At 33.5% G+C, this 115,343-nt stretch carries 114 protein-coding genes and 1 tRNA gene (1 of these 115 running past the window's edge); 78 read left to right on the forward strand and 37 right to left on the reverse strand.

All coding sequences use genetic code 11. The annotated features are described in order from the left end of the window. Positions 1-567: 567 nt before the first annotated feature. Positions 568-4,143 (forward strand): LamG-like jellyroll fold domain-containing protein, encoded by a 3,576-nt coding sequence (locus AC4FRF_RS07400; RefSeq protein ID WP_491158857.1) that lies wholly within the window; start codon positions 568-570, stop codon positions 4,141-4,143. Positions 4,144-4,192: 49 nt separating this feature from the next. Here the strand turns inward: AC4FRF_RS07400 and AC4FRF_RS07405 are convergent, their stop codons facing one another. Both AC4FRF_RS07405 and AC4FRF_RS07410 read right to left on the reverse strand, forming a co-directional pair. Beyond that, positions 4,193-6,937, reverse strand: coding sequence for a hypothetical protein (locus tag AC4FRF_RS07405; protein ID WP_491158858.1), 2,745 nt, complete (start codon positions 6,935-6,937; stop codon positions 4,193-4,195). A 53-nt stretch (positions 6,938-6,990) separates the two neighbouring features. Further along, on the reverse strand, positions 6,991-7,572 hold the full coding sequence (locus tag AC4FRF_RS07410) for a MiaE family protein (protein ID WP_491158859.1): 582 nt from the start codon (positions 7,570-7,572) through the stop codon (positions 6,991-6,993). Positions 7,573-7,679: 107 nt separating this feature from the next. Here AC4FRF_RS07410 and AC4FRF_RS07415 point away from each other — a divergent pair, with 107 nt between their 5' ends. Next, positions 7,680-8,924, forward strand: coding sequence for a glycosyltransferase (locus AC4FRF_RS07415; protein WP_491159140.1), 1,245 nt, complete (start codon positions 7,680-7,682; stop codon positions 8,922-8,924). Between the two features lie 175 nt (positions 8,925-9,099). On the opposite strand, the gene AC4FRF_RS07420 is transcribed toward AC4FRF_RS07415, so the two are convergent. From AC4FRF_RS07420 to porV, 4 genes are all read right to left on the reverse strand, one after another. Next, positions 9,100-10,728, reverse strand: a complete 1,629-nt coding sequence (locus AC4FRF_RS07420; RefSeq protein ID WP_491158860.1) for a dihydrolipoyl dehydrogenase family protein — start codon at positions 10,726-10,728, stop codon at positions 9,100-9,102. 7 nt (positions 10,729-10,735) lie between these two features. After that, positions 10,736-11,734 carry a pyruvate dehydrogenase (acetyl-transferring) E1 component subunit alpha gene (gene pdhA / locus AC4FRF_RS07425; protein WP_491158861.1) on the reverse strand — a complete coding sequence of 333 codons (999 nt, stop codon included), beginning with the start codon at positions 11,732-11,734 and terminating at the stop codon, positions 10,736-10,738. A gap of 146 nt (positions 11,735-11,880) precedes the next feature. Continuing rightward, complete coding sequence (gene cdd, locus AC4FRF_RS07430) at positions 11,881-12,363, reverse strand: cytidine deaminase (RefSeq protein ID WP_491158862.1); 483 nt, start codon at positions 12,361-12,363, stop codon at positions 11,881-11,883. A 75-nt stretch (positions 12,364-12,438) separates the two neighbouring features. Further along, entirely contained in the window at positions 12,439-13,635 is a 1,197-nt protein-coding gene (porV, locus tag AC4FRF_RS07435; RefSeq protein WP_491158863.1) for a type IX secretion system outer membrane channel protein PorV, read from the reverse strand. 418 nt (positions 13,636-14,053) lie between these two features. Here porV and gldJ point away from each other — a divergent pair, with 418 nt between their 5' ends. The 3 genes from gldJ to AC4FRF_RS07450 all read left to right on the forward strand — a co-directional run bounded on the left by gldJ (position 14,054) and on the right by AC4FRF_RS07450 (position 18,715). Further along, on the forward strand, positions 14,054-15,724 hold the full coding sequence (gldJ, locus tag AC4FRF_RS07440) for a gliding motility lipoprotein GldJ (RefSeq protein WP_491158864.1): 1,671 nt from the start codon (positions 14,054-14,056) through the stop codon (positions 15,722-15,724). Positions 15,725-15,788: 64 nt separating this feature from the next. Beyond that, a complete protein-coding gene (locus tag AC4FRF_RS07445) occupies positions 15,789-17,075 on the forward strand; it encodes a UDP-N-acetylmuramoyl-tripeptide--D-alanyl-D-alanine ligase (RefSeq protein WP_491158865.1) in 1,287 nt (428 codons plus the stop codon). 86 nt (positions 17,076-17,161) lie between these two features. Further along, positions 17,162-18,715, forward strand: coding sequence for a glycerol-3-phosphate dehydrogenase/oxidase (locus AC4FRF_RS07450; protein WP_491158866.1), 1,554 nt, complete (start codon positions 17,162-17,164; stop codon positions 18,713-18,715). Positions 18,716-18,823: 108 nt separating this feature from the next. Here the strand turns inward: AC4FRF_RS07450 and AC4FRF_RS07455 are convergent, their stop codons facing one another. The 9 genes from AC4FRF_RS07455 to AC4FRF_RS07495 form a co-directional block, all read right to left on the reverse strand. Further along, on the reverse strand, positions 18,824-20,524 hold the full coding sequence (locus AC4FRF_RS07455) for a hypothetical protein (RefSeq protein WP_491158867.1): 1,701 nt from the start codon (positions 20,522-20,524) through the stop codon (positions 18,824-18,826). 78 nt (positions 20,525-20,602) lie between these two features. Next, a complete protein-coding gene (locus tag AC4FRF_RS07460) occupies positions 20,603-22,171 on the reverse strand; it encodes an SEL1-like repeat protein (RefSeq protein ID WP_491158868.1) in 1,569 nt (522 codons plus the stop codon). 77 nt (positions 22,172-22,248) lie between these two features. Beyond that, complete coding sequence (locus AC4FRF_RS07465; protein ID WP_491158869.1) at positions 22,249-22,908, reverse strand: response regulator transcription factor; 660 nt, start codon at positions 22,906-22,908, stop codon at positions 22,249-22,251. A 207-nt stretch (positions 22,909-23,115) separates the two neighbouring features. Next, a tRNA-Val gene (locus AC4FRF_RS07470) sits at positions 23,116-23,190 on the reverse strand. Positions 23,191-23,395: 205 nt separating this feature from the next. After that, positions 23,396-24,193, reverse strand: coding sequence for a hypothetical protein (locus tag AC4FRF_RS07475; protein WP_491158870.1), 798 nt, complete (start codon positions 24,191-24,193; stop codon positions 23,396-23,398). A gap of 109 nt (positions 24,194-24,302) precedes the next feature. Next, the gene (locus AC4FRF_RS07480) at positions 24,303-25,526 is read right to left on the reverse strand and encodes a bifunctional folylpolyglutamate synthase/dihydrofolate synthase (RefSeq protein ID WP_491158871.1); all 1,224 of its coding nucleotides are present in this window, start codon (positions 25,524-25,526) and stop codon (positions 24,303-24,305) included. A 25-nt stretch (positions 25,527-25,551) separates the two neighbouring features. Continuing rightward, on the reverse strand, positions 25,552-26,349 hold the full coding sequence (locus AC4FRF_RS07485; protein ID WP_491158872.1) for an energy transducer TonB family protein: 798 nt from the start codon (positions 26,347-26,349) through the stop codon (positions 25,552-25,554). 38 nt (positions 26,350-26,387) lie between these two features. After that, positions 26,388-26,780: an ExbD/TolR family protein gene (locus tag AC4FRF_RS07490; protein ID WP_408082308.1), complete on the reverse strand. Its 393-nt coding sequence runs from the start codon at positions 26,778-26,780 to the stop codon at positions 26,388-26,390. A 2-nt stretch (positions 26,781-26,782) separates the two neighbouring features. Further along, positions 26,783-27,487, reverse strand: coding sequence for a MotA/TolQ/ExbB proton channel family protein (locus tag AC4FRF_RS07495; RefSeq protein WP_408082309.1), 705 nt, complete (start codon positions 27,485-27,487; stop codon positions 26,783-26,785). A 319-nt stretch (positions 27,488-27,806) separates the two neighbouring features. Between AC4FRF_RS07495 and AC4FRF_RS07500 the strand changes: the two genes are divergently transcribed. From AC4FRF_RS07500 to AC4FRF_RS07550, 11 genes are all read left to right on the forward strand, one after another. After that, positions 27,807-28,946 carry an acyl-CoA dehydrogenase gene (locus AC4FRF_RS07500; protein ID WP_491158873.1) on the forward strand — a complete coding sequence of 380 codons (1,140 nt, stop codon included), beginning with the start codon at positions 27,807-27,809 and terminating at the stop codon, positions 28,944-28,946. Positions 28,947-28,980: 34 nt separating this feature from the next. After that, entirely contained in the window at positions 28,981-29,658 is a 678-nt protein-coding gene (locus AC4FRF_RS07505) for a Crp/Fnr family transcriptional regulator (RefSeq protein WP_491158874.1), read from the forward strand. 79 nt (positions 29,659-29,737) lie between these two features. Beyond that, positions 29,738-30,337: a peroxiredoxin-like family protein gene (locus AC4FRF_RS07510; RefSeq protein WP_491158875.1), complete on the forward strand. Its 600-nt coding sequence runs from the start codon at positions 29,738-29,740 to the stop codon at positions 30,335-30,337. Between the two features lie 2 nt (positions 30,338-30,339). Then, positions 30,340-30,729: a DoxX family protein gene (locus AC4FRF_RS07515; protein ID WP_491158876.1), complete on the forward strand. Its 390-nt coding sequence runs from the start codon at positions 30,340-30,342 to the stop codon at positions 30,727-30,729. Between the two features lies 1 nt (position 30,730). Next, positions 30,731-31,219, forward strand: a complete 489-nt coding sequence (locus tag AC4FRF_RS07520) for a DinB family protein (RefSeq protein ID WP_491158877.1) — start codon at positions 30,731-30,733, stop codon at positions 31,217-31,219. Beyond that, positions 31,207-31,917 (forward strand): NRDE family protein, encoded by a 711-nt coding sequence (locus tag AC4FRF_RS07525; RefSeq protein WP_491158878.1) that lies wholly within the window; start codon positions 31,207-31,209, stop codon positions 31,915-31,917. The genes AC4FRF_RS07520 and AC4FRF_RS07525 overlap by 13 nt, the downstream gene beginning before the upstream one ends. A gap of 28 nt (positions 31,918-31,945) precedes the next feature. Then, complete coding sequence (locus tag AC4FRF_RS07530) at positions 31,946-32,980, forward strand: D-alanine--D-alanine ligase (RefSeq protein WP_491158879.1); 1,035 nt, start codon at positions 31,946-31,948, stop codon at positions 32,978-32,980. After that, positions 32,980-33,654, forward strand: a complete 675-nt coding sequence (locus AC4FRF_RS07535) for a hypothetical protein (protein ID WP_491158880.1) — start codon at positions 32,980-32,982, stop codon at positions 33,652-33,654. The genes AC4FRF_RS07530 and AC4FRF_RS07535 overlap by 1 nt, the downstream gene beginning before the upstream one ends. A gap of 28 nt (positions 33,655-33,682) precedes the next feature. Beyond that, positions 33,683-34,360: an SDR family NAD(P)-dependent oxidoreductase gene (locus tag AC4FRF_RS07540; RefSeq protein ID WP_491158881.1), complete on the forward strand. Its 678-nt coding sequence runs from the start codon at positions 33,683-33,685 to the stop codon at positions 34,358-34,360. Between the two features lie 121 nt (positions 34,361-34,481). Then, entirely contained in the window at positions 34,482-35,093 is a 612-nt protein-coding gene (locus tag AC4FRF_RS07545) for a SprT-like domain-containing protein (RefSeq protein WP_491158882.1), read from the forward strand. A 151-nt stretch (positions 35,094-35,244) separates the two neighbouring features. After that, entirely contained in the window at positions 35,245-35,646 is a 402-nt protein-coding gene (locus AC4FRF_RS07550) for a hypothetical protein (RefSeq protein ID WP_491158883.1), read from the forward strand. 121 nt (positions 35,647-35,767) lie between these two features. Here the strand turns inward: AC4FRF_RS07550 and AC4FRF_RS07555 are convergent, their stop codons facing one another. From AC4FRF_RS07555 to AC4FRF_RS07565, 3 genes are all read right to left on the reverse strand, one after another. Beyond that, positions 35,768-36,532 carry an ABC transporter ATP-binding protein gene (locus AC4FRF_RS07555; protein ID WP_491158885.1) on the reverse strand — a complete coding sequence of 255 codons (765 nt, stop codon included), beginning with the start codon at positions 36,530-36,532 and terminating at the stop codon, positions 35,768-35,770. Then, positions 36,529-37,278: an MlaE family ABC transporter permease gene (locus tag AC4FRF_RS07560; protein ID WP_491158886.1), complete on the reverse strand. Its 750-nt coding sequence runs from the start codon at positions 37,276-37,278 to the stop codon at positions 36,529-36,531. Before AC4FRF_RS07560 ends, AC4FRF_RS07555 begins: the two co-directional genes overlap by 4 nt. 67 nt (positions 37,279-37,345) lie before the next feature. Next, positions 37,346-38,194 carry a glycosyltransferase family 2 protein gene (locus AC4FRF_RS07565; RefSeq protein ID WP_491158887.1) on the reverse strand — a complete coding sequence of 283 codons (849 nt, stop codon included), beginning with the start codon at positions 38,192-38,194 and terminating at the stop codon, positions 37,346-37,348. Between the two features lie 62 nt (positions 38,195-38,256). Between AC4FRF_RS07565 and AC4FRF_RS07570 the strand changes: the two genes are divergently transcribed. Both AC4FRF_RS07570 and AC4FRF_RS07575 read left to right on the forward strand, forming a co-directional pair. Beyond that, a complete protein-coding gene (locus tag AC4FRF_RS07570; RefSeq protein WP_491158888.1) occupies positions 38,257-39,171 on the forward strand; it encodes a glycosyltransferase family 2 protein in 915 nt (304 codons plus the stop codon). Then, a complete protein-coding gene (locus AC4FRF_RS07575) occupies positions 39,161-40,630 on the forward strand; it encodes an MATE family efflux transporter (protein WP_491158889.1) in 1,470 nt (489 codons plus the stop codon). Before AC4FRF_RS07570 ends, AC4FRF_RS07575 begins: the two co-directional genes overlap by 11 nt. Before the next feature lie 89 nt (positions 40,631-40,719). Here the strand turns inward: AC4FRF_RS07575 and AC4FRF_RS07580 are convergent, their stop codons facing one another. After that, the gene (locus AC4FRF_RS07580) at positions 40,720-41,778 is read right to left on the reverse strand and encodes a 3-oxoacyl-ACP synthase III family protein (protein ID WP_491158890.1); all 1,059 of its coding nucleotides are present in this window, start codon (positions 41,776-41,778) and stop codon (positions 40,720-40,722) included. A gap of 243 nt (positions 41,779-42,021) precedes the next feature. Further along, positions 42,022-44,871 carry an aminomethyl-transferring glycine dehydrogenase gene (gene gcvP, locus AC4FRF_RS07585; RefSeq protein ID WP_491158891.1) on the reverse strand — a complete coding sequence of 950 codons (2,850 nt, stop codon included), beginning with the start codon at positions 44,869-44,871 and terminating at the stop codon, positions 42,022-42,024. A 137-nt stretch (positions 44,872-45,008) separates the two neighbouring features. Here gcvP and AC4FRF_RS07590 point away from each other — a divergent pair, with 137 nt between their 5' ends. After that, a complete protein-coding gene (locus AC4FRF_RS07590) occupies positions 45,009-45,821 on the forward strand; it encodes a UbiA prenyltransferase family protein (RefSeq protein WP_491158892.1) in 813 nt (270 codons plus the stop codon). Positions 45,822-45,841: 20 nt separating this feature from the next. Here AC4FRF_RS07590 and AC4FRF_RS07595 read toward each other — a convergent pair whose 3' ends face one another. The 10 genes from AC4FRF_RS07595 to AC4FRF_RS07640 all read right to left on the reverse strand — a co-directional run bounded on the left by AC4FRF_RS07595 (position 45,842) and on the right by AC4FRF_RS07640 (position 53,446). Next, positions 45,842-46,297 (reverse strand): SRPBCC family protein, encoded by a 456-nt coding sequence (locus AC4FRF_RS07595; RefSeq protein WP_491158893.1) that lies wholly within the window; start codon positions 46,295-46,297, stop codon positions 45,842-45,844. After that, complete coding sequence (locus tag AC4FRF_RS07600; protein WP_491158894.1) at positions 46,298-47,203, reverse strand: TIGR01777 family oxidoreductase; 906 nt, start codon at positions 47,201-47,203, stop codon at positions 46,298-46,300. A gap of 35 nt (positions 47,204-47,238) precedes the next feature. After that, a complete protein-coding gene (locus tag AC4FRF_RS07605) occupies positions 47,239-47,601 on the reverse strand; it encodes a hypothetical protein (RefSeq protein WP_491158895.1) in 363 nt (120 codons plus the stop codon). A gap of 11 nt (positions 47,602-47,612) precedes the next feature. Then, entirely contained in the window at positions 47,613-47,957 is a 345-nt protein-coding gene (locus AC4FRF_RS07610; protein ID WP_491158896.1) for a hypothetical protein, read from the reverse strand. Positions 47,958-48,136: 179 nt separating this feature from the next. Then, on the reverse strand, positions 48,137-48,316 hold the full coding sequence (locus tag AC4FRF_RS07615) for a hypothetical protein (RefSeq protein ID WP_491158897.1): 180 nt from the start codon (positions 48,314-48,316) through the stop codon (positions 48,137-48,139). Between the two features lie 60 nt (positions 48,317-48,376). Further along, positions 48,377-48,880 carry a GbsR/MarR family transcriptional regulator gene (locus AC4FRF_RS07620; protein ID WP_491158898.1) on the reverse strand — a complete coding sequence of 168 codons (504 nt, stop codon included), beginning with the start codon at positions 48,878-48,880 and terminating at the stop codon, positions 48,377-48,379. Between the two features lie 113 nt (positions 48,881-48,993). After that, positions 48,994-51,021 (reverse strand): M3 family metallopeptidase, encoded by a 2,028-nt coding sequence (locus AC4FRF_RS07625; RefSeq protein WP_491158899.1) that lies wholly within the window; start codon positions 51,019-51,021, stop codon positions 48,994-48,996. 105 nt (positions 51,022-51,126) lie between these two features. Further along, positions 51,127-51,606 carry a 5-(carboxyamino)imidazole ribonucleotide mutase gene (gene purE / locus AC4FRF_RS07630; RefSeq protein ID WP_491158900.1) on the reverse strand — a complete coding sequence of 160 codons (480 nt, stop codon included), beginning with the start codon at positions 51,604-51,606 and terminating at the stop codon, positions 51,127-51,129. An 87-nt stretch (positions 51,607-51,693) separates the two neighbouring features. Then, complete coding sequence (locus tag AC4FRF_RS07635) at positions 51,694-52,842, reverse strand: 5-(carboxyamino)imidazole ribonucleotide synthase (RefSeq protein ID WP_491158901.1); 1,149 nt, start codon at positions 52,840-52,842, stop codon at positions 51,694-51,696. Between the two features lie 55 nt (positions 52,843-52,897). After that, a complete protein-coding gene (locus tag AC4FRF_RS07640) occupies positions 52,898-53,446 on the reverse strand; it encodes a hypothetical protein (RefSeq protein ID WP_491158902.1) in 549 nt (182 codons plus the stop codon). Positions 53,447-53,546: 100 nt separating this feature from the next. On the opposite strand from AC4FRF_RS07640, the gene hpt reads away from it, so the two are divergent. The 4 genes from hpt (at position 53,547) to obgE (ending at position 57,236) form a co-directional block, all read left to right on the forward strand. Continuing rightward, complete coding sequence (gene hpt, locus AC4FRF_RS07645; RefSeq protein ID WP_491158903.1) at positions 53,547-54,077, forward strand: hypoxanthine phosphoribosyltransferase; 531 nt, start codon at positions 53,547-53,549, stop codon at positions 54,075-54,077. A gap of 91 nt (positions 54,078-54,168) precedes the next feature. Continuing rightward, positions 54,169-54,741 (forward strand): adenylate kinase, encoded by a 573-nt coding sequence (locus AC4FRF_RS07650; RefSeq protein ID WP_491158904.1) that lies wholly within the window; start codon positions 54,169-54,171, stop codon positions 54,739-54,741. Positions 54,742-54,829: 88 nt separating this feature from the next. Beyond that, complete coding sequence (locus AC4FRF_RS07655; protein ID WP_491158905.1) at positions 54,830-56,104, forward strand: hemolysin family protein; 1,275 nt, start codon at positions 54,830-54,832, stop codon at positions 56,102-56,104. A gap of 130 nt (positions 56,105-56,234) precedes the next feature. Beyond that, positions 56,235-57,236, forward strand: a complete 1,002-nt coding sequence (obgE, locus tag AC4FRF_RS07660; RefSeq protein ID WP_491158906.1) for a GTPase ObgE — start codon at positions 56,235-56,237, stop codon at positions 57,234-57,236. Between the two features lie 68 nt (positions 57,237-57,304). Here the strand turns inward: obgE and AC4FRF_RS07665 are convergent, their stop codons facing one another. Then, a complete protein-coding gene (locus tag AC4FRF_RS07665) occupies positions 57,305-63,661 on the reverse strand; it encodes an alpha-2-macroglobulin family protein (RefSeq protein ID WP_491158907.1) in 6,357 nt (2,118 codons plus the stop codon). Positions 63,662-63,866: 205 nt separating this feature from the next. After that, positions 63,867-64,856: a glycosyltransferase family protein gene (locus AC4FRF_RS07670; RefSeq protein ID WP_491158908.1), complete on the reverse strand. Its 990-nt coding sequence runs from the start codon at positions 64,854-64,856 to the stop codon at positions 63,867-63,869. 198 nt (positions 64,857-65,054) lie between these two features. On the opposite strand from AC4FRF_RS07670, the gene AC4FRF_RS07675 reads away from it, so the two are divergent. From AC4FRF_RS07675 to AC4FRF_RS07695, 5 genes are all read left to right on the forward strand, one after another. Continuing rightward, positions 65,055-65,768, forward strand: coding sequence for a tetratricopeptide repeat protein (locus tag AC4FRF_RS07675; RefSeq protein ID WP_491158909.1), 714 nt, complete (start codon positions 65,055-65,057; stop codon positions 65,766-65,768). Continuing rightward, a complete protein-coding gene (locus AC4FRF_RS07680; RefSeq protein ID WP_491158910.1) occupies positions 65,765-67,120 on the forward strand; it encodes a UDP-N-acetylmuramate--L-alanine ligase in 1,356 nt (451 codons plus the stop codon). Before AC4FRF_RS07675 ends, AC4FRF_RS07680 begins: the two co-directional genes overlap by 4 nt. Before the next feature lie 104 nt (positions 67,121-67,224). After that, complete coding sequence (radC, locus tag AC4FRF_RS07685) at positions 67,225-67,917, forward strand: RadC family protein (RefSeq protein ID WP_491158911.1); 693 nt, start codon at positions 67,225-67,227, stop codon at positions 67,915-67,917. Positions 67,918-67,925: 8 nt separating this feature from the next. Next, the gene (locus tag AC4FRF_RS07690; RefSeq protein ID WP_491158912.1) at positions 67,926-68,615 is read left to right on the forward strand and encodes a YjjG family noncanonical pyrimidine nucleotidase; all 690 of its coding nucleotides are present in this window, start codon (positions 67,926-67,928) and stop codon (positions 68,613-68,615) included. Positions 68,616-68,617: 2 nt separating this feature from the next. Beyond that, positions 68,618-69,364: a hypothetical protein gene (locus tag AC4FRF_RS07695; RefSeq protein WP_491158913.1), complete on the forward strand. Its 747-nt coding sequence runs from the start codon at positions 68,618-68,620 to the stop codon at positions 69,362-69,364. A 42-nt stretch (positions 69,365-69,406) separates the two neighbouring features. Here the strand turns inward: AC4FRF_RS07695 and AC4FRF_RS07700 are convergent, their stop codons facing one another. Next, the gene (locus tag AC4FRF_RS07700; protein WP_491158914.1) at positions 69,407-70,684 is read right to left on the reverse strand and encodes a replication-associated recombination protein A; all 1,278 of its coding nucleotides are present in this window, start codon (positions 70,682-70,684) and stop codon (positions 69,407-69,409) included. Between the two features lie 200 nt (positions 70,685-70,884). On the opposite strand from AC4FRF_RS07700, the gene AC4FRF_RS07705 reads away from it, so the two are divergent. After that, on the forward strand, positions 70,885-71,658 hold the full coding sequence (locus AC4FRF_RS07705; RefSeq protein ID WP_491158915.1) for a rhomboid family intramembrane serine protease: 774 nt from the start codon (positions 70,885-70,887) through the stop codon (positions 71,656-71,658). A 54-nt stretch (positions 71,659-71,712) separates the two neighbouring features. On the opposite strand, the gene rlmB is transcribed toward AC4FRF_RS07705, so the two are convergent. The 4 genes from rlmB to AC4FRF_RS07725 are packed head-to-tail and all read right to left on the reverse strand — an operon-like array spanning position 71,713 to position 78,381. Further along, complete coding sequence (rlmB, locus tag AC4FRF_RS07710; protein WP_491158916.1) at positions 71,713-72,447, reverse strand: 23S rRNA (guanosine(2251)-2'-O)-methyltransferase RlmB; 735 nt, start codon at positions 72,445-72,447, stop codon at positions 71,713-71,715. 52 nt (positions 72,448-72,499) lie between these two features. Then, complete coding sequence (locus tag AC4FRF_RS07715) at positions 72,500-73,414, reverse strand: hypothetical protein (protein ID WP_491158917.1); 915 nt, start codon at positions 73,412-73,414, stop codon at positions 72,500-72,502. Between the two features lie 16 nt (positions 73,415-73,430). After that, the gene (locus tag AC4FRF_RS07720) at positions 73,431-75,134 is read right to left on the reverse strand and encodes a SusD/RagB family nutrient-binding outer membrane lipoprotein (protein WP_491158918.1); all 1,704 of its coding nucleotides are present in this window, start codon (positions 75,132-75,134) and stop codon (positions 73,431-73,433) included. 10 nt (positions 75,135-75,144) lie between these two features. Beyond that, on the reverse strand, positions 75,145-78,381 hold the full coding sequence (locus tag AC4FRF_RS07725; RefSeq protein WP_491158919.1) for a SusC/RagA family TonB-linked outer membrane protein: 3,237 nt from the start codon (positions 78,379-78,381) through the stop codon (positions 75,145-75,147). Positions 78,382-78,758: 377 nt separating this feature from the next. Between AC4FRF_RS07725 and rpsL the strand changes: the two genes are divergently transcribed. The 49 genes from rpsL to AC4FRF_RS07970 form a co-directional block, all read left to right on the forward strand. Beyond that, complete coding sequence (gene rpsL / locus AC4FRF_RS07730; RefSeq protein ID WP_007136570.1) at positions 78,759-79,142, forward strand: 30S ribosomal protein S12; 384 nt, start codon at positions 78,759-78,761, stop codon at positions 79,140-79,142. Between the two features lie 115 nt (positions 79,143-79,257). Beyond that, the gene (rpsG, locus tag AC4FRF_RS07735) at positions 79,258-79,734 is read left to right on the forward strand and encodes a 30S ribosomal protein S7 (protein ID WP_026727879.1); all 477 of its coding nucleotides are present in this window, start codon (positions 79,258-79,260) and stop codon (positions 79,732-79,734) included. A gap of 10 nt (positions 79,735-79,744) precedes the next feature. Then, the gene (fusA, locus tag AC4FRF_RS07740; RefSeq protein ID WP_491158922.1) at positions 79,745-81,901 is read left to right on the forward strand and encodes an elongation factor G; all 2,157 of its coding nucleotides are present in this window, start codon (positions 79,745-79,747) and stop codon (positions 81,899-81,901) included. Between the two features lie 11 nt (positions 81,902-81,912). Beyond that, a complete protein-coding gene (gene rpsJ / locus AC4FRF_RS07745) occupies positions 81,913-82,218 on the forward strand; it encodes a 30S ribosomal protein S10 (protein ID WP_007803605.1) in 306 nt (101 codons plus the stop codon). A gap of 155 nt (positions 82,219-82,373) precedes the next feature. Then, the gene (rplC, locus tag AC4FRF_RS07750) at positions 82,374-82,991 is read left to right on the forward strand and encodes a 50S ribosomal protein L3 (protein ID WP_491158923.1); all 618 of its coding nucleotides are present in this window, start codon (positions 82,374-82,376) and stop codon (positions 82,989-82,991) included. Then, positions 82,991-83,620, forward strand: a complete 630-nt coding sequence (rplD, locus tag AC4FRF_RS07755) for a 50S ribosomal protein L4 (protein WP_491158924.1) — start codon at positions 82,991-82,993, stop codon at positions 83,618-83,620. Before rplC ends, rplD begins: the two co-directional genes overlap by 1 nt. A 6-nt stretch (positions 83,621-83,626) precedes the next feature. Beyond that, positions 83,627-83,917, forward strand: a complete 291-nt coding sequence (gene rplW, locus AC4FRF_RS07760) for a 50S ribosomal protein L23 (RefSeq protein ID WP_035659234.1) — start codon at positions 83,627-83,629, stop codon at positions 83,915-83,917. Between the two features lie 9 nt (positions 83,918-83,926). Further along, the gene (rplB, locus tag AC4FRF_RS07765) at positions 83,927-84,751 is read left to right on the forward strand and encodes a 50S ribosomal protein L2 (protein ID WP_408082351.1); all 825 of its coding nucleotides are present in this window, start codon (positions 83,927-83,929) and stop codon (positions 84,749-84,751) included. A gap of 7 nt (positions 84,752-84,758) precedes the next feature. After that, entirely contained in the window at positions 84,759-85,037 is a 279-nt protein-coding gene (gene rpsS / locus AC4FRF_RS07770) for a 30S ribosomal protein S19 (protein ID WP_024981511.1), read from the forward strand. 6 nt (positions 85,038-85,043) lie between these two features. Next, entirely contained in the window at positions 85,044-85,454 is a 411-nt protein-coding gene (gene rplV, locus AC4FRF_RS07775) for a 50S ribosomal protein L22 (RefSeq protein WP_278036366.1), read from the forward strand. 6 nt (positions 85,455-85,460) lie between these two features. After that, the gene (gene rpsC / locus AC4FRF_RS07780) at positions 85,461-86,210 is read left to right on the forward strand and encodes a 30S ribosomal protein S3 (protein ID WP_073245931.1); all 750 of its coding nucleotides are present in this window, start codon (positions 85,461-85,463) and stop codon (positions 86,208-86,210) included. 18 nt (positions 86,211-86,228) lie between these two features. Further along, complete coding sequence (gene rplP / locus AC4FRF_RS07785) at positions 86,229-86,654, forward strand: 50S ribosomal protein L16 (protein WP_008464295.1); 426 nt, start codon at positions 86,229-86,231, stop codon at positions 86,652-86,654. Between the two features lie 11 nt (positions 86,655-86,665). Beyond that, positions 86,666-86,857: a 50S ribosomal protein L29 gene (gene rpmC / locus AC4FRF_RS07790; RefSeq protein WP_373389909.1), complete on the forward strand. Its 192-nt coding sequence runs from the start codon at positions 86,666-86,668 to the stop codon at positions 86,855-86,857. Between the two features lie 16 nt (positions 86,858-86,873). Further along, positions 86,874-87,131: a 30S ribosomal protein S17 gene (gene rpsQ, locus AC4FRF_RS07795; RefSeq protein ID WP_024981515.1), complete on the forward strand. Its 258-nt coding sequence runs from the start codon at positions 86,874-86,876 to the stop codon at positions 87,129-87,131. Between the two features lie 2 nt (positions 87,132-87,133). Then, positions 87,134-87,502, forward strand: coding sequence for a 50S ribosomal protein L14 (rplN, locus tag AC4FRF_RS07800; protein WP_026714640.1), 369 nt, complete (start codon positions 87,134-87,136; stop codon positions 87,500-87,502). Between the two features lie 11 nt (positions 87,503-87,513). Then, positions 87,514-87,828 carry a 50S ribosomal protein L24 gene (gene rplX, locus AC4FRF_RS07805; RefSeq protein ID WP_491158926.1) on the forward strand — a complete coding sequence of 105 codons (315 nt, stop codon included), beginning with the start codon at positions 87,514-87,516 and terminating at the stop codon, positions 87,826-87,828. Between the two features lie 2 nt (positions 87,829-87,830). Continuing rightward, positions 87,831-88,382 (forward strand): 50S ribosomal protein L5, encoded by a 552-nt coding sequence (gene rplE, locus AC4FRF_RS07810; protein ID WP_491158927.1) that lies wholly within the window; start codon positions 87,831-87,833, stop codon positions 88,380-88,382. A 3-nt stretch (positions 88,383-88,385) separates the two neighbouring features. Further along, positions 88,386-88,655, forward strand: a complete 270-nt coding sequence (gene rpsN, locus AC4FRF_RS07815) for a 30S ribosomal protein S14 (protein ID WP_026714637.1) — start codon at positions 88,386-88,388, stop codon at positions 88,653-88,655. Between the two features lie 73 nt (positions 88,656-88,728). Further along, complete coding sequence (gene rpsH / locus AC4FRF_RS07820; protein WP_026714636.1) at positions 88,729-89,127, forward strand: 30S ribosomal protein S8; 399 nt, start codon at positions 88,729-88,731, stop codon at positions 89,125-89,127. A 19-nt stretch (positions 89,128-89,146) separates the two neighbouring features. Further along, the gene (rplF, locus tag AC4FRF_RS07825; RefSeq protein WP_491158928.1) at positions 89,147-89,689 is read left to right on the forward strand and encodes a 50S ribosomal protein L6; all 543 of its coding nucleotides are present in this window, start codon (positions 89,147-89,149) and stop codon (positions 89,687-89,689) included. Positions 89,690-89,700: 11 nt separating this feature from the next. Continuing rightward, positions 89,701-90,051, forward strand: coding sequence for a 50S ribosomal protein L18 (gene rplR, locus AC4FRF_RS07830; protein ID WP_491158929.1), 351 nt, complete (start codon positions 89,701-89,703; stop codon positions 90,049-90,051). A 3-nt stretch (positions 90,052-90,054) separates the two neighbouring features. Further along, positions 90,055-90,579 carry a 30S ribosomal protein S5 gene (gene rpsE, locus AC4FRF_RS07835; protein ID WP_085949269.1) on the forward strand — a complete coding sequence of 175 codons (525 nt, stop codon included), beginning with the start codon at positions 90,055-90,057 and terminating at the stop codon, positions 90,577-90,579. An 11-nt stretch (positions 90,580-90,590) separates the two neighbouring features. Next, positions 90,591-90,773 (forward strand): 50S ribosomal protein L30, encoded by a 183-nt coding sequence (gene rpmD, locus AC4FRF_RS07840; RefSeq protein WP_026707002.1) that lies wholly within the window; start codon positions 90,591-90,593, stop codon positions 90,771-90,773. Positions 90,774-90,785: 12 nt separating this feature from the next. Further along, entirely contained in the window at positions 90,786-91,238 is a 453-nt protein-coding gene (rplO, locus tag AC4FRF_RS07845; RefSeq protein WP_491158930.1) for a 50S ribosomal protein L15, read from the forward strand. A 13-nt stretch (positions 91,239-91,251) separates the two neighbouring features. Continuing rightward, on the forward strand, positions 91,252-92,598 hold the full coding sequence (secY, locus tag AC4FRF_RS07850) for a preprotein translocase subunit SecY (protein ID WP_491158931.1): 1,347 nt from the start codon (positions 91,252-91,254) through the stop codon (positions 92,596-92,598). A 4-nt stretch (positions 92,599-92,602) separates the two neighbouring features. Then, positions 92,603-92,818, forward strand: coding sequence for a translation initiation factor IF-1 (gene infA, locus AC4FRF_RS07855; RefSeq protein WP_026714631.1), 216 nt, complete (start codon positions 92,603-92,605; stop codon positions 92,816-92,818). 11 nt (positions 92,819-92,829) lie between these two features. Next, a complete protein-coding gene (ykgO, locus tag AC4FRF_RS07860; protein ID WP_002987490.1) occupies positions 92,830-92,946 on the forward strand; it encodes a type B 50S ribosomal protein L36 in 117 nt (38 codons plus the stop codon). Between the two features lie 2 nt (positions 92,947-92,948). Beyond that, complete coding sequence (gene rpsM, locus AC4FRF_RS07865; protein ID WP_491158932.1) at positions 92,949-93,323, forward strand: 30S ribosomal protein S13; 375 nt, start codon at positions 92,949-92,951, stop codon at positions 93,321-93,323. Positions 93,324-93,331: 8 nt separating this feature from the next. Further along, on the forward strand, positions 93,332-93,715 hold the full coding sequence (rpsK, locus tag AC4FRF_RS07870) for a 30S ribosomal protein S11 (protein ID WP_026714629.1): 384 nt from the start codon (positions 93,332-93,334) through the stop codon (positions 93,713-93,715). A gap of 89 nt (positions 93,716-93,804) precedes the next feature. Beyond that, a complete protein-coding gene (rpsD, locus tag AC4FRF_RS07875; RefSeq protein ID WP_491158933.1) occupies positions 93,805-94,410 on the forward strand; it encodes a 30S ribosomal protein S4 in 606 nt (201 codons plus the stop codon). A 21-nt stretch (positions 94,411-94,431) separates the two neighbouring features. Beyond that, complete coding sequence (locus AC4FRF_RS07880; protein WP_491158934.1) at positions 94,432-95,424, forward strand: DNA-directed RNA polymerase subunit alpha; 993 nt, start codon at positions 94,432-94,434, stop codon at positions 95,422-95,424. A gap of 62 nt (positions 95,425-95,486) precedes the next feature. Beyond that, on the forward strand, positions 95,487-95,981 hold the full coding sequence (rplQ, locus tag AC4FRF_RS07885; protein ID WP_491158935.1) for a 50S ribosomal protein L17: 495 nt from the start codon (positions 95,487-95,489) through the stop codon (positions 95,979-95,981). A 193-nt stretch (positions 95,982-96,174) separates the two neighbouring features. Further along, positions 96,175-97,275, forward strand: a complete 1,101-nt coding sequence (gene carA, locus AC4FRF_RS07890) for a glutamine-hydrolyzing carbamoyl-phosphate synthase small subunit (RefSeq protein WP_491158936.1) — start codon at positions 96,175-96,177, stop codon at positions 97,273-97,275. 210 nt (positions 97,276-97,485) lie between these two features. Further along, a complete protein-coding gene (gene eno, locus AC4FRF_RS07895) occupies positions 97,486-98,778 on the forward strand; it encodes a phosphopyruvate hydratase (RefSeq protein WP_066329339.1) in 1,293 nt (430 codons plus the stop codon). 156 nt (positions 98,779-98,934) lie between these two features. After that, complete coding sequence (locus AC4FRF_RS07900; protein ID WP_491158937.1) at positions 98,935-100,212, forward strand: citrate synthase; 1,278 nt, start codon at positions 98,935-98,937, stop codon at positions 100,210-100,212. Positions 100,213-100,300: 88 nt separating this feature from the next. Further along, the gene (gene ctlX, locus AC4FRF_RS07905) at positions 100,301-101,236 is read left to right on the forward strand and encodes a citrulline utilization hydrolase CtlX (protein WP_491158938.1); all 936 of its coding nucleotides are present in this window, start codon (positions 100,301-100,303) and stop codon (positions 101,234-101,236) included. Positions 101,237-101,314: 78 nt separating this feature from the next. Continuing rightward, positions 101,315-101,680 carry a CoA-binding protein gene (locus AC4FRF_RS07910; protein WP_491158939.1) on the forward strand — a complete coding sequence of 122 codons (366 nt, stop codon included), beginning with the start codon at positions 101,315-101,317 and terminating at the stop codon, positions 101,678-101,680. Between the two features lie 238 nt (positions 101,681-101,918). Further along, positions 101,919-102,539 (forward strand): recombination mediator RecR, encoded by a 621-nt coding sequence (gene recR, locus AC4FRF_RS07915; protein WP_491158940.1) that lies wholly within the window; start codon positions 101,919-101,921, stop codon positions 102,537-102,539. 69 nt (positions 102,540-102,608) lie between these two features. Continuing rightward, positions 102,609-103,397, forward strand: a complete 789-nt coding sequence (locus tag AC4FRF_RS07920) for a polysaccharide biosynthesis/export family protein (RefSeq protein WP_491158941.1) — start codon at positions 102,609-102,611, stop codon at positions 103,395-103,397. Between the two features lie 16 nt (positions 103,398-103,413). Continuing rightward, positions 103,414-105,867, forward strand: a complete 2,454-nt coding sequence (locus AC4FRF_RS07925; RefSeq protein ID WP_491158942.1) for a polysaccharide biosynthesis tyrosine autokinase — start codon at positions 103,414-103,416, stop codon at positions 105,865-105,867. A gap of 20 nt (positions 105,868-105,887) precedes the next feature. Beyond that, the gene (locus tag AC4FRF_RS07930) at positions 105,888-106,871 is read left to right on the forward strand and encodes an SDR family oxidoreductase (protein ID WP_491158943.1); all 984 of its coding nucleotides are present in this window, start codon (positions 105,888-105,890) and stop codon (positions 106,869-106,871) included. Between the two features lie 83 nt (positions 106,872-106,954). Next, a complete protein-coding gene (locus tag AC4FRF_RS07935) occupies positions 106,955-108,346 on the forward strand; it encodes a UDP-glucose 6-dehydrogenase (protein ID WP_491158944.1) in 1,392 nt (463 codons plus the stop codon). Positions 108,347-108,464: 118 nt separating this feature from the next. Next, positions 108,465-108,929: a UpxY family transcription antiterminator gene (locus AC4FRF_RS07940; protein WP_491158945.1), complete on the forward strand. Its 465-nt coding sequence runs from the start codon at positions 108,465-108,467 to the stop codon at positions 108,927-108,929. Positions 108,930-109,224: 295 nt separating this feature from the next. Next, the gene (locus AC4FRF_RS07945; RefSeq protein WP_491158946.1) at positions 109,225-110,529 is read left to right on the forward strand and encodes a nucleotide sugar dehydrogenase; all 1,305 of its coding nucleotides are present in this window, start codon (positions 109,225-109,227) and stop codon (positions 110,527-110,529) included. A 9-nt stretch (positions 110,530-110,538) separates the two neighbouring features. Further along, positions 110,539-111,546 carry a mannose-1-phosphate guanylyltransferase gene (locus AC4FRF_RS07950; RefSeq protein WP_491158947.1) on the forward strand — a complete coding sequence of 336 codons (1,008 nt, stop codon included), beginning with the start codon at positions 110,539-110,541 and terminating at the stop codon, positions 111,544-111,546. Between the two features lie 180 nt (positions 111,547-111,726). Beyond that, positions 111,727-112,575 (forward strand): ABC transporter permease, encoded by an 849-nt coding sequence (locus AC4FRF_RS07955; protein ID WP_491158948.1) that lies wholly within the window; start codon positions 111,727-111,729, stop codon positions 112,573-112,575. A 160-nt stretch (positions 112,576-112,735) separates the two neighbouring features. Continuing rightward, positions 112,736-113,965 carry an ABC transporter ATP-binding protein gene (locus AC4FRF_RS07960; protein ID WP_491158950.1) on the forward strand — a complete coding sequence of 410 codons (1,230 nt, stop codon included), beginning with the start codon at positions 112,736-112,738 and terminating at the stop codon, positions 113,963-113,965. A gap of 11 nt (positions 113,966-113,976) precedes the next feature. Next, complete coding sequence (locus AC4FRF_RS07965; protein ID WP_491158951.1) at positions 113,977-114,585, forward strand: acyltransferase; 609 nt, start codon at positions 113,977-113,979, stop codon at positions 114,583-114,585. Between the two features lie 22 nt (positions 114,586-114,607). Further along, positions 114,608-115,343 carry the 5' portion of a glycosyltransferase family 2 protein gene (locus AC4FRF_RS07970; protein ID WP_491158953.1) on the forward strand. It continues 182 nt past the right edge of the window, so 736 of the gene's 918 nt are visible here — the first part of the coding sequence; the start codon lies at positions 114,608-114,610; its stop codon lies beyond the right edge, outside the window.

Raw genomic sequence — 115,343 nt, forward strand, 5'->3', positions numbered from 1 at the left:
AGTTTTGTGGGAGAGTATGTCGTCGCCTTTCTTTATTGAGCCCCAACCTGAAAAGGTTGGGGCTCTTTTTTTTATAGGTATGACGTGTTCGCCTAACGGCTTGGTTCGTCGCCTTTCTTTAATCTGAATTTCTTTCAGATTCTATAAACCCTGTTTCTAACGAAACGGGGTTTTTTATTTTGGATTTGTCCTGTTCTGAAATGGATAGTGTATTTACTGCATTTGCCTAACGAAGCGGTTCGTGGTCATTCCTACTTTTTAATCAGTATTTATTTTTTATACTGTAGTTCTGTCTATTCGAACATAATTTTTCGTATGTACTCTATTTTTGAAGTCTTATTGAAAAAGTTTTTTGTAATTGTCTTTAGTTAGGTAAATAAATTGGTTTTGACAAGGACAGATTGGTAATTCTGTTTTTGTAAAGTATTGATTTGTAATTTTTTGTATTTGTTTTATTTAAATAAAAAGAACTTTTTTTAAAAATATTACCAGAACAGGATAGGACAGGATGTTAATGTATTGTTAAATAGATATTTTTGGAATAATTAACTTAAACCATTTGTATTTATGAATTTTAAAACTTTACTTTTTAAACAAGTTCCTAAAGCGATGTTGCTATGCAGTGTTGCATTAGGTTCTGGAAAATTGTGTTCCCAAACATTAGCTTTTCCAGAAGCTGAGGGTTTTGGTAGATTTACCACTGGAGCTAGAGGTGCAGCTAATCCTCAAATTTATTTAGTAACTAATTTGAATGATAGTGGGCCTGGTTCTTTCCGTGATGCAGTGAGTCAAGAAGGTCGTTTTGTTATATTTAAAGTTGGAGGTATAATTAATTTATCTACTCAAGTTGTTGTTGCGAAAAACACCACTATTGCTGGACAAACAGCTCCAGGGGAAGGAATCGTTTTTTTAGGACCAAAGGTAACGTTTTCTGGTGCCAGTAATACAATAGCAAGGTATTTACGGATACGTTATGGTGGGACTTCAAAAAATCAAGATGCTTCTGGTTTATCAAATGGAGCAAATATGATTTTTGATCATATGACTTTTACTTGGGGAACCGATGAAGTGTTTTCTATTAATTGGGATGGAAAAGGAACTAGTCCTGATAATATTACTATTCAAAATTCTATAATTGGGCAAGGCATGCATCGTCATAATCACTCAGCTGGTGGATTGATTCAGCCTTCAGGAGGAAAAATTAGTTTAATTGGTAATTTATATATAAGTAACAAAACTAGGAATCCAAAAGTGAAAGGGATTAATGAATTTGTTAATAATGTAGTATACAATTGGGGGAATTTTGGAAATACTTATGGTCACTCTGAATCTGGAGAGGCATATATCATGGGTGGTGATTCCGCTGGACAATCGGATGTGAATATTATTAATAATTATTTTATTGGTGGTCCAAACACTAGTGCAACAACTTCTACACCTTTTAATAGAGGTAATTCTAACTTCAATTTATATGGTGCAGGAAATTATTTTGATAATAATAGAAATGGAGTATTAGATGGAGCCTTAGTGCCTCAAGATTTAACTGGTTTCCCAACAGGAGATATTGCAAGTATTTTGAGTGTTCCTTATGATTATCCAATGAAAAATCCTGTTCTTTCAGCTCAAGAAGCGTATAATAAGATTGTAGCAAGTGCTGGTGCATCTTATCCAAGACGTGATCAAGTTGACAATTTGATGATTTCTGATTTAATGTCTAAAGGAACTATTGGTACTTATGTATATGTACAAACGGATTTAACAAATCAATTTGGTTTTATTAATGGTGGAGCTGGTCATGTATACGGTGCTCCTGCTCCAATTGATACTGATAATGATGGTATACCTGATGCATGGGAGGATGCTAATGGTTTAGATAAAAACAATGCTAGTGATGCACTTGCGAACAGTACAACTAATCCTGGATATTTAAATATAGAAGTTTATATTAATGGATTGATTAATAGTATTCCACCTGATTTTGTAATTCCTCCAAGTAATATTGCTCTTAATGCAAGTTCTGTTGAGTTGCCTTCTCCATCAAGCAAAATTATCTTGAATTGGTTAGATAATTCAGATAATGAAACTAATTTTGTTATAGAACGTTCAACAAATGGCACTAATTTTTCTCAAATTACTCAGGTAGGTGCAAATACAACTACTTATACTGATACTGATTTAGTTCCAAATACAAAATATTATTATCGTATAAAAGCAATAACCGCTGCTGAGTCTTCTAGTTATAGTGCTGTGAATTCAGTTACTACTCCAGCACTTCCGTCAGCTCCAGGAAAAACAACAAGTCCAAATCCAATAAATGAATTTAATTATGCTGAACCAGCATCTGGCAGTCTTGTACTAAAATGGTCAGGAAGTTCTAATACAACAATTTATTCAGTGTATATTGGTACTGATGCGGCAGATTTAACTAAAGTAGCAGACGTAAATTATGCTACAAGTCCCTCTTATACGGTTTCAGGTTTAAGTTCAGCTACTAATTATTTCTGGAGAGTTGATGCTACAAATTCTAAAGGAACAGTTGAAGGTGATATTTGGTCTTTTAGAACGATATCGGATATCCCAATGGATATGGTTGGGCATTGGCCTTTTAAAGAGGCTGCTGGTGAAGGAGACGATATTGTGGATTTATCTTCTTATAGTAATAATGGTACGTTAGATTTAGATTTTGATAATGCTAATGTTAGGATTCAAGGAAAAGCTAATGATGCACTTGATTTTTCGACTTCAAATGACAATAGTTATATGGCTAGTATTCCTAATCAGGATCAGATATATTTAAACAAAAGTTCTTTTTCTATCTCTTTTTGGATGAATGCAGCTTCAAGTATGCTCCCTACAGGGTCTTCTAGTGTTTATTTATTGTGTAAAGGTTCGTTTACTAAAAATGCAACAACAGGTGCAACAGGAAAACGTTATAATATTGAATTTAAAAGTGGAGAACTTCGTTTTGCAATAGATGATGATGTAACTAAAAAAGAATTAAAAGGAGTTGGTTCAAGATTTTTTACAGGAAAATGGGAACATGTTGTTGTAATGAGAGATGTAATTGCTCATAAATTACGTTTGTATCTAAATGGAGTACTTCAGGGAGAACTTGATGAAACTGCTGTTACTGGTATTGCTGAGCCTTCAGATTTGATATTAGGGAATATAGGAGAACTTGAATTAGCTTCAGGTACCGCACCAGCTCCATATAAGGGGAAATTAGATGAGTTAAAAATTTATAACTATGCTTTATCGGCTACAGAAATTCAAGAGATATATAATAACACAGTCATAAATGCTCCTTCAAATGTTGTTTTTGAAACTAATACAGTCGCTACTCCTTTAGCATCAAGTACGGTGGTTTTGAATTGGAATGATAATTCAAATAATGAAGCTAATTTTGATATAGAACGTTCTACTGACGGTTCTACTTTTGAAAAAATTGCTCAAGTTGCTACTAACATAACTACTTATACAGATACAGAGGTTATTCCTGATACAAACTACTTTTATAGAATAGTAGCTACTAATGAAACTGATTCTTCAGATTATAGTAATGTTGTTGAAGTTTCAACTCCACCGGCTCCAGCACCAGTCAAAGCAGGTAATCCTAATCCTACGGATGGTTCTTATTTCTTAGAATTGCCAGTAGATAATTTCAATTTAGGTTGGAATAGTAAAATTGATGCTACTAGATATACGGTTTATTTTGGAACTGATCCAAACAATCTTGTTGCAGTTGCAGATGTTTCTAATTCAGAAAACCCATCAATCCAATTGCCATCAACTTTATCTTCTAGAGTATATTATTATTGGAGAGTAGATGCTACTAATGATTATGGAACAACTACAGGTGATGTTTGGAGTTTTAGAATTACCACTAACGAAATTGTAATTCATCCAAACCCTGTTAAAGAACAAATTAATATCAATATTCCATCGTATACATCTCCTTATATCAATGCATCAATCATTGATTCTAACGGAAATGTTATTTTAGAGCAAACTTTAAATAGTAATGGAAATAGTAAAGGGAATTTTAAAATTCATTTTACGGATAGAAAATTACCAGGTGTTTATATTCTTCATATAGAAGGTGAAGATTTAAATAATCATATCAAGTTGTTGATAACAAACTAATAAAGAAAAGAGCCATCTTAAGATGGCTCTTTTTTTATTTTATTTAATTTTATTGAATACTGTCTTTGGTTTCTTCTAAATCTTCTGATTGTCTTCCAACTTTTATTTTAGGATTGTCTTTGTTTCCAGTAATGGTTAACGGAATTCCTAAGATTCCTAAGGGTGGTAAGCCCAATCTCATTTTAAGATTTAATCTTCCGTCCAGACTGGTTGTTCCTTCTATTCTAGGTCTGAATCCAGCAAATTTGAATTTAAAACGTTCTAAAGTAATAATGTTATTTTTAATAGAACTTTTGATATCAACTTGGTTCAATTCTGGATTTTTGATGCTTTCTTTAGCTGTTTTTTTAGCAACACTGCTAAACATCTTCATGCCGTACATTTTTACATTTTTTACAGAGATAACTCCGTTTCCTAACAGGGAAGGAAATACAGGTTCCATATTTTCGTTTAAACGCCCTTTTAGATTGTAATCTAATGAGATTATTCCTTGAGCTTTTTCAGCAGCACTTGCCATTTCTCTAAATAATTTCACTTCTTTATATGCACGTTTGATATCGAATTCATTTGCTTTTATGTGGTAATCAAATCGAGCACTTTTTGGATTAACAGTTTTGTATGTGGCATCCATAGCAACGGTACAACCAATTAAATCAAAACCTGTATTTTGCAAAGTCAACAGGCTGTTTTTCATTTTTAAACTTCCTTTTGCTTTTGTAAGTTCCAATCCATTAAAGTTTACTTTTTGAGCATTAGCCATAAAATGTAAATCTAAATTTGGCGGAATCATAATAACTCCTGTTTCTGTTTTAGTAGTTGTGTTCGTTGATTCTGCTGTATTTGTTTTAGGTGCTTCGGTTGTTGTGCTTGACATGAATTCATCGGCATTGATATATTTTGAGTTCAAAGAAAAAGAACCTCTTAAAACACCTTTTTTGGAAGCCATAAAATTGAATACATTTTGTAAATAACCATTCAATTTAAAATCAGATTGACCGTAAGAAGCTAAGAAAGTATTGAAACGCATCTTGTCATTATGGAATTTAAAAATTCCCTCTTTAATGAGAAACGTTTTTGGCAAATATTCTGATGCCAATTCAATGTTGCGAATTTCTAATGTTCCACTGTTTTTTAGTTTCGAATAATTTCCTTTTTCGGCATCACTTTGTTTCCCTTTTAAAGCTACATCAGCTTTGATAAAACCTTTAACATCGAGACCTTTTTGAGAAAAAACTTGGTAGATTTTACCAATATCCAAAGTTCCTTTTGCATTGATGTCATAAATAAGATTATCAAAGTTGCTAAGATTGGCTTTTACATAAACAGGATTTCCTTCAAAAGTAAATTGAGCAGGTTGCAAGACTACTTTTAAATTTTTAAATGTTCCTTTTGGATTTGAAATAGTCGAAACAATTCCAATATTAGTTATTGGGTTTGGGTAGTATTTTGTTTTAAGAAAACCATTGTTTAAGTCAATAACAGCATTGGTTATTGGAAATATTCCATTCTTTTTATCAAATTTCCCTTTTGAAGTTCCGTTAGCAACAAGCATGCCTTTTAGTTCAAAATCTGGAATTCCAATGGCACGATTTAGTTTTTCTAAATCTATTTTGGCATTAAGTGCTGCGTCAATATCTATAATATCAGTTCCAGTGCTGTATAATCTTGTTTTTAAAGATTCTTTATCAATATTAAGTGATAAATTTTTTAAATCTACAATTAAAGAATCTGGATTTAAGGAAGGAAGTTTTGTAGAAAAATCAACATTTAAATTACTTACTGTTGACGGGCTTTGATTGTAGTTGATACTTCCGTCTTTTACATTAAAATCCAATTCAAGATTTGGAGCAATATTTTTTGAAGCGATGTAATTTCCTTTTAAGGATAATACGCAATTTGTATTTCCTGATAATTTGGTTTTGTCTAACCAGGTAATAAATTTGGGAGGAAAAGCGGTAAAAAAATCATTCAGATTACTGTTGGTGGTTTTTAAGATAAAATCCATGTTGTAACCTTCTTTCAAGAAATCAAATTTACCCTTGAAATCAACGGTGAGAGTGTTTATTTTTAAATCATTTTGCTGGAAAATAAACGAAAGCGAGTTTACATTGACTTTGGTAATCAAATCAGCATTTACTTTTTTATTCATCAAGTAAGGCTCGTTGTCGTAAAGAAGATTGAATTTTTCTATTTTAGCCTTAGAAGATAAATCAAAAATAGCTTTGCTTAAATCTCCTTTTCCTAAATAGTTAAAGCCAAAAATATCCAAATGAAGTTTGGTTGATAAATCGTCGTAAATAATTTTACTGTTGGTAATTTCAATTTTTTCAAGTCTTAAGGAACCATCAGCATCTTTGTCTTCTGTTTTTGTTTTGTTGGATTTATAAACATTATAATTAGCAAATCCTTCTTTGTTGACTTTTACATTAATATCAGCATTAGAAAGGAATATTTTATCAATATTTACCGATTTACCAAAGATTAAACTAGTGACATTGATACCAAAAGCTATTTCTTTAGCATTAATTAATTTTTCGTTTTCAAAAGGAGCAGAACCTTTGAGTTTAAAATTGTCTAAACTAACAGTCAGAGATGGGAAATGCTGAAAGAAGGATACATTCGATTCAGAATAATCTAGTTTAGCATTTAGTTTTTCATTAGCTACTTTTTTTATTTCTGCATTTATCTTGTCTGCAAAAATATAGGGGGCAATGAATAAAAAAGCCAATATACTGACCAATGCAATTCCTATATATTTTACTATTTTAAAAAATATAGCTTTTTTTTGAGACATGATTTTGAGAGGTGTTTGTGAAATAAAATAGGAACGCGATTTTGCATATAATATTATCCGTGTACGGTTTCGTTTTTACCGTAATTGATGATGATTGAAGTTTCGTATTCAATCCATTCTTGCCAGCGTTTGTCAACGTCAACATTGTCGGCGTATTTTTTTGCAAAGCCTAAAAAAGAGGTGTAATGTCCAGCTTCACTAATCATCAAATCACGGTAGAATTTAGCCAATTCAGGATCTTTAATGTTTTCGGATAATACTTTAAAACGCTCACAACTTCTAGCTTCAATCATGGCTGAAAATAACAATCGCTCACATAAAGCATCGTTGCGACTTCCGTCTTTTTTCATGAATTTAAACAATTCGTTGACATAGCTGTCTTTGCGTTCACGTCCAAAAGTAAGCCCTCTTTCTTTAATTAGGTCATGCACCATCTTGAAATGTTCAATTTCTTCCTGAGCTATAAGCATTAAAGCTGTAACCAATTCTTCTTTTTCAGAGTTTTGGGTAATCAAACTTATCGCATTGGAAGCAGCTTTTTGTTCGCACCAAGCATGGTCTGTTAAAATTTCTTCGATATTCGATTCTACTATATTGACCCATCTTGGATCGGTGGCTAATTTTAATCCTAACATACCATTATAATTTTATACAAAATTACTGTTTATTTCAGTGATTTTTATTCGAATATTCCTAATTCCAATAAATTTAGTATTATTTTGTGTCAATAATTTTAGTTGATATGAATGTGATGCCATCACTCTTAATAATTGGTTTTGTTTGGCCTGAGCCCAATTCTTCTGCAGCTGGTGGAAGAATGATGCAATTGATTTCTTTGTTTCAGGAACAGGGTTATAAAATCACTTTTGCTAGCCCCGCTCAGGATAGTGATTTTATGGTTGATTTGAGCGAATTTGGTGTTGAAAAAGCTGCAATAGCTTTGAATAATTCCAGTTTTGATGATTTTGTCAAAGAATTGAATCCTACTGTAGTTTTATTTGATCGTTTTATGATGGAGGAGCAATTTGGCTGGCGTGTTGCCGAGAATTGTCCGGATGCTTTGCGAATTTTGGATACTGAAGATTTACATTGTTTGCGTTTAGCCAGACAAAAAGCTTTCAAAGAAAAACGAACTTTTGAAATATCTGATTTATTAATTGAAGAAGTTGCCAAAAGAGAAATTGCCAGTATTTTAAGATGTGATTTGTCCTTGATGATTTCCGAGTATGAAATAGAATTATTAACGAAGGTTTTTAAACTAGACAAAACTCTGTTGTACTATTTGCCACTTTTATTGTCTGAAAAAGAAGTTTCAGATTTAAACAACTTACCTTCTTTTGATGAACGAAAGGATTTTGTATTTATTGGTAATTTTTATCATGAACCCAATTGGAATGCGGTGCAGTATTTAAAAGAAACAATTTGGCCGTTAATAAAAAAGCAATTGCCCGGAGCTGTTTTGAATGTTTATGGTGCTTATCCTTCGCAAAAAGTGTGGCAGTTGCACAATGTTAAACAAGGGTTTTTAATTCAAGGACGAGCTGAGAATGCTAATGAAGTGGTAAAAAAATCGAGAGTGGTTTTAGCTCCGTTACGTTTTGGTGCGGGAATAAAAGGAAAATTACTAGAAGCTATGCAATGCGGAACGCCAAGTGTGACTACTTCTATTGGAGCCGAATCGATGCAGGGAGATTTGCCTTGGAACGGTTTTGTGGAAGACAATCCAGAATTTTTTGCTGAGAAAGCAGTGCAATTGTATCAGGATAAAAACCTTTGGTTGCAGGTTCAAAGAAATGGAATTGAAATAATAAATCAACGCTATTTAAGGGAGTTGTTTGAAGAGGATTTTGCTACACAAATTGCGTTTTTAGTTTTGAATATAAAGCAACACAGATTGAATAATTTTATGGGTGAGTTGTTGCAGCATCATACTCTAAAAAGTACGAAGTATATGGCGAAGTGGATCGAGGAGAAGAATAGAAGTTAGAAGTTTTTCGCATGAGGGATGGAAGCGGCATCCTTTTATGTAATGTAATGGAATAAAAGATATAGCGTACAGCCCGACCATGCTGTAACGATAGTGGAAGCGGGGACATGCCCAAAAATAAAAAACCCGTCAAGTTTTACACTAGACGGGTTTTAGTTTTATGCTGAATCAGTAATTATGCAAGCATTGTTACTGGGTTTTCAATGTATTGTTTTAATGTTTGTAAGAACTGTGCTCCAGTTGCTCCATCGATAGTACGGTGGTCACAAGCTAAAGATAACATCATAGTGTTTCCTACAACAATTTGTCCATTTTTAACCACTGGTTTCTCAACAATTGCTCCTACTGAAAGGATAGCTGAGTTAGGTTGGTTAATGATAGAGTTGAATTCAGTGATACCAAACATTCCAAGGTTAGAAATAGTAAAAGTACTTCCTTCCATTTCTGAAGGTAATAATTTTTTACTTTTTGCTCTTCCAGCTAGATCTCTTACGCTAGCACCAATTTGAGATAAACTCATACCATCAGTAAAAGGTAATACAGGAACAACTAATCCGTCTTCAACAGCAACAGCAACTCCAATATTTACATGGTAGTTAATTGTTATTGCGTCAGCAGACCATTGAGAGTTGATTTTTGGGTGTTTTTTCAAAGCTAAAGCAGAAGCTTTAATTACCATATCGTTGAAAGATACTTTTGTATCCGGAACCGTATTGATAGTCGCTCTTGATTTCATAGCTTCATCCATAGATACTTCGATTACTAAGTTGTAATGAGGTGCAGTGAATAAAGATTCTGATAAACGTTTCGCAATGATTTTACGCATTTGCGAATTTTTGATTTCTTCAGTAGCAATTTGTCCAGCCGGAACATAAGGTTTAGCGGCAGGTGCAGCAGCAGTATCTATTTTGGCAGCAGGAGCAGCTTGTGTAGCGGCAGCAGCAGGAGTAAAGTTTTCGATATCGCTTTTTACGATACGCCCGTTTTCGCCAGATCCTTTTACCTGGCTTAATTGGATTCCTTTGTCAGAAGCAATTTTTTTAGCAAGAGGAGAAGCTATAATTCTTCCTCCATCAGCAGGAGCTTCTTGAACAACTGGCGTAGCAGTTGCAACAGGTGCAGCTTTAGTTTCTTCAGCAGCAGGAGCAGCTTGAGGAGCACCGCCAGCAACGTAGTTATCAGCAATTCCGCTGATGTCAGTTCCAGCAGGTCCAATGATAGCTAAAAGACTATCAACAGGAGCAGTGTTTCCTTCTTGTATTCCTATGTATAATAATGTTCCTTCGTTGAAAGATTCGAATTCCATTGTTGCTTTATCTGTCTCGATTTCAGCAAGAATGTCACCTTCTGCAACTGAATCTCCTACTTTTTTCAACCAAGTAGCTACAGTTCCTTCGGTCATTGTGTCGCTTAAACGAGGCATTGTAACAACTACAACTCCAGCTGGTAATGCAGCTACTGGTTTAGCAGCAGGAGCAGGAGTTTCTTCTTTTTTAGCTTCAGTTGCAGCAGGAGCTTCCGCAGCTGGTGCAGTACCTCCGGCAATTAAAGCTGAGACATCTTCACCTTCGTTTCCTATGATTGCTAATAATGAATCAACAGGTGCAGTTTCTCCTTCTGGAATTCCTATATATAAAAGAGTACCTTCGTTGAAAGACTCAAATTCCATAGTGGCTTTGTCAGTTTCAATTTCTGCAAGAATGTCTCCTTCGCTAATTTTGTCTCCTACTTTTTTAAGCCAAGTCGCTACCGTTCCTTCCGTCATTGTATCGCTCAAACGAGGCATTGTAATAATTGTTGCCATATTGATATTATAGTTTATGAGGTGTAAATGGATAATCTTCTTGTGCGTATACTACATCGTATAATTGCTCTAATTCTGGGTATGGAGATGATTCGGCAAAATCAACACATTCTTGAACTAAGCTTTTTACTCTTTCATCGATAGCTTCGATTTCAGCGTCTGTAGCGTATTTTTTATCTTTGATAATATCCAAAACCTGAGTGATTGGATCTATTTTTTTGTACTCTTCAACTTCTTCTTTAGAACGGTATAATTGAGCATCCGACATAGAGTGTCCTCTGTAACGGTATGTTTTCATTTCTAAGAAAGTTGGTCCGTCACCACGACGGGCTCTTTCGATAGCTTCGTGCATTGCTTCTGCAACTTTTACAGGATTCATTCCGTCAACTGGTCCGCAAGGCATTTCGTATCCTAAACCTAATTTCCAGATATCTGTATGATTAGCGGTTCTTTCTACAGAAGTTCCCATTGCATATCCGTTGTTTTCAACGATAAATACTACGGGTAATTTCCATAACATAGCCATATTAAAAGCTTCGTGTAATGAACCTTGACGAGCGGCACCATCACCAAAATAAGTCATTGTAACTCCTCCTGTATTGTTGTATTTGTCTCCAAAAGCCAATCCTGCTCCTACAGGAATTTGACCACCGACAATACCATGACCACCATAAAAACGGTGTTCTTTAGAAAAGATGTGCATGGATCCACCCATTCCTTTAGAAGTTCCAGTTGCTTTTCCAAGTAATTCTGCCATTACACGTCTTGGATCAACCCCCATACCAATTGGCTGAACGTGGTTTCTGTAAGCAGTAATCATTTTGTCTTTGGTTAAATCCATTGCATGCAATGCTCCAGCAAGTACAGCTTCCTGTCCATTGTATAAATGTAGAAAACCTCTAACTTTTTGTTGTATGTATAATGCAGCTAGTTTATCCTCAAACTTTCTCCAAAGTAGCATGTCTTCATACCACTTTAAATATACTTCTTTTGTAACTTCTTTCATCTCAAGTGTTCTTTTACTAAAGTTTTTATTGTGTTGTCAATTAGTATTTTTTTTCGCAAATTTATTCAGTATGGTCGAATTTGCGAAATGCAAAAATAGGACATTCCATCTAAGAACTAAAATTATAAAGCTAATTTTTAGTTTTATTAGAGCAGTTTTTTGTTAAATATTAAAGGGAGCAGGTTTTTTAAAGATTCTGATTTGTAAATTTTATTCTTTTCCCCCATAAAATAAATTTCTATTGGAGTCTCTTGTTTGTTTTCAAATTCAGCAATAGATTGTCGGCAAGAGCCACAGGGAGTAATAGGAGTAGAGATTCCTGTTGCTTCTGGAGCAGCGGTGATTACTATTTTTAGAATTTTGGCATCAGGATAATTGGAGGTGGCTTGAAAAAGTGCTACTCTTTCGGCGCAAAGTCCAGATGGGTAAGCTGCGTTTTCCTGATTGCTTCCTAGAATAATTTTACCATTATCTAAAGCAATTGCAGCTCCAACTCTGAATTTGGAATAAGGAGCATGCGCATTTTTTTGAATTAAAATGGCTTGTTTAAAGAGGTTTTGAGTATCTTTAGGTAATTCGTCTATCTTGTCATAAACTATGAATTTACTACAAATGTTAATTTCTTTCATGATTGTTTAAAGTAAAAAAAATCCAAATTTCATAAAAGTAGAAATTTGGATTTTGTATGCTGTTCTATTTTGATTTTAATATTCGTCGTATTTATCACCAAAGTTAAAGGATAGAGAAAAACGTAGGGTATTTTCTAATGGGTTTGGGATTTTTGAAGCTGAGAATAAATAAGAAACATCAATTTTTACAGTAGTGTATTTGAATCCGGCTCCTAAAGAAAAGTATCTTAGTCCACTCTTAGAGATGTTTTCGTGGTGATATCCTAGTCGCATAGCAAAAGCATCTTGATAAGAGTATTCTGCTCCAACAGAATACATTACTTCTTTTAGTTCTTCGCTAAAGCCATCAGGAGCATCTCCTAAAGATTTGAAAATACCAGAAACCCAACCTGTTTTTCTGTAATCTTCGTATGCTAAATCATAATCGGTTTTGTCTACAGTACCATCTCCATTGATGTCAGAACCGTTGTAAGCTCCGTTGTTGTAATCAACTTTTGGGGTTGGTACAAGTAATTTGTTTAATTCAAGGTTCAGTCCTAATTTGTTATAGTCGTCTAAAATAAAGTCAAATCCCGTTCCTAATTTTAAATTGGCTGGTAAAAAGTTAGAGCTAATTTCGTCATTGTCATAGCTAAGTTTTGGGCCTAGATTTTGAATATTGAAACCGGCTCTCCATCTTCCATTGAAGCTATTGTATGCAATTTCTTCTGATTGGTAAAAACCAGCAACATCAATTGCAAAAGAGCTTGCTGCTTTAGCATCGGTATTGTCTGTAGCTACTTTTAGGTTGGAACGAATGTATCTTGCGCCAACGGCCATAGAAAATTTTTCACTTAGTTTAAGAGAGTAGGAGCCGTCTAGTGCAAATTCGTTTGGAGAAACGATAGGAAAGGTTTCGTCGGCTGCGCCCGTTTGGCGTAATTCAATATCTCCAAAACCAAAATAACGAAGACTTCCAGCAAAAGCACTTCGGTCTGAAATTTTATTGTAATAAGTTGCTTGTCCTAACGAAATGTCATTAGCTAAACCAGTTAAGTAAGGGGTGTAGCTTACGCTGATGCCTTGTTTGTCTAATGCAAATGCATATTTTGCTGGATTCCATTGTTGAGAAAATGCATCTGCTGAAGTGGCTACTCCTATGTCGGCCATACCTGCAGCTCGTGCATCTGCAGTTACGGTTAAAAAGGGAACAGCGGTTGTAATGGGTCTTTGTTGTGCTTGGATTAGTGAAATTGAAAACAAAGAAATGGTTAAAAGTATTGTTCTTTTCATTGGTTGTTAGAAAATTGATTGGACAAATATAGTGTTTTATTAAAAAGTTGCAACTTTTTCACTTTTCACTTTTTTACTCTTAAAAAAAGCTTGTTAGTAATTCGTTTTTAGGTTTAAGTGGTTGTTAATTTATTTATAACAACAGTTTTTAACTTATATTGTGTTTGATGTTGTGGTTATTTTGCTTTTTAACTTATGAATCTGTTTTTTAGGCTTGAAGCTATTGGTTTGCATGGAAAGATTTAATAAATATTGCAAAAGAGTAAAAAAAAAGCATTAAGTATGTGAATAAATAATAAATAGTATAAATTTGCGTTAAAATTGAGTATAGAGACAGTATATAATTATTTGAAATGACATTGTAGGTTAATCGTTAATTATTATATTGCAACGCATAAATATTACCTTAGTAAAGAGTATGAAAGTAAATAAAATTACAGTTTTTCGATTGGTGTTGTCAGTGATTGTGACTTTAGGTTTTGCTAGCTGTAGTAAAAAATCAAGTTCAAAAGGGTCATCTAGGGCAACAGGTTGGAATGTAGATAGTAAAAAAGTACAAGCGGCCAAAAAGCAAGAAGCAGGTCCAGGTTTGGTTTTTGTTGAAGGAGGAACGTTTACAATGGGAAAAGTACAGGATGATGTTATGCACGATTGGAATAATAGTCCAACGCAACAACATGTTCAGTCTTTTTATATGGATGAAACAGAGGTTACTAATTTTATGTATTTAGAATATTTAGACTGGGTTAAATTGGTTTTTCCTCCAGATGAATATAAAGATATCTATGATGGAGTTGTGCCTGATACTCTTGTTTGGAGAAATCGCTTAGGTTACAATGAAACGATGACTAATAATTATTTAAGACATCCGGCTTATGCTGAGTATCCTGTAGTTGGTGTCAATTGGATTCAGGCTGTCGATTTTGCCAAATGGAGAACAGACCGTGTTAATGAGGCTGTGCTTGAAAAAAATGGCTATTTGAAAAAGAATGCTAAAACGGATGATGTAAATGCAGAAAATGCTTTTAATACAGAGGCTTATTTAATGTCTCCATCAACAGCTCGTGGTGGAAGTGAAGAAATTGTCTTAAAAAGAGGGAAAGGTAGAGCTGTGAAATCAAAAGATGGATCGGTTGCAGAACAAAAAAATGTGTATGCGCAGCGTTCATCTGGAATTATCATGCCAGAGTACAGATTGCCAACAGAAGCAGAATGGGAGTACGCTGCCGCAGCTGATGTAGGTCAAAGAGAATATAATATTTACAAAGGTCAAAAGAAATATCCTTGGTCTGGTGAGTATACACGTTCAGGAAAAAGACAGACAAAAGGAGATCAATTAGCCAACTTCAAACAAGGAAATGGAGATTACGGTGGAATTGCAGGTTGGTCTGATGATGGAGCTGATATTACTAATGCGGTTAAATCTTATCCTGCTAATGATTTTGGATTGTATGATATGGCTGGTAACGTTGCTGAATGGGTAGCGGATGTTTATAGACCAATTATTGATAATGAAGCAAATGATTTTAACTATTTTAGAGGAAATGTTTATTATAAAAATAAAATTGGTCCTGATGGTAAAATGGAGATCGTTAGTAAAGAAAATATGAAATACGATACCTTAAGTAATGGTAAAGTTATAGCTAGAAATTTCCCAGGTCAAATTGCTCAGGTTCCAGTTGATGAAAAAGAGACTTACTTAAGACAAAATTTTGATAAGAGTAATAATATTAATTACAGAGATGGAGACAAGCAGTCTTCTAAGTATTATGATTTTGGATCTTCTGAATCAGATGATAAAAAAGAAAAAGAGCTCGAAAGAATGTATAATTCTCCTGAACACAATGTAACAACAGACAGTTTGGGTAGAATGGTTCGAAAATACGATAGGTCTAGTAAGAGAACTACCTTAATCAATGATAAGATTAGAGTTTATAAAGGAGGGTCTTGGAGAGATAGAGCTTATTGGTTAGATCCTGCACAAAGAAGGTATTTTCCTCAAGATATGGCAACAGATTATATAGGATTTAGATGCGCCATGTCTAGAGTTGGTCCTAAAGCAAATAAGAAAAAAACACCAAGAAATTAATTTCTAAAACATAATAGATAAAAGCCCTTTGATTAGGGCTTTTATCTTTTTTAATCTTTTTTATATGGATATTAGTCAAATTCATAATTTGTTTTTAAAGTCTTCTGGGATTGTTATTGATACCCGTAAAATTGAAGAAAAGTCTTTTTTTGTTGCTATAAAAGGAGAACGATATGATGCGAATACTTTTGCAGTTGAGGCTTTAGAAAAAGGCGCTTCGTATGTGATTATTGATAACGAAGCTTATTATATTGATGCAAGAACTATTCTGGTGGAAGATAGTTTAGTGGCTTTGCAAGAATTAGCAAAATTTCATAGAAATTATTTAAAGTTACCTATTGTGGCTCTAACAGGTAGTAATGGTAAAACAACTACTAAGGAGTTAATTAATGTGGTTTTAGCTAAAAAATTCAAAACTAAAGCTACTGTGGGGAATTTAAATAATCACATTGGTGTTCCGCTGACTTTGTTGTCTTTTGACAAAGATACCGAAATTGGTATTGTTGAAATGGGAGCGAATCATAAAAAAGAAATTGAATTTCTTTGTGCAATTGCTCAGCCGGATTATGGGTATATAACCAATTTTGGAAAAGCACATTTGGAAGGTTTTGGAGGTGTAGAAGGTGTTATTGAAGGGAAAAGTGAAATGTATCAATATCTTTTACAAAATGGTAAAACAGCTTTTATTAATTTGGAAGATGCTACTCAGGTTGAAAAATCAAAAGTTTTAAAGCATTATTCTTTTGGGATTAATAGAGAAGAAGCTGATGTTGTAATTTCAGAAGTTAAGGCAAATCCTTTTGTGGAAATAGGTTTTGGTTCGCTTTTAATTAAAACACATTTGATAGGTTTGTATAATGCTAATAATGTCAGTGCTGCTTTAACAATAGGTAATTTTTTTGAGGTTGAAGATATTGCCATAAAAGCTGCTTTAGAAAGTTATATTCCTGAAAACAATAGGTCTCAAATGTTGCTTAAAGGGAGTAATGAGATTATTTTAGATGCCTATAATGCCAATCCAAGTAGTATGGCTGTTGCAATTGCAAATTTTTTACAACTTGAAAAATCTAATAAAATAATGATTTTAGGAGATATGTTTGAGTTAGGAGATGAAAGTCATAAAGAGCATGTGGCTTTGGTGAATTCGCTGGAGGATAAAGATGATGTGAAATGTTATTTCGTTGGAAAAGCTTTTTATGAGTGTCAAAGTAAAAAAGATAATTTTTATTTCTATGAAAGTTTTGATTCTTTTTCCGAAGTTTTGAAAAAAGTAAATTTCGAGAATAATACAATATTGATAAAAGGTTCCAGAGGTATGGCTCTTGAACGTACTTTGGATTATATGAAATAATTATTTATAAATTCCAATTGAATAGGTTAACTTTAGGTTTGAATTGCTATGTCAAATAGCTTCAAGTCTAAAGTTATTTTTTTTTGATGAACAGAGAAGAAAAGTTAAGGCAACTTCGTGTAAATAACGAATTTGATATTGTAATAATTGGCGGAGGTGCAACCGGTCTTGGCTGTGCTGTTGATGCAGCTAGTCGAGGATTTAGAACCTTACTAATAGAAAAAAATGATTTTGCTAAAGGAACTTCTAGCAGGTCAACTAAATTAGTGCATGGTGGAGTACGCTATTTGGCTCAAGGTAATATTCATTTGGTTCGGGAAGCTTTGTTGGAGCGTGGCCGAATGTTACGAAATGCGCCTCATGTTTGTCATACTTTAGGTTTTGTAGTTCCTGTGTATACGTATTGGGATAAGTTTTACTACGGTTTTGGTTTAAAACTGTATGATTTTTTATCGGCTAAATTTAGTTTGGGTAAAACCCAAATGCTTTCTAAAAAAGAAACCTTGGCATATTTACCAGATTTAGATGTGACGAATTTAAAAGGTGGGGTTTTGTATTTTGACGGTCAATTTGATGATAGCAGATTAGCGATTAATTTGGCGCAAACAGCATCGGATAATGGCGCTTTAATTTTGAATTATTGTGGTGTAACCGATTTTATAAAAAATAAATCTAAGATTGTTGGTGTAAAAATCAAAGACGAATTATCTAGTGATGAATTTGAAATTCAAGCCAAGGTTGTTGTGAATGCTACTGGTGTTTTTGCGGATAGTGTTTTGCAAAAAGCCGAAGGTCATTCTGAGGAAACTATTGCGCCTTCTCAAGGGATACATTTGGTTTTAAACAAATCTTATTTTGATAGTGAAACCGCTATGTTGATTCCTAAAACTTCCGATGGGAGAGTATTGTTTTTTATACCTTGGAATAATAAATTGTTACTTGGAACCACGGATACTCCAGTTAAAGAAGCGCAGTTAGAGCCTAGAGCATTTGAGGAGGAAATACAATTCATTGTCGATCATTTTAACAAATATGCTAAGAAACAAATAGCTTATAAAGATATCAAAAGTGTTTTTGCAGGTTTGCGTCCTTTGGTTAAAGCTGGTTCAGTTAAGAAAACTGCGATTTTGTCTCGGGAACATGTCGTTCAGGTATTTCCTTCCGGTTTGGTAAATATTGGAGGTGGAAAATGGACTACGTACAGAAATATGGCTGAACAAACAATTGATAAGGCAATACAGGTTTCTGGTTTAAAACAGGTTCGTTGTAAAACAAAGCACCTAAAAATTCATGGTTATTCCACTATAAAAGGCAATGCGCATTTAGCTGTTTACGGTTCGGATGCTGTATTTATAGAAGAAATGATGAAAAAAGTAGCTTCTTTAGTTGAAAGAATTCATTCGGAGTATCCTTATACTAAAGCAGAGGTGGTTTGGGCAGTAGAGCAAGAGATGGCTTTAACAGTGGAAGATGTTTTGGCCAGAAGAATTAGGTTGCTTTTTTTGGATGCCAAAGCAGCTATTGAAGCTGCTCCAATTGTTGCTGGAATTATGGCTCCTATGTTGGGAAAAAATTCTGATTGGGAGCTAGAAGAAGTGGAGTCTTTTCAAAAATTAGCTCAAGGTTATCTGGTAAAATAAAGTATAAAAAAAAACTCCTTAATTTTTTAAGGAGTTTTTTGGTGGGCGATACGAACCTGTTTTCGAACCATTTTCTACAAGATTTAAAGAAATTGTCTAAATAATTATTTATTTAACAACTCTATTGCCAATGGAAAATTTATACCCAAATTGAAATTGATAAAACGCCTCATTATTCTTAGAACTCGAATTATTGTATGTAATTAATCGAATAAAAATTGCCGAATTTGCAGAAGATCCTGTTTTGTAGAAAATTTCCGCTTCATTTTTTACCACAGGTAAACGTTTCTCTGGTAATGAAAATGTGCTAATGGTATTGTAATTTTTATAATCAAACCATAAAAACTCAAACTTATAATTAAACCCAAAATGATTAAAACGTCTTACTCCTAAATTTACACCTCCTCCATAACTTAATGCTTTGATATTTTCTATTACAGGATCATCTTCATTTCCCAAATTAACAGGAGACAATTGATATGCAGCCACACCATATAAACTTAATTCAACCGGGTAGTTTTTGTGCTTTAATTTTAGTATATTAGCTTCTACACCCATCGTAAGAAATCTTTTTTGCACTAAGTCTAAAGTAGTCTCGACATTAGTTTGTGTAGCATTAAGTCCAACATATTTGCTATTGTTTTCAAAACGTGAATAATTGACAAATGGAGAAAAATCACTTACAAACTCAATTTGTGATTTGAATCCAAAAACCTGATTTGGAAAAGGAAATGCATAAAACTTGGCCTTTCCTTCAATTTGCACCAAACCATTTTCAGAATCTCCAAAAAGAGCTAAAAAGTCTGAATAGGTTCGTAATTCAACAATCTTATCAATGTCTGTATCTTGCTTAATTTGATATTGAGCCGGATTATTTAAATTTGTAGGATTATTTTTTACATCATTTTGAGGAAGTTCAATTGTTAAATCGGCAGGAATATAATTGTTCTCAATATTGCAATCATAAACTAAAACATCACTTAGCTTAATATACAAATTATTCATGTCTTTTATTTGCACAGATTTATTCGTTCCCATTATGGTTTGCTTATAAAACAATTTATTTCTATTCGCCACATCAGCGAATCTAAAAACACTTATTCCTTTGATATTCTCATAAATATGGGTTTTACCTTCATATTCAACATACACTTTTATGTCGCTAAAAGCGCCGTCTTTAATATTAAGGGTTATTTTTTTAAAATAATAAGTTTTGTCATGGAGCAAACTGTCATTATCATTATAAAAGTAGAGAGTTTGCTTGTCTTTAGGGATGGTAATATCTCCAAAATAAGTTTTAACATTTTGCTGAAGTACATTTTTAATAACCTCATGTTCAGCAGTTCCTTTATTAAAAAGTTCTTTTTCTGAAAAAACAGTATTTTTATCAAAATAAGTATAAATTTTTGCTTCAGTAACTTCATTAGCTTTATCAAGAATTGAATCTTTTTTATATGCATTTATATCCTTTATTAACTTATCTGCATCTTCTTCAGTGAGTTCTTTAGAATATAAAGAGAATTTTTTAAAGGTTTGTGCACTATCTATAATCTTAGTGATTTTGTCATTTGAAAGGATAATTTTTTCTTTTTCAATTTTTAGTTCATCAGCTAATTTATCTAAATCTCCAACAGATATTCTTTCTTTTAAGTTCTTGAATTTAACTATTAATGCATCCAAGTTCATTTTTTCTAAAACAAAATGCTTATTAAAATCAGTTAATGCATCTTTAGAATTTTTCTTAACTTCATTTTGTGAAAACATTAAACTACTAATAAACAACATAAATATTCCAAACTGTACTTTCATAATTTCTTACGTTTAAGTTTATTACTATAATATTTGAATTTTTAATATAAATTTTTCTGTTAATTTTATTAATTTTAATTAGTTCCTATTTTCTTTATAGAGATTGTCATAATATTGTGCTTTCGCAAAATCCACAGACACTCCTCCCAAACCATCTCTGTAAAACTTAGCAAGTTTTTTATATACTTCGGGAGGAAAAATCGAAGCACTTACCGCCTCATCTAATGCTAAAGGGATTTTTGTTAATTTACCAAAAAAATATTTTTGATCATTAGCATAATTAGTACAAATCTTATCAACGTAAGCTTCGGCTTGCTTATAGTATTGAAAAGCTTTTTGGTAATTCGATTCAAGATTATAATTAGGATTTTGCTTTTTAATATATTTAAAATACACGCTTTTTTTGGGCCTCATGTAAATATTACCCAACCTGCAATTTGCCATTGGACAGCCTAAATCAGCAGCTTTATTGAGCCAATAGAGTTCATCACTTATTCTGAGGGATTTTGCTAAACATATCATAGCATCCAAAGAACCCAGATTTGCTGCTTTTTCCAGTAAATCAATATTATTGCTATCGTATGGATTTAGTCTGCTACTTAAAACCATTGCTTCCGTATTGTTGTTCTTTATCGCCCGGTCTAACCAAACTGACATATCCGGCAATAGATGTCTTAAGTTACAAATGTAATCTCCATCTCTTGTAGAAGATAGTGAACCCGTATACATATATTCTACCACCAACATTTTGCTGCATAGAATCATTTGAGCTTCTTCGTTGCCATTTTCAGCCTGGGCAAGTAACGGCAATAAAAAATTTTCTTTGAAAAAGTTTTCTGCTTCCTTTAATCTGTCTGCTTTATTTGCTTGGATAGAAGCTTCTTTCTGTCTTCTTTTTTCAATTTCTTCTTGACTTGGAGTAAACAATTCCACTAATCCATTTGCAATAGTTGTAGCATTTTGTATATTCTGCGCTAATTTGCTATTGCTACCAGTAGTTGAAGAATACGGCAGAGGGTTTGTCATTAAGCCGGTATTGGGATCAATGTTTGAAGTGGTTGTAGTTCTATTGGGTAAAGGATTACTATTTGTATTTGTGCCGGATAACGGATTGGAAGTTTTGGAAGTCGCCGTATTAGAACTTCCATATTGACGAAGATTGCCTAATTTATTCCAAATTGGTGCATCTCGTTTATGAGTGATTATGGTTTGACTAATTGCTGGAATCTTAAACGTCGAAGCATCTAACCCAACTATCGATTTAAAAATAGCAACTGTGTTCTCATAAATAACACGTTCTTCACCTACATAAGAGAAGCTATAGGAATCAAAAGGCAAATTACCATATTCAGTCGTAACATCGAGAAACTGAGGATAAATAACACAATAATTACCAATTATATCACACGAAATATATTTATGTGTGGAATTATCATACCAGCCTTTATTATCAGCAATTTTAACCGACAAAAGTTTAGATTTAAAAACAAGTTTATTTCCAATAATTGATTTGGTGATTTGAACCTGAACATTACAGGAAAAACCATAGTTTGTGGTAGCGTTGTAATATCCGTTTAGGATTTGGGTTGATGTTTGTCCAATTGTTAAAAATGGAAACAAAAAAAGGATTAAGTAAATTTTTCTCATAAAAAAAGTTTAAAATCAGCTATTCAAAGTTAATTTTAAACTTTTTTTAACACAATACCCACTTGTGATGATTTTAGCTATATCAACCCAAAGACACTAGCATATTTATGAAGATCTAAAGTGGAGCTAGTATTTAATTTTTGCTTTATTTTTTTCCGATGTGTTTTGGCGGTATTTACAGAAATAAATAACTCTATAGCTATTTCTTCATTTTTTTTACCTTCGGCAAGATGTTTTAAAACTTCTTTTTCACGTTTACTCAACATTGAAAATTTATTTAAGCTTTCTTTTATGAAAATGTGTTCCTCCATAATCTTATCCAATTTATTGGTAACATTTGCTAATTCAGTCACTGGCTGCGTGATTGTTATGCTTAATGAAGCAGTATTATCCTCTATCAATAAAATTTTTGTAACAGATAAATACCAAACCCAAGGTTCCTTTTCATCTGACCGTACTTGCTGAAAGTATGTCATTTTTTCTTCAGGGTCTTTCTTCTCCATTAATTCCAAATACTTTGGATAATAAGCCATTACATCCTCCAGATTAAAATATTTAAAAAAATAATCCTGTCCAATAGTGTCTAATTCTTCTAAAGTAACTCTCAAAATATCTAACCCTCTTTGCGACATATAGGCTACTTTATTTTTTGCAACATTATTGATAATAATAACACCTGGTATAAAATCTGAAACTCGTTGTATATCTTCGATAATGCTTTTTTGATTGTCAGTCATATATTGTAAAAATTTTAACTAAAATAAGAAAAAAGTAAAATGCTTTAAAGATATTATTTATTAATTATCCTTACAATCCTTACAAAGTTCGAACCAACAAAGATAACGGGAATAGTACTTCACGTTAATCATTAAAAAAATCAGTAAAATTTTCGAACAATAAAAAAACCTCTAAAATCAATGACTTTAGAGGTTTGTTAAATTTTGTGGGCGATGAGGGGTTCGAACCCCCGACCCCCTCGGTGTAAACGAGGTGCTCTGAACCAGCTGAGCTAATCGCCCTATTTTATTAGGTTGCTATCATTTCCTGATTGCGAGTGCAAATATATACTGTTTTTAGAGTTCTGCAAAATTTATTTCTAATTATTTTTAATGTTTTTTGAAATTGTTTTTTATATCGTTGGAATTTAATGGATTGTATTTGAAATAAAAATCAACCTTAAAGAAATTTGAGCCATTTTGAAATCTCTTTAAGGTTGATTGTTTGTTATTTGCCTAGTGAAGGCACGTTCATGTAAATGTAATCTTCATGTATTCCTGTAAATGATTTTTTTAATTCGTCAAAAAAATGTTTTCGATTTTCTTCATTTGGCCAAGCGACTTTAATTAATTCGTCTTCTTTGTCATGCGATTTTTCTAAATCGGCTAAAGAATTAAAGAAAAAAGCCTCCACAAAATCCCTGCTGTCCGAGCCCCAAAGATGACGTTGCGGGTAATAGGCTTTTAGGTAAGGGTTTTTAAATGTTATTTTCTCATTGAACTCTTTCAGGCCGTCACTTAATTTTCGTGATGCCATTTGTGATTTTCTGACATAAACCACCATCGGTTCTTTTGACGGATTTTCTAACATTTTCGGTTCGAGAACAGAAACATAAATTTCGTCCGAATGCATTGGGGTGTAAAAGCTTCGGTACTTTTCAAAAAAAGCTTTTCTGTCTTTTTCATCAGGCCAGCCTTGTTTGATTAAATCTTCAGTTGTTTGTTCTGATTTTTCAATGTCTTCCCAAGTATTGTAAGCTGAAACGTGTAAGATATCCGAGCTGTTTTCAGTAAAATAATGAGTGAGTACATCTGACCCAATAATCAGATCGTTTTTACTGGTTACTTTGTCGAAAAATTCCTGCTCTACTTTTATCCATTCTTTTCTGTCTGCATCTAAATTACGATGCATCGTTGTTAGAGTGATGTAAATAGTTTGTGGTTCTTCTTGAGCTTGAGTATTGAAGCTCGTTAGGAGGGTTAAAATGATTAACGATCCAAATACTAAAATTCTGATTTTTTTCATAATAAATTTTGTATTTAAAAGTTAGTTTATATAGTATAAATTTAACACTTTAAAAATCAGAATTTTATGTTTGTTTTTGTTTTTTTTTGAATAAAAACAAAATTTGAAATCAATGAAGTATTTCTGCTACTACAAAAGTACTACCACCAATGTAGATAAAGTCATTTGGCGCTGCTGATTCTTGAGCTGATTTGTACGCTTCAGAAACCGAGTTGAATGTTTGTCCGGTTAGTCTGAATTCATGTGCTTTTGTAGCTAAAACAGATGCTTCTAGTCCGCGCGGAATATCAGGCTTACAGAAATAATAAATTGCATCTTTAGGAAATAAAGGAAGCACTTCGTCTAAATCTTTATCGTTTACAACACCTAAAACAATGTGTAATTTTTCAAATTTCTCTTTTTGAATTTGATTCAGTACAATCTCAAGTCCGTTTTTATTATGTGCGGTATCGCAAATTACTTTTGGGTTTTCATTGAGCTGTTGCCATCTTCCCAGAAGTCCTGTGTTCTTGACTACGTTTAATAAACCTGATTCGATATTGTCTTGATTAATGCTAAAATCAGTTTGCTCATTCAGAACTTTAATAGTTTGAAGTACTGTTTTTTTATTGTGAATTTGATAATCACCAATTAAATCTGATGGATAATTATTCGAAATTAAATCGGAAGCAAAATAGATTTCAGCATTATTTTCTTTGGCTTTTGCCAAAAAAACATTTTTTGTTTCGGCTGTATATTCTCCAATAATAACCGGGATTTCTTTTTTGATAATTCCAGCTTTTTCAGCGGCTATTAATTCTATAGTGTTTCCTAAAAATTGAGTGTGATCTAAGCCGATATTAGTGATTACTGAAGCTAGGGGAGTGATGATATTGGTAGCGTCCAGTCTTCCGCCCATACCAACTTCAATAACGGCAATGTCAACTTTTTCTTTGGCAAAATAAGCAAAAGCTAATCCAACGCTCATTTCGAAAAAACTGATGTCATTGGCTTCAAAAAAAGTTTTGTTGGAATTAATGAAATCACAAACAAAAACCTCGCTAATTTCAGTTCCGTTTATTTTAATGCGTTCTCTAAAATCTTTCAAATGCGGAGAAGTATAAAGACCTACTTTGTAGCCTGCTTCTTGAAGTATTGAAGCTAGCATGTGAGAAGTAGAACCTTTTCCATTGGTCCCCGCAACGTGTATGAATTTTAAATTTTGATGGGGATTACTAAGGTGATTTATTAGTAAATGGGTGTTTGTTAAATCTTTTTTGTATGCAGAAGCTCCCTGTAATTGGTACATTGGAAGTTGGTTAAACATCCAGGCTGTAGTTTCTTGATAATTCATTTTTTAGTGTAAAATTGTTCCAATATTATTCACCCAATTTGAAATTCACTGTGATGAAACCTATTTGAGTTTCCGGAGCATTAGCATCTGGCTGCCATTTGTATTTTCTGGCTGTAGCCAATGCCGGTTCTATTAAACAAGGATTAGTATTAGTAGTTCCTTTAGTGTATTTAGCAGCAATTACATTACCATTACGGTTTACGGTAATTTGAACTACTACGGTACCAAATTCGTTACACTGTTGAACTACTTTCCCTCGGCTGCTAATTTTTCTTCCATTTAATCCCCAACCGCTTCCTGTTCCGCTTCCGCTTCCTGAACCATAGTAAGTGTTTGCATAAGGGTTGCCATTTAAACTGCCTTTGTCTCCGGCTTTATCATCGTTTCCTTCACCGCCTTTAGCTGTTCCGTCTGATTTTGGGCCATTTATTAAGTTTGATAAAGCATCCGTAGTGCTTTTGGAAGGTTTTGGACTTTCTTTGGGTTTTTCTTTTACCTCTTCTTTAGCGATTTGTTTGGTCGGCTGAACTTTTTTAGCCTGTTTCATTACAACCGCTTCTTCAATATCCTGCGATAATACATCGTCATTGCTGGCTGTGGCTTGTTTGGCCGCAGTAGCTTCTGGTGCTGATTGGATGGCTTCTGTTGGTTGTATGTTTCCGCTGCCAAATTCGGTTGTACCAAAGTTAATGGCTATTCCGTTTTCTGGTGGAGGATCTAAAGAAGTAAGCCCGAGATATAAAAACAAAACAAATAGTATCACAAAAATGATAGTTGTGATAGCAAATGATTTTTTTTCTTCTTCTGTTTCTAAATATTTCATGTAGAATAAATCTGTTTTTTCTTGAAAGCCAGGTTGAATTATTTAGGTCTTACGGCTAAAACAACTTTAATTTGATTTCTGTTTGCAATGTCTAAAACGTTAACTGCTTTTTCTATTGGAACACCTTCTTCAGCTCTTAGAATAATGGCTTTGTTTTGGTCAGCAGCAACTATTGCTAATAATTTTGCCTCCAATTCGTTTTCCGGAACAGCTTCTTTGTCAATAAAAAACTCTAATTTTTTATTAATACTTACCGCAATATTTTTGTTACTGTCCGTTTTTCCTTTTGCTTTTGGCAACACTAAATCAAGTGCATTTGTGGTTACCATTGTCGAAGTCAGCATGAAAAAGATCAATAACAGAAAGACTATATCTGTCATGGATGACATGTTGAATTCGGCGCTAACTTTATTTCTTCCTCTTAAATTCATAATTATGCAGGGTCATTTAATAAGTCTAAAAAGTCAACCGCATTGGCTTCCATTTGGTGTACAATTTTATCGGTTTTTACTACTAGGTGGTTGTAACCTACATAAGCAATAATTCCTATTACAAGTCCAACAACAGTAGTGGTCATTGCTGTATAAATTCCTTCAGAAAGTGCGCCAACTTCAATCTGACCACCGGCAGTAGCCATTTTGTGGAAAGCCTGAATCATTCCGACAACTGTTCCTAAGAAACCTGTCATAGGTCCGGCACCTGAAATAGTAGCCAGTAAACTTACATTTTTTTCCAGCTTGTTTATTTCCAGTTTCCCGGCGTTCTCAATAGCAGTATTGATGTCATTTAAAGGTTTGCCAATTCGGGAAATTCCTTTTTCAATTAATCGTGCTACAGGAGATTTAGAATGAGCGCAAGCCATTTTAGCATTGTCAATACGTCCGTTTTTAATGTTATCTTTAACAAGGCTCATGAAATTGGTGTCGATTTTTGAGGCTGCATTGATGGCCATCAGACGTTCAAAATAAAGATATAAGGCAACAAAAAGCATTAGGAATAATGCTGCCATTATTATTTGACCTGCTAATCCTCCGCTGGTTAGGAGTTCGATGATCGATATGGTTTTTTCAACTGGAACCGCTTCGGCTAAATTTTCACCTGCAACAGATAAGGTATCTGCTTGTAACAATATACTCATATAATTTTTCTTTGTTATTGAAACGCTAAGATATTATAAAAATTGCGATTCTATTAGATAAAATTCGAAACAAATAGTAGTATGTTTTTGTTTTTTAAGGACAAATGTATTCTGAACAATAGTCTTTTTTTATACTTGGTAAATAAGAAACAATTAAAATATTAAAAGTTTAAATTGTATTTTTAAAATAAAAGTAAGTAAATTTAGAAAACACAAAATCAATAGATAAAAGATTAGGTGTAGAATATTAAAATATTTTTTTTGACCCAAAATAGATTTTCAATTTTCATTGAAAAATTTATTTATAAAACCCCTTGTTATGGATTTCAATTTGACCGAAGAACAAAAAATGATTCAGCAAGCTGCTAGAGATTTTGCACAAAACGAATTATTGCCAGGAGTGATAGAAAGAGATGAGTTTTCTAAATTTCCAACTGAACAAGTGAGAAAAATGGCCGAATTGGGTTTTCTGGGAATGATGGTCGATCCTAAATATGGTGGTTCGGGCATGGACAATGTGTCTTATGTTTTAGTGCTTAGTGAAATTGCAAAAGTGGATGCTTCGGCTGCGGTGATTATGTCGGTAAACAATTCACTAGTTTGTGCGGGTTTGGAAAAATATTGCAACGAGGAACAAAAACAAAAATATTTAGTTCCGCTGGCCAAAGGTGATATTATTGGTGCTTTTTGCCTCTCGGAGCCTAATGCAGGTTCTGATGCTACTTCGCAAAAAACAACCGCCATTGATAAAGGAGATTATTATTTGTTAAACGGAACAAAAAACTGGATTACTAATGGTTCAACCGCTTCTACTTATATTGTTATGGCGCAAACGCATCCTGAAAAAGGACATAAAGGAATCAATGCATTTCTGGTAGAAAAAGACAGGGAAGGTTTTACCATTGGTCCTAAAGAAAAAAAAATGGGGATTCGAGGTTCAGATACGCATTCTTTACATTTTAATGATGTGAAAATTCCCAAAGAAAATAGAATAGGAGAGGATGGTTTTGGCTTTCATTTTGCGATGGCAGTGTTAAACGGTGGTCGGATTGGTATTGCTTCTCAGGCGTTAGGAATTGCTAAAGGCGCTTATGAATTGGCGTTGAAATATAGCCATGTACGTCAGTCTTTTGGGAAAGAAATTTTTCAACATCAGGCTGTCGCATTTAAGTTGGCGGATATGGCTACGCAAATTATGGCTGCCAAAATGCTTTGTTTGAAAGCTGCTTCCGAAAAAGATGAAGGAAAGGATATTACCCAATCCGGAGCTATGGCTAAGTTATTTGCTTCTCAAACCGCTATGAATGTTACTATTGAAGCGGTACAAATTCATGGTGGAAATGGGTATGTGGCTGAATATCATGTAGAACGTATGATGCGGGATGCTAAGATTACCCAAATTTATGAAGGAACATCAGAAATTCAGCGAATTGTCATCTCGCGGACATTAACTTCTTAAAATATCAATTACTTTTATCCCAAAGTTGTCTTTTATGTATGAAGATTTAAAATATTGGTACCTGCGTGATCATAAGTTGTTTCGGACTTTGAGTTTTTCTCAAATCAAACAATTGTGTATCATTACAGGTTTCAGGAAAGCCAGTAAGGGAGAAATTATTTATTTCTCTTCATCAGATGTACCGAGAATATTTTTGCTTAAAAAAGGAAATATCAAAATTGTTGCTGTAGATGAAGAAGGCAATGAAATCCTAAAAGATATTATCCAGAAAGGAGATTTGTTTGGCGAATTGACTTTAGAAAATGATAGGGAATCTAATGAATATGCCAAAGTGCTCTCTGATGATGTAGTAATTTGTAGTTTTCTAATGTCTGATTTTGAAAATTTATTACTTCAGCATCCTTCTTTAGCGCTTTCTTATACCAAATTTGTTGGTTTAAAAATGAAACGCATTAAAAATAGTTATGCCAATTTAGTTTCTAAAGATGCTAAAACCAGATTGTATCAGTTTCTAAAAGATTGGGCAGAGAAAGAAGGTAAGCAGGAAGGGAATGTAGTGATTCTTGAAAATTATCTTACTCAAAATGATATCGCTCAAATTATTTGTACTTCTAGACAAACAGCGACTCAATTGCTGAATGAAATGGAATCCAACGGAATGTTAGTGTACAATAGAAGAGAAATAGTGATTACTGATATCTGGCAATTGTAGTTTTTTAATCGAACTGTAAACTAGCCGACAATACGCAGTTCAAAACGATATTACCTTTACATTAAATAAAAATAATATCATGAAAAAAATAATCAGCTTAGTTTTGTTAGTTATCGGTTTTGCAGGGAATGCTCAAAGCGGTTTGCCACAAGAAGCAACCGATATTGCTCCTTTATTGATAGGAGAAAAAATCCCAAATAGTACTTTGAAATCCATTGATGGAAATGCTGTTTCTTTAAAAACGGTATTGGATAAAAAAAGAACCATTTTAGTTTTTTATCGTGGCGGTTGGTGTCCGTATTGTAATTTGCATTTGGCAGCTTTGGGTGAAGCTGAAAAAGAGTTATTGGATTTAGGATACCAAATTGTTGCTATAAGTCCTGATGCTCCAAAAAACTTAAAAGTGACTGAAGAAAAAGATAAAGTAAATTATCTTTTGTTGTCTGACAGTAATGGAGATCTGACAAAGGCTATGGGAATTGCTTTTCAGGCACCGGATAAATACAAATCCATTTTGAACAAAGGTTCTGAAGGTGTTAATAATCATTTCTTGCCTGTTCCTTCGGTTTTTATTGTAAATTTAGATAGCGAAATTGAATTTGAGCACATTACGCCAGATTACAAACATCGTATTTCAAATAATCTCTTAGTTGCTGCTGCAAAATCTTTAATAAAGTAGTCGTGAAAACTTCGGTAGTTATTTGGGTATTGCGTGTAGTTGTCGCTGTAATTTTATTGCAAACGCTCTATTTTAAATTTACAGCTGCACCAGAGAGTGTGTATATTTTTTCGAAATTAGGTGTAGAACCTTATGGACGAATTGGAACTGGAATTTTGGAACTCATTGCAGCCGTTTTAATTCTAGTGCCTCGAACGAGTTGGATTGGAGCGCTGTTGGGGTTCGGATTAATGAGTGGTGCTATTGTTTCTCATGTTTTTGTTTTGGGAATTGAAGTTCAAAACGATGGCGGGACTCTTTTTCTGTTAGCACTTTTCGTTTGGATAAGCTGTATTGTTTTAATTTATAAAGATAAAAGTAAGTGGTCTAATTTGTTGAATTTAAAATTCTAATATGCTTTTACCATCCATAAATAAAAGTTTAAATGAATTGGTCGATTTGTTACGGCAATTGTCAACTGATGAATTTACAAATCCATGTCCTGAATTGAGCCATGCCAGTATTGGTGAACATTGCAGACACATTATAGAAATGTTTCAATGTTTAGAAAATCAATTGGATTCAACAATAATTAATTATGACCATAGGGAACGCAATCAATGCATTCAAACCGATGTAGAATATGCAATTGATAAAATTTTAGCTATTCAAAACGGATTAAGAAATGAAAACAAAAATCTCGAATTACAGCAGTTTGTTGAAGGCGAGGAAATCCGAATTCAAAGCAATTATTTTAGGGAATTGCTCTATAATTTAGAACATTGTATTCATCATCAGGCATTGATAAAAGTGGCAATTTTAAAATTTGAAAATATAAGTGTCGATGCTAATTTTGGCGTGGCTCGTTCTACTATCGAATTCAGAAAAAAATGTGTACAGTAAGTTTTGTAAATAGTAATGGCAGAATTTTTATCACTTCTAATCGGGATGAGAAGATTATAAGACCCAGTGCCATTCCTCCTAGAAATTATACCGTAAATGGAAAGAATGTGATCTTTCCAAAAGACCCAAAAGCAGGCGGCACCTGGTATATTGTAGATGAAACCGGAACGGTACTCGTTTTATTGAATGGTGCAGATGAAAAACACGAACAAAAATCCTTTTACAGAAAAAGTCGCGGATTGATTGTTTTAGAATTGATTAGCGAAAATTCACCAAAAGATTTTTGGGAACTGATAAATTTAGAAAACATCGAACCTTTTACATTGGTTTTGTTTCAAAATAACCAATTGTTTCAGCTACGCTGGAATGGAACAGAAAAAGAAAAATTAGTTTTGGATACCAATGAAAAACATATTTGGTCGTCATCAACTTTGTATTCCAGCCAAATTAGAAAAGAAAGAGCCGATTTGTTTTATGCGTTTTTAGAAAATAAAGGATTACTTTCGGAATCCGATATGTATCAATTTCATCGGTATACGGATCAGGAAAATACCGAAAATGGTTTGGTTATTAATCGAAATGGAGAAACTAAAACCTTGAGTATTACCCAATCGATAATTGAAAAAAATAAAGTAGCAATTGTGCATTATGACTTGCTTACCAATGAAGATTTTACCACTTCATTTATCATTGTTTAATATTGTAGGATTGTTAAGAATTAAGAGAATGAAATTACTGCTGCATAAAATTTTTCATTGGGAATATTGGCCCTTTCAGGTGGTGTATATTCCTATTTATTTTCTTTGGGGCTATTATGCCATTAGAGCCAAATCGCTTTTTTTCTTTAATGCATCAAATCCAAGTATTAAAAATGGGGGGTTTATTATGGAATCTAAAAAAGCCATCTACAACTTAATTCCACAACAATATTATCCTAAAACCGAATTGGTAAAAGAAGGAACTTCTTTAGCCGAAATTCAAATTTTAATAGAAGAATCAGGAATTCAATTTCCATTTATAGCGAAACCTGATATAGGTTTACGCGGTTCTGGCGTGAAAAAAATTACTAGTATTGAGCAATTGAATCAGTATGCCCAAAATGCTAATTTTGATTTTTTATTACAGGATTTGATTCCGTATGAAAATGAAGTCGGGATTTTTTATGTGCGTTATCCTAATGAAAATAAAGGTAGAATTACTGGAATTGTTTCTAAGGAATTTTTAATCGTAGTAGGCGATGGAATCTCAACGATTGAAACTTTAATCAAAAAGAATCCACGATTCGAATTGCAATTAGCTACTTTGCAAAAAGAATATGGCACCCAACTTTTAGAGGTTTTAAAAATAGGAGAGAAGCGCAATTTAGTTCCTTATGGGAATCATGCTCGTGGCGCCAAATTTATAGATGGAAGCCATTGGATTTCTGCAAAGTTAGAAGCAACTATAAATATCATTTGCTCACAAATTCCGGATTTCTTTTTTGGAAGATTAGATGTAATGTATACTACTATGGAAGAATTAGAATCGGGTAAAAACTTTGCTATTGTGGAGTTGAACGGTGCTGCCAGTGAACCTACACATATTTATGATCCTGTTCATTCGGTGTTTTTTGCCTGGAAAGAATTAGCCCGACATATCACCTATATGTATGAAATTAGTTTGTTGAATAACAAAAAAGGCGTTCCGTTTTTATCACATAAAGAAGGAATGAAAGAATATCGAATGCATTTGGCGCAAAGTCAAAAAATTGTCAATTTCTAATGATGAAGATAATTCAAAATATTGCGGTTGGATTTATAGTTAGCTTTTTAGGTTCCTTACCATTGGGTTATCTTAATATTGTTGGGCTTGAGGTGTATTCTAAATTGGGCTTGGAACCTTTAGTGTTTTATATTTTAGGAGTTATTTTTATAGAAGCTTTTGTTGCTTATTATACTTTAATATTTGCGCATCAATTGGTTCAGAACAAAAAACTCATGAAAGGGATTGAGGTTTTTGGAGTATTCTTTTTGTTACTTGTTGCTTTTGTTTTTTACCAAAAATCATCGCACACAGTTCATGGTGAGGGTTATTTAGATGCCTATTTACAATGGCCTATTTTTGCAGTGGGTGTTTTCTTGAGCTGTCTTAATTTTTTACAAATTCCTTTTTGGCTGGCTTGGAATCTGTATTTTCTTAATGGCAATTATATCAGTATTTATAAGCGATTGAAATTTTATTATGTAGGTGGAACTATGGTGGGGGTTTTCTTTGGAATGCTGTTTATCATTTATTTTTTGGATAAAATTCATAAGCAAATTGCCTTTTTAACCGATTATATGATACCTGTAATTATTCCTGTTTTCTTTGTTTGTATGTCTGGATTGCAAGGCTATAAAGTGTACAAAAAGTACTTTTATAACAAAATGGCATTAGAAGAAAAGGAATCTGAATAGGTTCATTGATTTTGTTTATTTTTGTGGCATGAAGAAAATTATTATCACAGGAACCAGCAGAGGAATCGGATTTGAATTGGCTTTAAAGTTCGCCAATGCAGGACATCAGGTTTTGGCCATTTCGAGAAAAATACCTCAGGAATTAATTGCAAATGAAAATATTACTTGCCTTTCAGTAGATTTAGCAAACGAATCCGATTTAGCGCAAGTAGAACAATTTCTTTCTTCTACCTGGAAACAAGTAGATGCTGTGGTTCATAATGCAGGAAGTTTAATTTGTAAACCCTTCGAAACTCTAACTCAAACTGATTTTGAAAATGTATATAAAGTCAATGTTTTTGCGGTTGCAAATTTGACTCGCATTTGTATTCCGTTTTTGCAAAAAGGAAGCCATGTGGTTACTATCAGTTCTATGGGAGGCGTTCAGGGAAGTTTGAAATTTGCAGGTCTTGCCGCTTATAGTTCCAGTAAAGGAGCAGTGATTACGCTTTCGGAATTATTAGCCGAAGAGTACAAAGAACGCGGTATTGCTTTTAATGTTTTGGCACTTGGAGCTGTACAAACCGAAATGCTGGAAGAAGCTTTCCCAGGTTATCAGGCACCTATTTCAGCGCAAGGAATGGCAACTTATATTTATGATTTTACACTAAACGGAAATAACTATTTTAACGGAAAAGTGTTAGAAGTTTCAACGACAAACCCTTAAAGAAGTTATAAGTTAAACGTTAAGAGTTAAGTGAGATTTGATTAATTTTTTTATAGTATTTATTGTTTGAATTTTACTGATACCCCATAACTGATAACTCACAACCCATAACTTAAAAAAATTGAGCGATACATTAGCTAAATATATTCCAGAACATGCAGTCAAACCCGTATTTGAGTTGATTGTAGAAAACAGAGTACATTTAAAAATTGTTAACGAGCGCCTGACACGTCATGGTGATTATAGAAAAGCGGTGAACGGAAAACATGAAATTACCGTAAACGGAAGTTTGAATAAATACCGTTTTTTAATTACGCTTATTCATGAAATTGCGCATTTAGTGGCTTTTGAAAAATTTGGTCGCAACATCAAACCACATGGAAACGAATGGAAATATGTTTTTCAGCAACTGATGGTTCCTTACATTCGACCTGAAATTTTCCCCAATCAATTACTGCCATTATTGGCAAGACATTTTAGAAATCCCAGCGCCAGTAGCGATACGGATACCACCTTATCACTGGCTTTGAAACAATTTGATCCTCAAAACGATAAGAATTATGTTTTTGAAATCCCTTACGGCAGTGTTTTTCGAATCAAAAACGGAAAGGTTTTTAAGAAAATAGCGGTGCGTACCAAGCGCTTTGAATGCTTAGAAATTAGTTCTGGAAAGCTATATTTATTCAACCCAAATGCTGAGGTGGAGTTGATACCACAGCATTCTAACGGTTAGAATTTTTCTTTGTATTCTTTTTTTATTGCTAATGATATTTAGGTTTATTTAACTATAAGAAAAAGCTTGTTTTTTTGTCTTAGGTATAATGAAAATGTATATTTTTGAATCTATAGATAAACTAAAACATTAAGTATTTAAAAAAATGTAAATGAGAAAAATTATTTTTTTACCAATTCTGATTTTGTTATTAAGCTGTTCAAATAATAATGATGAAAATAATGAATTCATTATAGGAAAATGGAAAGTTGTGAAGAGGTATGATTCAGGTGTTGAAACAGATTTAAGTCCTTGTGATCCATTTTATATTTATAATTTTAGTGCTGATTTTTCAGTTGAAACCTATGTGGTAAATGAAAATAAAATTCCACAAAATGTTTTATGTGGAGTTTATTTTCCTGGGATGTTTTCTTGGGTAAAAATTGATGAAAATACTTATCAAGAGTTTCGTACTTCTGATTCTTCAGATGTTAATAGTACTTATACAAGAGATGGTGAATTTTTAATTATTACTTATTCTGATAATCGAAGTGCTGTTTTAAAAAGATATTAATTGTAAAGTTATGTAGTACTTTTAATTGATGGAAATAATGAATTTATTGTTCAAAAAAAATCCCAAATTCCATTTTACTATAAACTGGAATTTGGGATTTTTTATTCTGTAAAAGTTGTTTTTAATATCCTTTTAAATAAGCTTCTCTTACTTTTCTAAATAAATTTGATGAATAGACAAAATCAACTACAGCTTGGTTATCTGTTTTGAAAATTTCTTCTTTGCTACCTTGCCATTCTTTGAGTCCGTTTTTTAAGAAAATAATATTGTCACCTATTTCCATTACCGAGTTCATGTCATGGGTGTTGATTACGGTGGTAATGTCATATTCTTCGGTGATTTCTTTGATAAGGTTATCAATCAATATCGAAGTATTTGGATCTAATCCAGAGTTGGGTTCATCACAAAATAAATATTTTGGATTGTTAACTATAGCACGGGCAATAGCCACACGTTTTTGCATTCCTCCAGAGATTTCAGAAGGTAATTTATTGTGTGCATCAATCAGGTTGACTCTTTTTAGAACAAAATCTACTCGGTCATCGATTTCAGATTTATTTTTGTTAGAAAACATTTTCAGGGGGAATGCTACATTTTCGGCTACGCTCATCGAATCAAACAAAGCACTTCCTTGAAAGACCATCCCTATTTCGGTACGTAAATCTCTTTTTTCTTCATCACTTAAGTCAGAATAAATACGTCCGTCAAACGAAATAGTTCCTGCTTCTGGATGATGGATTCCTAATAAACTTTTTAATAGTACCGTTTTTCCAGAACCACTTTGTCCAATAATAAGATTGGTTTTTCCAGTTTCGAAAACAGTACTGATTCCTTTTAGGATTTTGCTGTCTCCAAAGGATTTTTCAACATCTTTAACTTCTATCATGATCCTAATAATAACTGTGTTAATATATAATTGAAAAGTATGATGGAAACCGAGGTCCAAACAAATGATACCGTACTTGCTTTACCTACTTCGAGTGCGCCACCTTTCATATAATATCCATGAAAAGAAGGAATCGTTGCTAATAACATGGCAAATATGAAGGTTTTGATAAAAGCATAGGTAATATGAAACGGAATAAATTGCATTTGTGCTCCTGTAATAAAGTCGGTGCTTGAGGTGAAACCTCCATAAACACCGGCAATCCAACCACCAAGAATTCCCAAAAACATGCTGATTCCAATAACAAATGGATACAATAGTAAAGCTATAATTTTAGGAAAAACCAAGTAATTTAAGGAGTTTACTCCCATTACTTCTAAGGCATCAATTTGTTCTGTAACACGCATAGTTCCAATACTAGAAGTAATAAATGAACCCATTTTTCCGGCCATAATTACCGAAATAAAAGTAGGCGCAAATTCCAGGATTACCGACTGACGTGTTGCAAACCCTATAAGGTATTTTGGTATTAAGGGGTTTGTTAAGTTTAAAGCTGTTTGGATGGAAACTACTCCACCCACGAAAAACGAAATAAAGGCAACAATACCAAGTGAACCAATAATTAAATCGTCTATTTCTTTAAAGATGAGATAACGCATCATCGACCATTTGGTTTGTTTGTTAAAAATCTCTTTAAGCATCAGGAAGTATTTCCCTATTTGCGATATATACCGAATAAGCATCATAGTTTTTGAATATGGGCTAAATTACGAAATTAGTTACGAGTTATGAATTGTGACTTATGAGTTTTTGTTAGAAAAGCTTTTCTTTCATCTTTTTTAAACGATATTGACGAATAAATTTGGCCTGTTCCGGATTAACCATGATAGGTTTCTTTTCTGATTTAGCTTTAAGAAAACCTTGGATGTAATCAAAAAACAGCAAAGGTTTCTTTTTCATAAAAGACAACTTTGCCGAAGCAATTGCAGTAATCCAAAAACCGTAACCCAAGGTATAAAAAGCCTCTCCTTGTTTGTAACGAGCAGTTTTGTTGTAATTAGCTCCAGTAGGTTTTAAGTGTTTTACTTTTAGTGAGGCGTCAGTAACTACTTTCCAATTGTAGAATTTACATAATAATTCATCAACAGTGTCCCAACCCATTTGTGGTCTCAGGCCTCCAATTTGTTTGAAAGTTTCTTTGCGGTATGCTTTTAAGGCGCCGCGAATATGGTCTTTGTCGGTTAGGTTTTCTAAAACCCAATCACCATTTTTTTCTATGTAGCAAAAACCGCCTGCCATTCCAATTTTCTCATCCGATTGAAAATGTTTAGTGATGGTTTCTAAATAATTATTTGGAAAAATTAAGTCGGCATCTAATTTTACAATCACATCATAATCTTCGTCTAAGGTTTCAAAACCAGTTTGAAAAGCTTGAATGACTTTGCTTCCTGGTAAATGAATGGTACTCGATTTTTTTTCTACCAAGGTGATAAACGGATTGTCTTTGGCGAAAGCCAAAACAATTTCGGCAGTTCTATCTGTGGAATTGTCATTTACAATCACTACTTTTTTAGGTAAAAGCGTTTGCGAAACGAGAGATTCTAAGGTCAAAGAAATAAATTCTTCTTCGTTATGAGCAGGAATTACAATGTAATATTTCATTTTTTTTCAAAGTCTAGTGCAAATATCATTATTTTTGTAGGGATTAAAAAATATACTTTCGATTGGAAAAAAAAATTGCGGTTGTCATAGTAACTTATAATGGAGAAACTTGGATAAAAAAGAACATCAATTCTTTATTGCAATCCAGCTATCCAGTTGATATTATTGTGGTAGACAACGCTTCAACAGACCAATCGGTGTCTCTTTTAAAAGAATTTAAAAACCTTCAATTAATAGAAAGTAAAGTTAATTTGGGTTTTGGCAAAGCCAATAATATTGGCATTGATCTAGCGCTTCAGAATGGTTCGGATGCTGTTTTTTTATTAAATCAAGATACTTGGATTTATGAAGATAGTATTCAAAACTTGACCGAAAAGCTTTTTAGAAACTCTGAATTGGGTATTGTAAGTCCCTTGCATCTTTCTCCTGACGAAGTTACTTTAGATAGTAATTTTAATACTTATTATTCCAGATTTAAGACTGAAATAGATTCGGCTACCATCAGAATTGTACCGTTTGTAAACGCTGCTGCTTGGTTGGTTTCTAAAGAATGTTTTGAAAAAGTAGGTTATTTTGAGTCTGTTTTTAGTCATTATGGAGAAGATAGAAATTTTTGTACCAGAGTATTGTATCATAATTTCAAAATTGGAATTGTTAAAAATGCATCTATTTGCCATGATAGATTGGTAAAATTGAGCAGTAGTAAAATAGTCTTGCAGTCTAAATATTTGGTTTTAAACCAACTGATTGATTGTAATTATTCCCTGTTTTCTGCAACTATGTTGGGGTTTAAATCGGTATTAGGTTTGCCCAAATTTCATTTTAAAACCGAAGGATTCAGTAAAGCTTTTTCTCTTTTTTATAAACTGCTGTTCTATTATTTAGGGTTGTTAGTAGATATTCAAAACATTAAACACATTCGTTATCAATCTATAAAAGGGATTAACGGGAAGGATATAAAAAACTATGCAAAATAAAGCAGATCATAGACAGGCTTTTTTCTTCACTATTATTAATTATGTGGGGATTTTAATAGGGATAGTTTCTACACTTTTTGTGTATCCTAATAACAAAGAAATGCTTGGGATATTTAGGTATATAGAATCTTTAGCTCAGATTTTGTTTCCCATCATGCTTTTAGGAGTATCGCAGGTTTTAATAAAATTTGGTCCTAAATTAAATGTGCATCAGGAAAAACAATTATTTAATTACGGTGTTCTTTCCATTTTTTTTATGAGTTTCCTTGTGTTACTAACCATAGGCGGACTCTCGTTTTTATCCATTTTTAAAAAGTTTGATTATATCTTTCTGGCTTTTTCTATGGCCTTTTTTTTAGCGTTTATTGATTTGTTCAAGAAGCAGGCAACTATAATTCAGAAGATTTCTGTTCCTGCATTTTTTGATAATATTGTGCCTAAGCTAGCGCTTCCTATTATTTTTCTATTGATTTTACATAACTACATTTCTTCAGATGAATCTTTAGTGTTATATAATGTTTCCTATGGATTGATAGCTTTGTTAGTTGGGATTTATTTGTTCAACTATTTTAAACCTGAATTCAAGTTTGATTTTAAATCTTTGTTTACACAAATAGATAAAAAGGAAATGTATCGTTTTTCTTTGTTCGCTTTTGCAGGGAGTTTGGGTTCTGTTTTTGCCTTTAGGATTGATGCCATTATGATTCCAAAGTTTATTTCTATGGAAGCAAATGGTTCCTTTAGTATTGGTGTAACACTGGCTTCGGCACTTGCAATACCAGCTACAGGAATTTTTACTTTGTATGCGCCTATCATTTCAAATTATATAAAAAACGATGCGATGACCGAGCTGAATTTAAAGTATAAGGAGATTTCTAAATTGCTCTTTTTTATTGGAGCGCTGCTTTATAGCTGTATTTTTTTAGGTATTGAAAACTTATTTATGTTGTTGCCTACACATGAAAATTTGATGGCTTCGGTTTCTGTTATTTTAATTTTAGGATTCAATGTTTTGGTTAATATGGGAACGGGTTTCAATAGCGAAATTATTACCTATTCTAAATATTACCGATTTAATCTTATTGCTATTTTAGTTTTGATTTTGCTTAACGTGTCACTGAACATCATTTTTATAACCGTGTTTCATCTGGGAATAGAAGGAGTGGCTCTTGCATCGTTGATAGCGATGGTGCTTTTTAATCTATCGAAACTTATTTTTATTTACCAAAAGTTTAAACTTTTCCCTTTTGATAGCTCGTATTTAAAATTACTGCTTGTTTTTGTAGTGGTACTTTTAGTGTGTTATTCTTTGCCTAATTTTGAAAGTAATTTATTGAATTTGGTCTACAAGACAGCGTTGTCTTTAATTTTAAATTTGGGTGTAATTTATAAACTTAAATTAGTGTATTCGTATAATTTCTGGTTAAACGAGATTGTTGCTAGAGTTATAGGCGAATAATCAAAAAGAAAGAAAAAAAGTAGTTATAAATAAAAATCCACAACCGAAATGTTTCAGTTGTGGTTTTTTTTATGGGTTAATTACAAGAATTAGAATCTGTAAACAAATGCATTAATGTTCATTCCTGCACCTACAGAAGCAAAAATAAGAATATCTCCTTTGTTAATTTCGTGGTCTTCTATTTTACCATCTAGAATCAGGTCAAAAAGGGTTGGCACGGTTGCTACACTGCTGTTTCCTAAATCATGAATACTCATAGGCATAATGTTAGCCGGAGCTGTCTTATCGTATAATTTGTAAAAACGATCCACAATAGCTTCGTCCATTTTTTCATTAGCTTGATGGATCAAGATTTTTTTAACGTCTTCTATTGCAATACCACTTTTATCCAAACAGCTTTTCATAGCAGTAGGAACGTTGCTTAGCGCAAATTCGTAAATTTTTCTACCATACATTTTGATGTATTTGGTGTTTTGGTCTAAGCCTGGGTGGTATGATTTTCCGTAAAATAAAAATCCAGCTTCTTCTTCAGTATAAGAGGCCGTTTCATAAGAAAGCATTCCGGTTTCGTCATCAGATGCTTCTATAATAGTTGCTCCAGCACCATCAGAGTAAATCATAGAGTCACGGTCGTGATCGTCAACCACTCTTGAAAGTGTTTCGGCACCTATAACCAAACAACGTTTTGCCATTCCGGATTTTATAAAAGCATTCGCTTGTAAAACCCCTTCAACCCATCCGGGACAACCAAAAATAAGGTCATAAGCCACGCATTTTGGATTTTTAATCTGTAATTTATGTTTCACACGGCTGGCTAAACTTGGAATCATATCCGATTGAACACTTCCAAATTTTACATCACCAAAATTGTGTGCAAAAATGATATAATCAATGGTTTCAGGATCGATTCCTGCATTTTTAATTGCTTTTTGCGAAGCTAAAAATGCCAAGTCAGAAGTATTGTATTGACTTTCGGAATAACGTCTTTCTTCGATTCCAGTTATTGCTTTGAATTTTTTTATAATAACTTCATTCGATTGTTTGATAGGTGTTCCATCTTCATTTAAAAATTGATGAAGTTCAAAGTACTTGTCGGAAATTACTCTTTCGGGAATGTAACTTCCTGTTCCAGTTATTTTTATTTTCATTTGGCTGTTTCCATTAAAAATAATAGCGATAATTTAATATTTTCACAACAAAGAGAAAATAGTAAATGCTATACATTTGGCAAAATTACTGATATTTTTTATAGAATTTTCAAAATCAACTGCTTTTAATTTTTGATTTCCGAATACTATTTGAATAAAAAATATTTAGTTGCGTAATTTTCTGTTAGTTGAAAAAAAATGCCCCGAAACAAACGAGGCATTTTTTAATTATAATTTTTCGAATTAGCTTTCCATATATGCTTCGATAGGTGCACAAGAACAAACTAGGTTTCTATCTCCAAAAGCATCATCGGCTCTGCGAACACTAGGCCAGAATTTGTTTTCGGCGATATATTCTAATGGGAATGCAGCTTCCTGACGGCTGTATGGGAAATCCCAAATCTCATTAGTGAGCATGGCTAAAGTATGTGGTGCGTTTTTCAATACATTGTTTTTGTCTTCAATGGTAGCGGCTTCAATTTCTTTTCTAATAGCAATCATAGCTTCGCAAAAACGGTCTAATTCTTCTAAGTTTTCACTCTCCGTTGGTTCAATCATTAAGGTTCCAGCTACTGGGAAAGAAACGGTAGGAGCGTGGAAACCATAATCCATCAAACGTTTAGCTATATCTGTTACTTCAATTCCTTTTTGTTTGAATGGACGGCATTCTAAAATCATTTCGTGTGCCGCACGACCCATTTCTCCGGAATATAAAGTGTCGTAATGACCGCTTAATTTTTCTTTGATATAATTTGCATTCAGGATAGCGTGTTCTGTAGCCGATTTTAAACCTTCGGCACCTAACATTCTAATGTATCCGTAAGAAATTAGACAAACTAAAGCGGAACCCCATGGTGCTGCAGAAATAGCTGTAATGGCGTTTTCTCCTCCGGTAGCTACCACTGGATTAGTAGGTAAGAACGGAGCTAATTGAGATGCCACACAAATTGGTCCTACACCTGGTCCTCCACCACCGTGAGGGATTGCGAATGTTTTGTGTAAGTTCAGGTGACAAACATCAGCGCCAATAGTTGCTGGATTCGTCAATCCTACTTGTGCATTCATGTTCGCACCATCCATATAAACCTGTCCGCCGTTATCGTGAATGATTTGAGTAATTTCTTTAATAGCGCTTTCGTAAACCCCGTGAGTCGACGGATACGTAATCATCACACAAGATAAATTGTCTTTGTGTAAAATGGCTTTTTCACGTAAATCTTCAACGTCAATGTTTCCGTTTTCAAGGGTTTTAGTAACGACCACTTTCATTCCCGCCATTGCCGCAGAAGCAGGATTGGTTCCGTGAGCTGATGATGGAATCAAAGCAATGTTTCTGTGGTGGTCACCACGAGATTCATGATAAGCCTGAATCACCATTAAACCGGCATATTCTCCCTGAGCACCAGAGTTAGGCTGTAAAGTAGTAGCCGCAAAACCAGTAATTTCGTTTAAGTATTCTTCCAGTTTAGTAAGCATCTCCTGGTATCCTTGTGCTTGATCTAAAGGCGCAAATGGGTGAATACTGTTCCAGCTTGGAGCACTTAAAGGCAACATTTCGGCTGCAGCATTCAATTTCATCGTGCAAGAACCTAATGAAATCATCGAGTGATTTAAGGCCAAATCTTTGCGCTCTAACATTTTGATGTAACGCATCAAAGCCGTTTCCGAATGGTATTTGTTGAATACTTCGTGTTGTAAGAATGTTGAAGTTCTTACCAGACTTTCCGGAAAATGATTTGTATTTGATAATTCATCAATTGTGATGGTAGCTAATCCTTTTGCAGCAGCAAAAATAGAAACCACCTTATTCAAATCAGCAAAACCTATTGTTTCATTCAATGAAATAGAAACTGAATTTTCATTTGGATAAAAGAAATTCACTTCGTTAGCCTCCGCAATTTCTCTTACTTTTTTAGCATCTGCTTTGATAACAATCGTATCGAAGAAAGCAGTATTGGTTTGTTCGAAACCTAATTTTGCTAAAGTATTTGTCAAAGTCACTGCCGAAGCATGAACTTTGTTAGCAATGTATTTTAATCCTCTAGGTCCGTGATACACCGCATACATACTTGCCATTACCGATAATAAAACCTGAGCTGTACAAATGTTTGAAGTTGCTTTATCACGTTTGATGTGTTGTTCACGTGTTTGTAACGCCATACGCAAAGCACGGTTACCATTAGTATCTACGGTAACTCCGATAATTCTGCCTGGCATCGAACGTTTGTATTCGTCTTTGGTAGCAAAGTAAGCCGCATGAGGACCACCATAACCCAACGGAATTCCGAAACGTTGTGTAGTTCCTAGAACTACTGCAGCACCCATTTCTCCCGGAGGCGTTAATTTAGCTAAACTTAAAATATCGGCAGCAACGGCTACTTTGATATTGTTTTCGGCAGCTTTTGCAATAAAAGCAGTATAATCGTTTACTTGTCCAAATTTTCCCGGGTATTGTAAAATAGCTCCGTAGAATTCTTCAGAAAAGTCAAAATTTTCGTGATTTCCAACTACTAATTCTACGCCTATTGGAGTAGAACGCGTTTGTAAAACAGATAATGTTTGTGGTAAAATTTCTTCAGAAACGAAAAACTTACAAACATTGGCTTTCTTTTGTTCTCTGGTTCTTACGTCAAATAATAAAGCCATCGCTTCAGCGGCAGCAGTTCCTTCGTCAAGAAGAGATGCATTAGCAATTTCCATTCCGGTTAATTCAATAACCATGGTTTGGAAATTCAAAATAGCTTCCAGACGACCTTGGGCAATTTCTGCCTGATAAGGCGTGTAAGCTGTGTACCAACCCGGGTTTTCAAAAACATTTCGTTGAATAACAGCCGGAACAATAGCCTGGTTGTACCCTAAACCAATGTAGGTTTTGAACATTTTATTTTTATTTCCTAAAAGAGTAATATGCTTTAAATACTCATATTCGGTCATTTCAGGATCTAAATTTAGAGGTGCTTTTAGACGAATGTCATCTGGAAGTGTCTCATAGATGAGTTGTTCTATGGAATCAACTCCAATTGTTTTCAACATCTGTTGTAGGTCGGATTCCTCTGGACCTATGTGTCTTAAAGCAAAAGCGTCTGTTTTCATGTAAATGTAAAAAAGGTTGTATTTTTTGTGGCGCAAAAATAAACATAATTCCGTTTTAAATCATTGTTTTTTAGGATTCATTTTATTTGAATAAAAGGATTTTGTAAATATTCTGGCTAAATGTTTATTTTTGTTAGATGATTCGTATTCAGGCCCTTTTTGATTTTTACCTCAAATCCAGTATTCATGTGGCTTTGTCGGTCTATGCTTTGGTACGAATGACCCAATTTATGTTTGCTATTCCGTATGATGAACCCATAGCTTTATTTGCTTTTTTTGGAACTATTGTGGGGTATAACTTCGTGAAATACGATGCTTTGGCCAGAGCCAAAAAAAGAATGATGCGCAATGAGTTGAAACTAATTGCCAGTTTGAGCTTTTTTTCGTTTTTGGCGGTGGGCTTTTATTTCTTCCAATTGCAGTTGGTGACTCAAGCTGTTGCTGTAGGTGTTTTGATTTTGACTCTTTTGTACACGCTGCCTTTTTTTCCTAATCGAAAAAATGCGCGTAACTGGGCTGGTGTGAAAATTTATATTGTTTCGCTGTGCTGGGTAGGAGTCACGCTGATGTTGCCATTGGTCAATGCACATCAGAATTTAGGTTTGGATTTCTTCATCAAATGCATCCAGCGTTTTATATTGGTTTTTGATTTGATATTAGTTTTCGAAATCATTGATTTGGCTAATGACGATCCGCATCTTAAAACCGTTCCGCAGCAAATAGGAGTAAAGCGAACTAAATTGTTAGGATTGCTGTTGCTTGTTCCGTTTTATTTTCTGGAGTTCTTAAAAATTAATTTTGTAGAAAAACAACTGTGGGTGAACTTGGCTTTAGTAGTGATATTGTCGTTGTTTTTAGTTTTTTCCAATGAAAAACGCTCTAAGTATTATTCTTCTTTTTGGGTTGAAAGTGTGCCTATAATTTGGTGGTTATTGGTTGTTTTAACCTAGAAATAGTACAATTTTTTAGTTCACACGTATTGCTCTGAAATTCTTTTTAGGATGTTATTTCTTTGTGTCAGAAAGTGGGTTAAGTATTTTTTTAAAAACAAACAATCAAAGAGTTGTCCAAAATATCCAAAAGGAGTTTTGTATTCTAAAATGTCTTTCATAATTGTAATTCCATTTGTTTCTTCAAAAAAATGTTCGTGTTTAAAGCTTTTGAATTTCCCTTCTTCCATTTCATCAACAAAATAATCATAGAAAACCATTGCGGTAATTCGGCTTTTATGAGTTAGATTAAAACCAAAATGTTTTCCTCTCCAAGTTACAGTTTCCCCACAATTTATTAAACCCGAAGTTGTGCCAGCAATTGCTTTTTCGTTAGTTTGACTAGTTGAGTTTTGATGAATGTCAATGTTTCTTGCGTTATCAAAAACGATTTGTTTGGGTGCTTTTATTTTGGTGACTAAGTTTATAGTTGTCATTTATACTAAATTTTTTAAGGCTTTTGCTAAGGTGTCGTATTCAAATTGAAATCCGTTTTGTAGTAGTTTTTTTGGAATTACATTTCGACTTTTTAAAACTAATTCGGGTTCTGTTTTAATCAGTATAGCACCAAATTTTAAGAGAGTCCCATTTATTGGAATTCCAAAAGGAACTTTAACAGCTTTTCTTAACTGCTTCATGAAGTTTCTATTTCCAATTGGTTTAGGAGAAACTATATTTACAACCCCAGTAATTTCTTTTTCGATGATAAAATCGATTGCTCGTGCAAAATCAGTTTCGTGAATCCAACTGATAAATTGATTGCCGCTTCCTTGTTTTCCTCCAAAACCAAACTTAGTTAAAGTCTTTAATGGAATTAATGCGCCGCCGTTTTTTCCTAAAACAATAGAAGTTCGCAGAGCGGTTTTTAAAGTTCGTGGAGTTTCGGTTTTAAAAAACGCTTTTTCCCAAGATTGAGCCACATTCATTGAAAAGTCATTGCCTATTTCGCCATTTGTTTCATCCATTTCTTTGTCTAAAGAAAAGCGATAAATGGTAGAAGTTGATGAATTAAGAAAATGCTTCGGTGGATTTTGACAATTTAAAATGGCTTTATTTAAAATTTTAGTGCTTTCAATTCGAGATAACAAAATTTCTTTTTTGTTTTCTTTGGTATAACGACAATCAACAGATTTTCCTGTGAGATTAATTAAAACTGTTGCGTCTTCGAATTCTTTTTCCCAACCAGAAAAAGTTCTGGCATCCCAATTCACATATTTAATTCCATCAATTATTTTTAATTTTCCTCGGCTTAGAATTACAATTTCGTCAAATTTATTTCTAAAGTGGTTTACTAACACTTGTCCAAGAAATCCTGTTCCGGCGGCTATGATTAATTTATTCATTGTAAATAAAATTTATTTTTTAAAACTAATATTTCTTATTGTTGTACTTCTTTTGCTTTTCTTTTTCCTCTAAAGAAGAAATATAAATTCAGAAAAAGCATGATGCCTAAATATATTGTATAACCTCCAATTTTATAACTCAATGTTTCGATTAATAATTGATAACTGTTGTTATAGAGATTCATTTTTAAAATCATCAAAGCAAATCCTAAATTGAGTAAATAAAATCCTGTTTCAAAAAGTTTGTTGGTTGCATCGGCTATTTCTTCTCTTCCTCTAAAAATATCCATCATATAGACTTTACTATTTCTAAAAAGTGTTCTAGAAACATAGTAAGTTAAGAACAAAGCAACTGGTAAATAAATAGCGTATCCGAGTAAAATTTTTGTAGTTTCCATAATTTTATTTTTTAAATTATTTTTTTAATGTATTTAGTCAATATGATAATATTGAAGTAATGCATTGCTGCAATTATGCAAATAATTATTGCTGATTTGGATGCGATTACTTCAATTAATTGTTCGGCTGAAACAATTTTATTCCAAGAAATTAAAGTCATGGCACAATATCCTAGATTTAATAAATAATAACCGACCAATAATATTTGATTGATTTTATGGCATAAATCTTCATAGTTTGGAATAAGTGTTGAAACAAATACGTTACCATTTTCATAACATACTTTCCCCACTTTTAAAATTATAATGGAGGTGATGCATATATAAATGCCATATCCTATGATGTTGAGGTTCATTGTTTTGAGTATTGATTAAGAATATATGTAAAGTATAAAGCAAGTAGGACTGGAGTTCCTCCGAAAATCAAGCACATAATTTGTTCTATAATTTTTATGTTTTGTATTGAATGAGCAAATGCTGAAAAGATAAAAACGGATACGAAATAAATTATGACTCCTAAAAAATATTTTCTTATTTATTTGTCTTCATCTGAAGATATAAGCCAAATAAATCCAACAAGTAATTGATAAGCAGGCATAATAAATAAGCCTAAAATAAAAGCTGTTCCTGAGAAATAAGAATTAAATTGTGTTAATATAAGACTAGTAATTAAAGTAAAAACGATTGCTAAATTTCCGTAATTTAATATTTTCATAGCTATTTAATATTTTGAACTTTCAGAAAAAAATGAAAGTTTGGTTTAAAAAAAAGAGTTTTATTTCATGAATTTGATTAAAATTTGGGTCAACCAATTGTCTTTGTATTCGGTGATTTTATCTAAAACGTTATCTGCTTTTAATACAAAATCATACAGTTTAGTAGTTTGTGCAACAAAATGTTTTTCCTCTTCCGTTGTATTCGCTTCTATCGAAGAAACTTCTTTTAAAACCTTTAAAGCAGGTTTTATTTCTCGTTTGCTTCTTTCTCTGGAAATTTTAACCGCTAGTTCATCTAAATCTTTTTCGGCAGTGAAAAATTCTCTTCTTTCACCCGCTTTGTATTCTTTGTAAACAATTCCCCAATCCATTAAAGCACGTAAATTCATACTTGCATTTCCACGAGAAATTTGCAACTCTTCCATAATGTCTTCCATTGAAACAGCTTCATTCGAGATCATCAACAAAGCATGAATTTGCGCCATGGTTTTATTAATGCCCCATTGAGAACCTAAGGCTCCCCAGGTTTGAACGAATTTATTTTTTGCTTCTTTGAATTCCATAGACCAAAGATATATAAAAGTTTTTAAACTTTCAAAAATAAATGAAAGTTTATTTAAAAAGAAAACCGAAGCATCACTACTTCGGTTTGTATTTGAAATCTTATATCTGAAATTTAAATCAATCCCGCTCTTTTTAACAAAGCTTCCGGTTTTGGTTCCTGACCTCTAAAACGTTTGTACAAAGTCATTGGATGTTCAGTGCCACCTTTAGACAATACATTGTCTTTGAATTTAGTAGCAACCTCTTTGTTAAAAATGCCATTTTCTTTGAAATATTCAAAAGCATCAGCATCTAAAACTTCAGCCCATTTGTAACTGTAATATCCGGAAGAATAACCACCTTGAAAAATATGAGAGAATGCCGTACTCATAGCATTTTCGGCAACGTCAGGATACAATTGGGTGTTTTTAAATTGCTCGGTTTCAAAAGCTTTTAAATTAGTAATATTTGTTGGATCCTGTCCATGCCAAGCCATATCTAACAAACCAAAACTCAATTGGCGTAAAGTTGCCATCCCTTCTTGGAAACTGGCGCTTTCTTTGATTTTTTCTACATATTCCTGCGGAATTACTTCTCCGGTTTGGTAATGCGTAGCAAACAAAGCTAGAGCCTCTGGTTCATAACACCAATTTTCCATCACCTGAGATGGTAATTCTACAAAGTCCCAAAAAACAGAAGTTCCAGACAAACTTGGGTAAATGGTGTTGGCCAACATGCCATGTAAACCGTGTCCAAATTCATGAAACAAAGTCGTTACTTCGTTAAAAGTTAATAAAGATGGTTTGGTTTCGGTAGGTTTTGTAAAGTTGCAAACGTTCGAAATATGTGGTCTTTCGTTAACGCCGTCTTTTACATATTGCGATTTAAATGAAGTCATCCAGGCACCATTTCGTTTTCCTTTTCTTGGGAAGAAATCGGCGTAAAAAATAGAAACTAAGTTGTTGTTTTCGTCGGTAACTTCATAAGTCATCACTTCTTCGTGGTATTTGTCAATGTCAAATACTTCGGTAAATGTCAATCCGTATAATTTTCCTGCAATGGTAAATGCTCCGTTTAAGACCTTTTCCAATTGGAAATATGGTTTTAATTTTTCATCATCTAAATTAAATAATTGCTGTTTTAATTTTTCAGAATAATAAGCGCCATCCCATTTCTCTAATTGTTCGATTCCGTCCAGTTCTTTTGCGAAAGCGGTTAATTGTTCGAATTCTTTTAGCGCAGCCGGTTTGGCTTTCGCCAATAAATCATTTTCAAAAGCCATTACTTTTTCAGGGCTTTCGGCCATACGTTCTTCCAAAACAAAATTAGCGTGCGTTGCATAACCTAATAAATTAGCTCTTTGCTGACGCAGTTTTACAATCTTCAAAACAATTGCTTCGTTGTTGAATTCATTGTTTTGAAAACTTCTGGCACCAAAAGCAATTGCCATTTTTTTACGCAATTCTCTATTGTCAGCATAAGTCATAAACGGAAGATAACTTGGATGATCTAAAGTGAAAATCCAACCTTCTATTTCTTGGGCTTTTGCCAAAGAACGAGCGGCTTCAATAGTTCCTTCTGGTAATCCCGCCAAATCATTTTCATCCGTTAAATGCAATTCGAAAGCATTGGTTTCAGCCAAAACATTTTCGCCAAATTGCAAACTCAATTTCGATAATTCTTTGTCAATTTCGCGCAATTGGTCTTTTTTGTCTTCTGCTAAATTCGCTCCGTTTCTAGAAAAACTTTTATATTTTTTATCTAAAAGTGTTGCTTGTTCAGTGCTTAAGTTCAGTGTGTCTTTTTGCTTGTAAACGGCTTTTACACGTGCAAACAAATCAGCGTTTAAGGTAATGTCATTTCCGAATTCAGATAACATAGGCGAAACTTCCTGAGCAATTTTTTGCATTTCGTCATTCGTCTCTGCTGAATTCAGATTAAAAAAGATACTGGATAATCGATCCAGAATAGCACCTGAATAATCCATCGCTTCAATGGTGTTTTCAAAAGTAGCGGTTTCCGGATTATTTGCAATAGCGTCAATTTCGGCTTTCGCCAAAGCAATGGCTTCCTGAAAAGCAGGAAGGTAATCTTCCATTTTTATTTGTGAAAAAGGAGCGGTGTTGTGTTTGGTATTAAAGTGCTGTGTTAAAATACTCATGTTGATATGTTTTGTTACGCAAAGATTCGCAAAGGAAATCCACGAAGAGATGCTAAAATTTTGTGAGTCTCTGTGTCTTCTTTGCGAATCTCTGTGGAATTATTTTTATTTCAAACTTTCCGAAGCTTTAATAACCGCTTCTTTCAAACTTAGCTTGTAAGCTATAATTTTGTTTAATACGTCTGCATTAGCGCTACCAATGATTTGTGCAGCAAGAATTCCAGCATTTTTTGCGCCGTTTAAAGCAACTGTAGCTACAGGAACTCCGCCTGGCATTTGCAAAATAGACAAAACCGAATCCCAACCATCAATAGAATTACTTGATTTTACAGGAACACCAATTACAGGAAGTGGAGACATAGACGCAACCATTCCAGGTAAATGTGCAGCACCACCAGCACCAGCAATAATTACCGAAATACCTCTTTTGTGCGCATTATTACTAAAATCAAATAATTTTTCCGGAGTTCTGTGTGCTGAAACAATATCAACTTCTGTTTCGATTCCAAATTCTTTTAATATATCAATTGCATCTTGCATGACTGGCATGTCAGAGATACTTCCCATGATTACGGCTACTTTCATTGTTTTTTATTTAAAGATTAAATGATTGAAAGATTTAAAAATTATTATATCACAATCTTTAAATTTTTCAATCTTTAAATTTTTTAATTATTTTGAAATTACTCTAATGGTATTCTTTACATCTTCGGCAATTTTACGCGCTTCAGCCATGTTTTCATTAGCAATGGTTACGTGTCCCATTTTTCTAAAAGGACGCGTTTGTTTTTTACCGTAAATGTGTGGCGTAACTCCGTTCCAAGCTAATATTTTCTCGATATTTTGGTAAACAACATCTCCAGAAAAACCTTCTTCACCTACTAAATTCACCATAATTCCGGCTACTTTACTATCGGTATTTCCTAAAGGTAAATCCAAAATAGCACGCAAATGGTTTTCAAATTGAGAGGTATAACTTGCTTCAATAGAATAGTGACCAGAGTTGTGAGGACGCGGAGCCACTTCGTTTACAATAACTTCATCGTCTTCTGTTTGAAACATTTCTACAGCTAAAAGTCCCACATGATGGAAGTTTTGAGAAACGTTCAAAGCAATTGCTCTGGCTTTTTCGGCTACTTTATCATCAATTCTAGCCGGACAAATTACATACTCCACTTGGTTGGCTTCTGGGTGAAATTCCATCTCCACTACTGGATAGGTTTTAATTTCGCCCGAAGGATTGCGACAAACAATAACCGCCAATTCGTTCTTGAACGGAATCATTTCTTCTGCAATACATTCTACATTAGGTAAAGAATCTAAATCAGTGGTTTGACGAATGATTTTTACTCCATTTCCATCATAACCAAATTCAGTACATTTCCAAACAAAAGGTAATTTTAGATTTTGGATTTCAGATTTCAGATTATCAAGATTTTCAAATCTTTTATAAGGAGCTGTTGGTATATTATTAGCTGTATAAAAATCTTTTTGAACGCCTTTATTTTGAATTTTTCTTAAAGTTTTAGGAGAAGGGTAAATTTTTAAACCTTCTGTTTCTAATTTTTCTAAGGCTTCTAGGTTTACCAATTCGATTTCGAAAGTTAAAACATCTACTTTTTTTCCAAAGTTGTAAACCGTATCAAAATCCATCAAGTCACCTTTGAAAAATTGGTTACAAGCCATTCGGCATGGTGCTTCTTCACTTGGGTCTAATACATAAGTTTGTATGTCAAATTTTCTAGTGTCGAATAAGAGCATTTTTCCTAATTGTCCGCCTCCTAGAATTCCTAATTTAAAATCAGAAGAAAAATAATTCATTGTGTCGAAAGTTTATTGGCGCAAAGATACTTTTAAATGATTGAATTGGAAAATGCTATTTTATTTTCTTTAAAAGTTGCTTGGAGACTGCTTTGTAAGCTGCGGTGTGATTGCTGAAATCTTTACTTAAAATGGTTTTTAATTCGGGGTGAATCCAGTCAAATTCTTTTCCTAACAAAAATAAATTTCGCATGGCATGAGCTTTAGCAGCTACTTTGGTATCTGTAATAAGCCAGTCAAAATTAATTTCAATGAGCTCTTGAAGTTGGGATTCGGTAAAATGAATTTCTGTTTTTGTCGTTTTGTAATGTGCTTCTATGAGTAAGAAAATAACTTTTGAAAGTGGACGAATGGCACTTTCATTATTCAGTATTTTGCTTTTGGAACAAATGACAGAGATGTATTCTTGAAACCAATGTAGTTTTTTGAAAGCAATCAATTCCATTGCCCAACAGGCTTTGTAATGGTCAGAATTTTGATTATCGAAACAAATTTTTATAAAATCAGTCATTAATTCTGGATTGCCTATTATAAAATCAGCTGTCGCTTGTCGGCTATTTTTATATCCAGTTGTTTGTGCAATAATTGCGGCTAATTCATTCATGATTTTCTACAGATTGGCATTAAAATTACAAATTAAGAATCAATTGCGAAACTCAATTTCGAATTCTGTATCTTTGCGCATTATTTTAAAATGAAAAATAATGATTCAACTTCACGATAAACAATTTGTTCCGTTTATTTCTGCAGAAGAAATTGACTTTGCTATCCAAAAAATGGTTTCTCAAATTGAAGATGATTTTGTGGATGAAATTCCAATATTTATTGGCGTTTTGAATGGTTCTTTTATGGTGGTTTCCGATTTTGTGAAAAAGTATTCAAAACCATGTGAAGTTAGTTTTGTAAAAATGGCTTCTTATGAAGGAATGAGTTCGACTAATGATGTAAAACAATTAATAGGATTGAATCAGGATTTAACGGGACGCACGGTAGTAGTTGTTGAAGATATTATTGATACGGGACATACAATTGTGGAGTTGAAAGCCTTGTTTAAAAAACAGAATCCCAAACATTTTAAAATAGCGACTCTTTTTCTTAAGCCAGAAGCTTATAAAAAAGACATAAAAATTGATTATATTGGAATCCAAATTCCTAATAAATTTATAGTAGGTTTTGGTTTAGACTATGATGGTTTAGGACGAAATTTACCAGAAGTATATCAATTAAAAGATTGAAAGATTCAAGAATTAAAAGATTAAAAAAAAGTAATACATATGAAGGTTTAAGGAGAAATCTTTAAATTTTTAAATTTTTAAATTAAATTTTATGACTAACATTGTTTTATTTGGGAAACCAGGCGCTGGAAAAGGAACTCAAGCTGAGTTTTTAAAAGGGAAATACAATTTGACGCATCTTTCAACAGGTGATATTTTTAGATTTAATATCAAAAATGAAACAGAATTAGGTAAACTAGCGCAAACATTTATCAATAATGGTGAACTAGTTCCAGATGAAGTTACTATTAAAATGTTGCAAAGTGAAGTGGAAGCAAATCCAGATTCAGCAGGTTTCTTATTTGATGGTTTTCCAAGAACAATTGCTCAGGCAGAAGCTTTAGATGCTTTTTTAACTTCTAAAAATGAAAATATCACAGCTACTATTGCTTTAGAAGCTGATGATGAAATTCTGGTAGCAAGATTATTAGAAAGAGGAAAAACTTCAGGAAGAGCTGATGATCAAGACGAAGAAAAAATTCGTAACAGATACCAAGAATACAACGAAAAAACAGCTCCGCTTATTGGGTTTTACAAAGAGCAAGGGAAATTTCATGCAGTAAACGGAATTGGTTCTATCGCTGAAATTACAGAGCGTTTAAGTAGCGTAATAGACAATTTATAAATAAAAATTGTTTGATGTTTAAAGTTTAAAGTTGCTAAATTTTCTTTGGCGACCTTAAACTTTAAATTTTTAAACCAGAATCATAATAATGGAACTTTTAATCATTCTTTTTTTGATTTTACTCAACGGACTTTTTTCGATGTCTGAAATCGCTTTGATTTCGGCAAGGAAATCAAGGTTGGAGAATTCTGCAAAAAAAGGAAATAGTAGTGCGCAAATTGCATTGGATTTGGCTAATTCGCCAAACAAGTTTTTGTCAACAGTTCAAATCGGAATTACACTAATAGGTATTCTAACGGGTATTTTTAGTGGAGATAAAATTACTGCCGATGTAGAAACTTTTGTTTTGAGTTTTGAATTTTTAAAACCCTATGCGCATTCTATTGCAGTGGGAATTGTAGTAGTGATTTTAACTTTTTTCTCTTTAGTTTTAGGAGAATTATTGCCCAAAAGAATTGGGTTGAATTATCCAGAAACTATAGCAAAAGCAGTGGCTATGCCCATGAAAATAGTTTCCATTGTAACAGCACCATTTATTTGGTTGTTAACTCATTCTACAGAATTTTTATTAAAAATATTGCAGATTAAGCCTTCGGCAGATGGAAAAGTGACCGAAGAAGAAATCAAAGCCATTATTAAAGAAGGAACAGAGGTAGGAGAAGTTCAGGAAATAGAACAGGATATTGTAGAGCGTGTTTTCCATATTGGAGATAGAAAGATTAATTCTTTAATGACACATAGAAAATCAGTGGTTTTATTACCATTAGAAGCTAATAAAAATCAGGTTAAGGAATTTATGCTTCAAGAATTACATTCTGTTTATCCAGTGTATAAGGATGATATAGATGAAATTGTTGGGGTAGTGAGTCTTAAAAATATTTTTGCTAATATTGAAAATGACAACTTTAATTTGACTTCAATATTGACAGAAGCTCCTTATTTGATGGAACATACTACGGCTTATAATGCCTTGGAGAAATTTAAAAAATCAGGGATCCATTATGCAGTTGTAGCCGATGAATACGGTATTTTTCAAGGAATGATTACGCTGAATGATATTTTAGAAGCCTTAGTAGGTAATGCCTCCGATTTTTATAAAGATGATTTTAAACTTATAGAAAGAGAAGACGGAAGTTGGTTAGTTGATGGACATTATTCATTACATGATTTTTTAACTAATTTTGAATTAGATGAGTTATTGAGTGATTATGATGTGACGACTGTGAGCGGATTGATTATGACTGAATTGTCCCGAATTCCAAAACAAGGAGAGAAGTTAATTTGGCATAAATTTGAATTTGAAGTTATCGATATGGATGGAGTTAAAATCGATAAAGTATTGGTGAAAGCCTTAAAAAAATAGTGTTCAGTATTCAGAAAAAAAAGAGAGCACTTAAAACTAAAAGAAAATGACAGAAGATTTGAAATTAAAAGGAGGACAACAAGTGGCTGTCTGGTACTTTTTTTAGATTTTTTGTAAAACAAACGAAATTATGACAGAAGGTAACTTTGTAGATTACGTAAAAATATTTGTTTCTTCCGGAAAAGGAGGAAAAGGATCTACGCATTTACATAGAGAAAAATTTATTGAAAAAGGTGGGCCAGATGGTGGAGATGGAGGTCGTGGTGGACACATTTATCTAGTAGGAAACAAAGGTTTATGGACGTTGTTTCACTTAAAATTTGCGCGCCATATTAAAGCAGGTCACGGAGGTGATGGTGGAGGAGATAGAAGTACGGGAGCAGATGGAGAAGATAAGATTATCGAAGTGCCTCTAGGAACTGTCGTAAAAGACAAAGAAACTGGAGAGGTTTTATTTGAAGTTACAGAACATGGCGAGAAAAAAATTCTTTGTCAAGGAGGGAAGGGCGGTTTAGGAAACTGGCATTTTAGAAGTTCAACCAATCAAACGCCTCGTTATGCGCAACCAGGATTGTTAGGTGTAGAAATGGACGTGATCTTAGAATTAAAAGTCTTGGCAGATGTAGGTTTAGTTGGTTTTCCAAATGCAGGAAAATCTACTTTGTTATCTGTTTTGACTTCGGCTAAGCCAAAAATTGCTGATTATCCGTTTACCACTTTAAAACCAAATCTGGGAATTGTTGCTTACAGAGATTTTCAATCTTTTGTAATTGCAGATATTCCCGGAATTATTGAAGGTGCAGCCGAGGGAAAAGGTTTAGGTCATTATTTCTTGCGTCATATTGAGCGAAACTCAACTTTGTTGTTTATGGTACCCGTAGATACGCCAGACATCAAAGCGGAATATGATATTCTGGTGAATGAATTGACCAAATACAATCCTGAGATGCTAGATAAAGAACGTCTTTTGATTATTACAAAATGTGATATGCTGGATGACGAATTGAAAGCGGAACTTAAAGTAGAATTAGACGAAGCTTTTAAAGATATTCCATATATGTTTGTTTCTTCAGTTGCTCAACAAGGTTTAACAGAGTTGAAAGACAAACTTTGGAAAATGTTGAACGACTAAGAAACGTTTTTTGAAATATAAAAACCACTAAGGAATTGAATTCGTTAGTGGTTTTTTTGTTTTTAGGGTTATTTTACCTGAACACGAATTCCTTCAGTATGACTGGAAAATTCCGGAGCATACATGCTTTGGATAGTTGTAATTCCGTTTGAGAAATGTCCACTGTTGTTCAATCGTACATCATATTCCAGAACATAAGTTCCTTTATTTATTTTATCGAAAAAGAAATGAGTTGCGGCATCTTTAGTGCTTTTGTAAAAGCCTAAACCGTCTTTGTAATCATAAGCTGATATTACATCTTCGGGTTCAAAACAGGAAGCTCTTAAGTCTTTTAGATGTACAAATTCCATGTTTTCTTTGGTATTTATAATCAATCTAACGGTAACTAGATTTCCAATTTCTAACTTATTTTGTGCTGTTATTTTATTTAGCACAAAACCTTTTGAATCTGTTTTTTTAAGATACAATTCTTTTGATACAGAAAGCACATTGGTACTGTCTGTTTTTATTTTGTCCAAATCTTCAAAATATTGCCAATAAATTCCTCCAAAACCTGGTACTTTTGATTTGTTCTGAATAGTTGTCGTTGCCATCTGTTTTTTGATTTCATCTGCTTTCCAATTGAGTTTTAGGTAGCCTGTTTCGGCTTCTTTCTCATTTTCAGACAATTTCTTAGTTAGTATTTTCTCTTCACCAACTTTTATAATGGTATTGTCTTTTACACTCAGCCAATCAGTTCCTTGCAGGAGCAACGCATAGATGGCTTCGGTAGTTGCTTTTGTAGTTGGCCAGTTTTTAGATTGTTTGTTTTTTAATAACCAAACTTTCATAGCATCCACGGACTTGTTGTCGTTTGTAATTTCGGAGAAAGCCTCAATGAGTAAAGCTTGAGTCTCAATAGGAGCTTGGTACCAATACCAACCTGCTTTGTTTTCGATCCAGTACATGCCCCAATCTTCATTGTTAGAAGCTGTTTCTTTTAAACTCGTTAAAATAGTTTTAGCAGCTTCTTTTTCACCAAAACGATTTAATGTCAGAGCCGCTAATCCTTTTTCATAAAGAGAATAATGCAACCAATCTTTTTTGGCAGTTTCAAGATAGATCTTGCTTACTTTTTTTAGAGTATCCGTAAGTGGATATTTGTCCAAATAAAAGCTACGCGTGTATAAATAATGCAAATCAGAATAGGGATTGATCCAAATAAATTTTTCGGTTGTGCTTCGATTTTTGATTCTGTTGGCATGATTTTTCAAAAATTTATTGTCCAAATAAGGAATTCCTTTTTTTGAAATTTCAGTTACTTTGTCATTCGTTTCGTCACTCGGAAATAGTTTCGCTAAATGGCCTAAACCAGCTAGTATATGACGAGTAATATACTCGTTTGTATAATTGCCTTCAAACCATGCAAAACCTCCTGAAGCATCTTGCTTTTGTTTTAAAAGTGTAAAAGTAGCTTCTTGAGCGTTTTTCATTTTCTCTAAATCAAATAATAAAGCTAGATTTTTCTTTTTCTCCTCCTCACTTTGCGCATCTTTCAACCAAGGGGTTTCGGCCAGAATAATCGATTTTAATGCTTCGTTTTCTTCAAGTTTAGAATTTAATTTTCCGTTTTTTCTCCATGTTTCGAATAAAGCAGCAATTTTAGGATTACTTGAAATAATTTTTGAAGCTAGTTCATTAGCATAAAATCGGGCAAAAGTTTGTTCGGCGCATTCATGCTCGTATTCCATCAAATACGGTAAGGATTGAATGGCTAACCAAGTTGGGTTAGACGTATATTCTAAAGTAAATTGATGATTTTTAAGCGTTGTTGACGTATTGTTTTTTAGATTTTCGAAAGTATAAGTTTTGGTCGAATTTTCTCGAACCCAAATCGCTCTGCTTTCGGTAACGAGTATGTTATTGGTTAATACGGGAAGGATACTTTCTTCACCATCCGAATAATTTCCTGCTTTGGCCACTATTTTATATTGAACAGCTTCTAAACCTTCTGGGATGTATACTTTCCAGGTTGCAGTTGTATTTCCAAAAGCAGTAATTCTAAAGTTTTTGATGTTTTTACTATTTAGCATTTTGCTGTCAATAGGCTGCATGGTTGTTGCATCGTAAAACTGTAACATCGCAATTCCTGTTTTACTTGTATTGGTCATATTGGCAATTTTAGCGCTAATTGTAATGCTGTCTTTTTCTCTAAAGAATCTTGGGAAATTAGGTACAACCATTAACTCTTTTTGGGTAATCACATTTTTTTCTAAATATCCAGTTACTGCATTTTTATTATGAGCCAATAAACGCAATTTCCAAGAAGTTAAAGCTTCAGGTGAAGTGAAATTGAAACTGATTTTTCCTTTCGAATCGGTTTTTAGATTAGGAAAAAAGAAAGCAGTTTCAGAAAGATTAGTTCTCACTTTAATTGTTGATAATTTCTTTTCTGCTAAACTGTCATTTGAAATCAAGCCGGAAACTCTTCCTTGTAAAGCAATTGATATTCCGGCTGTATTGTAAACTTGGTCGTCTACTTCTTCAATAACATTGTTTGGATCGCCTTTTATAGTTTGAGCTCCTATTTTTTTATCTTTAATTGACGTAATAGCTCCTGTAAGGTTACTCTTTTTCTGTGTGCCATAACCTACAACAACTACTTCCTGTAATGCATTTTGATCTTCTTCCAGTTCAATGTCTATTTGTTTAGAAGTTATTTTTAGTTCTTTGTCAAGGAAACCAACATAGCTGAAAACTATTATTTCACCTACTGCTGCTTCAATTTGATAGTAACCTTCAAAGTCTGAAGTCGTTACTCGATTAGTTCCCTTTATATAAACACTAACTCCAGCCAATGGCTCGTTTTTTCTATAGATAATTCCTGAAATTAGTTTAGTATTCTGAGGTCTGCTACTGTTTTTATGGAGGTATTTTTGGTATTCATTTTGAGAGAAATAAGTTTGAGAATTGTTGAAATTAAATCCAAACCACATTAATTTAGTTTTCTCATTTTCTGTTTTGAAATAGCCTAAATAGCTGTTTAGGTTTTTAATATTTGTAAAGGTTTTTTGGAAACCAAAAGGGCTTTTAAAATTTGTTGGGTAATAATTGTTGTAGTCATTAAAATCTAAATTATCCCAATTTTTATTGGTAAATTGATCCAAAGATTTATCATACATCGAAGCTAAAATTTCTGATTCCAGTTTTGTGTTTGAAGCATTGAGTTTAAAGGACCAATTTTCTTGTTTTCCAGGTTCAATTTTACTTCTGAAACTTTCTATTTCAAGTTCCAGTTTAGGTTCTTCTTTTTTTAGAGCAACATTTAGACTTTGATTAAAAACCGTATTCTCAAAAATACTTGTGCAATTTATAGTTATTGCATTTTCAAATTCATCTTTAAGTGGAATGTTTAGTGTTATTTCATTGTCTTTTAAGAAGTGGTTTTCGTCTAAGAAATTCCAGTATTTATAATTAGCAATTGTATTAATATAGAGATCAGGAATGATACTTTGAATTTTAATTGTTACAAAACCATCTTTTTTTGGATTTGAATTTAATTGTTCCAGGGTGATAAGTTGGTTAGGGTTTATTTTGTCCTTACTCTGTATCAAATCAAAATGGGAACTGTTTTCAACGAGATTATCGAATGCATCTTTAGCTGTGAAAACAAGTTTGTAGTTTCCAGATGGAAAATCCGTCATAAAGTCCATTGGAATTTCTTTGTCTTTTAGAGTGTTTATTTTCAAAGAATGAACTAAAACTCCGGTTTCTTTTTCAGAAATTGGTTTTTCATTTTTTTCAAAAGGAAAGAGTTGTTCAAATTCAGAATCTGAGATTATTTCTATTTCTGGTTTTTGCCAAACTCTTGGTTTGAATTTATTTTCAGCATTTCGAATACGGTAAATTTTAATTTCTCCATTTGTCGGAACCGAGATGTCGTTGAGATTATTACTTTCCAGTTTTATACTGGTTTTGTTTTTGGTTTCAATGGTTTTAGGAATAGCTGCTTTTAGTTTTAGAGCATGATAGCCTACATTGGTAATTAAGTCTTCTTTAGTTTGTGTTTCGCCATTGATATCAGTTATGGTGACTCTGATGCGATAGCTAAAAATGGGTAATTTTTCTTTTATAGCTAATGTGTCGGGTTTTGCAATAAAATCAATACTAAAATTTCCTCGGTTATCAGTTTTGGTTTCAGATTTAACTATTCTTTCCTGTTTTCCTCCGAACCATTGATAAGAGTTATAATGGTCAGTATTGTAGGTTTCCTGTGTAATTTCGTAAGTAACTTTTGCATCAGTGACATTTGCTCCGGAAAAAGAATTTGCATTACCGGTAACGGTTAACTTTTGGTTGACTTTATAAGTCTCTGTTAAAGGATTTATAGTAATTTCAAACTTAGGTCTTTTGTATTCTTCGACGCGAAAAGAAAGATATGAATTTTCAAAAGTTACATTATCCCAAAACGGATGTTCCTCTTTTGTTTTATCATAAATGCTGTCTTTTTCATAATCATCAGGTTCTTCTGCCTGAATAGTGAAATTTCCGGTTAATCCTGTTTGGGGTAACTTAAATTCTCCCGAAAAGGAACCAAACTCATTTGTAATTACATCAAGTTCTTTGATTGTTTTGTTATTAACGTCTTCAAAAGTAATTTTAAAAGAAGTATTTGCAACAACTGAAGTTACATTAGCTTTTTGCTGTAAAGCGATGCCTTTGTAATAAACGGTTTGACCAGGGCGATAAATGGCTCTGTCCAGATAGAATTGAACTTTTGCTTTTACTGTTTTATTTTTTTCAAATTTATTTAAGATATTAATATAATTGGTATATAGCGGTAGAGTATCATTATCCTTAGTTAGAACAATATTTCTTTGAAAATTTTCGTCTTTTCCTCTTGTGTTAAAAAGTGTTCCTGTTTTATCGGTTTTACCCACGAAATCTTCTGAATCAATTTGTACATACTCAATAGGAATTCCGGTTTTTCGGTCTAAAACATGATAGTAGTCCCTATCTTTTTTTGTTTCGGACAGCAGACTGAAATTCGTAGCTATAATTGTTTCAAATCCATATGCTTTATCATCTTTTTTGGCACTAGTACTTTCAAAAATAGCAAGATAAATTCCTGTTTTTAGTTGAGGCAAAAGTAGTTCTGTTGTGTGTTCAAAATAGTCTTTTGGATTTTTTAAACTATAATTTTCTTTATGAACCGGAAGTTGATGCAATATAAATTCATTTAGAATACTATCTTTTTTAGCGTAATTGAAATTCAAGAATTGCATCTCGCTTTGCTTTATTTTATAAAAGCTAATCTTTAGGCTGTCTATATTTTTAAAACTTATAAAAGCACGGTGATTTTGGTTAGGATAAATGTATTTTTCCAGTTGGATGCTGAGGTTTTTTTCTAATAAATTATGTCTGCTTAGATGAGCTTGTTTGTAAGTATTCGAATGATTTTGAATCGCTATAATACTGTCAAATAAAGCGATGGATTTTATCTTATAATCAGGATGCGTTTCTTTGGAAGCAAGATTGTTAAAGATTGTCGCTTTCTCGAATTGAATTTTTTGTAGGCTGATTGCAGTTTTTGATTGTTTTTGCAGCTTAGTTAACGCTTTTAGATAAGCTTCATTGTCATTTACAAGATTGTTTTTGCAAAAAATAATACGATTCAACTGATTTTCTACAGATGGATTGTTTTGTTCTCTTTCCTGAAATAGTAGCAAGGTTTTCTGAAGATTTTTTTCTTTGACAAAGTCGAAGTTGATTTCTTTAAAAGAGACAGAATTCCCAAATAAATCTTCTTTTAAGAAATTGAAGTCATTTTTTTTAAAATTCCAATGCTGTATTTTTGAATTGTAATAATTGATGTTTTCGTCCAGTAAATACTCATACAAATTTTCGGTTTTGAATTTTTCCTGATTGTAATAATCAAATATTGCTTCGTACTGAGCAAGAGGAGTGTTTTTTATACGTGATTTGTCAATTAAACTATTGTTGTAATACTTTGCTATTTGGTTTTCAAATTCAGTATTAGACCACAAAAGGTAATTGTTGTCAAGATTGCTGGTAGTGGTTATATTTTCTCTTTTATACCTATTTTGATTGAGGTAATCATTCAGGCATTTGGCATAAACTAAATTCAAAATCGCTTTTGAAGGAGCAGAGACTCTACTGATATCCGTTTTTAAATTGTTTAAGATTTTAGATTGAGCATTTTCGTCTAATGTTTGTAAGTATTTAGATTGATAAAAAAAGCATTTTATCAATTGTTCTTCATCGTTTTTGGAAATTGCTTTTTCATAAAGTCTATCCACAATTTCTTTAGCCGATTTTGTTTTTCCTTCTTTTTCATAAGTTATAACTTTTTCCCAGTTTTTTTGGAAGTTTTGTGCAAAAACTGAAGTTGAAATCAATACAAGTAATAAGAAGAGTTTTTTCATAACAACTATTTTTATCTATAGAGTGTCTTTTATTGGAAAAGGTTGGGAATAATGCGAAAAATAGTGCTAAATGTAAAATATTAATTTGAAGAAGAAAATTTTTTGTAAGTTTATTTTTGGTTATAATGATGTTGTCTGTAAAATAAAAAACCTTACAGAGTTAAAAATCTGAAAGGTTTTTGTAGTTATGAAACAATTTTTTTTCCTATTCTTTATATGTATCAAACAAGTATTGTAATGTCTCCGGAATGTTATTGGCTTTCATTTTTGGATAAATGAGGTCTTGATTGAGCCAGTTTTCGATAATTTGTTCGAAATTTTTGCCGACTTCATATACCACAGGAACGCCTAGTTTTTTTAATGCAGCAGCATTGCATTCTTGTTCATAATGATTCATAATAGGAATAGAAAGTATTTTTTTACCTAGATGTAAAGCTTCGGCAGGGGTTTCAAAACCACCTCCTGTGATGATGCCTTCGCAGGAAATCAAACTCTCGTTGAATTTTTGCTGATTTACAGGGAAATACGTAATGTTTCCAATAGTATGTTTGAATTCAACTCCCTGTAAAAACCAATGAAAATGAATATCACTCACTTTGTTAAAGGCTTTCTCAAGACAATCTTTGTCAAAAGAAGGTAAGTAAACTGTTATGTGCTTTAAGTTGGTTGGTTCAGCTTGAACAATCTCGTCTTTAATGATGGGAGGAAGAATAAAAGAATCGTATTTTTCAAAATGTAATCCTATATTTTTGGGAGCAGGTGCATAGTGTTTCAGAATCATTTCGCCCATTATGCTTTTCTTTTCAGGTCTTGGAGTTGCGGCAGAAATGAAACTCGCCTGATGTCCCAGTTGTACCGAATGTACTTTTTGCATTTTACAGGCTAGTGAAGTAATCGAATCAAAATCATTGATAATTACATCATATTTTTTTAATGGAAGAGCATCGGCATCTTTGTAAATTTGACGGGGTCTGATATTTTTGGCAATTTCCCAATAATTCAATCCGCCACATTTGCTGTAATGTAAACTACAGCCTTTGCTATTGTATTTTATAGGTAATTTGATGTCTAAACTGGCGTTGCTTCCACTTAAGAAAAAGTCAACTTCGCCAAATTTTTGTAGATAAGGATATAATTGTGTAGCTCTACTAATGTGACCATTTCCTGTTGCCTGAATGGCATAAAATATTTTCATATTTGCGACTTAAAATGTAATAATTAACATTTTGATTGTTTTGAAAAATAGAATTTAAAGTTTCAGATTTTCATATGACGAAAGTATTCTGTTGATGTTATGATAAGGTTGTTTTAAAATTGTGATTCTGTTATTATTTATGTTTTTTATAAGATATAAATTTTTTATAATCCTTTTTAATTTCCTTATTTTTGAAAAATGAAACAGCTTTTAATTGTCTTTTTATTTCTGCCTCTACTGCTTTTTTCTCAATCTAATTTTGAGAAAGCAAAGCAATTATTTGAAGAAGGAAAATGGGAACAATCTCAAGTGGTTTTTGAGAAAATAATTCAGTCTGAGCCATCTAATAAGATTGTGTTGGAATATTTAGGCGATATTGCAGGACATAGAAAATCCTGGGACGAAGCCTTATTGTATTATGGGAAATTAAAAAAAGAATATCCATCTGAAGCTGATTTTTATTTTAAATATGGAGGTGCCTTAGGAATGAAAGCTTTAGAGGTAAATAAATTTAAAGCTTTAACAATGATAGATGATATTAAAGCATCTTTTGAAAAAGCCATTCAACTCAATTCTAAACACATTCCGGCTCGTTGGGCTTTGATAGAGCTTTACCTTAAATTGCCAGGGATAATTGGAGGAAGTGAGGCTAAAGCTTTACTATATTCTAATGAATTGATGAAGATTTCCCCTGTAGATGGCTATTTGTCTAGAGGGCATATTGAGGAATATTTTAAGCGATATAAAAATGCCGAGCAACAATATAAAAAAGCAATTAGTGTAGGTAACTCAAGAGTGTGTTATCAAAAGTTGGCTGATTTGTACCAAAACAAAATGAACCAACCCGATAAGGCTTCTGTAATTATGCAAATGCTAAAAAACAACAATACAATTCCCAAGAAAAATATATGAAAACTCATTTTATAGCTATTGGCGGTAGTGCCATGCACAATCTGGCTTTAGCTTTGTATAATAAAGGATATCAGGTTACTGGAAGTGACGATGCTATCTTTGAACCTTCTAAATCGCGTTTAGAAAAAAAAGGAATTTTACCAGCTGAATTAGGTTGGTTTCCAGAAAAAATAACTGCCGATATTGATGCTATAATTCTAGGGATGCACGCAAAGGCTGATAATCCAGAATTGTTGAAAGCGCAAGAACTGGGATTGAAGATCTATTCGTATCCTGAGTTTTTATATGAACAATCCAAAAATAAAACCCGTGTGGTTATTGGTGGTTCGCATGGAAAAACTACAATTACTTCAATGATTTTGCACGTAATGCACTACCACGGAATAGAGGTAGATTATATGGTTGGGGCACAACTTGAAGGTTTTGATACGATGGTGCATCTTACAGAAGAGAATGATTTTATGGTTTTAGAAGGTGATGAATATTTGTCTTCGCCAATTGATAGAAGACCAAAGTTTCATTTGTACCAACCTAATATTGCTTTGATTTCAGGAATTGCTTGGGACCATATCAATGTGTTTCCAACGTATGAAAATTATGTGGAGCAGTTTGAAATTTTTATAGGCAAAATTACTAACGGAGGTATTTTAGTTTATAACGAAAATGATTCTGAAGTAAAACGCGTGGCCGAAGCAGCGACAAATCCAATTCGAAAATTAGCGTATCATACTCCTGAATATAGTGTTAGTGATGGAGTAACTCTGCTGGAAACTCCAGAAGGAGCAATGCCTATCGAAGTATTTGGAGCACATAACTTGAATAATTTGGCCGGTGCCAAATGGATTTGCCAAAATATGGGGGTGGATGAAGCTGATTTTTATGAGGCTATTGCAAGTTTTAAAGGAGCTTCTAAGCGTTTGGAAAAAATTTCTGAAGGAAAAGGAAAAGTGGCTTACAAAGATTTTGCACATTCGCCAAGTAAAGTTGCGGCAACCACTAAAGCGGTTAAAGAACAATATCCAGATAGAAAAGTTGTAGCTTGTTTAGAATTGCATACCTATAGTAGTTTGAATGCTGAGTTTTTAAAAGAGTACGAAGGAGCATTAGATAATGCTGATGTCGCAGTAGTTTTTTATTCGCCAGATGCCGTAAAAATAAAACAATTGGAAGAAGTAAGTTATGAGCAAATTGCGAAAGCTTTCAATAGAGAAGATTTGATTATTTATACCAATCCAGTAGAATTCAAGGAATATCTTTTCAATTTAAATCTGGATAATTCAGCATTATTGTTAATGAGTTCTGGTAATTACGGTGGATTGAATTTTGATGAGGTGAAAGGATTAATAGCTTAATTAAGTTTATTGTTTCTTTTTTAGTGTAAGAAAAAGATGTTTTAACTTAAAAGATTTAGAGTTATATTTACGTAATGTAAGTTATGCTAACTGAATCTTTTGCTATGGAAAATAATCATTTCCCAATTAAAAATTGGTCGGAAGACGATAAGCCGAGAGAAAAATTAATGCTCAAAGGCAAAAGTGCATTAAGCGATGCCGAACTGATTGCTATTTTGATTGGTTCTGGTAGCAGAAATGAATCTGCGGTGGATTTAAGCAAAAGGATTTTAGCCAGTGTACAAAATAATTTAAATGCTTTAGGTAAGTTGACTATGTCTCAATTGATGGAATTTAAGGGAATTGGCGAAGCTAAAGCCATTTCGATAATTGCTGCAATGGAATTGGGACGACGCAGAAGAGCAGAGGAAGTGGTTGAGCTGACTAAAATCACTTCCAGTAAGACTGTTTTTGAAATGATGCAGCCTATTATTGGCGAATTACCTCATGAGGAATTTTGGATTTTATATCTGAATAATTCCAATAAGGTGATTTCGAAAAGACAAATAAGTATAGGCGGAATTACTGGAACTTTGGTCGATGTGCGTTTGGTTTTTAAAATGGCGCTTGAAAAAGGAGCTACAGCTTTAATATTATGTCATAATCATCCTTCAGGAACATTGAATCCAAGTGATGCAGACAAACAAATTACAAGAAAAATAAAGGCTGCAGGAGAGAGTTTAGATGTTAAAGTTTTGGATCATTTGATTGTCACTGAAACAAAATATTTTAGCTTTGTTGATGAAGGAATATTTTAAAAGCAAAAATGAAAATTGAGAATATTAAAGATGTTTTTTTTGATTTAGATCATACACTTTGGGATTTTGATAAAAATTCTAAGATTACCTTTGAGAAAATTTTTGCTCAAAAACATCCTGAGGTTTCGATTGATTCTTTTATAACGCATTATATTCCAATCAATCAGGCTTGCTGGAAATTGTATCAATACGATAAAATTAGTCATCAACAATTGCGTTACGATAGGTTAAAATTATCTTTTGATGCCTTGGGTTATGAAATTTCAGATACTGATATAGATCTGATTTCGCAGGAATATATTGATTTGTTAACGGAAAATAACCATCTTTTTGATGGGACATTTGAGATTTTAGATTATTTAATCGGGAAGTATAAGTTGCATGTTATTACCAATGGTTTTGCTCATGTTCAGGTAAAAAAGCTCAATAATGCTAATTTAAGCACTTATTTTTCTACAGTAACTAATTCAGAAATGGCGGGAGTTAAGAAACCAAATCCTATCATTTATGAATTTGCTTTGGATTTGGCAAAGGCCAAAAAAGAAAGCAGTATTATGATAGGTGATTCTATTGAGGCAGATGTTTTAGGAGCCTTAGATGCCGGAATTGATGCTATTTTTTTTAATGAAAACAAGGAAGCTGTAGACAGCAATATCAAACAAATTAATCATTTATTAGAACTTAAAAATTATTTATAATTATGAAAAAACAATTTCTCTTACTTCTTTTGCTTGTTTCCAGTTTTGGAATTGCACAATCTTTAAACGATTATAAAACAGTAATTGTACCTTTAAAATATGATTTTTTAAAAACAGAAAATCAATATAGAATGGCTACTTTATCTAAATTTAATTTGAATAAGGTAGGTTTTGATGTATATTATTCAAACCAAGTTGTTCCAAATGATATCAACAGATGTGCAGTTTTGAATTATGATATAGTTAAAGAGGGGGCGTTTTTAGCAACTAAATTATATGTTACTTTTAAGGATTGTTATGGTAAGATTGTATATCAGTCGGAAATTGGGATGAGTAGAGAAAAAGATTTTCAAGTAGCTTATAATGATGCTTTGAATAAAGCTTTTACTTCTATTTATGAATTAGAATATCAGTACAATGGAGGAGTGAATGCTGTAGTTGAAGAAAAAGTAGAAACTGTAAAGCAATCTGTTCCGGCTACTACTGTTGTTCCAATTCAAGTAGTAAAGAATACTCCGGTAGATCCAAATGAACAACTTTTTGCACAACCTCTAACAGGAGGGAATTATCAGTTGATTGACAGTAAGCCAAGTGTGATTATGAAGATTTATAAAACTTCAGATGTAAATTCTTTCTTGGCTCAAAAAGGAAATCAACAAGGTGTTTTGGTAAAAAAAGAAAACCAATGGTTTTTTGAGTATTACCAAAATGATCAGTTAGTTTCAGAGAAAATAAACGTTAAGTTTTAAAACTAAAAAACGGCTTTCAAATTCAATTTGGAAGCCGTTTTTTTAATAACCGTATTTGTCTTTCCAGCGATTTTTAAGAAATTCTCTTGTTGTTTTTTCCCGAGCGTTCTCTCCAGGAACATATATAGCTGTGTTTGATATTTCGTTTGGAAGGTATTCTTGTTCGGCAAAATTATTAGCATATTCATGCGAATATTTATACTCCTCACCATATCCTAATTCTTTCATCAGTTTAGTAGGTGCATTCCGCAAATGAATAGGAACTGATAAATCTCCTGTTTGTTTTACAATTTGTTGAGCCGTGTTAATAGCCATATACGAAGCATTACTTTTAGGAGAAGTTGCTAAATAAATGGCGCATTGACTTAAAAGAATCCTGCTTTCTGGATAACCAATGGTGCTTACAGCTTGAAAAGTATTATTAGCCATAATCAAGGCTGTCGGATTGGCATTGCCTATATCTTCACTGGCAGAAATGAGTAATCTTCGGGCAATAAATTTTACATCTTCGCCACCTTCAATCATGCGAGCTAGCCAATATACGGCACCGTTAGGATCGCTTCCTCGAATGGATTTGATAAAGGCCGAGATAATGTCATAATGTTGTTCTCCGGTTTTGTCATACAAAACAGTATTTTGTTGGACTAAAGCTAAAACTCTTTCGTTTGTTATAGTAATTTCGTCTCCGGCCGATGCATTTATGACCAATTCGAAAATATTTAATAGTTTGCGTCCATCCCCGCCTGAAAGGCGTAATAAAGCTTCTGTTTCTTTTAATTGGATATTTTTGCTTTTTAGATAAGTATCTGTTTGCATGGCACGCTCCAAAAGTGATTCTAAATCGGCTTTTGTAAACGCATTTAATACATAAACCTGACAACGCGAAAGTAGAGCAGGGGTGACCTCAAAGCTGGGGTTTTCAGTAGTAGCTCCTATCAGAGTAATCCAGCCTTTTTCGACAGCCGCTAACAACGAATCCTGTTGCGATTTGCTAAAACGATGAATCTCGTCAATAAACAAAATAGGATTTTTAGCTGTAAAAAGTCCGCCGCTTTGTTTGGTTTTTTCAATTACATCGCGAATGTCTTTTACGCCTGAATTGATAGCACTCAATATAAAAAAAGGACGTTGTGATTCTTGCGCAATAATTTGAGCTAAGGTGGTTTTTCCTGTCCCTGGTGGTCCCCAAAAAATTAATGACGGAATAATTGCTTTGGCAATTTGTTGCGTCAAGGAGCCATTTGGTCCAACCAAATGGGACTGACTGATGTATTCATCTAATTTTTGTGGGCGTATGCGTTCTGCTAATGGTGCTTCCATGCCGTAAAATTACTATTTTTATTTGAAGCTATTCCTGCTCTCCACTATATCTTTTATCTCGTTTGGTGAACGAGATAAAAGGATGCCGTTGCGATCAGGGCTAAAAAGAATTAATTTCGTTAAAAAAGAATTTGTATGACAAAATAACATTAAATTGGAATTGGTTTCATATTTGCATTTCCATCGATAAAGTTAACTACATGGATAAAAATTTCAAATTTACTAATGCCGTTGTTGGATTGCCACTTTTTTTTGTGTTGTTCCTTTGGTTTGTCTATTGGATTCAAATTCGGTTTGATTTTGATTTCGATGTCAATGGAATTTATCCCCGAACGTTTTCAGGCTTGCAAGGCATAATTTTTAGTCCTTTTATTCATTCCGGTTTAGAGCATTTGTATAATAATTCTATACCTTTATTGGTTTTATTAGCTGCTTTGCAGTTTTTTTACGCCAATTTGTCTTTTAAAGTAATCACTTATGGAATTTTAATTTCAGGAATTATTACTTGGATTATCGGAAGAGAAAATTATCATATTGGTGCGAGTGGTTTAATCTATGTCTTGTTTTCGTTTGTTTTCTTCAAAGGTATTTTTACCAAATATTATCGTTTGGTAGCCTTATCATTAGCTGTTATTATGATGTATGGCGGTATGATTTGGTATGTGTTTCCTAAGATAGATGACAGCATTTCTTGGGAAGGACATTTGGCGGGTTTGCTAACGGGTTTGTTTTTGGCATTGTATTATCAAACTCCGGAATTCAAAAAAGTGCCTAAATACGAATGGGAAATGCCAGATTATAATCCGGACGAAGATAAGTTTATGCAGCGATTTGATGAAAACGGCAATTTCGTGAATCTTCCCAAAGAGGAAGAGTTTGAATTTGACGGTTTTCAAAATTACTATATTTCAAATCAAGAAGTTAATTATGACATCGTTACAAATAAAAAAAACGAATCAGAACCTGAGCTCTAATTCGTTTCTGTATTGTTATCTCCTTTCCCTTTGGGAAGGGTTGGGGGGATGGAATTAACTTCTTTGTCTTACCGCTTCATATAAAAATGCACCACAGGCTACCGAAACATTCAATGAACCAATAGTTCCAAACATAGGAAGTTTAGCTTTTTCGTCTACAATTTTCAATACAGACGGATTGACACCACGATCTTCTGAGCCCATAATGATTGCAACTCCTTCGTTTAAGTTTACATTGTAAATGGTATGTTCCGTTTTTTCAGTTGCTGCAACAGTTTTGATACCGCTTCCTTGCAAAAGAAAAATGGCGTCTTTAATGTGTTCTACTTTACAAATTGGAATATTGAAAACTGCACCTGCGGATGTTTTAACCGTATCGCCATTTACAGGAGCTGAACCTGATTTTTGAATGATTATTCCATTAACTCCAGTGCATTCAGCAGTTCTGATAATAGCACCAAAATTACGTGCATCTGATATTTGATCTAAGATTAAAAATAATGGTTTTTTGCCATTTTCAACAACAGTTTCAATCAAAGCTTCTAAGTCAAAAAATGAAATAGGAGATATACTAGCAACAGCACCTTGATGGTTATTAGGTGTTAATTTATTCAGTTTTTCAATTGGGACATAAGAGAAGTTTACATTAGCTCGTTTCATGACTTTCATCAAGTCTTTCATCAATTCTCCTGATGCTTCTTTCTGAATGTATACTTTGTCTATAGTTGTACCAGCTTGAATTGCTTCAATAATAGCCCTAATCCCGAATATTTGATGTTCTTTTTCCATGGCGCAAATATATAAAAAAAACCATCCTGTTTTAGGATGGTTTTAAAGAGTTTTATAACGTTAAATCGGGTGGCCAGTTACTACCGTCAGTTCGGGTTAATGTAGTGTCTCCATTTTCTCCGTAATCATTTTCCCAGTGGAATGAGATTTTGTCTCCATTTACAACCAGATTAGAAAATGTGAATACTTCATCGTATTGATCTACTCCAGTGTAGGAAATCTTTCCGCATATGTCTTTTAGCTGTACTCCTAAAGCTGTGTTTCCAGGTCCATATAGACCTTCCCAGCCGCCAAACGATGCATCAGAAATATTATAAACACCCCCGCCTTGGTCCTCAAAAGTTACGGTGCCTGTCAAAGGGCCATCGGCGGTTTCTCCAGTTGGCGCTTTGACATTTGTGGTTGTAAATTCATATGTTCCTCCAAGATCGGATGGGCAGGAAACATTGTAAGTTTGAAATAATTTAAACAAATTAGATGTGGCGAGGTTTGAACTAAAATTGTTTGATCCATCATTATTAACCAATTGAACTGTCTTTCCATTTTTTAGAGTTAAAATAGCAGTTATGGTTAATTGGTCACCAGTTTCAAAATCATCTGATGTGTTTATTTCAGTAAAAGCATCAAATATTTTTTGTTTGTTTATTGTTAAAGAATACGGAAGTGTTTGTATGTCTGTTGAGAAGATTCCTTTATACACATTACTTCTGTCAGATTTAATGTATAATCCAATTACATCTAGAGAAGTTACTTCGCCTACCGATTTATTAATTGTAAAACTAAGATTGATATCATCGCCACTTTGTAATGCTACTAAATCAATAAAGGTGTCTGAAGAAGGTGCTTTTTGAATATCAACTACAGCACCATAATCTAAATCTAATTTAGAATCACCTCCGTCATTTTCGCAAGAGAATACTAACATTAGCAATGTTAATATAGCGAATATTTTATTTATATTTTTCATAATATATTTTCATTTATTAGTTATCCCAAAATATTTTATAAGTCGTCGGGTTTTTCTGTGGTGGAGCATTTTTGTTTAGATTCAATTCCGAAAGAGGCCAATAAAGAGATAGTTGGTATTGGTTCTTTAATACTGTGTCTGAGTCATCAATTGGGAAACCATCTCCGTTATCTAATTGGTATTCTGGTAACGTTGAATTCGGATTAGCTAAAATTGGATATCCTGTTCTTCTGTAATCTGTATATTGATCCATAGGATCTCCAAAAGTAGCCACCCATTTTTGAGTCATAATAATCTCTAGTTTTTTATTATCATCTCCGTTGTTGAATTCAGTGATAATATTGTCAATAAAAGTTGTTACATTTGATGATCCAGTTAATTCAGGTATACCTGTTTGTGTAGTTTTGCTGTCTTTGACTACTTTGTCAACTTTTGCAAAACTGGCAGTTATTGCTTGTTGTAAAACAGTTGCAGCGTTACCTGTTGTCAATGTATGAGATTGAATTAATTCTGCTTTGATATATAAATATTCATCGTATGTTAAGATTCTGTGTGGTGCAATTCCTGTTCCAGATGCAACATTAACTACACCGCCTTCGCCATCATCGTATCTTCCTCCACATGGGAAAATACCAGGGTAAGTGTTTGAATTTTCGGCGCTAAAATCTCTCCAAGGGCCTTGGCTACCAAAACGAATACTATAAAAACCAGTTGAAGCATCCCAATAATCTGCTTTTGGATTTCCTGTTGCTGTGTCTCCTAAATCAGGAGGGAATTGTCCTGCTGTAAGTTGGTTAAAGAAATAGTAATTAATTCTAGGATCTTTGTTTCCTTCATGGATATTAGGATTCATCCCCATCATTATTTCGTAAAACCAAGGACTCATATAGGTTGTAAATTGTGAGCCGTTGTATGATTCTAAGAATAAAGGGTTTCTTTCATCTGAGGGAGAGGAGTTGCCTGTGTGTAGAAATTGAAAATCATCATCTATTGACTTAAAGAAATTATTTTCAGTAATTAAAGCTGCAAATCCAGTTTGATCAAATTCAGACGATAGTCGCATTTGATTATATAGTTTTAGTTTAAAAGTATTAGCAAATCGTATCCATTTATCTGTATCTCCTGAATAAAATAAATCATCTGCACCAGGTTCTAGTCCTGAATTTGATTTTAAATTTGTTTTTGCCGTTTCTATTAAAGTTAAAACGGATTTGTAAATTTCTTTTTGATCATCAAATTTAGGTCCTACGGTACCTTCTTTTAGTTTAGTCGCTTCACTATATGGAACATCTCCCCATAAATCAACTGCAACTGACATTAAATAGGCTTTTTCTAATTGTGCAATTCCGAGGTAAATTAAGTCGTTGCTTTCAGTACTTTGTTGGATTAAGCTTTGGATATCTGTTAATGTTAAATATAGGTTGTCCCAATCATTTTGAACTGTGATGTTGTTGACTTTTGTCCCGTATTGATCTTGTTCTTCTCTAACGGTCATCTGATGAGTATATACTTGAAGTACATCTCCTGAATAATCTTGAAAACTTGTAGTCTTTGCTAAAGCAACTTGAGTACTTGTTAATAAGTAGTTAAGCGGAGCTATTGTAGGATTGTCTTTGTCAGTATCAACATTAAGATAGTCGTTACAACTTACTAGAAGTATTGATGTCAATAATAATACAACTATTGAATTATTATTTTTCAATTTTTTTATAAGTTTCATACTGTTTGTTTTAGAATGTTAAATTAATTTTGAAACCAAGTCTTCTTGAGGTTGGTGCTGCAGTAATTTCAATTCCTTGAAGTCTTCCTGAACCAAAACTTGCAATTTCCGGATCGAAATTAGTGTATCTTGGAACATTTGGAGCAAAATACCAGAGGTTAGATCCAAGTATGCTAAAACTCATTTTTCCAAAAGCAGTTTTTTTCAAAATTTTAGAAGGTAAATCATAAGTTAAGCTTATTTCTCTCAATCTGAAAACTGTACCATCATATACAGTTGCTTCATCTACGCTATTTATAGCAAAAGTATTTCCGTTTGTGGATGGAGAAAAATACAAGTCGTTTGCATTGATTTGGGTTGTGTTTGAGATAGGATTGTTTCCTGAATCAACTACAGGGACAACCTTACCTGTGTTATCGTCAATTTGCCCATAATATCCTGGTATAATGTAAGTATGTTCTCTGTCTTCAGTGTCCTTAGTAACACCTCTTCCCAATAATTGTTCAATTGTACTTGATTTAAAATCACCACCTTGTTTCCAATCAAATTGAGTTCTTAAAGAAAAACCTTTATAGCTAAATGTGTTTGTAAAACTCATCTTGAAATCTGCATTAGGATTTCCTATGATACCAGCTTCAGTGTCAGCAAGAATACCTCCGGATCCTGGGTCAATTAAATAGTTTCCTTGGCTGTCTCTGGCAAATTTTGTACCGTAAAATACTCCGTATGGTTGTCCTTTTATTATGTAACCTACTTGAGTTAACCCACCTTCTGATTTGGCTCCACTATTGCTGGCGCTAATTTCTGTTTTGTCAATTCCGTCAGCAATTTCAATAACTTTGTTTACGTTTTTAGTAAAAGTTGTAAATGAAGTCCAATTGAAATTACTATTTTTTATAGGTACTAAAGTTAGCCCAATTTCAATTCCTTTGTTGGTCATCTTGCCAACATTAGTGTTGTAAGTATCGTAACCGGATGAAGTTGGAGTAGTTATAGCGGTAATTAAGTCTGTAGTTGACTTAGTGTATAAACTTAAGTCTAAGGCAATTCGTCTGTTGAAAAATTCTAATTCTGTTCCGATTTCATATTCGTTAGTAAATTCAGGCTTGATTTCTTGATCAGCTAATGATGTACTATTTCCTATTACAGGGTTTCCGTTGAAAGTGTCTCCCAACAGGAATGTGTTACTCAAAAATTCAGCTGGAGCATCATTACCTACTTTTGCATAACTGGCTCTTACTTTTGCAAATGTTAATACATCGCTTTCAATATTGAAAGCATCAGTTAGTATTAATGAAGAGTTAACTGAAGGGTAAAAATAAGAATTGTTATTAACGGGTAGCGAAGAAGAATAATCATTTCTTCCAGTTGCATTTACAAATAAATAATCTTTGTAAGATAGTGTTATGTCAGCAAAAATACCAGCGTTTCTGTATCGTGTTCCATCATCTACCAAACTTGCTATGTTTTTAAAATTTCTTAATGTAAACAAATCGGGTGTTATTATGTTTCTTCCAGCATAAGCAATTCTTGATGTGTTTGTTTGTAAGATGTTATTACCTGCTATAGCTGTAAGTTTTATATCATCAGTAAGTTTGTAGTTAAAGTTTATCAGAAGGGTTGATTCGATATCTTCATTTGTAAAACTATCATCTACTATAAATCCTACTCCACCATATGCAATTGAGTTTTTATCTCGAATTTCTTTTCTGTCTAAAGTATATCTGTTAAACCCAAACCTGTAAGAAGCTGAAATATGTTCATTAAATGAATAATCTAGGTTGATGCCTGCAACTATTCTGTTTGTTTTTGAAATAATTCTATCATGTTTTAAAGACCAGAGTGGATGATCGAATTGATTTCCATTAGGTGTTACAGATGCTCCAGTTACAGGGTTTTCATATGGTAAATTTAAATCCCAGTCTCTTGCGATAAATAGAGTTCTTGCAAAAGCAGAAGAGGCTGATTCGTCAGATGATTGTTGGTCTCCAAAAAAACCACCATTTTGTGAAGTCTTTGAATAACTCATATTTGCACCAACTGTTAATTTATTGGCTAATTTGAAATTTCCACCCATTGCAATTGAGGTTCTGTCATATGAATTGTAGGGTATATATCCGTTTTGATTTAAATTAGATATGGTTGTGTTGAAATTACCATCTTGGCCTGAATAATTAAAGCCTATAGATTGGTCATAAACAGTTCCTGTTCTAAATAAATCCTTAACATTATTAGGTTTAGCTGCATATGGGATTGTGGGACCTAATTCAGGAGCCACTTCAAGAACTGTTGGCCAAGTTGCAACAGTTCCATCATCATTTAAATTATAAACACTTCCAGTTTTTCCAAATTCTGGCCCCCAAGATCCATTTGATGTAGGGCTATATTTAAAATTTGATCCAGCACCATATTTATTTTGGTAATCAGGAAGGTTGGCAATGTTATCTGTATAAATTCCAGTACTTACGTTGACACTAAGTTTATTGTTTTTGTTAGTGTTTGTAGCTCCAGTTTTTGTTGTAATTACTATTACTCCGTTTACCGCTCTGGATCCATATAGAGCTGATGCAGCAGCACTTTTTAGAATATTGATAGAAGCAATATTGTTAGGGTCTAAACTAGATAATGCCGATTCGTATCCTCCTCCACTATTAGTTTGATTGGAAGTTGCGACTGAGGTGTTGTTGTATTTTACTCCATCTACAATAATTAAAGGTTGTGTGTCTTTTGTAAAAGAGTTGATACCTCGTATTGTGATTTGATTAGCAGCTCCAGCTACTCCTGAGGAAACGTTAATGTTTACTCCGGGAACTTTTCCATTGATAGAGCGTAGTAAATCAGGTTCTGAGTTTTCTGTTATTTCAGCAGGTTTTATTGTGCTTACGGAGTATCCTAAGTCTTTGGGTTTTCTTTTTATACCTAGTGCGGTTACAACAACTCCTTCGAGTTCGACTGAGTCTTCTAGAAGTGTAATAGTAATGGTTGTTGTGTTTGCAGGTTTCTCCTGTGTTTTCATTCCAATATAGCTGAAGATCAGTGTTTGTGTTGCTGAAGCTTTGATATTGAATTTTCCATCAAAATCGGTTTGTGTTCCAATTTGTGTTCCTTTAATTAAAACACTTACGCCGGGTAGTGGCAGTCCTGTTTTGTCTAGTACAGTTCCGCTTACATTTCTTCCTTGGGAATAAGAAAGTTGTAATATCATTGCAAGCAACAATGATAGAAAAGAATTGAGTTTTGGGTTCATTGATTGTAGGTTTTGGGTTCTTGATAGCAAAAATCTTAATAAATTGTTAATTTTCCAAGCGGAAGCAAGAATATTTTATGCGCGCATATGAATTTTAACATTTAACAAATTTAAGCTTATATGTTGTAAATTTAAAACTAGTTAATTATTTGTATGGATTTACTGAGGCTATTTAGCTTTTTTTGAGGTGTTGTTTTTTGTTGTTTTGGTGGTTTTAAGAATGGTGTTTGTGTTTCTTGTGTTCTGGTTTTGTTGTGGAGAAAACAATCTATTTGAAAATTAATGAATTAACATTTGTAGAGTAAAAAATAATTTATACATTTGCAACCCCGTAAAAAGCGGGATTTATATTTACATAATAATTTTTAGTATTAATTATGCCAACAATTCAACAATTAGTAAGAACAGGAAGAACTCAGATAACTAAGAAGAGTAAATCGGTTGCTTTAGATTCTTGCCCTCAACGAAGAGGAGTTTGTACGCGTGTTTACACTACTACACCAAAAAAACCAAACTCAGCGATGCGTAAAGTAGCGCGTGTACGTTTGACAAATGGTAATGAGGTAAATGCTTACATTCCTGGTGAAGGTCACAATCTACAAGAGCACTCGATAGTATTAGTTAGGGGTGGAAGGGTAAAAGATTTACCAGGAGTTAGATATCACATCGTTCGTGGTGCACTTGATACGTCAGGTGTGGCTGGAAGAACGCAAAGAAGATCTAAGTATGGTGCTAAACGCCCAAAAGAAGCAAAAAAGTAATTTAAAACGTTAAGAGTTAGAGGTTAGGAGTTAAGGGTTGTGATGAAATGAAAATTGAAGTTTGCAACGTATAACATTTAACGGATAATCCATAACTTTTTATTAAAAAAAAGACATGAGAAAAAGAGCGGCAAAAAAGAGACCACTTTTACCAGATCCAAGGTTTAATGATCAACTGGTAACGCGTTTTGTGAATAACTTAATGTGGGATGGTAAAAAATCTACGGCTTTTAAAGTTTTTTATGATGCAATTGACATTATTGAAACAAAAAAGCAAAATGACGAAAAAACTTCGTTAGAAATTTGGAAAGATGCTTTAACTAACGTTATGCCTCACGTAGAAGTGCGTAGTCGTAGAGTAGGTGGAGCTACATTTCAAATTCCAATGCAAATTCGTCCAGACAGAAAAATTTCTATGGCAATGAAGTGGTTGATACTTTATTCTAGAAGAAGAAACGAAAAGTCAATGGCGCAAAGGTTAGCTTCAGAATGTTTAGCTGCGGCTAAAGAAGAAGGAGCAGCTGTTAAGAAAAGAATGGATACTCACAAAATGGCAGAAGCTAATAAAGCTTTCTCTCACTTTAGATTTTAATTCGTAAGAAATGGCTAGAGACTTAAAATATACAAGAAATATAGGAATTGCGGCTCACATTGATGCTGGTAAAACAACAACAACGGAGCGTATTCTTTTTTACACAGGTAAATCACATAAGATTGGTGAGGTACATGATGGTGCTGCAACAATGGACTGGATGGCACAAGAGCAAGAAAGAGGTATTACTATTACTTCTGCTGCTACAACTTGTGAGTGGAATTTTCCAACTGAGCAAGGTAAGTTATTGCCAGAATCGTTACCGTACCATTTTAATATTATTGATACTCCTGGGCACGTTGATTTTACCGTAGAGGTAAACCGTTCGTTACGTGTATTGGATGGATTGGTTTTCTTATTTTCTGCAGTTGATGGTGTTGAGCCTCAATCAGAAACAAACTGGAGACTTGCTGATCAGTACAAAGTTCCTCGTATGGGATTTGTTAATAAAATGGACCGTCAAGGGTCTAACTTTTTGGCAGTTTGTCAACAAGTTAAAGATATGTTGAAATCAAATGCTGTTGCTATTACTTTGCCAATTGGTGAAGAGAATGATTTCAAAGGAGTTGTTGATTTGGTGAAAAACCAAGCTATTGTTTGGCATGATGCTACTCAAGGTGCGACTTTTGATATCGTTGATATTCCTGCTGACATGGTTGATGATGTGAAGCATTATCGTTCTATTCTTATCGAAGAAATCGCTACTTATGACGAGAATCTTTTAGATAAGTACATGGAAGATGAAAACTCTATTACAGAAGAAGAAATTAACACTGCTTTAAGAGCTGCTGTTATGGATATGGCTATCATTCCTATGATTGCTGGTTCTTCTTTCAAGAATAAAGGAGTTCAATTTATGTTAGATGCGGTATGTAAATATTTGCCATCTCCATTAGATAAAGAAGGAATTCAGGGTATTCATCCTGATGATGCTGAGTTATTGGAAGAGGATCAAACTAAAATCTTGCGTAAGCCAGATGTGAAAGAACCTTTTGCTGCTTTAGCATTTAAAATTGCTACAGATCCATTCGTAGGTCGTTTAGCGTTCTTCCGTGCTTATTCAGGAAGATTAGATGCGGGTTCTTATGTGTTGAATACTCGTTCTGGAAATAAAGAAAGAATTTCTCGTATCTACCAAATGCACGCTAACAAACAGAATCCAATCGAATATATTGAGGCTGGAGATATTGGAGCTGCTGTTGGGTTTAAAGATATTAAGACTGGAGATACATTGTGTGATGAAAAACACCCAATTATTCTTGAATCTATGAAATTCCCTGCGCCGGTAATTGGTATTGCTATTGAGCCTAAAACTAAGGCTGACGTAGATAAGATGGGTATGGCTTTAGCTAAATTAGCTGAGGAAGATCCAACATTTACAGTTAGAACTGATGAGGCTTCAGGGCAAACTATTATCTCTGGTATGGGTGAGCTTCACTTAGATATCTTAGTTGATAGAATGAAACGTGAATTTAAAGTTGAAGTGAACCAAGGTGAGCCTCAAGTTGAATACAAAGAAGCGTTTACAAAATCTGCTCAACATAGAGAAACTTACAAGAAACAATCTGGAGGTCGTGGTAAATTCGGTGATATCGTATTTAGAGTAGAGCCTGCTGATGAAGTTGATGGTAAAGTTCCTGTGGGGTTACAGTTTGTTAATGAGGTAAAAGGTGGTAACGTTCCTAAGGAATATATTCCTGCTGTTGAAAAAGGTTTCAGAGAAGCTATGAAAACAGGTCCTTTAGCTGGTTATCAAGTTGATAGTTTGAAAGTTACTTTGTTAGATGGGTCTTTCCACCCGGTGGATTCAGATGCGCTTTCTTTTGAACTTGCAGCTAGAATGGGTTATAGAGAAGTCGCTAAAGCTGCTGGTGCTGTAATTCTTGAGCCAATTATGAAAATGGAAGTTATTACACCAGAAGAAAACATGGGGGATATCGTAGGTGATATTAACCGTCGTAGAGGTCAGGTGAATGACATGGGAGATAGAAATGGTGCGAAAACTATTAAAGCAGATGTGCCTTTATCGGAAATGTTTGGTTATGTTACAACGTTAAGAACATTGTCTTCTGGTAGAGCTACTTCTACAATGGAATTCTCTCACTATTCAGAAACGCCTTCTAATATTTCAGAAGCAGTAATCAAAAAAGCAAAAGGAAACGCTTAATCTTTAAGAAAATGAGTCAAAAAATCAGAATAAAATTAAAATCTTACGATCATATGTTGGTAGATAAGTCTGCTGAAAAGATTGTAAAAACGGTTAAGACTACCGGAGCAGTGGTAACAGGACCAATTCCTTTGCCAACTCATAAAAAATTGTTTACAGTGTTGCGTTCTCCGCACGTAAACAAAAAAGCAAGAGAGCAATTTGAAGTAATGTCATATAAGAGATTAATTGATATTTATTCATCTTCATCTAAAACTATCGATGCTTTAATGAAATTAGAATTGCCTAGTGGAGTTGAAGTAGAAATCAAAGTTTAAGTTTTTTTCAAGAGTAAATTAGAGCACTTTGTTTAAGTGAAAAAGTTTTTTTGGTTTGTGTGTAAATAAGTTATACTTTTGCACCACTTTTAAAAACAGCTTCACTTAAACGAATGTGTTCTGTTTTTATATTTAATAATTAATAATTAATATTTATGTCTGGGTTAATTGGTAGAAAAATCGGCATGACTAGTCTTTTTGATGAGAAAGGGAAGAATATTCCTTGTACTGTTATTGAGGCAGGTCCATGTGTTGTTACCCAAGTCAGAACCAAAGGTGTTGACGGGTACGAAGCGTTGCAACTTGGTTTCGATGACAAAAACGAGAAACATTCCACAAAAGCGGCTTTAGGTCACTTTAAAAAAGCTGGAACTGTAGCTAAGAAAAAAGTCGTTGAATTCAAAGAGTTTGCAACTGAACAAAAATTAGGAGATCTTATTGATGTTTCTATTTTTGAAGAAGGAGAATTTGTAGATGTACAAGGTGTGTCTAAAGGTAAAGGTTTTCAAGGTGTTGTGAAGCGTCATGGTTTTGGTGGAGTAGGGCAAGCAACTCATGGTCAACACAACCGTTTAAGAGCGCCAGGTTCTGTGGGAGCTTCTTCTTATCCATCTAGAGTGTTCAAAGGAATGCGTATGGCTGGAAGAATGGGAGGAGATAATGTAAAAGTACAAAACCTTAGAGTTTTAAAAGTGGTTGCTGAAAAGAATCTGCTTGTTGTTAAAGGATGTGTTCCTGGGCATAATAACTCTTATGTAATCATCGAGAAGTAATGGAAGTAAAAGTATTAGATTTCAACGGAAAAGATACTGGAAGAAAAGTTCAACTTTCTGATTCAGTATTCGCAATTGAACCAAATAATCATGCTGTATATCTTGATGTTAAGCAATATTTAGCTAATCAAAGACAAGGAACGCACAAGGCTAAAGAAAGAGCTGAAGTTGCGGGAAGTACACGTAAGATTAAAAAACAAAAAGGAACAGGTACTGCTCGTGCGGGTAGTGCAAAAAACCCTTTGTTTAAAGGAGGGGGAACTGTTTTTGGGCCAAGACCAAGAAGTTATTCATTTAAATTGAATAAAAATTTAAAACGTTTGGCTAGAAAATCAGCTTTCTCAATAAAGGCAAAAGAGTCAAATATTATCGTTTTAGAAGACTTTAATTTTGAAGCTCCAAACACTAAAAATTTCATTAACGTTTTGAAAGCTTTAGAGTTAGAAAATAAAAAATCATTATTTGTGTTGGGTAATACCAATAAAAATGTATATTTGTCGTCACGCAATTTAAAAGCGTCTAATGTTGTAAGTGGCTCAGAATTAAGCACTTACGATATATTAAATGCTAATAATTTAGTGCTTTTGGAGAGTTCTTTGGAGGTAATTGAAGAAAATTTAAGTAAATAATAGGATATGAGTATCATAATTAAACCTATAGTAACGGAAAAAGTAACCAAAGAAAGTGAAGTTTTAAACCGTTTTGGATTTGTAGTTAACAAAAAAGCAAACAAAGTTGAGATTAAGAAAGCTGTTGAAGCTGCTTATGGAGTAACTGTTTTGAGTGTTAATACAATTAATGTAAGACCGGATAGAACTACAAAATACACTAAAAGTGGTTTAATCAGTGGAAAGACAAATGCAATTAAAAAAGCAATTGTTCAAGTACAAGAAGGAGAAACAATTGATTTTTACAACAATATCTAAGATATAACAATGTCAGTAAGAAAATTAAAACCTATTACCGCAGGTCAGCGATTTAGAGTTGTGAATGGTTATGACGCCATTACAACTGATAAGCCGGAACGCTCTTTGATAGCGCCGATAAAAAACTCTGGAGGTAGAAATAGTCAAGGAAAGATGACCATGCGTTATACGGGTGGTGGTCACAAGCAGAGATATCGTATTATTGATTTCAAAAGAACTAAAGATGGAATTCCAGCTACAGTGAAATCAATTGAGTACGATCCAAACAGAACTGCATTTATCGCTTTGTTAGCTTATGCTGATGGAGAGAAAACTTATGTAATTGCTCAAAATGGATTGAAAGTAGGTCAGAAATTAGTTTCTGGTGCTGAAGCTCAACCAGAAATTGGTAATACATTACCTTTAAGTAGAGTTCCACTTGGAACTGTGATTTCTTGTATCGAATTGAGACCTGGTCAAGGAGCTGTAATTGCTCGTTCAGCAGGAACATTTGCTCAGTTAATGGCAAGAGATGGAAAATATGCTACAATTAAAATGCCATCTGGTGAAACAAGACTGATCTTGTTAACTTGTTCGGCTACAATTGGAGCGGTTTCTAATTCAGATCACCAATTAGTTGTGTCTGGAAAAGCAGGTAGAACTAGATGGTTAGGAAGAAGACCAAGAACAAGACCAGTAGCGATGAACCCTGTTGATCACCCTATGGGAGGTGGTGAAGGACGTTCTTCTGGAGGTCATCCACGTTCAAGAAACGGAGTACCGGCTAAAGGTTATAGAACTCGTTCTCCGAAAAACCCGAGTAGTAAGTATATCGTAGAACGTAGAAAGAAATAATTAAGATATGGCACGTTCATTAAAAAAAGGACCTTTCGTTCATTATAAGTTAGAAAAGAAAGTTGAAGAGAACATTGCAGGTGGAAATAAAGGAGTGGTTAAGACTTGGTCTAGGGCTTCTATGATTACTCCTGACTTTGTTGGACAGACTATCGCAGTTCATAACGGTCGTCAGTTTGTACCAGTTTACGTAACAGAAAACATGGTAGGTCACAAATTAGGAGAGTTTTCACCAACTAGATCTTTTAGAGGTCATGCTGGAGCAAAAAATAAAGGTAAAAAATAAGAAGCAATGGGAGTTCGTAAAAGAGAAACAGCAGATGCGAGAAAAGAGGCTAATAAGTCTATTGCTTTCGCAAAATTGAATAACTGCCCTACTTCACCTAGAAAAATGCGCTTAGTAGCGGACTTGGTAAGAGGTCAGAAGGTAGAAAGAGCACTTAACATTTTAAGATTCAGTTCTAAAGAAGCATCAAGAAAATTAGAAAAACTATTATTATCTGCAATCAACAACTGGGAGCAAAAAAATAGTGAAGCTAGTTTAGAAGAAGCTGGATTATTTGTTAAAGAGATCAGAGTAGATGGTGGAATGATGTTGAAAAGACTTCGTCCAGCTCCACAAGGTCGCGCACATAGAATTAGAAAACGTTCAAATCACGTAACAATCGTGTTAGGAGCTATTAATAACACACAAGCAAATTAATACAAGATGGGACAAAAGACAAATCCAATTGGAAATAGACTTGGTATCATCAGAGGATGGGACTCAAACTGGTATGGTGGAAATGATTACGGTGATAAATTAGCCGAAGATCACAAAATCAGAAAGTATGTTCATGCTCGTTTATCAAAAGCTAGTGTATCAAAAGTAATCATCGAGAGAACTTTGAAACTTGTAACCGTTACTATCACTACTGCTAGACCTGGTATCATTATCGGAAAAGGTGGACAAGAGGTAGACAAGTTAAAAGAAGAACTTAAGAAAATTACAGACAAAGAGGTTCAGATTAACATCTTTGAAATTAAAAGACCTGAGTTAGATGCTTATTTAGTTGCAACAAGTATCGCTCGTCAAATCGAAAGCCGTATTTCTTACAGACGTGCAATCAAAATGGCTATTGCTGCTTCTATGCGTATGAATGCTGAAGGTATCAAAGTTTTGATTTCTGGTCGTTTAAATGGTGCTGAGATGGCGCGTTCAGAAGGTTTCAAAGAGGGAAGAATTCCTTTGTCAACTTTCAGAGCTGATATTGATTATGCACTTGCAGAAGCTCATACTACTTATGGTAGAATGGGAATCAAAGTGTGGATCATGAAAGGTGAAGTTTACGGAAAGAGAGATCTTTCTCCTCTAGCTGGAATGGATAAAAAACAATCTGGTGGAAAAGGTGGAGATGCTCCTCGTGGTAAATCTAACTTTAACAAAGGTGGGAAACCAGACGCTCGTAAAAGAAAGTAATTTTTAAATTAAAGAAAAATGTTACAGCCTAAAAGAACAAAATACCGTAAGGTACAAAAAGGTAGAATGAAAGGGAACTCTCAAAGAGGGCATGAACTTTCTAACGGAATGTTTGGTATTAAATCTGTTCATGAAGATGGTATGTTTCTTACTTCACGTCAAATCGAGGCGGCTCGTATTGCAGCAACTCGTTACATGAAAAGAGAGGGACAATTGTGGATTAAGATATTTCCAGACAAACCAATTACTAAGAAACCTCTTGAGGTACGTATGGGTAAAGGTAAAGGTGCCGTTGAATATTGGGCAGCTGTTGTTAAACCCGGAAGAATTATGTTTGAAGTTGGTGGAGTTCCATTGTCAGTTGCAAAAGAGGCTTTACGTCTTGCAGCTCAAAAACTACCAGTAAAAACTAAATTCGTTGTTGCTAGAGATTTCGAAGCATAATCTATATTATTATGAAACAATCAGAAATAAAAGATCTTTCTGCAGCACAGTTGCAAGAAAATCTTAGCCAAGCTAAGAAAACATATGCTGACCTAAAAATGGCTCACGCAATATCTCCAATCGAAAATCCACTTCAAATTAGAAGTTTGAGAAGAACAGTTGCGAGATTAGCTACAGAGCTTACTAAAAGAGAGGTGCAATAATTGTAATCTGCGAAAGATGGAAAAAAGAAATTTAAGAAAAGAAAGAATTGGTGTTGTAACTTCTAACAAAATGGATAAATCTATTGTTGTTGCACAAGTAACTAAAGTAAAACACCCATTATACGGTAAATTCGTATTGAAAACAAAGAAATTTGTTGCACATGACGAAACAAATGACTGTAACATTGGAGATACTGTAAGAATTAGCGAAACGCGTCCTTTAAGTAAATCAAAATGTTGGAGATTAGTTGAAATCCTAGAAAGAGCTAAATAATTATGGTACAACAAGAATCAAGACTAAAAGTAGCAGATAACACAGGAGCTAAAGAAGTTTTAACTATCCGTGTTTTAGGAGGTACTAAAAGAAGGTATGCCTCTGTTGGTGACAAGATTGTAGTATCTATAAAAGATTCAACTCCAAACGGAAACGTTAAAAAAGGAGCTGTTTCAACTGCAGTTGTTGTACGTACCAAAAAAGAAGTGAGAAGAGCCGATGGTTCTTATATCCGTTTCGATGACAATGCATGTGTTCTTTTGAACGCTGCAGGGGAAATGAGAGGAACTCGTGTTTTTGGTCCGGTAGCAAGAGAACTTCGTGAAAAACAATTCATGAAAATTGTATCATTAGCACCAGAAGTGCTTTAATTCGCTATAAGATGATAAAGCTAAAAATAAAATCAGGTGACATTGTAAGAGTAATTGCTGGAGATCACAAAGGTGCTGAAGGTAAAGTATTACGTGTTGACCGTGAAAAAAACAAAGCGATTGTTGAAGGTGTAAACATGGTTTCGAAACACACAAAACCAAGTGCAAAAAACCCTCAAGGAGGAATCGTTAAGAAGGAAGCTCCTATTCAAATTTCTAATATCTCTTTAATTGATCCTAAAACTAAGGAAACAACTAGAGTAGGTATAAGAGTTGAAGGAGATAAGAAAGTAAGATTTTCAAAAAAATCTAATCAAGTACTATAGTAATGGCGTATATACCTAGATTAAAAGAGGAATATAAGAGTAGAGTAATCTCTGCTCTTACAGAAGAATTCGGATACAAAAACGTAATGCAAGTTCCTAAATTGGAAAAAATCGTTTTAAGCCGTGGAGTTGGAGCAGCTGTATCTGATAAAAAATTGATTGACTATGCAGTTGATGAGTTAACTAAGATCACTGGACAAAAAGCAGTTTCTACAATCTCTAAGAAAGACGTTGCTTCTTTCAAATTGAGAAAAGGAATGCCGATTGGAGCAAAAGTTACTTTACGTGGAGAAAGAATGTATGAGTTTTTAGATAGACTTATTACTTCTGCTTTACCACGTGTAAGAGATTTTAGTGGTATCAAAGCTACTGGATTCGATGGAAGAGGTAATTATAACCTTGGAGTTTTAGAGCAAATCATTTTCCCTGAAATTGATATTGATAAAGTGAACAAAATTTCAGGAATGGATATCACTTTTGTTACTACTGCTCAAACAGACAAAGAAGCAAAGTCATTATTGGCTGAATTAGGTTTACCTTTTAAAAAGAATTAAGACATGGCTAAAGAATCAATGAAAGCCCGCGAGGTTAAGAGACAAAAAACGGTAGAAAAGTATGCTGAGAAAAGAAAAGCTTTGATAGAGGCTGGAGATTTCGTAGGTTTGCAAAAATTACCAAAAAATGCTTCACCAGTTCGTTTACACAATCGTTGTAAATTAACAGGAAGACCAAGAGGGTACATGCGTCAATTCGGTATTTCACGTGTAACTTTCCGTGAAATGGCTAATAATGGATTGATACCAGGGGTTAAAAAAGCAAGCTGGTAACAAATTGAATTTTAATTGGTTAAAGGTTCAATGAGAAAGGCTCAAAGAAAACCATAACCGCAAATTAATAAATATGAATACAGATCCTATTGCAGATTATTTAACGCGAGTTAGAAACGCTGTGGCTGCAAACCACAAAGTTGTTGAAATTCCGGCATCTAATCTAAAAAAAGAGATAACTAAGATCTTATTTGATCAAGGTTATATCTTGAGTTACAAATTTGAAGAGAACACTGTTCAAGGTTCTATCAAAATTGCTTTGAAGTACGATAAAGATACTAAAGAGCCAGTTATTAAAGATATCCAAAGAATTAGTAAGCCAGGTTTGCGTAAATATTCAAGTTCTGCAAACATTCCTAGAATCCTTAACGGATTGGGTATTGCTATTGTTTCTACATCAAAAGGTTTGATGACTGGAAAGAAAGCTAAGCAATTAAATGTAGGTGGTGAAGTAATTTGCTACGTATACTAATTTAAAAAGACTTATTAAGATGTCAAGAATAGGAAAAAGTCCAATTGTAATCCCTGCTGGAGTAACTGTTGAAGTTAAAGACGGTATCATTACAGTAAAAGGAAAAAATGGTCAACTAACACAGGAGTTTTCGGATGTAACTGTAAAAGTTGAAGGTGATCAAGTTCTAGTTGAAAGATCATCTGATCATAAAGATCAAAGAGCAAAACACGGTTTATATAGATCTTTAATCAATAACATGATTGTTGGTGTAACTGATGGCTTTACAAAATCATTGGAATTGGTAGGAGTAGGTTATAGAGCTTCTAACCAAGGACAAAAATTAGATTTAGCTCTTGGATTTTCTCACAATATTGTTTTAGAAGTTGCTCCAGAAGTAACCGTTGAAACTATATCTGAAAAAGGTAAGAACCCAATTGTAAAATTAACATCATTTGACAAACAACTTTTAGGAGCTGTTGCTGCGAAAATCAGAGGTTTCCGTAAGCCAGAACCATACAAAGGAAAAGGTGTTAAATTTGTAGGTGAAGTATTAAGAAGAAAAGCAGGTAAATCAGCTTAAAAAATAAGATTATGTCATTAACAAAACCTGAAAGAAGACAGAGAATCAGATTCAGAATCAGAAAAACGATAAGTGGTACTGCTACTAATCCAAGATTATCTGTATTTAGAAGTAACAAAGAAATTTACGCTCAATTAATTGATGACGTAAATGGAGTTACATTATTATCTGCTTCTTCAAGAGAGAAAGAAATAGGAAAAGGTACTAACGTTGAAGTTGCGGCTGCAGTTGGAAAACTTGTTGCAGAAAAAGCGTTAAAAGCTGGGGTTGAAACAGTAAAATTCGATAGAGGAGGATACTTATACCACGGTCGTATTAAATCATTAGCAGAGGGCGCAAGAGCCGCTGGACTTAAATTCTAATATATTATGTCTAAATACAAAAATGTAGAATTAGTAAAACCAAGTGGTCTTGAATTAAAAGATCGTCTGGTAAGTGTAAATCGTGTTACTAAGGTTACAAAAGGAGGTAGAGCTTTTGGTTTTTCTGCTATTGTAGTTGTAGGTGATGAAAATGGAGTAGTTGGACACGGATTAGGAAAATCTAAAGACGTTTCTGAAGCAATTGCGAAAGCAGTAGAAGATGCTAAGAAAAATTTAGTGAGAATTCCTTTGAATGGTCAATCAGTTCCTCACGAACAAAAAGGTAAATTTGGTGGTGCACGTGTGTTTTTAATTCCTGCTTCTCATGGTACAGGAGTTATTGCTGGTGGAGCTGTTCGTTCAGTTCTTGAATCAGTAGGTATTCACGATGTATTATCAAAATCTCAAGGATCATCAAATCCTCACAACGTAGTGAAAGCAACTTTTGATGCTTTATTACAAATGAGAAGTGCTCACACCGTTGCAAAACAAAGAGGAGTATCTTTAGAAAAAGTTTTTAAAGGTTAATCAAGGAAATTATGGCTAAATTATTAGTAAAACAAGTTAGAAGTAAAATCAACTGTCCACTTGATCAAAAAAGAGGATTAGAGGCTTTAGGTCTACGTAAAATGGGTCAAGTTGTAGAACATGACTCAAACCCTGCAATCCTTGGGATGATAAACAAAGTTAAACACTTAGTTTCTGTTGAAGAAGCTAAATAACAAATAACTGTTATGAATTTAAGTAACTTACAACCAGCTGAAGGGTCAACACACAATCAAAATAAAAGATTAGGTAGAGGAGAAGGTTCTGGAAAAGGTGGTACCGCTGCACGTGGACACAAAGGAGCAAAATCTCGTTCTGGATATTCTAAAAAGATTGGTTTTGAAGGTGGACAAATGCCACTTCAAAGACGTGTTCCTAAGTTTGGTTTTACAAACATCAATCGTAAAGAATACGAAGGTGTAAATCTTGATACACTTCAATTATTGGTAGATAATGGAATTGTTACTGATACTGTTGATATGACAGTTTTTGTTGCAAACCGTTTGGCTACTAAGAATGAAATTGTAAAGATTTTAGGAAGAGGAGAATTGAAAGCTAAATTAAAAGTAACTGCTCACAAATTTACTGCTACTGCAAAAGCTGCTATTGAAGCTGCTGGTGGAGAAGCTGTAACAATATAATTTTTCAATTAATATGAAGAAATTTATTGAATCAATAAGTAATGTTTGGAAAATCGAGGAACTAAAAAACAGAATCCTAATCACTTTAGGTTTGCTATTAGTTTATCGTTTTGGAGCTCACGTTACTCTTCCAGGAATTGACGCTACACAATTAAACAGTTTAGCTGGCCAAACCAAAAATGGTATTGGATCTATCTTAGATATGTTTACTGGAGGAGCTTTTTCTAAAGCGTCAGTTTTTGCTTTAGGAATTATGCCTTATATTTCTGCATCTATCGTTGTACAGTTAATGGGAATAGCTATTCCTTATTTGCAAAAATTACAAAGTGATGGAGAAAGTGGTAGAAAAAAGATTAACCAAATTACACGTTGGTTGACTATTGTAATTACTTTAGTTCAAGGGCCTACGTATATTTATAATCTTTACAGAACTTTACCAAGTAGTGCATTTTTATTAGGTTTTAATTCTTTTGAATTCTTATTTTCTTCAGTAATTATCTTAGTTACAGGTACAATTTTTGCCATGTGGTTGGGAGAAAAAATAACTGATAAAGGAATTGGTAATGGTATTTCGCTATTAATTATGGTGGGTATTCTTGCAAGATTTCCTCAAGCATTTATTCAAGAATTTACAACTAGAGTTACTAATAACAATGGAGGTCCAATGTTGTTAGTAGTTGAAATAATTATTTGGCTTTTAGTTATCATTGCGTGTGTATTGTTAACTATGGCTATTCGAAAAATACCAGTTCAGTATGCTCGTCGTACTGCTTCTGGTGATTTTGAACAAGATATGTTAGGTGGAAATAGACAATGGATTCCTTTGAAGCTTAATGCTTCTGGAGTTATGCCTATCATTTTTGCGCAAGCAATTATGTTTATACCTGCTGCTGTAGCAGGGTTGTCTAAATCTGACGCTTCACAATCTATTGTAGGTGCTTTTAGTAATATGTTCGGTTTTTGGTATAATTTGGTTTTTGCAACATTGATTGTTGTATTTACTTTCTTTTATACTGCAATTACGGTTCCTACTAATAAAATGTCAGATGATCTTAAAAGAAGTGGAGGTTTTATTCCTGGTGTTAGACCTGGAGCTGAAACATCTGATTTTCTTGACAAAGTGATGTCTTTGATAACTTTTCCAGGTTCTTTATTTCTTGCTCTAATAGCTGTGTTCCCAGCGATAGTTGTAAGTCTTATGGATGTTCAACAATCTTGGGCAATGTTTTTTGGAGGTACCTCGTTAATTATTATGGTAGGTGTTGCAATTGACACAATTCAACAGATCAATTCATACTTGTTGAATAAACATTATGATGGTTTAATGAAAAGCGGAAAAAATAGAAAAGCAGTAGCTTAATTTTATGGCAAAACAATCAGCAATAGAACAAGACGGATCAATCATTGAAGCATTGTCAAATGCTATGTTCCGTGTAGAATTAGAGAATGGACATGTTGTAATTGCTCATATTTCTGGAAAAATGCGTATGCATTACATCAAATTATTACCTGGTGATAAAGTGAAATTAGAAATGAGTCCTTACGATTTGTCTAAAGCAAGAATTACTTATAGATATTAAAGATATTCACAATGAAAGTAAGAGCATCAGTAAAAAAGAGAAGTGCCGAGTGCATTATCGTACGTAGAAAAGGAAGATTATACGTAATAAACAAAAAGAATCCTAGATTTAAACAAAGACAAGGATAATTATGGCAAGAATAGCAGGGGTAGATATCCCAAAAAACAAGAGAGGTGTTATTGCACTTACCTACATCTTCGGATTAGGAAAAAGTAGAGCTATAGAGATTTTAGAGAAAGCTCAAGTTAGCCAAGACAAAAAAGTTCAAGACTGGAATGATGACGAGATTGGAGCAATCCGTGAGGCAGTTTCTTCTTTCAAAATTGAAGGAGAATTGCGTTCAGAAATTTCTTTGAACATTAAACGTTTAATGGATATTGGATGTTATAGAGGTATTCGTCACAGAACTGGTCTTCCTTTAAGAGGGCAAAGAACTAAAAATAACTCTAGAACTAGAAAAGGTAAAAGAAAAACTGTTGCTAACAAGAAAAAAGCAACTAAATAATAAGTAATATGGCTAAAGCAACTACAAAAAAACGTAAAGTTATCGTTGAATCAACGGGAGAAGCTCATATTTCTGCTACCTTCAATAACATCATCATTTCTTTGACAAACAAAAAAGGTGAAGTTATTTCTTGGTCTTCAGCTGGTAAAATGGGTTTTAGAGGTTCTAAAAAGAACACTCCATACGCAGCTCAAATGGCCGCAGAAGATTGTAGTAAAGTAGCTCTTGAAGCTGGATTGAAAAAAGTTAAGGTTTATGTAAAAGGACCAGGAAACGGACGTGAGTCTGCTATCCGTTCTATTCATAACGGTGGAATCGAAGTAACTGAAATTATCGACGTTACTCCAATGCCACACAACGGATGTCGTCCTCCAAAGAGACGTAGAGTTTAATAATATAATTTAAGTATAACTAGGTAGAAACACGATTATCGAAGGATATGACCTGAATTCATAATCTCTACCTTAATTAATTCATTGAAATGGCAAGATATACTGGTCCTAAAACTAGAATTGCTCGTAAATTTGGCGAAGCAATCTTCGGAGATGATAAATCTTTCGAAAAAAGAAATTACCCTCCTGGACAACACGGGATGGCTAAAAAAAGAGGTAAAAAATCTGAATATGCTATCCAGTTAATGGAAAAGCAAAAAGCTAAATATTCTTATGGAATTTTAGAAAAACAATTCAGAGGTTTATTCAAAAAAGCATCAGCTACTAAAGGTGTTACTGGTGAAGTTCTTTTACAATTATGTGAGGCAAGATTGGATAACGTAGTTTTTAGAATGGGTATTGCTCCTTCTAGAAGAGGTGCTAGACAATTAGTTTCTCACAGACACATCACTGTTAATGGTGAAGTTGTAAATATTCCTTCTTACCACCTTAAACCTGGTGATAAAGTTGCAGTTCGTGAAAAATCTAAATCTTTAGAAGCTATCGAACGTTCTTTATCTAATTCAAGTCAAGTTTATGAATGGATTACTTGGAACAATGACGTTAAAGAAGGTACTTTCGTTGCTGTACCGGCTAGACTTCAAATTCCAGAAAACATTAAAGAACAATTAATCGTAGAGTTGTACAACAAATAATAATTGACTTAGTCGAAATTTATGGCAATATTTAATTTTCAAAAGCCCGATAAAGTTATCATGATCGATTCAACCGATTTTGAAGGTAAATTCGAATTTAGACCTTTAGAACCTGGTTATGGATTGACTGTTGGTAATGCACTTAGAAGAGTTTTGCTTTCAGCATTGGAAGGTTATGCAATTACATCTGTCCGCATAGAAGGTGTAGATCATGAGTTTTCTACTATTTCAGGAGTTGTTGAAGATGTTACCGAAATTATCCTTAATCTAAAACAAGTACGTTTCAAACGTCAAATTGAAGATATCGATAATGAATCAGTTTCTATTTCTGTTTCAGGTAAAGATCAGTTAACAGCAGGTGATTTTCAAAAATTTATTTCAGGTTTCCAAGTTTTGAACCCAGAACTTGTAATTTGTAATTTAGATCCAAAAATCAAATTGAATCTTGATTTAACAATCGAGAAAGGTAGAGGATATGTTCCTGCTGAGGAGAACAAAAAACAGAATGCTGCAATTGGAACTATTTTTACTGATTCTATTTTTACACCTGTTAAGAATGTAAAATATGCAATCGAGAACTTCCGTGTAGAGCAAAAAACAGATTATGAAAAATTAGTTTTCGAAATTAAAACTGATGGTTCTATCAATCCTAAAGATGCTCTTACTGAAGCTGCAAAAGTTTTAATTCACCATTTCATGTTGTTCTCTGACGAAAGAATTACACTTGAGGCTGATGAAATTGCACAAACAGAATCTTATGACGAAGAGTCATTACATATGAGACAATTGCTTAAAACTAAGCTTGTTGATATGGATTTGTCTGTGAGAGCCTTAAATTGTTTGAAAGCGGCTGAAGTTGATACACTTGGTGATTTAGTATCATTCAATAAAAATGACTTAATGAAGTTCCGTAATTTCGGTAAAAAATCTTTAACAGAACTTGATGAATTAGTAGCTGTGAAGAATTTGACTTTCGGAATGGATTTAACGAAATACAAACTAGATAAAGAATAAATTACTCATATTTTGCTCTCCATAGAGGATAGAAGCAAGATGAGGGGTTAAAAAAACACGTCATGAGACACGGAAAAAAATTCAACCACTTAAGCAGACAGACTGCACATAGAAAATCTATGTTGGCTAATATGGCTTGTTCTCTTATTGAGCACAAACGTATTAATACTACTGTTGCTAAAGCAAAAGCGCTTAAACAATTCGTTGAGCCGCTTATAACAAAATCTAAAAATGATACGACTCACAATCGTCGTATTGTTTTTGCTAACTTGCGTAGCAAATATGCTGTAACTGATTTATTCAGAGACGTTGCTGCTAAAGTTGGTGACCGTCCAGGTGGATACACTCGTATCATTAAAGTTGGAAATCGTTTAGGAGATAATGCTGATATGGCAATGATCGAATTAGTAGATTTTAACGAACTTTACAACGGAGGTAAAAAAGAAGTTAAAAAAGCAAAAAGCCGTCGTGGTGGTAAAGCTAAGAAAACAGAAGAGGCTCCTGCTACTGAAGCTCCTGCTGCTGAAACTGAAACTACTGACGAAACTGCTGAATAATTATGAAAATAATCATTCAATAAAATCAAGGATAAACTATTTTTTAGTTTATCCTTTTTTTTTGATTTTTTATTACCCAATACAAGTAGTGTTGGCTAGTTACAACTTTAAGAAATCGGATTTTAAAATAATTTTTTAAAATTGTTGCTTTCGCTGCTTTAATGAATTAAATTTGCACCATATTTAACAACAAATGAAATACACAACACGAAAAAGCGCCATCCTTTTATTAAGTGACGGAACTATATTCCACGGAAAATCTATCGGAATCAGCGGAACCACTTTTGGTGAAGTATGTTTTAATACTGGAATGACCGGTTATCAAGAAATTTTTACCGATCCATCTTATTTTGGACAAATTATGGTAGCTACCAACGCGCATATTGGAAACTATGGCGTTAATGAAACCGAAGTAGAATCAAACGGAATTAAAATTGCTGGTTTGGTTTGTAAAAATTTCAGTTTTAACTATTCAAGAGAAGATGCCTCTGGAAGCTTGGAAGATTATTTTGCTAAACAAAATTTAATCTGTATCTCTGATGTAGATACTCGTGCTTTAGTAAGTTATATTAGAGAGCATGGGGCTATGAATGCCGTAATTTGCACTGATGACACTCCAATTGAAGAATTAAAAGCTGCTTTGGCTAGTGTTCCGGATATGGAAGGTTTGGAATTAGCATCTAAAGTATCTACTAAGGAACCTTATTTTTATGGAGATGAAAATGCAACATATAAAGTTTCTGCTTTAGATTTAGGAGTTAAAACAAATATTCTTCGTAATCTGGCAAAAAGAGATTGCTATATCAAGGTGTATCCTTATGATTCTTCTTATGCTGATTTAGCTTCATTTAATCCTGATGGATTCTTTTTGTCTAATGGACCTGGAGATCCAGAACCTTTAGAGAGTGCTATTGGAGTAGCTAAAGAAATTTTGGCAAACAATAAGCCTTTATTCGGAATTTGTTTAGGACATCAAGTAATTGGTTTGGCAAATGGAATTTCAACGTATAAAATGTTTAATGGTCACCGTGGAATTAACCATCCTGTAAGTAATTTGATTACTGGTAAAGGAGAAATAACTTCTCAAAATCACGGTTTTGCGGTAAATAGAGAAGAATTAGAAGCGAATCCGGAAATGGAAATTACGCATCTTCATTTAAATGACGGTACTGTAGCGGGAATGAGAATGAAAAACAAAAATTGTTTTTCTGTTCAATACCATCCAGAAGCTAGTCCAGGACCACATGATTCTTCTTACTTATTTGATCAATTTGTACAGAATTTGAAAAAGTAATTTTTTAGATAAAATGAAAAAGACCCAACAGCAATGTTGGGTCTTTTTTTGTTTTAAGTAGTTCTGGTGGTCTTTATTTGTAAATTTTATTTTAAATTATGTTTAAAAAAAACTTTTATAACGTTTTCGTTGATAACGAATGAAAAAAATAGTGCTTTGTTTGAAAAACTTAGAATATATTTGTAACCGAAAATTTAAAAACTAAGTAATATGAGTATTATTATCAAAATTCATGCAAGACAAATTCTTGATTCAAGAGGTAATCCTACTGTAGAAGTAGATGTAATTACAGAAAATGGTGTTTTAGGTAGAGCTGCTGTACCTTCTGGAGCTTCAACCGGAGAGCACGAAGCTGTAGAGTTACGTGATGGAGGAAAAGCTTTTTTAGGAAAAGGAGTTTTAAATGCAGTGAACAATGTTAATACTGTTATTGCTGAAGAATTAGTAGGAACGTCAGTTTTTGAACAAAATCTAATCGATCAAATGATGATTGATTTAGACGGAACTCCAAATAAATCTAAATTAGGAGCTAATGCAATTTTAGGAGTTTCTTTAGCTGTGGCTAAAGCTGCTGCTGCTGAACTAGGATTGCCTTTATACAGATATGTAGGTGGAGTTTCTGCTAATACATTGCCTGTTCCAATGATGAACATCATCAACGGTGGTTCGCACTCTGATGCGCCTATTGCTTTCCAAGAATTCATGATTTTTCCAGTAAAAGCAACTTCATTCTCTCACTCTATGCAAATGGGTACTGAGATTTTTCATAACTTGAAAAAAGTGTTACACGACAGAGGTCTTTCTACAGCTGTAGGTGACGAAGGTGGATTTGCTCCAAACTTAGCTGGTGGTACTGAAGATGCTTTAGATACTATTAAGTTAGCAGTTGAAAAAGCAGGATATTCTTTTGGTGATGAAATTATGATTGCTTTAGACTGTGCTTCTGCTGAATTTTATGTAGATGGTAAATACGACTACACAAAATTTGAAGGAGAAACTGGAAAAGTAAGAACTTCTGCTGAACAAGCTGAATATTTAGCTGAATTAACTACTAAATACCCAATTATCTCTATCGAAGATGGTATGGATGAAAACGACTGGGAAGGTTGGAAATTATTAACTGAAAAAATTGGTGATAAAGTTCAATTAGTAGGTGATGATTTGTTTGTAACTAATGTTCAACGTTTGTCAACTGGTATTGAAAAAGGAATTGCTAACTCAATCCTTATTAAAGTAAACCAAATTGGTACTTTGACAGAAACGATTGCAGCAGTAAATATGGCTAAAAATGCGGGTTATACTTCAGTAATGTCTCACCGCTCTGGAGAAACTGAAGATAATACTATTGCTGATTTAGCTGTAGCATTAAACTGTGGTCAAATTAAAACAGGTTCTGCTTCTCGTTCTGACCGTATGGCTAAATACAATCAATTGTTAAGAATTGAAGAAGAATTAGGGAACACAGCTTATTTTCCTGGATTAAAAGCATTCAAAATAAAATAAGAATAACAATTTGTTATTTTTTAAAAGCCACTCTTATTAAAAGAGTGGCTTTTTTTTTCAAATTTAACAATATCACTAGTTTTTTCTCTTTTTAATTAATGTTATTATCCTTAGATTTGGTAAATTATTAAGTGTAAAGATTTATTTCAAATTATTATGTCAAAAACAGCTATATTAGAGATTGATGGTAAGAAGTATGAGTTTCCTGTTATTAAGGGAAGTGAGAACGAAGAAGCTATCAATATTAACAAATTAAGAGATTTAACAGGGGCAATTACTATTGATCCAGGTTTTAAAAATTCAGGTTCTTGTACTAGTGGAATTACATTCTTAGATGGAGAATTGGGAATTTTACGCTACAGAGGATATGCTATTGAAGATTTAGCAGATCAGGCGAACTTCTTAGAAGTTTCTTATCTTTTGATTTTTGGCGAATTGCCAACAGCTGCTCAATTGGAACAATTTGAAACAGATATTAGAAAGCATACCTTAGTAAATGAGGAAATGAAAGGTATTATTGATGGCTTCCCTAGAACAGCACATCCAATGGGTGTTTTAGCTGCTTTAACAAGTGCATTGACTGCTTTTAATCCAAAATCGGTAAATGTTGAAAATGAAAAAGAATTGTACCAGGCAGTTTGCAAAACTATGGGTAAATTTTTGGTAATTGCAACTTGGACTTACAGAAAAAGTATGGGATATCCATTGAATTATTATGATAATACAAAAGGATATGTAGAAAACTTCATGAAGTTGATGTTTGAATTGCCTACGGAGCCTTATAAACTAAGCCCAGTTGTAACTGAAGCTTTAGATAAATTGTTTATTCTTCATGCTGATCATGAGCAAAACTGTTCTACATCTACAGTAAGAATGGTAGGTTCTTCTCATGCAGGTTTATTTGCTTCAATTTCTGCAGGTGTTTCCGCCTTATGGGGGCCATTGCATGGAGGTGCTAATCAGGCAGTTTTAGAAATGTTGGAAGAAATTCACAAAAACGGAGGAGATACTGAAAAGTATTTAGCTAAAGCAAAAGATAAAAATGATCCATTCCGTTTAATGGGATTCGGACATAGAGTGTATAAAAACTTTGATCCTCGTGCTAAAATTATTAAAAAGGCAGCTAATGAAGTGTTAGGTACTTTAGGAGTTGATGATCCAATTTTAGATATCGCTAAAAAATTAGAAGCAGCAGCTTTAGAAGATGAGTATTTCAAAGCAAGAAATCTATATCCAAACGTTGATTTCTATTCTGGAATTATTTACAGAGCTTTAGGGATTCCTACTGATATGTTTACAGTAATGTTTGCTATTGGTAGATTACCAGGTTGGATTGCGCAATGGAAAGAAATGCGTGAAAACAAAGAGCCAATTGGAAGACCAAGACAAATTTATACAGGTTCTGCTTTAAGAGAGTTTAAAAGACCTCAATAATCGAATCTTAAAAATAATGAAGCTTCACTGAAAAGTGAGGCTTTTTTTTATCTTAGAAAATAGCAATTAATATTATTTTTTGAATTATATGAAACAAGTTAGTAATTCAGTTTTGATGATACGTCCGGTGGCTTTTAGAATGAATGAGCAAACCACAGAAAATAATCACTTTCAAAAAGAATTAAGCGGTATGTTTCCTGCTGCAATTAATGCTAAAACCCAACAAGAATTTGATGCCTTAGTAGGGCAGTTAAAAGAAGTTGGTGTTAATGTTATAGTAGTTGACGATACTTTAGATACAGATACGCCAGATAGTATTTTTCCAAACAATTGGGTTTCTTTTCATGAAAATGCAGATGTTGTTTTGTATCCTATGTTTGCCGAGAATCGGAGAGAGGAACGTCGGGAAGATATTTTTGATCTTTTGGAAGGAAAGGGTTTTGTAATTGAAAATACTATCGATTTTACTTCGGCAGAAGAGGATGGTCTTTTTCTGGAAGGAACGGGTAGTTTGGTTTTAGATAGGGCTAATGCTAAAGCCTATTGCGCCTTGTCTCCAAGAGCTGATGAGGAGCTGTTTATTGAGTTTTGTGAAGATTTTGATTGTGCTCCTGTAATTTTTGAAGCCTTTCATACTGTAGACGGTCAAAAAAAATTAGTGTATCATACTAATGTGATGATGAGTATTGGGGAGTATTTTGCAGTTATTTGTGCCGATATGATTGCTGATAAAAAAGAGCGAAAAATGGTTTTAGATAACCTAAGAGATGACGGAAAGGAGTTGATCTTGATTAATGAGAAGCAAGCAGAGCAGTTTGTGGCTAATGTATTGGAAGTGTCAGGAGCAAATGATACAAGATATATTGTAATGAGTACAACGGCTTTAGAGTCGCTCAGTGTAAATCAAAAAAATCAATTTGAAAAATACGGAACCATTTTAAGTGCTAATTTACAAACCATAGAAACTTGTGGAGGAGGAAGTGCTAGATGTATGATGGCTGAAATTTTCTTGCCAAAGAGTTAAATGACTAATTACGTTAGTTTGGTTTTTATAAAACAATACTAGTTGTATTTTCACTACTTTTGTGAAAAATAATACGAAATGAAAAATAAAAAAACTTTGGTTCTTGGAGCCTCTACAAAGGTTCATAAACCAGTGTTTAAAGCAATAGAGATGCTTGTGGAAAAAGAGCATTCTGTTTTAGCGATTGGTCAAAATCAAGGCGAAGTTGCAGGAGTTAAAATTAGAACGAAAGCAATTCCTTTAAAAAATATCGATACGATTACTTTGTATTTGAATGCTAAAAATCAACGCGATTATTACAATTATATAGTTGAAGCGCAGCCTAAGCGTGTTATTTTTAATCCAGGGGCAGAAAACCCAGAATTGTATCAACTTTTAGAATTGAATAACATTAAGGTTGAAGTAGCTTGTACTTTAGTTTTATTGACTACAAATCAATATTAATATTTAGTCCATTGTAATAAATAATAGTATAGCCATCTTGTTTAGAAGATGGCTTTTTGGTTTTAAAGGCATCTTTGTTTTGAAACACAATTAGATTTTGGTAACGTTTTGAAATTAATAATAAGTTCAAGAAAGGATTTAATTTGTAGATGAAATGGATTTAATAATTTTACTAAAAGCTAAAAAGGGATTTTGAATAATTAATTATTTCAATAAACAAATTGTTACATTTGCAACTATGGAATTTTCTTCAAAATTATTAGAAAAAGCGGTAAATGAGATTTCGCAATTGCCAGGAATCGGTAAGAGAACGGCTTTACGGTTAGTATTGCATTTATTAAAACAACCTAAAGAGCAAACGGGTTTTTTAACTCAGGCGCTCGTGGCTATGCGTGAGGAGATTAAGTTTTGCGAAAGCTGTCATAATATATCTGATACTGCTGTTTGCGAGATATGCAGTAATACAAATAGAAATCATCAACTGGTATGTGTGGTTGAAGATATTAGAGATGTTATGGCTATTGAAAACACGGGGCAGTTCAAAGGAATTTACCATGTTTTAGGAGGGAAAATCTCGCCAATAGACGGAGTGGGACCAAGCCAACTCAAGATTTCAACCTTGGTAGAAAAAGTAAGGTCAGGAAAGTTGACCGAAGTTATTTTTGCATTGAGTTCTACGATGGAGGGCGATACCACGAATTTTTATATTTACAAACAAATCTCCGATTCGGATATTATGATTTCTACTATTGCCAGAGGAATTGCAGTGGGGGATGAACTGGAATATGCTGACGAAGTGACTTTAGGCCGGAGTATTTTGCAACGATTGCCTTTTGAAAAGGCTATTAAGAATAATTAAGCGGTTTAATAATAACGAGGCTTTTAATATCGTAAATGAAAAGTTATATTTGTTATCTAAAATAATAAAATGGGGAAGTATCTATTTGGTTTATTGTTAAGCATTAGTGTGTTGTTTTCTTCCTGTATTTCAACAAGGGATTTGATTTATTTACAAAATAAAAATGAAACCGATGTAGAGCCAACTATTTCGGCGGTAGTTTCTAAACCATATCGTCTGCAATCTAATGATGTGTTAAGTATTAGTATAAAAGCAAATGACCCAAAATTAGTTGAAATTTTTAGTACTACTAATCAAGGAGAAGCAGGAAAGTCAGAGTCGGCTTTGTATTTTAATGGTTTTACAGTTGATGATCACGGAAATATTAGAATGCCTATTTTAGGAGAGTTAAATGTAATAGGTTATACGCTTGACGAAGTTAGACAACGTATAGAAAAACAATTGTTAGACGAGTATTTTAAGAAAGAAGCTAATATTTTTGTAATAGTAAAATTAGCTGGTTTTCGTTACACCATTAATGGCGAAATTGGAAGTACCGGAACTAAAACCTTATTTCAGGAACACGTAAATATTATGGAGGCTATTGCAAATGCCGGCGATATTTCTCTACTAGGTGATAGAAAAGCAGTTACCATTATCCGGAAAACACCAACAGGAAATGAGATGCATAACCTTGATTTGACTGATGCTAATGTGGTGAATTCACCTTATTATTATTTGCAACCCAATGATTATATTTATATAAAACCTTTAAGACAAAAAACTTGGGGTACAGGAAAAACAGGTATAGAATCATTAGGAACCGTGTTTACTTTGATATCGTTAGGAACAACTATTTTTTTATTATTAAAAAGATAAAATACATTTCGAAAAAATGTTAGATATAAAAGATTTTTCTCTTTTTGAAAACCAGGTTAGTTTTGACTTCAAAGGCTTGCTGTTAAAAATATTGAGTTATTGGAAATGGTTTATAGTCAGTTTGATTATTGCCTTTACAATTGCTTATCAGGTAAATATTCGTAAAGAGAAAATTTATCAAATGGAGACTTTAATTTCTGTTAAAGAAGAAAGTAATCCGTTGTTTACTTCAAATACCAGTTTAACGTTCAATTGGGGTGGCGTTTCAGATCAAATGCAAACCATTTCTACGACCTTGCAATCTCGTTCTCACAATGAATTAGTAGTCGATCAATTGCAGTTTTATATTGACTATTTAAAACAGGAAAAGTACAATATGGTTGATGCCTATGGTGTTGTTCCTTTTTATGTAACTATTGATAAAAACAAAGGGCAGTTATCAGGAAACTTGATTAGTATTACTTTTTTGAGTGAATCAGAATATCAAATAAAAATTCCGTTTCAAGCTAGTTCAGCTTCGTTAATTACGTATTCTGATAATTCTTATAGTTCTACAGCTGTTGAAGTAGGAGATTTTGTCAAAAAATATAAAGTAGGCGAAGAAGTTTCTTTACCTTTTTTGCATTGGAAATTACAAATAAAAGACAATCCAGGTTTTTATAAAGACAAAGAGTATTTTGTAAGATTCAATAATTTTAATGGAACAGTTGGACGGTACAGAGGAATTAATGTTATTCCAGATGATAAAGGAGCTTCTATCTTAACCTTGAGGCTGCAAGGAACTAATAAGGCTAGAATGGTTGAATACCTGAATTCGACTGTAAAAATGCTTATCAAAAGGCAGTTAGATAGTAAGAATCAGTTTGCGACTAATACAATTTCTTTTATTGATAGTACCTTAATTGCTATGGAGTCGCAATTAAAAATGGCAGGAGAAGAATTAAAAACTTTCAAGAAAGGAAAAGCTGTTTATAATCTGGAAAATGGTGGGACTCAATTTTCAGAAAAAATCAGCCAATACGATGTTGAAAAAGATGCTATTGCTCGCAAATTATCCTATTATAATTCGCTTAAAGCCTATTTGAAGAATAGCGTAGATTATTCAAAACTTCCAGCACCTTCAGTTGCAGGAATTGATGACCCTAATGTGGTAGCTAATATTTCCAAGCTTATTGCGCTTTCTACCCAACGTTCTGAAATGGCTTATGCAGTAAAAAGTGATAAAATATTTAGAGACTTTGATAGTCAAATGGAAGCTATTAAAAGTGTTTTATTAGAAAATATTGCAACTGCAAAATCGTCATTACAGTTTGATTTGGGATTGGTAAATAGTAAAATTAATCAGGCAGAAGGGAATATCAAACAATTACCAGAAGACCAACAAGAACTCATTAAAATCAAAAGAAAATACGATTTAAGTGATAAAATTTATAGCACATTTTTACAAAAAAGAAGTGAAGCTGATATTGTAAAGGCTGCGAATTTATCGGATATACATTTTATAGATCCAGCCAAAGATGTTGGCGGTGGTTTGATAGGGCCTAAGACTTCTGTTAATTATGTGTTGGCTGCATTTCTTGGATTTACTATCCCGTTGGTGTTTATATTTATTATCTTTTTCATTAATAATTCCATTCAAAATGCGGAAGATGTTAGTAAGCAAACTCAAATTCCTCTAATTGGGGTTGTGGGTGTTTATAAAGAAAATGGAGAGTTAGCTGTCTTTGATAGACCAAAATCCGCATTATCAGAATCTTTTCGGGCCATTCGTTCTTCGTTACAGTTTTTATACAAAAAGCAACATGTTGAAGGAGGAAAAACCTTGATGATTACTTCTTCTATTAGTGGAGAAGGAAAGACTTTTTGTTCTATTAACATTGCTACCGTTTTTGCCTTAAGCGAAAAGAAAACCGTGATTGTTGGTATGGACTTAAGAAAACCCAAGTTGGCAGAAGAATTCAATTTATCGAATGATGTTGGAGTGGTGAATTATTTGATTAAACAAAAAAGTTTGAAAGATATAGTTAATGTAACACAGATACCTTATTTAGATGTTATTCTTTCAGGGCCGGTTCCTCCCAATCCTTCGGAATTAATTATTGGGGAATCTATGGCTGAATTAATTGGCGAATTGAAAAAAGAATACGACTATATTATTTTAGATACGCCTCCGGTAGGTTTAGTATCGGATTCATTAGAGCTAGGGCAATATGCCGATGTAACTTTATACATAGTGAGACAAAATATCACTAAGAAAGAAATGATTCCGTTGTTGAACAATAGAGTCAAACGTGGAGAAATGGCTAATGTGAGTATTATTTTGAATGGTTTTGAAAACAAAGCAAAATATGGTTCGGCCTATGGTTACGGATATGGCTACGGATATGGAGAATATTCAAATGGCTATCATGAGGAGGAAAAACCAAAAAGTATATTGGAAAAAATCATAAAAAAAATCAGAAAAGTTTAGTAAATAGCTTAGTTGAAACAATGAGAGAAATAACAAAATACACTATCCTTATTACGGGAGGAGCTGGTTTTATAGGCTCTAATCTATGTGAATATTTTTTATCCAAAGGAAACAAAGTGATTTGTTTGGATAATTTTGCCACAGGTCACCGCCATAATTTAGCAGCTTGTATTTCTAATTCTGATTTTACTTTGATAGAAGGAGATATCAGGAATTATGCGGATTGTAAAAAAGCGGTTTTTGGAGTGGATTATGTCTTGCATCAGGCCGCTTTGGGCTCTGTGCCACGTTCTATAAATGACCCTATAACGACTAATGATGTTAATGTTTCTGGTTTTTTAAATATGCTTCAAGCAGCTACTCAGGCTAAGGTAAAACGTTTTGTATATGCTGCCAGTTCATCCACTTATGGAGATTCGGTTGGATTACCAAAAGTAGAAGAAGTTATTGGGAAACCGTTATCGCCTTATGCAATTACTAAATATGTGAATGAGTTGTATGCTGAAATTTTTAGTAAAACATACGGAATAGAAACCATTGGTTTGCGTTATTTTAATGTTTTTGGAAGAAAACAGGATCCCAATGGAGCTTATGCGGCGGTAATTCCTAAGTTTGTCATGCAGTTAATGAATCATGAAAGCATAACAATTAACGGAGATGGTAATTATTCCCGAGATTTTACTTATATCGACAATGTGATTCAAATGAATGAATTGGCGATAGCTACAGATAAAATAGAGGCGGTAAATACTGTTTACAATACCGCTTTTGGAGACAGAAATACCCTGAATGATTTGGTGGGCTATTTAAAAAAATATTTGAGTGAATACGATGCTGAAATAGCGAATGTTAAAGTTATTTACGGTCCTGAAAGAGCAGGCGACATTCCGCATTCTTTAGCCAGTATCGATAAGGCAAAAGAATTGTTAGGTTATGAACCAAAATATTCTTTGCAGCAAGGATTACAGATAGCTGTGGATTGGTATTGGAATAATTTGAAGTAGATTTGCATCGTTTTTTGTTCATTGTTGACCGTTCATAGAACAACGAATAACAAATAACGAATAACGAATAACGAAAAAAATAAATGAAAATTAAAAAAATTTGTTGCATTGGAGCGGGCTATGTTGGAGGTCCTACAATGGCAATTATAGCGCAGAAGTGTCCACAGATACAGGTTACAGTAGTAGATTTGAATACAGAAAGAATAGCGGCCTGGAATGATGAAGATGTGAATAATATACCTATTTATGAACCGGGACTTTCTGAAATTGTAAAAGAAGCCAGAGGGCGTAATTTGTTTTTTTCTACGGAGGTAGACGTTGCTATTGATGCTGCAGATATGATTTTTATTTCGGTAAACACGCCAACTAAAACCTATGGAAAGGGAAAAGGGATGGCAGCTGATTTAAAATTTATAGAATTATGTGCCAGACAAATTGCAAAGGTGTCTAAGACAGATAAAATAGTAGTTGAGAAGTCTACTTTACCGGTGCGAACTGCGGAAGCCATCAAAAGTATTTTAGATAATACTGGAAATGGAGTGAAATTCCAAATCCTTTCCAATCCGGAATTTTTAGCAGAAGGAACAGCAGTGCAAGATTTATTACAACCAGATAGAATTTTAATAGGTGGCGATACCACAGCAGAAGGACAAAAGGCGATTCAGGCATTAGTAGATGTTTATGCGAATTGGGTTCCAGTTGATAAAATTTTGACTACTAATGTTTGGTCTTCTGAATTGTCTAAATTGACAGCTAATGCTTTTTTAGCCCAAAGAATTTCTTCGATCAATGCGATGTCGGAATTGTGTGAAAAAACAGGTGCTGATGTGAATGAAGTAGCAAGAGCTATTGGTATGGATAGTCGAATTGGTCCTAAGTTTCTAAAGGCTTCAGTGGGCTTTGGAGGTTCTTGTTTTCAAAAAGATATTTTGAATTTGGTTTATATTGCAAAATCATACGGTTTAAATGAAGTAGCTGATTATTGGGAACAGGTAATTATTATGAATGACCATCAAAAAAGACGTTTTTCAGATAATATTGTCAAAACTTTATACAATACAGTCTCTGGAAAAAAAATAGCCTTTTTAGGATGGGCATTCAAAAAAGATACGAATGATACTAGAGAATCAGCAGCTATATATGTAGCCGATGATTTAATTAGTGAAAATGCTACTATTGCAGTGTATGATCCAAAAGTATCAAGAAAAAAAGTACTAGCCGATTTAAATTATTTAGAAACAAGAACTGTTGAGGAGAATGCAAATTGTGTTTTGTCTTTTGAAAATTCTTATGAAGCTTGTCAAAATGCTCATGCTATTGCTATTCTAACTGAATGGGATGAGTTTATTTCTTATGATTGGCAAAAAATATACAATGCTATGCAAAAACCTGCGTTTGTATTTGACGGAAGAAATATTTTAGATGGTCCAGCATTAGAAAAAATAGGATTTGTGTATCAGGCAATAGGTTCGTAAATGAATATAAAGTGACATTGGGTTTTAATTTAATGTTTTCAAACTATAACACAGTTTTATTCTTTCTTAAGAAAGTATACACTGTGTTTTTTTATAGATTTTTTAAAAAAAAGTAGAGATGAATTGGTATGTAGTGTATACAAAACCAAAATGGGAGAAAAAAGTTGCTGAACAATTAACTCAAAAAGGAATTGATTGTTATTGCCCTTTAGTGACTGAGTTGCGCCAATGGTCTGATAGAAAAAAAAAGGTAGAAGTGCCTCTGTTTAATTCCTATATTTTTGTTCGTTTAAATGAAGTAGATAGGAATTTAGTGTTTCAATTTGCAGGTGTTGTCCGTTACCTTTTTTGGTTAGGAAAACCAGCTGTTGTACGTGAAGAAGAAATTAGTGCCATAAAGAAATGGCTTTCTACTCCAGGTAAGTATGAAATTTCAGTTTCTTCTTTAGTGGTAGGGGATAAGATTGTTTTGGATTCAGGTCCTTTTAAATCGCAACAAGCAGTTGTTCAAGAGGTGAATAAAAATGATTATGTACTGGTTTTAGAATCTATGGGCTGTATATTGAGAGTGAGAACAATATAGTTTTCCTGAAGCGTATATTAAATGAATTTTGCGAGTTTTGTTAAAAAGAGCAAGAAAGTTCTTATGTGTTTGTTTGTCAGTATTTTATTGATTCTGAAAAGATGTTTTTTTTATATTTTTAGTTCTTCGTTTCTCAATTTACATCAATTTAATAAGTATTGATAGGAATTCAGCTTTTAGTCGTTTATATTTGCGAGCAGAAAAAAAGCTGGATTTCAACCCATTTTATGTGAGTTGGAACCGCGAAGCGTTGGAGTAAACTCAATGAGTTTGGCACAAGTAAAAAAAGAAATCAATGGATTTAAAATCTAAAATAGCAGTTATTGGTCTTGGTTATGTAGGCTTACCATTAGCTCGTTTATTTGCAACAAAATATGCTGTTGTAGGTTTTGATATTAATCAAAAGCGTATTAAAGAATTAAACATTGGTGTTGATACTACTTTTGAAGTTGAAGAAACTGATTTAAAATCGGTATTGGTTTCTAAAGAAATAATTTTTGATGCATCGCAAACACAAAAAGGTTTGTATTGTAGCAATCAATTAGAAGATTTAGCACAATGCAATTATTACATTGTTACTGTCCCTACTCCTATTGATAAAAATAATCGGCCAGATTTGACACCATTATATAAAGCAAGTGAAACAGTTGCTAAGGTTTTAAAAAAAGGAGATGTTGTCATTTATGAATCCACTGTTTATCCTGGGGTTACAGAGGAGGAATGTGTTCCAGTTTTAGAGCGTATTTCAGGATTACAATTTAATGTTGATTTTTTTGCAGGATATTCACCGGAGCGAATTAATCCCGGAGATAAAGAACATACAGTTGATAAAATATTAAAAGTGACTGCTGGTTCTACTCCAGAAATTGGTCAAAAAGTAAACGAATTATATAGCTCTGTAATTACTGCTGGTACTCATTTGGCACCTTCCATCAAAGTGGCAGAAGCAGCTAAAGTAATTGAGAATTCGCAACGGGATATAAATATTGCTTTTGTCAATGAGTTGGCTAAGATTTTTAGTTTAATGAATATAGATACTCAAGCAGTATTAGAAGCAGCAGGGACCAAATGGAATTTTCTACCCTTTAAACCAGGATTAGTCGGCGGTCATTGTATCGGAGTAGATCCCTATTATTTAGCTCAAAAAGCACAAGAATTAGGATATCATCCAGAAATTATATTAGCAGGACGCCGTTTGAATGACAGTATGGCGGAGTATGTAGCTTCTCAAGTAGTGAAATTGATGATAAAAAAAGGGATTCCAGTTAATGGTGCTACACTATTAATGTTAGGAATTACGTTTAAAGAAAATTGTCCTGATGTCCGAAACACAAAAATAATTGATGTTATTAAAGGATTGAAGGAATATGGTATTACAATTACAGTATTAGACCCATTAGCAAATCCTGAAGAGGTTTTGCATGAATATAAATTAGTTTGTAATTCTGAGCTTGTCGAAGGACAAAAATTTGATGCTATAGTATTAGGTGTTGCGCATGCAGATTTCTTTACTATGGACTTATCGAAGCTTCAAAAGTCCAACAGTATAGTTTATGACGTAAAAGGAGTTTTAGGTAATAATATTGATGGTAGACTCTAAAAAAAAGATATGGATAAAAAAAACAATATCATACATGTTATCCTCACAGGAGGAGTAGGCAGTCGATTATGGCCTTTGTCCCGTAAAAGCCAACCTAAACAATATCTGGAAATTTTCGAAGGGAAATCGTTATTTGAATTGACAGTAGATCGGAACAGGGATATTGTTGATAAGGTTATTGTGGTGGGGAATATTGATAATTGTGATTTGAGCAGAGCTATTTTAGAAAAGAAAAATATCCCTTATCTGGATATTGTTGAATCAACTCCTCGTAATACAGCCGCTGCAATTGCTTTTGCTGCTTTTGCCGCCGAACCGGATGATATTTTGATTGTGACTCCGATGGATCATATCATTGAGGGGAAAGATTTATATGATATTGCAGTGGCTGATGCTATTCAAAAAGCAGAAGAGGGTAATATTGTCACTTTTGGAATTGTGCCTACCAAGCCCGAAACAGGTTATGGGTACATTGAGGCCAAAGGAGAAAATGTACTATCTTTTAGAGAAAAGCCCAATTTAGTCACGGCTAAAGGGTTTTTGGCTAAGAAAAATTTCTTATGGAATTCAGGTATGTTTTGCTTCAAAGCAGGTGTTTTATTAGAAGAATTAAAACATTTTCAACCCAAGATTTATAAAAAGTCTAAGAAAGTCTGGGATCATAATGAGAACGGGAAGTTAGATTTAGAATTATCCTTAGAGATTCCTTCCATTAGTGTGGATTATGCGGTCATGGAACGTTCTAAAAAAATAAAAGTAATCCATTCACAGTTCTTATGGTCTGATTTGGGGTCTTTCGAATCGGTTTATGATTATTTATTGTCCAAAGGACATCCGGTGGATGACAATGGCAATATGGTGATAGGGGTACAAAATTTTACTGCTTTTATTGGGATGAAAAACACCATTTTAGTCGCTACCGAAAATGCTAATTTGGTCTTGCAAAAAGAATATTCACAAGATGTGAAAGATTTGTATAATGAGTTAGAAGTAGAAAAACCAGAGTTGTTGGAGTAATTTAATAGACGTTTTGCGTTTTTTGTCACACTGAGCTTGTCGAAGTGCTTTTAAAAAGTTATTCTAATAAGTTTTAATAGGATAGTAAAAAACACATCGTCCAACAAAGTCATAAACTGCACATATTCCCCTCTCAAGAGGGGTTAGGGGTGTGTAAATCAAGATAAAAATATAAATAGTATGAATTCAGAACAACAATGGACCGAAGAGATTAAATCACAAGATTCCCTTTTTTCGATTAACTTTAAAGAGCTTTGGCATTACCGCGATTTGCTTCTGATGTTGTTAAAAAGAGATTTTATTACCTTTTATAAACAAACTATTTTAGGGCCTATTTGGTTTTTTGTGCAGCCGATAATGACCTCTTTAATCTATTTAGTGTTATTTGGTCAGGTAGCTAAGTTATCTACTGATGGTTTACCTCAATTAGCTTTTTATCTTTCCGGAATTACCATTTGGAATTATTTTTCAGATTCGCTTACCAAGACATCTGCTGTCTTTCAAACTAATGCTTCTATTTTTGGGAAGGTATATTTTCCGAGGTTGATTATGCCACTTTCCATTGTTTTTTCAGGTTTGTTAAAATTTGCTATTCAGTTTGGGTTGTTTATTGGAGTAGTGTTTTATTACACTTTTATTGAAAAATCGATTCAACCTAATCTTTGGGTTTTAGCTACTCCTTTTTTAATTCTGTTGATGGCTGCTTTTGCCTTAGGTTTGGGAATGATTTTTTCTTCAATGACAACTAAATATAAAGATCTTACTTTTTTGTTAACTTTTGGAATTCAATTGTATATGTATGCTACTCCCGTGGTGTATCCAGTTTCGGCTATGCCTGAAAAGTATAAATGGGTGGTTAATACTAATCCGTTAACGGGAATATTTGAATGCTTTCGCTATGGTTATTTAGGATCGGGTAGTTTTGCACCGTCCAGTTTAATTTTTAGTACGGCATTTATTAGTGTTTTATTATTTACAGGAATCGTAATTTTCAATAAAGTAGAGAAAAGTTTTATGGATACAGTTTAAAGAATAATTAAGTATGTTTTTGTCAGTCTGAGCCTGTCGAAGACCTTCTTCTGTTAATAAGTACATATATCATAAATACTTTAATAAGCTCAGTGTGAACATCTCTGAAAATTATTTAAATAAATTTAATAATTTACTAGAATTATTACTCTAAAAAAAAATGAAACAGCTCGCAATAAAAGCCGAAAATATATCCAAGCAATATCGACTGGGTGAAGTAGGTACAGGAACTATCTCTCATGATTTGAATCGTTTTTGGCACAAAATACGTGGTAATGAAGACCCTTATTTAAAAATAGGAGAATCCAATGACCGTACTGCCAAAGGAACCAGTGATTATGTATGGTCCTTACGGGATATCAATTTTGAAATTGAACAGGGAGATGCCGTTGGTATCATTGGTCGTAACGGTGCAGGGAAAAGTACTTTGTTAAAACTGTTAAGTAAGGTAACTAAACCTACTACCGGAAATTTTAAAGTGAACGGTCGTATTGCATCCTTATTGGAAGTGGGTACGGGCTTTAATCCCGAAATGACTGGTCGTGAAAATATTTATCTAAACGGCGCTATTTTAGGCATGCGCCGTGCCGAAATTACCCGCAAGTTTGATGAAATAGTTGATTTTGCGGGAGTAGAACGCTATATTGATACCCCTGTTAAACGTTATTCTTCCGGAATGTATGTGCGATTAGCCTTTGCTGTAGCGGCTCACTTAGAATCAGAGATTTTAATTGTTGATGAGGTTTTAGCAGTAGGAGATGCTGAATTCCAGAAGAAATGTCTCGGAAAAATGGGAGATGTTTCTAAAGGAGAAGGGCGAACGGTGCTATTTGTGAGTCATAATATGGGGGCCATAAAAACGCTTTGCAATAAAGGAATACTATTGTCAAATGGGCAACTTCAAATTTCAGGAAGAATTGAAGATGTAGTGGAAGAATATAGAATTTCAGGAGCTGAAATCAGTGATGTTTATACAGCAGTAAAAGATAAAGAGATTTATTTAAGTGAAGCTAAAATTATTAATCAATCAAGAGAGGTCTATAGTAATGAAGATATAGCTTTTAGATTTGAAATTCGAAATTCTATTAGAAATTTAGAAAATGTTTATGTTTTAGTTAGAGTGATGGACACTGATGAACAACCCATTTTTTCATCACAATATTTGTTAGACAATTTGACAGAAAGAATAACATTGTCTATTCCAAAAGATTTTTTAGTAAAAGGTTTTTATTATTTAAGTATTTACATCTATAAACCAGGAAGTGCACCCTATGATGTTGTGGATAGATGTTGTGATTTTGTGGTTTTAAATAATAATACTGAATTTGCACATTTAGAAACTTTTAATATTGGAAAGGTTTATAATAATAATATTAATTGGAGTAATTAATCACAATTTAAATGATTAATAATTTAAAGAAAAAAATAATTAATTATTTGTTTTCAATAATAAAGGCAAAATTTATTGAAGAGGAATTTGATAATATTCAAAAACTTAAAAAGTCTTTTTCTTTTTGTGGTGAAAATGTATGGTTTGGTAAAGATTATAGTATTCTGAATCCTGAGTTTATTAGTATAGGTGAAAATTTTTCTGCTGGAAGAAGACTAAGGATCGAAGCTGTAATTTGTTACAATAAACAAAAGTTTTCTCCAAAAATTGAAATTGGCCAAAATGTTAATATTGGAACTGATGTTCATATCGCATGTATTAATAAAGTTGAAATTGGGGAAAATTGTTTATTAGCCAGTAGGATCTTCATAACAGATCACTATCATGGTAATCCAACTTTCGAAATGTTAAAGTTCGTTCCAAAAGACAGACCCTTGACTTCAAAAGGAGCTGTAATAATAAAAGACAACGTTTGGATTGGAGATGGAGTAGCAATAATGCCAGGCTTAACGATTGGAGAGAATTGTATTATAGCAACAAATGCTGTAGTTACAAAAGATGTTCCTCCAAATTCTGTTGTAGCTGGAGTTCCTGCTGTTGTTATTAAAACTATTAATTAGTTTTTTAAAATGATTTTTAGATATGAATTTAAATAAATTAGCAGTTATAATCCCTTATTATAAATTTACTTTTTTTGAGGAGACTTTAGACTCATTGGTAAATCAAACCAATAAAGATTTTAAAGTGTACATTGGCGATGATGCCAGTCCTGAAGATTGTTCTCAACTTTTAGAAAGATACAAAGGGAAATTTGATTTTAATTACCATCGTTTTGAAACTAATTTAGGAGGCAAATCATTAACCCAGCAATGGGATCGTTGTATTGCCTTAGCTAATGATGAAGAATGGTTTATGATTTTGGGAGATGATGATGTTTTAGGTACTAATGTGGTTGAGGAATTTTATAAAGCGATTGCAACTTTTGGAAATCAATCCAATGTGATAAGAAACGCAACCATTTTGATAAATGAAAAGAATGAAGCTATTTCAAAAGTGTATCAGCACCCAGTATATGAAGAGGCAATTGTTTCCTATTGTCGAAAGTTAAAAGGTGAAAGCCGTAGTTCTTTATCTGAACATGTTTTTAGAACATCTACTTATAAAGAATATAAGTTCAGAGATTATAAAATGGGCTGGAGTAGCGATGACAGGGCAATAATTGATTTTGCAGATGGTAAACCTATTTTCTCTGTTGATGCAATCGTGTATGTAAGAATGTCTGATTTGAATATTTCGGGAGGTAAAGATAATATTCAAGAAAAAATAAGCGGTCGTCTAGTAGGAACTAAAGAAATATTAGAAGATTATCAATCGAAGA

The sequence above is a fragment of the Flavobacterium sp. ST-158 genome, from assembly GCF_058309975.1.

Coding starts and splice junctions, on each gene's coding strand:
- AC4FRF_RS07400 (WP_491158857.1), top strand. CDS start 568: ATGAATTTTAAAACTTTACTTTTTAAACAAGTTCCTAAAGCGATGTTG.
- AC4FRF_RS07405 (WP_491158858.1), bottom strand. CDS start 6,937: ATGTCTCAAAAAAAAGCTATATTTTTTAAAATAGTAAAATATATAGGA.
- AC4FRF_RS07410 (WP_491158859.1), bottom strand. CDS start 7,572: ATGTTAGGATTAAAATTAGCCACCGATCCAAGATGGGTCAATATAGTA.
- AC4FRF_RS07415 (WP_491159140.1), top strand. CDS start 7,680: ATGAATGTGATGCCATCACTCTTAATAATTGGTTTTGTTTGGCCTGAG.
- AC4FRF_RS07420 (WP_491158860.1), bottom strand. CDS start 10,728: ATGGCAACAATTATTACAATGCCTCGTTTGAGCGATACAATGACGGAA.
- pdhA (WP_491158861.1), bottom strand. CDS start 11,734: ATGAAAGAAGTTACAAAAGAAGTATATTTAAAGTGGTATGAAGACATG.
- cdd (WP_491158862.1), bottom strand. CDS start 12,363: ATGAAAGAAATTAACATTTGTAGTAAATTCATAGTTTATGACAAGATA.
- porV (WP_491158863.1), bottom strand. CDS start 13,635: ATGAAAAGAACAATACTTTTAACCATTTCTTTGTTTTCAATTTCACTA.
- gldJ (WP_491158864.1), top strand. CDS start 14,054: ATGAAAGTAAATAAAATTACAGTTTTTCGATTGGTGTTGTCAGTGATT.
- AC4FRF_RS07445 (WP_491158865.1), top strand. CDS start 15,789: ATGGATATTAGTCAAATTCATAATTTGTTTTTAAAGTCTTCTGGGATT.
- AC4FRF_RS07450 (WP_491158866.1), top strand. CDS start 17,162: ATGAACAGAGAAGAAAAGTTAAGGCAACTTCGTGTAAATAACGAATTT.
- AC4FRF_RS07455 (WP_491158867.1), bottom strand. CDS start 20,524: ATGAAAGTACAGTTTGGAATATTTATGTTGTTTATTAGTAGTTTAATG.
- AC4FRF_RS07460 (WP_491158868.1), bottom strand. CDS start 22,171: ATGAGAAAAATTTACTTAATCCTTTTTTTGTTTCCATTTTTAACAATT.
- AC4FRF_RS07465 (WP_491158869.1), bottom strand. CDS start 22,908: ATGACTGACAATCAAAAAAGCATTATCGAAGATATACAACGAGTTTCA.
- AC4FRF_RS07475 (WP_491158870.1), bottom strand. CDS start 24,193: ATGAAAAAAATCAGAATTTTAGTATTTGGATCGTTAATCATTTTAACC.
- AC4FRF_RS07480 (WP_491158871.1), bottom strand. CDS start 25,526: ATGAATTATCAAGAAACTACAGCCTGGATGTTTAACCAACTTCCAATG.
- AC4FRF_RS07485 (WP_491158872.1), bottom strand. CDS start 26,349: ATGAAATATTTAGAAACAGAAGAAGAAAAAAAATCATTTGCTATCACA.
- AC4FRF_RS07490 (WP_408082308.1), bottom strand. CDS start 26,780: ATGAATTTAAGAGGAAGAAATAAAGTTAGCGCCGAATTCAACATGTCA.
- AC4FRF_RS07495 (WP_408082309.1), bottom strand. CDS start 27,487: ATGAGTATATTGTTACAAGCAGATACCTTATCTGTTGCAGGTGAAAAT.
- AC4FRF_RS07500 (WP_491158873.1), top strand. CDS start 27,807: ATGGATTTCAATTTGACCGAAGAACAAAAAATGATTCAGCAAGCTGCT.
- AC4FRF_RS07505 (WP_491158874.1), top strand. CDS start 28,981: ATGTATGAAGATTTAAAATATTGGTACCTGCGTGATCATAAGTTGTTT.
- AC4FRF_RS07510 (WP_491158875.1), top strand. CDS start 29,738: ATGAAAAAAATAATCAGCTTAGTTTTGTTAGTTATCGGTTTTGCAGGG.
- AC4FRF_RS07520 (WP_491158877.1), top strand. CDS start 30,731: ATGCTTTTACCATCCATAAATAAAAGTTTAAATGAATTGGTCGATTTG.
- AC4FRF_RS07525 (WP_491158878.1), top strand. CDS start 31,207: ATGTGTACAGTAAGTTTTGTAAATAGTAATGGCAGAATTTTTATCACT.
- AC4FRF_RS07530 (WP_491158879.1), top strand. CDS start 31,946: ATGAAATTACTGCTGCATAAAATTTTTCATTGGGAATATTGGCCCTTT.
- AC4FRF_RS07535 (WP_491158880.1), top strand. CDS start 32,980: ATGATGAAGATAATTCAAAATATTGCGGTTGGATTTATAGTTAGCTTT.
- AC4FRF_RS07540 (WP_491158881.1), top strand. CDS start 33,683: ATGAAGAAAATTATTATCACAGGAACCAGCAGAGGAATCGGATTTGAA.
- AC4FRF_RS07550 (WP_491158883.1), top strand. CDS start 35,245: ATGAGAAAAATTATTTTTTTACCAATTCTGATTTTGTTATTAAGCTGT.
- AC4FRF_RS07555 (WP_491158885.1), bottom strand. CDS start 36,532: ATGATAGAAGTTAAAGATGTTGAAAAATCCTTTGGAGACAGCAAAATC.
- AC4FRF_RS07560 (WP_491158886.1), bottom strand. CDS start 37,278: ATGATGCTTATTCGGTATATATCGCAAATAGGGAAATACTTCCTGATG.
- AC4FRF_RS07565 (WP_491158887.1), bottom strand. CDS start 38,194: ATGAAATATTACATTGTAATTCCTGCTCATAACGAAGAAGAATTTATT.
- AC4FRF_RS07575 (WP_491158889.1), top strand. CDS start 39,161: ATGCAAAATAAAGCAGATCATAGACAGGCTTTTTTCTTCACTATTATT.
- AC4FRF_RS07580 (WP_491158890.1), bottom strand. CDS start 41,778: ATGAAAATAAAAATAACTGGAACAGGAAGTTACATTCCCGAAAGAGTA.
- gcvP (WP_491158891.1), bottom strand. CDS start 44,871: ATGAAAACAGACGCTTTTGCTTTAAGACACATAGGTCCAGAGGAATCC.
- AC4FRF_RS07590 (WP_491158892.1), top strand. CDS start 45,009: ATGATTCGTATTCAGGCCCTTTTTGATTTTTACCTCAAATCCAGTATT.
- AC4FRF_RS07595 (WP_491158893.1), bottom strand. CDS start 46,297: ATGACAACTATAAACTTAGTCACCAAAATAAAAGCACCCAAACAAATC.
- AC4FRF_RS07600 (WP_491158894.1), bottom strand. CDS start 47,203: ATGAATAAATTAATCATAGCCGCCGGAACAGGATTTCTTGGACAAGTG.
- AC4FRF_RS07605 (WP_491158895.1), bottom strand. CDS start 47,601: ATGGAAACTACAAAAATTTTACTCGGATACGCTATTTATTTACCAGTT.
- AC4FRF_RS07610 (WP_491158896.1), bottom strand. CDS start 47,957: ATGAACCTCAACATCATAGGATATGGCATTTATATATGCATCACCTCC.
- AC4FRF_RS07615 (WP_491158897.1), bottom strand. CDS start 48,316: ATGAAAATATTAAATTACGGAAATTTAGCAATCGTTTTTACTTTAATT.
- AC4FRF_RS07620 (WP_491158898.1), bottom strand. CDS start 48,880: ATGGAATTCAAAGAAGCAAAAAATAAATTCGTTCAAACCTGGGGAGCC.
- AC4FRF_RS07625 (WP_491158899.1), bottom strand. CDS start 51,021: ATGAGTATTTTAACACAGCACTTTAATACCAAACACAACACCGCTCCT.
- purE (WP_491158900.1), bottom strand. CDS start 51,606: ATGAAAGTAGCCGTAATCATGGGAAGTATCTCTGACATGCCAGTCATG.
- AC4FRF_RS07635 (WP_491158901.1), bottom strand. CDS start 52,842: ATGAATTATTTTTCTTCTGATTTTAAATTAGGAATTCTAGGAGGCGGA.
- AC4FRF_RS07640 (WP_491158902.1), bottom strand. CDS start 53,446: ATGAATGAATTAGCCGCAATTATTGCACAAACAACTGGATATAAAAAT.
- hpt (WP_491158903.1), top strand. CDS start 53,547: ATGATTCAACTTCACGATAAACAATTTGTTCCGTTTATTTCTGCAGAA.
- AC4FRF_RS07650 (WP_491158904.1), top strand. CDS start 54,169: ATGACTAACATTGTTTTATTTGGGAAACCAGGCGCTGGAAAAGGAACT.
- AC4FRF_RS07655 (WP_491158905.1), top strand. CDS start 54,830: ATGGAACTTTTAATCATTCTTTTTTTGATTTTACTCAACGGACTTTTT.
- obgE (WP_491158906.1), top strand. CDS start 56,235: ATGACAGAAGGTAACTTTGTAGATTACGTAAAAATATTTGTTTCTTCC.
- AC4FRF_RS07665 (WP_491158907.1), bottom strand. CDS start 63,661: ATGAAAAAACTCTTCTTATTACTTGTATTGATTTCAACTTCAGTTTTT.
- AC4FRF_RS07670 (WP_491158908.1), bottom strand. CDS start 64,856: ATGAAAATATTTTATGCCATTCAGGCAACAGGAAATGGTCACATTAGT.
- AC4FRF_RS07675 (WP_491158909.1), top strand. CDS start 65,055: ATGAAACAGCTTTTAATTGTCTTTTTATTTCTGCCTCTACTGCTTTTT.
- AC4FRF_RS07680 (WP_491158910.1), top strand. CDS start 65,765: ATGAAAACTCATTTTATAGCTATTGGCGGTAGTGCCATGCACAATCTG.
- radC (WP_491158911.1), top strand. CDS start 67,225: ATGGAAAATAATCATTTCCCAATTAAAAATTGGTCGGAAGACGATAAG.
- AC4FRF_RS07690 (WP_491158912.1), top strand. CDS start 67,926: ATGAAAATTGAGAATATTAAAGATGTTTTTTTTGATTTAGATCATACA.
- AC4FRF_RS07695 (WP_491158913.1), top strand. CDS start 68,618: ATGAAAAAACAATTTCTCTTACTTCTTTTGCTTGTTTCCAGTTTTGGA.
- AC4FRF_RS07700 (WP_491158914.1), bottom strand. CDS start 70,684: ATGGAAGCACCATTAGCAGAACGCATACGCCCACAAAAATTAGATGAA.
- AC4FRF_RS07705 (WP_491158915.1), top strand. CDS start 70,885: ATGGATAAAAATTTCAAATTTACTAATGCCGTTGTTGGATTGCCACTT.
- rlmB (WP_491158916.1), bottom strand. CDS start 72,447: ATGGAAAAAGAACATCAAATATTCGGGATTAGGGCTATTATTGAAGCA.
- AC4FRF_RS07715 (WP_491158917.1), bottom strand. CDS start 73,414: ATGAAAAATATAAATAAAATATTCGCTATATTAACATTGCTAATGTTA.
- AC4FRF_RS07720 (WP_491158918.1), bottom strand. CDS start 75,134: ATGAAACTTATAAAAAAATTGAAAAATAATAATTCAATAGTTGTATTA.
- AC4FRF_RS07725 (WP_491158919.1), bottom strand. CDS start 78,381: ATGAACCCAAAACTCAATTCTTTTCTATCATTGTTGCTTGCAATGATA.
- rpsL (WP_007136570.1), top strand. CDS start 78,759: ATGCCAACAATTCAACAATTAGTAAGAACAGGAAGAACTCAGATAACT.
- rpsG (WP_026727879.1), top strand. CDS start 79,258: ATGAGAAAAAGAGCGGCAAAAAAGAGACCACTTTTACCAGATCCAAGG.
- fusA (WP_491158922.1), top strand. CDS start 79,745: ATGGCTAGAGACTTAAAATATACAAGAAATATAGGAATTGCGGCTCAC.
- rpsJ (WP_007803605.1), top strand. CDS start 81,913: ATGAGTCAAAAAATCAGAATAAAATTAAAATCTTACGATCATATGTTG.
- rplC (WP_491158923.1), top strand. CDS start 82,374: ATGTCTGGGTTAATTGGTAGAAAAATCGGCATGACTAGTCTTTTTGAT.
- rplD (WP_491158924.1), top strand. CDS start 82,991: ATGGAAGTAAAAGTATTAGATTTCAACGGAAAAGATACTGGAAGAAAA.
- rplW (WP_035659234.1), top strand. CDS start 83,627: ATGAGTATCATAATTAAACCTATAGTAACGGAAAAAGTAACCAAAGAA.
- rplB (WP_408082351.1), top strand. CDS start 83,927: ATGTCAGTAAGAAAATTAAAACCTATTACCGCAGGTCAGCGATTTAGA.
- rpsS (WP_024981511.1), top strand. CDS start 84,759: ATGGCACGTTCATTAAAAAAAGGACCTTTCGTTCATTATAAGTTAGAA.
- rplV (WP_278036366.1), top strand. CDS start 85,044: ATGGGAGTTCGTAAAAGAGAAACAGCAGATGCGAGAAAAGAGGCTAAT.
- rpsC (WP_073245931.1), top strand. CDS start 85,461: ATGGGACAAAAGACAAATCCAATTGGAAATAGACTTGGTATCATCAGA.
- rplP (WP_008464295.1), top strand. CDS start 86,229: ATGTTACAGCCTAAAAGAACAAAATACCGTAAGGTACAAAAAGGTAGA.
- rpmC (WP_373389909.1), top strand. CDS start 86,666: ATGAAACAATCAGAAATAAAAGATCTTTCTGCAGCACAGTTGCAAGAA.
- rpsQ (WP_024981515.1), top strand. CDS start 86,874: ATGGAAAAAAGAAATTTAAGAAAAGAAAGAATTGGTGTTGTAACTTCT.
- rplN (WP_026714640.1), top strand. CDS start 87,134: ATGGTACAACAAGAATCAAGACTAAAAGTAGCAGATAACACAGGAGCT.
- rplX (WP_491158926.1), top strand. CDS start 87,514: ATGATAAAGCTAAAAATAAAATCAGGTGACATTGTAAGAGTAATTGCT.
- rplE (WP_491158927.1), top strand. CDS start 87,831: ATGGCGTATATACCTAGATTAAAAGAGGAATATAAGAGTAGAGTAATC.
- rpsN (WP_026714637.1), top strand. CDS start 88,386: ATGGCTAAAGAATCAATGAAAGCCCGCGAGGTTAAGAGACAAAAAACG.
- rpsH (WP_026714636.1), top strand. CDS start 88,729: ATGAATACAGATCCTATTGCAGATTATTTAACGCGAGTTAGAAACGCT.
- rplF (WP_491158928.1), top strand. CDS start 89,147: ATGTCAAGAATAGGAAAAAGTCCAATTGTAATCCCTGCTGGAGTAACT.
- rplR (WP_491158929.1), top strand. CDS start 89,701: ATGTCATTAACAAAACCTGAAAGAAGACAGAGAATCAGATTCAGAATC.
- rpmD (WP_026707002.1), top strand. CDS start 90,591: ATGGCTAAATTATTAGTAAAACAAGTTAGAAGTAAAATCAACTGTCCA.
- rplO (WP_491158930.1), top strand. CDS start 90,786: ATGAATTTAAGTAACTTACAACCAGCTGAAGGGTCAACACACAATCAA.
- secY (WP_491158931.1), top strand. CDS start 91,252: ATGAAGAAATTTATTGAATCAATAAGTAATGTTTGGAAAATCGAGGAA.
- infA (WP_026714631.1), top strand. CDS start 92,603: ATGGCAAAACAATCAGCAATAGAACAAGACGGATCAATCATTGAAGCA.
- ykgO (WP_002987490.1), top strand. CDS start 92,830: ATGAAAGTAAGAGCATCAGTAAAAAAGAGAAGTGCCGAGTGCATTATC.
- rpsM (WP_491158932.1), top strand. CDS start 92,949: ATGGCAAGAATAGCAGGGGTAGATATCCCAAAAAACAAGAGAGGTGTT.
- rpsK (WP_026714629.1), top strand. CDS start 93,332: ATGGCTAAAGCAACTACAAAAAAACGTAAAGTTATCGTTGAATCAACG.
- rpsD (WP_491158933.1), top strand. CDS start 93,805: ATGGCAAGATATACTGGTCCTAAAACTAGAATTGCTCGTAAATTTGGC.
- AC4FRF_RS07880 (WP_491158934.1), top strand. CDS start 94,432: ATGGCAATATTTAATTTTCAAAAGCCCGATAAAGTTATCATGATCGAT.
- rplQ (WP_491158935.1), top strand. CDS start 95,487: ATGAGACACGGAAAAAAATTCAACCACTTAAGCAGACAGACTGCACAT.
- carA (WP_491158936.1), top strand. CDS start 96,175: ATGAAATACACAACACGAAAAAGCGCCATCCTTTTATTAAGTGACGGA.
- eno (WP_066329339.1), top strand. CDS start 97,486: ATGAGTATTATTATCAAAATTCATGCAAGACAAATTCTTGATTCAAGA.
- AC4FRF_RS07900 (WP_491158937.1), top strand. CDS start 98,935: ATGTCAAAAACAGCTATATTAGAGATTGATGGTAAGAAGTATGAGTTT.
- ctlX (WP_491158938.1), top strand. CDS start 100,301: ATGAAACAAGTTAGTAATTCAGTTTTGATGATACGTCCGGTGGCTTTT.
- AC4FRF_RS07910 (WP_491158939.1), top strand. CDS start 101,315: ATGAAAAATAAAAAAACTTTGGTTCTTGGAGCCTCTACAAAGGTTCAT.
- recR (WP_491158940.1), top strand. CDS start 101,919: ATGGAATTTTCTTCAAAATTATTAGAAAAAGCGGTAAATGAGATTTCG.
- AC4FRF_RS07920 (WP_491158941.1), top strand. CDS start 102,609: ATGGGGAAGTATCTATTTGGTTTATTGTTAAGCATTAGTGTGTTGTTT.
- AC4FRF_RS07925 (WP_491158942.1), top strand. CDS start 103,414: ATGTTAGATATAAAAGATTTTTCTCTTTTTGAAAACCAGGTTAGTTTT.
- AC4FRF_RS07930 (WP_491158943.1), top strand. CDS start 105,888: ATGAGAGAAATAACAAAATACACTATCCTTATTACGGGAGGAGCTGGT.
- AC4FRF_RS07935 (WP_491158944.1), top strand. CDS start 106,955: ATGAAAATTAAAAAAATTTGTTGCATTGGAGCGGGCTATGTTGGAGGT.
- AC4FRF_RS07940 (WP_491158945.1), top strand. CDS start 108,465: ATGAATTGGTATGTAGTGTATACAAAACCAAAATGGGAGAAAAAAGTT.
- AC4FRF_RS07945 (WP_491158946.1), top strand. CDS start 109,225: ATGGATTTAAAATCTAAAATAGCAGTTATTGGTCTTGGTTATGTAGGC.
- AC4FRF_RS07950 (WP_491158947.1), top strand. CDS start 110,539: ATGGATAAAAAAAACAATATCATACATGTTATCCTCACAGGAGGAGTA.
- AC4FRF_RS07955 (WP_491158948.1), top strand. CDS start 111,727: ATGAATTCAGAACAACAATGGACCGAAGAGATTAAATCACAAGATTCC.
- AC4FRF_RS07960 (WP_491158950.1), top strand. CDS start 112,736: ATGAAACAGCTCGCAATAAAAGCCGAAAATATATCCAAGCAATATCGA.
- AC4FRF_RS07965 (WP_491158951.1), top strand. CDS start 113,977: ATGATTAATAATTTAAAGAAAAAAATAATTAATTATTTGTTTTCAATA.